Source organism: Paenibacillus sp. Y5S-9 (assembly GCF_036894235.1).
In the GTDB taxonomy this organism is placed as follows: Bacteria; Bacillota; Bacilli; order Paenibacillales; family Paenibacillaceae; genus Paenibacillus.
Window position 1 is genome coordinate 5017415 of the sequence record NZ_CP145887.1, and the last position, 115343, is coordinate 5132757.

General features: G+C 45.8%; 91 protein-coding genes and 1 pseudogene (2 of these 92 running past the window's edge). 38 read left to right on the plus strand and 54 right to left on the minus strand.

Features of this window, described 5'->3' with window-relative positions; genetic code table 11:
• Window positions 1-397 carry the end of a mannitol-1-phosphate 5-dehydrogenase gene (locus V6669_RS22105; RefSeq protein ID WP_338588076.1) on the plus strand. Its footprint begins 776 nt before the window's first position, so 397 of the gene's 1173 nt are visible here — the last part of the coding sequence; its start codon lies off the left edge, out of view; its stop codon occupies window positions 395-397.
• A 244-nt stretch (window positions 398-641) separates the two neighbouring features.
• Here V6669_RS22105 and V6669_RS22110 read toward each other — a convergent pair whose 3' ends face one another.
• The 3 genes from V6669_RS22110 to V6669_RS22120 form a co-directional block, all read right to left on the minus strand.
• Window positions 642-1532, minus strand: a complete 891-nt coding sequence (locus tag V6669_RS22110) for a hypothetical protein (RefSeq protein ID WP_338588077.1) — start codon at window positions 1530-1532, stop codon at window positions 642-644.
• Window positions 1533-1674: 142 nt separating this feature from the next.
• Window positions 1675-2328, minus strand: a complete 654-nt coding sequence (locus V6669_RS22115) for a YkyA family protein (protein WP_338588078.1) — start codon at window positions 2326-2328, stop codon at window positions 1675-1677.
• Between the two features lie 37 nt (window positions 2329-2365).
• Window positions 2366-3067, minus strand: a complete 702-nt coding sequence (locus tag V6669_RS22120) for a polysaccharide deacetylase family protein (RefSeq protein WP_338588079.1) — start codon at window positions 3065-3067, stop codon at window positions 2366-2368.
• A 429-nt stretch (window positions 3068-3496) separates the two neighbouring features.
• Between V6669_RS22120 and V6669_RS22125 the strand changes: the two genes are divergently transcribed.
• The 4 genes from V6669_RS22125 (at window position 3497) to V6669_RS22140 (ending at window position 12050) form a co-directional block, all read left to right on the plus strand.
• Complete coding sequence (locus V6669_RS22125) at window positions 3497-4441, plus strand: DMT family transporter (RefSeq protein ID WP_338588080.1); 945 nt, start codon at window positions 3497-3499, stop codon at window positions 4439-4441.
• A 63-nt stretch (window positions 4442-4504) separates the two neighbouring features.
• Window positions 4505-5344 carry a sulfurtransferase gene (locus V6669_RS22130; RefSeq protein ID WP_338588082.1) on the plus strand — a complete coding sequence of 280 codons (840 nt, stop codon included), beginning with the start codon at window positions 4505-4507 and terminating at the stop codon, window positions 5342-5344.
• 963 nt (window positions 5345-6307) lie between these two features.
• On the plus strand, window positions 6308-11281 hold the full coding sequence (locus V6669_RS22135) for a discoidin domain-containing protein (RefSeq protein ID WP_338588083.1): 4974 nt from the start codon (window positions 6308-6310) through the stop codon (window positions 11279-11281).
• Window positions 11282-11603: 322 nt separating this feature from the next.
• Complete coding sequence (locus tag V6669_RS22140; RefSeq protein WP_338588084.1) at window positions 11604-12050, plus strand: OsmC family protein; 447 nt, start codon at window positions 11604-11606, stop codon at window positions 12048-12050.
• A 129-nt stretch (window positions 12051-12179) separates the two neighbouring features.
• On the opposite strand, the gene V6669_RS22145 is transcribed toward V6669_RS22140, so the two are convergent.
• A complete protein-coding gene (locus V6669_RS22145) occupies window positions 12180-13736 on the minus strand; it encodes an acetamidase/formamidase family protein (RefSeq protein ID WP_338588085.1) in 1557 nt (518 codons plus the stop codon).
• A 325-nt stretch (window positions 13737-14061) separates the two neighbouring features.
• On the opposite strand from V6669_RS22145, the pseudogene V6669_RS22150 reads away from it, so the two are divergent.
• Window positions 14062-14169: pseudogene (locus tag V6669_RS22150) on the plus strand (sulfurtransferase); the annotation flags it as partial.
• A gap of 174 nt (window positions 14170-14343) precedes the next feature.
• Here the strand turns inward: V6669_RS22150 and V6669_RS22155 are convergent.
• Window positions 14344-15246 (minus strand): type II CAAX endopeptidase family protein, encoded by a 903-nt coding sequence (locus V6669_RS22155; RefSeq protein WP_338588086.1) that lies wholly within the window; start codon window positions 15244-15246, stop codon window positions 14344-14346.
• A 139-nt stretch (window positions 15247-15385) separates the two neighbouring features.
• Between V6669_RS22155 and V6669_RS22160 the strand changes: the two genes are divergently transcribed.
• Window positions 15386-15964: a TetR/AcrR family transcriptional regulator gene (locus V6669_RS22160; RefSeq protein ID WP_338588087.1), complete on the plus strand. Its 579-nt coding sequence runs from the start codon at window positions 15386-15388 to the stop codon at window positions 15962-15964.
• Window positions 15965-16119: 155 nt separating this feature from the next.
• Here the strand turns inward: V6669_RS22160 and V6669_RS22165 are convergent, their stop codons facing one another.
• From V6669_RS22165 to V6669_RS22175, 3 genes are all read right to left on the minus strand, one after another.
• On the minus strand, window positions 16120-16707 hold the full coding sequence (locus V6669_RS22165; RefSeq protein WP_338588088.1) for a DUF1629 domain-containing protein: 588 nt from the start codon (window positions 16705-16707) through the stop codon (window positions 16120-16122).
• A 67-nt stretch (window positions 16708-16774) separates the two neighbouring features.
• Window positions 16775-18484, minus strand: a complete 1710-nt coding sequence (locus tag V6669_RS22170; RefSeq protein ID WP_338588089.1) for an AraC family transcriptional regulator — start codon at window positions 18482-18484, stop codon at window positions 16775-16777.
• A 452-nt stretch (window positions 18485-18936) separates the two neighbouring features.
• Entirely contained in the window at window positions 18937-19770 is an 834-nt protein-coding gene (locus V6669_RS22175; RefSeq protein WP_338588090.1) for a helix-turn-helix transcriptional regulator, read from the minus strand.
• A gap of 126 nt (window positions 19771-19896) precedes the next feature.
• Here V6669_RS22175 and V6669_RS22180 point away from each other — a divergent pair, with 126 nt between their 5' ends.
• The 3 genes from V6669_RS22180 (at window position 19897) to V6669_RS22190 (ending at window position 22812) form a co-directional block, all read left to right on the plus strand.
• On the plus strand, window positions 19897-20670 hold the full coding sequence (locus V6669_RS22180; RefSeq protein ID WP_338588091.1) for an SDR family NAD(P)-dependent oxidoreductase: 774 nt from the start codon (window positions 19897-19899) through the stop codon (window positions 20668-20670).
• Window positions 20671-20995: 325 nt separating this feature from the next.
• Window positions 20996-21967: a phosphotransferase gene (locus V6669_RS22185; RefSeq protein WP_338588092.1), complete on the plus strand. Its 972-nt coding sequence runs from the start codon at window positions 20996-20998 to the stop codon at window positions 21965-21967.
• Between the two features lie 50 nt (window positions 21968-22017).
• Window positions 22018-22812, plus strand: a complete 795-nt coding sequence (locus tag V6669_RS22190) for an ankyrin repeat domain-containing protein (protein ID WP_338588093.1) — start codon at window positions 22018-22020, stop codon at window positions 22810-22812.
• 151 nt (window positions 22813-22963) lie between these two features.
• Here the strand turns inward: V6669_RS22190 and V6669_RS22195 are convergent, their stop codons facing one another.
• Together V6669_RS22195 and V6669_RS22200 are read right to left on the minus strand one after the other, a co-directional pair.
• Complete coding sequence (locus V6669_RS22195) at window positions 22964-24001, minus strand: FAD-dependent oxidoreductase (protein WP_338588094.1); 1038 nt, start codon at window positions 23999-24001, stop codon at window positions 22964-22966.
• A 2-nt stretch (window positions 24002-24003) separates the two neighbouring features.
• Window positions 24004-24408 (minus strand): helix-turn-helix domain-containing protein, encoded by a 405-nt coding sequence (locus V6669_RS22200; RefSeq protein WP_338588095.1) that lies wholly within the window; start codon window positions 24406-24408, stop codon window positions 24004-24006.
• A gap of 140 nt (window positions 24409-24548) precedes the next feature.
• Between V6669_RS22200 and V6669_RS22205 the strand changes: the two genes are divergently transcribed.
• Both V6669_RS22205 and V6669_RS22210 read left to right on the plus strand, forming a co-directional pair.
• Window positions 24549-24902 carry a DoxX family protein gene (locus V6669_RS22205; protein WP_338588096.1) on the plus strand — a complete coding sequence of 118 codons (354 nt, stop codon included), beginning with the start codon at window positions 24549-24551 and terminating at the stop codon, window positions 24900-24902.
• A 327-nt stretch (window positions 24903-25229) separates the two neighbouring features.
• Complete coding sequence (locus V6669_RS22210; protein WP_338588097.1) at window positions 25230-27191, plus strand: AraC family transcriptional regulator; 1962 nt, start codon at window positions 25230-25232, stop codon at window positions 27189-27191.
• A 181-nt stretch (window positions 27192-27372) separates the two neighbouring features.
• On the opposite strand, the gene V6669_RS22215 is transcribed toward V6669_RS22210, so the two are convergent.
• A complete protein-coding gene (locus V6669_RS22215) occupies window positions 27373-28941 on the minus strand; it encodes an exosporium glycoprotein BclB-related protein (RefSeq protein WP_338588099.1) in 1569 nt (522 codons plus the stop codon).
• Window positions 28942-28975: 34 nt separating this feature from the next.
• On the minus strand, window positions 28976-29335 hold the full coding sequence (locus tag V6669_RS22220) for a hypothetical protein (protein WP_338588100.1): 360 nt from the start codon (window positions 29333-29335) through the stop codon (window positions 28976-28978).
• A 900-nt stretch (window positions 29336-30235) separates the two neighbouring features.
• Here V6669_RS22220 and V6669_RS22225 point away from each other — a divergent pair.
• The 3 genes from V6669_RS22225 to V6669_RS22235 all read left to right on the plus strand — a co-directional run bounded on the left by V6669_RS22225 (window position 30236) and on the right by V6669_RS22235 (window position 35228).
• Window positions 30236-32164: a carbohydrate-binding protein gene (locus V6669_RS22225; protein ID WP_338588101.1), complete on the plus strand. Its 1929-nt coding sequence runs from the start codon at window positions 30236-30238 to the stop codon at window positions 32162-32164.
• A gap of 33 nt (window positions 32165-32197) precedes the next feature.
• Window positions 32198-34261, plus strand: a complete 2064-nt coding sequence (locus tag V6669_RS22230) for a family 43 glycosylhydrolase (RefSeq protein ID WP_338588102.1) — start codon at window positions 32198-32200, stop codon at window positions 34259-34261.
• 247 nt (window positions 34262-34508) lie between these two features.
• Window positions 34509-35228 (plus strand): SDR family NAD(P)-dependent oxidoreductase, encoded by a 720-nt coding sequence (locus tag V6669_RS22235; RefSeq protein WP_338588103.1) that lies wholly within the window; start codon window positions 34509-34511, stop codon window positions 35226-35228.
• A 76-nt stretch (window positions 35229-35304) separates the two neighbouring features.
• Here V6669_RS22235 and V6669_RS22240 read toward each other — a convergent pair whose 3' ends face one another.
• Entirely contained in the window at window positions 35305-36333 is a 1029-nt protein-coding gene (locus tag V6669_RS22240) for a hypothetical protein (protein ID WP_338588104.1), read from the minus strand.
• Window positions 36334-36607: 274 nt separating this feature from the next.
• Between V6669_RS22240 and V6669_RS22245 the strand changes: the two genes are divergently transcribed.
• Both V6669_RS22245 and V6669_RS22250 read left to right on the plus strand, forming a co-directional pair.
• Window positions 36608-38674, plus strand: a complete 2067-nt coding sequence (locus V6669_RS22245) for a methyl-accepting chemotaxis protein (RefSeq protein WP_338588105.1) — start codon at window positions 36608-36610, stop codon at window positions 38672-38674.
• 94 nt (window positions 38675-38768) lie between these two features.
• On the plus strand, window positions 38769-39941 hold the full coding sequence (locus V6669_RS22250; RefSeq protein WP_338588106.1) for an aminotransferase class I/II-fold pyridoxal phosphate-dependent enzyme: 1173 nt from the start codon (window positions 38769-38771) through the stop codon (window positions 39939-39941).
• Window positions 39942-40162: 221 nt separating this feature from the next.
• Here V6669_RS22250 and V6669_RS22255 read toward each other — a convergent pair whose 3' ends face one another.
• The 3 genes from V6669_RS22255 to V6669_RS22265 form a co-directional block, all read right to left on the minus strand.
• A complete protein-coding gene (locus V6669_RS22255) occupies window positions 40163-42211 on the minus strand; it encodes an iron ABC transporter permease (protein WP_338588107.1) in 2049 nt (682 codons plus the stop codon).
• Window positions 42208-43209 (minus strand): iron-siderophore ABC transporter substrate-binding protein, encoded by a 1002-nt coding sequence (locus V6669_RS22260; RefSeq protein WP_338588108.1) that lies wholly within the window; start codon window positions 43207-43209, stop codon window positions 42208-42210. The genes V6669_RS22255 and V6669_RS22260 overlap by 4 nt, the downstream gene beginning before the upstream one ends.
• A gap of 175 nt (window positions 43210-43384) precedes the next feature.
• Entirely contained in the window at window positions 43385-43927 is a 543-nt protein-coding gene (locus tag V6669_RS22265; RefSeq protein WP_338588109.1) for a CueP family metal-binding protein, read from the minus strand.
• A 164-nt stretch (window positions 43928-44091) separates the two neighbouring features.
• Between V6669_RS22265 and V6669_RS22270 the strand changes: the two genes are divergently transcribed.
• Window positions 44092-44724, plus strand: a complete 633-nt coding sequence (locus V6669_RS22270) for a TetR/AcrR family transcriptional regulator C-terminal domain-containing protein (RefSeq protein WP_338588110.1) — start codon at window positions 44092-44094, stop codon at window positions 44722-44724.
• A gap of 106 nt (window positions 44725-44830) precedes the next feature.
• Here V6669_RS22270 and V6669_RS22275 read toward each other — a convergent pair whose 3' ends face one another.
• Entirely contained in the window at window positions 44831-45601 is a 771-nt protein-coding gene (locus V6669_RS22275) for a glucose 1-dehydrogenase (RefSeq protein WP_338588111.1), read from the minus strand.
• Between the two features lie 217 nt (window positions 45602-45818).
• The gene (locus V6669_RS22280) at window positions 45819-47669 is read right to left on the minus strand and encodes an AraC family transcriptional regulator (protein WP_338588112.1); all 1851 of its coding nucleotides are present in this window, start codon (window positions 47667-47669) and stop codon (window positions 45819-45821) included.
• 203 nt (window positions 47670-47872) lie between these two features.
• Between V6669_RS22280 and V6669_RS22285 the strand changes: the two genes are divergently transcribed.
• The gene (locus V6669_RS22285) at window positions 47873-48847 is read left to right on the plus strand and encodes an ABC transporter substrate-binding protein (protein ID WP_338588114.1); all 975 of its coding nucleotides are present in this window, start codon (window positions 47873-47875) and stop codon (window positions 48845-48847) included.
• A gap of 671 nt (window positions 48848-49518) precedes the next feature.
• Here the strand turns inward: V6669_RS22285 and V6669_RS22290 are convergent.
• The 5 genes from V6669_RS22290 to hcp form a co-directional block, all read right to left on the minus strand.
• Complete coding sequence (locus V6669_RS22290; protein WP_338588115.1) at window positions 49519-50550, minus strand: NAD(P)/FAD-dependent oxidoreductase; 1032 nt, start codon at window positions 50548-50550, stop codon at window positions 49519-49521.
• Window positions 50551-51567 (minus strand): ABC transporter substrate-binding protein, encoded by a 1017-nt coding sequence (locus tag V6669_RS22295; protein WP_338588116.1) that lies wholly within the window; start codon window positions 51565-51567, stop codon window positions 50551-50553. It abuts the gene before it with no gap.
• 102 nt (window positions 51568-51669) lie between these two features.
• Window positions 51670-53295 (minus strand): helix-turn-helix domain-containing protein, encoded by a 1626-nt coding sequence (locus tag V6669_RS22300; protein ID WP_338588117.1) that lies wholly within the window; start codon window positions 53293-53295, stop codon window positions 51670-51672.
• Window positions 53296-53521: 226 nt separating this feature from the next.
• Window positions 53522-54931: a PTS transporter subunit EIIC gene (locus tag V6669_RS22305; RefSeq protein ID WP_338588118.1), complete on the minus strand. Its 1410-nt coding sequence runs from the start codon at window positions 54929-54931 to the stop codon at window positions 53522-53524.
• 300 nt (window positions 54932-55231) lie between these two features.
• A complete protein-coding gene (hcp, locus tag V6669_RS22310; RefSeq protein WP_076332902.1) occupies window positions 55232-56524 on the minus strand; it encodes a hydroxylamine reductase in 1293 nt (430 codons plus the stop codon).
• A 313-nt stretch (window positions 56525-56837) separates the two neighbouring features.
• Here hcp and V6669_RS22315 point away from each other — a divergent pair, with 313 nt between their 5' ends.
• Window positions 56838-59489, plus strand: a complete 2652-nt coding sequence (locus V6669_RS22315) for a cation-translocating P-type ATPase (RefSeq protein ID WP_338588119.1) — start codon at window positions 56838-56840, stop codon at window positions 59487-59489.
• A gap of 63 nt (window positions 59490-59552) precedes the next feature.
• Here V6669_RS22315 and V6669_RS22320 read toward each other — a convergent pair whose 3' ends face one another.
• Entirely contained in the window at window positions 59553-59936 is a 384-nt protein-coding gene (locus V6669_RS22320; RefSeq protein WP_338588120.1) for a VOC family protein, read from the minus strand.
• A gap of 248 nt (window positions 59937-60184) precedes the next feature.
• Here V6669_RS22320 and V6669_RS22325 point away from each other — a divergent pair, with 248 nt between their 5' ends.
• Complete coding sequence (locus V6669_RS22325; RefSeq protein WP_338588121.1) at window positions 60185-61525, plus strand: MFS transporter; 1341 nt, start codon at window positions 60185-60187, stop codon at window positions 61523-61525.
• Window positions 61526-61679: 154 nt separating this feature from the next.
• Here V6669_RS22325 and V6669_RS22330 read toward each other — a convergent pair whose 3' ends face one another.
• Window positions 61680-62336 (minus strand): DUF2625 domain-containing protein, encoded by a 657-nt coding sequence (locus tag V6669_RS22330; RefSeq protein WP_338588122.1) that lies wholly within the window; start codon window positions 62334-62336, stop codon window positions 61680-61682.
• A 102-nt stretch (window positions 62337-62438) separates the two neighbouring features.
• On the opposite strand from V6669_RS22330, the gene V6669_RS22335 reads away from it, so the two are divergent.
• Window positions 62439-63926, plus strand: a complete 1488-nt coding sequence (locus V6669_RS22335; RefSeq protein WP_338588123.1) for a DUF5123 domain-containing protein — start codon at window positions 62439-62441, stop codon at window positions 63924-63926.
• A 135-nt stretch (window positions 63927-64061) separates the two neighbouring features.
• On the opposite strand, the gene V6669_RS22340 is transcribed toward V6669_RS22335, so the two are convergent.
• Entirely contained in the window at window positions 64062-65045 is a 984-nt protein-coding gene (locus V6669_RS22340; protein WP_338588124.1) for a sensor domain-containing diguanylate cyclase, read from the minus strand.
• A 25-nt stretch (window positions 65046-65070) separates the two neighbouring features.
• Window positions 65071-65877 carry an alpha/beta hydrolase gene (locus V6669_RS22345; RefSeq protein WP_338588125.1) on the minus strand — a complete coding sequence of 269 codons (807 nt, stop codon included), beginning with the start codon at window positions 65875-65877 and terminating at the stop codon, window positions 65071-65073.
• 218 nt (window positions 65878-66095) lie between these two features.
• Between V6669_RS22345 and V6669_RS22350 the strand changes: the two genes are divergently transcribed.
• Together V6669_RS22350 and V6669_RS22355 are read left to right on the plus strand one after the other, a co-directional pair.
• Window positions 66096-67310: an MFS transporter gene (locus V6669_RS22350; protein WP_338588126.1), complete on the plus strand. Its 1215-nt coding sequence runs from the start codon at window positions 66096-66098 to the stop codon at window positions 67308-67310.
• The gene (locus V6669_RS22355; RefSeq protein WP_338588127.1) at window positions 67303-67866 is read left to right on the plus strand and encodes a TetR/AcrR family transcriptional regulator; all 564 of its coding nucleotides are present in this window, start codon (window positions 67303-67305) and stop codon (window positions 67864-67866) included. The genes V6669_RS22350 and V6669_RS22355 overlap by 8 nt, the downstream gene beginning before the upstream one ends.
• An 84-nt stretch (window positions 67867-67950) precedes the next feature.
• On the opposite strand, the gene V6669_RS22360 is transcribed toward V6669_RS22355, so the two are convergent.
• Window positions 67951-69585: a nucleoside hydrolase-like domain-containing protein gene (locus V6669_RS22360; RefSeq protein ID WP_338588128.1), complete on the minus strand. Its 1635-nt coding sequence runs from the start codon at window positions 69583-69585 to the stop codon at window positions 67951-67953.
• Between the two features lie 332 nt (window positions 69586-69917).
• Here V6669_RS22360 and V6669_RS22365 point away from each other — a divergent pair, with 332 nt between their 5' ends.
• A complete protein-coding gene (locus V6669_RS22365) occupies window positions 69918-70568 on the plus strand; it encodes a hypothetical protein (protein ID WP_338588129.1) in 651 nt (216 codons plus the stop codon).
• Window positions 70569-70603: 35 nt separating this feature from the next.
• A complete protein-coding gene (locus V6669_RS22370) occupies window positions 70604-71161 on the plus strand; it encodes a DUF1697 domain-containing protein (protein WP_338588130.1) in 558 nt (185 codons plus the stop codon).
• 135 nt (window positions 71162-71296) lie between these two features.
• Here the strand turns inward: V6669_RS22370 and V6669_RS22375 are convergent, their stop codons facing one another.
• From V6669_RS22375 to V6669_RS22385, 3 genes are all read right to left on the minus strand, one after another.
• On the minus strand, window positions 71297-71740 hold the full coding sequence (locus tag V6669_RS22375; RefSeq protein ID WP_338588131.1) for an Hsp20/alpha crystallin family protein: 444 nt from the start codon (window positions 71738-71740) through the stop codon (window positions 71297-71299).
• Window positions 71741-71931: 191 nt separating this feature from the next.
• A complete protein-coding gene (locus V6669_RS22380) occupies window positions 71932-73134 on the minus strand; it encodes an MFS transporter (protein WP_338588132.1) in 1203 nt (400 codons plus the stop codon).
• 317 nt (window positions 73135-73451) lie between these two features.
• Window positions 73452-74408, minus strand: a complete 957-nt coding sequence (locus V6669_RS22385) for an AraC family transcriptional regulator (protein ID WP_338588133.1) — start codon at window positions 74406-74408, stop codon at window positions 73452-73454.
• Between the two features lie 323 nt (window positions 74409-74731).
• Between V6669_RS22385 and V6669_RS22390 the strand changes: the two genes are divergently transcribed.
• A complete protein-coding gene (locus tag V6669_RS22390) occupies window positions 74732-76318 on the plus strand; it encodes a stalk domain-containing protein (protein ID WP_338588134.1) in 1587 nt (528 codons plus the stop codon).
• Between the two features lie 135 nt (window positions 76319-76453).
• Here V6669_RS22390 and V6669_RS22395 read toward each other — a convergent pair whose 3' ends face one another.
• Window positions 76454-76666, minus strand: coding sequence for a hypothetical protein (locus tag V6669_RS22395; RefSeq protein ID WP_338588135.1), 213 nt, complete (start codon window positions 76664-76666; stop codon window positions 76454-76456).
• 146 nt (window positions 76667-76812) lie between these two features.
• Window positions 76813-79056 (minus strand): carboxylesterase family protein, encoded by a 2244-nt coding sequence (locus V6669_RS22400; protein WP_338588136.1) that lies wholly within the window; start codon window positions 79054-79056, stop codon window positions 76813-76815.
• Between the two features lie 755 nt (window positions 79057-79811).
• On the opposite strand from V6669_RS22400, the gene V6669_RS22405 reads away from it, so the two are divergent.
• Window positions 79812-81521: an alkaline phosphatase gene (locus tag V6669_RS22405; protein WP_338595013.1), complete on the plus strand. Its 1710-nt coding sequence runs from the start codon at window positions 79812-79814 to the stop codon at window positions 81519-81521.
• Between the two features lie 74 nt (window positions 81522-81595).
• The gene (locus tag V6669_RS22410) at window positions 81596-81961 is read left to right on the plus strand and encodes a VOC family protein (RefSeq protein ID WP_338588137.1); all 366 of its coding nucleotides are present in this window, start codon (window positions 81596-81598) and stop codon (window positions 81959-81961) included.
• Window positions 81962-82080: 119 nt separating this feature from the next.
• On the opposite strand, the gene V6669_RS22415 is transcribed toward V6669_RS22410, so the two are convergent.
• The 4 genes from V6669_RS22415 to V6669_RS22430 form a co-directional block, all read right to left on the minus strand.
• On the minus strand, window positions 82081-83304 hold the full coding sequence (locus tag V6669_RS22415) for a GNAT family N-acetyltransferase (RefSeq protein ID WP_338588138.1): 1224 nt from the start codon (window positions 83302-83304) through the stop codon (window positions 82081-82083).
• A gap of 184 nt (window positions 83305-83488) precedes the next feature.
• A complete protein-coding gene (locus tag V6669_RS22420; RefSeq protein ID WP_338588139.1) occupies window positions 83489-84967 on the minus strand; it encodes a methyl-accepting chemotaxis protein in 1479 nt (492 codons plus the stop codon).
• A gap of 307 nt (window positions 84968-85274) precedes the next feature.
• Window positions 85275-86303 (minus strand): pectate lyase, encoded by a 1029-nt coding sequence (locus tag V6669_RS22425; RefSeq protein WP_282322132.1) that lies wholly within the window; start codon window positions 86301-86303, stop codon window positions 85275-85277.
• A gap of 302 nt (window positions 86304-86605) precedes the next feature.
• Window positions 86606-87448 (minus strand): AraC family transcriptional regulator, encoded by an 843-nt coding sequence (locus V6669_RS22430; protein ID WP_338588140.1) that lies wholly within the window; start codon window positions 87446-87448, stop codon window positions 86606-86608.
• Window positions 87449-87562: 114 nt separating this feature from the next.
• Here V6669_RS22430 and V6669_RS22435 point away from each other — a divergent pair, with 114 nt between their 5' ends.
• Window positions 87563-89548 carry a beta-galactosidase gene (locus V6669_RS22435; RefSeq protein WP_338588142.1) on the plus strand — a complete coding sequence of 662 codons (1986 nt, stop codon included), beginning with the start codon at window positions 87563-87565 and terminating at the stop codon, window positions 89546-89548.
• Window positions 89549-89671: 123 nt separating this feature from the next.
• On the opposite strand, the gene V6669_RS22440 is transcribed toward V6669_RS22435, so the two are convergent.
• From V6669_RS22440 to V6669_RS22470, 7 genes are all read right to left on the minus strand, one after another.
• Complete coding sequence (locus V6669_RS22440; protein WP_338588143.1) at window positions 89672-90811, minus strand: DUF4179 domain-containing protein; 1140 nt, start codon at window positions 90809-90811, stop codon at window positions 89672-89674.
• A complete protein-coding gene (locus V6669_RS22445; RefSeq protein WP_338588145.1) occupies window positions 90801-91349 on the minus strand; it encodes a sigma-70 family RNA polymerase sigma factor in 549 nt (182 codons plus the stop codon). Before V6669_RS22445 ends, V6669_RS22440 begins: the two co-directional genes overlap by 11 nt.
• 180 nt (window positions 91350-91529) lie before the next feature.
• Window positions 91530-91931, minus strand: coding sequence for a hypothetical protein (locus V6669_RS22450; protein WP_338588146.1), 402 nt, complete (start codon window positions 91929-91931; stop codon window positions 91530-91532).
• A 36-nt stretch (window positions 91932-91967) separates the two neighbouring features.
• Window positions 91968-92294, minus strand: a complete 327-nt coding sequence (locus V6669_RS22455) for a hypothetical protein (RefSeq protein ID WP_338588147.1) — start codon at window positions 92292-92294, stop codon at window positions 91968-91970.
• Between the two features lie 14 nt (window positions 92295-92308).
• Window positions 92309-92956, minus strand: a complete 648-nt coding sequence (locus tag V6669_RS22460) for an SMI1/KNR4 family protein (RefSeq protein WP_338588148.1) — start codon at window positions 92954-92956, stop codon at window positions 92309-92311.
• Window positions 92957-92985: 29 nt separating this feature from the next.
• The gene (locus tag V6669_RS22465; protein ID WP_338588149.1) at window positions 92986-93666 is read right to left on the minus strand and encodes a hypothetical protein; all 681 of its coding nucleotides are present in this window, start codon (window positions 93664-93666) and stop codon (window positions 92986-92988) included.
• A gap of 28 nt (window positions 93667-93694) precedes the next feature.
• Window positions 93695-94156 (minus strand): DUF6386 family protein, encoded by a 462-nt coding sequence (locus V6669_RS22470; RefSeq protein ID WP_338588150.1) that lies wholly within the window; start codon window positions 94154-94156, stop codon window positions 93695-93697.
• 187 nt (window positions 94157-94343) lie between these two features.
• Between V6669_RS22470 and V6669_RS22475 the strand changes: the two genes are divergently transcribed.
• A complete protein-coding gene (locus V6669_RS22475) occupies window positions 94344-94721 on the plus strand; it encodes a PilZ domain-containing protein (RefSeq protein ID WP_036617371.1) in 378 nt (125 codons plus the stop codon).
• A gap of 69 nt (window positions 94722-94790) precedes the next feature.
• On the opposite strand, the gene V6669_RS22480 is transcribed toward V6669_RS22475, so the two are convergent.
• Window positions 94791-96134, minus strand: coding sequence for a uracil/xanthine transporter (locus tag V6669_RS22480; protein WP_338588151.1), 1344 nt, complete (start codon window positions 96132-96134; stop codon window positions 94791-94793).
• Between the two features lie 50 nt (window positions 96135-96184).
• The gene (locus V6669_RS22485) at window positions 96185-96772 is read right to left on the minus strand and encodes an ankyrin repeat domain-containing protein (RefSeq protein WP_338588152.1); all 588 of its coding nucleotides are present in this window, start codon (window positions 96770-96772) and stop codon (window positions 96185-96187) included.
• A gap of 184 nt (window positions 96773-96956) precedes the next feature.
• Here V6669_RS22485 and V6669_RS22490 point away from each other — a divergent pair, with 184 nt between their 5' ends.
• On the plus strand, window positions 96957-97862 hold the full coding sequence (locus V6669_RS22490) for a LysR family transcriptional regulator (protein ID WP_338588153.1): 906 nt from the start codon (window positions 96957-96959) through the stop codon (window positions 97860-97862).
• 70 nt (window positions 97863-97932) lie between these two features.
• Here V6669_RS22490 and V6669_RS22495 read toward each other — a convergent pair whose 3' ends face one another.
• From V6669_RS22495 to V6669_RS22515, 5 genes are all read right to left on the minus strand, one after another.
• Window positions 97933-99843 (minus strand): beta-glucoside-specific PTS transporter subunit IIABC, encoded by a 1911-nt coding sequence (locus V6669_RS22495; protein WP_338588154.1) that lies wholly within the window; start codon window positions 99841-99843, stop codon window positions 97933-97935.
• Between the two features lie 128 nt (window positions 99844-99971).
• Window positions 99972-100823, minus strand: coding sequence for a PRD domain-containing protein (locus V6669_RS22500; RefSeq protein ID WP_036668684.1), 852 nt, complete (start codon window positions 100821-100823; stop codon window positions 99972-99974).
• A gap of 233 nt (window positions 100824-101056) precedes the next feature.
• A complete protein-coding gene (locus V6669_RS22505) occupies window positions 101057-102487 on the minus strand; it encodes a glycoside hydrolase family 1 protein (RefSeq protein WP_206105795.1) in 1431 nt (476 codons plus the stop codon).
• A gap of 187 nt (window positions 102488-102674) precedes the next feature.
• The gene (locus tag V6669_RS22510) at window positions 102675-104132 is read right to left on the minus strand and encodes a glycoside hydrolase family 1 protein (RefSeq protein ID WP_074096040.1); all 1458 of its coding nucleotides are present in this window, start codon (window positions 104130-104132) and stop codon (window positions 102675-102677) included.
• A gap of 290 nt (window positions 104133-104422) precedes the next feature.
• Entirely contained in the window at window positions 104423-104716 is a 294-nt protein-coding gene (locus V6669_RS22515; RefSeq protein WP_338588156.1) for an antitoxin Xre/MbcA/ParS toxin-binding domain-containing protein, read from the minus strand.
• A 147-nt stretch (window positions 104717-104863) separates the two neighbouring features.
• On the opposite strand from V6669_RS22515, the gene V6669_RS22520 reads away from it, so the two are divergent.
• The 3 genes from V6669_RS22520 (at window position 104864) to V6669_RS22530 (ending at window position 107649) form a co-directional block, all read left to right on the plus strand.
• Window positions 104864-105928: a suppressor of fused domain protein gene (locus V6669_RS22520; RefSeq protein WP_338588157.1), complete on the plus strand. Its 1065-nt coding sequence runs from the start codon at window positions 104864-104866 to the stop codon at window positions 105926-105928.
• 67 nt (window positions 105929-105995) lie between these two features.
• Complete coding sequence (locus V6669_RS22525) at window positions 105996-106757, plus strand: LuxR C-terminal-related transcriptional regulator (RefSeq protein WP_338588158.1); 762 nt, start codon at window positions 105996-105998, stop codon at window positions 106755-106757.
• A gap of 112 nt (window positions 106758-106869) precedes the next feature.
• Window positions 106870-107649 (plus strand): hypothetical protein, encoded by a 780-nt coding sequence (locus tag V6669_RS22530; RefSeq protein ID WP_338588160.1) that lies wholly within the window; start codon window positions 106870-106872, stop codon window positions 107647-107649.
• A 111-nt stretch (window positions 107650-107760) separates the two neighbouring features.
• On the opposite strand, the gene V6669_RS22535 is transcribed toward V6669_RS22530, so the two are convergent.
• Window positions 107761-109512, minus strand: a complete 1752-nt coding sequence (locus V6669_RS22535; protein WP_338595014.1) for an ABC transporter ATP-binding protein — start codon at window positions 109510-109512, stop codon at window positions 107761-107763.
• Window positions 109513-109642: 130 nt separating this feature from the next.
• Between V6669_RS22535 and V6669_RS22540 the strand changes: the two genes are divergently transcribed.
• From V6669_RS22540 to V6669_RS22550, 3 genes are all read left to right on the plus strand, one after another.
• Window positions 109643-111106: an ABC transporter permease subunit gene (locus V6669_RS22540; RefSeq protein ID WP_338588162.1), complete on the plus strand. Its 1464-nt coding sequence runs from the start codon at window positions 109643-109645 to the stop codon at window positions 111104-111106.
• A 34-nt stretch (window positions 111107-111140) separates the two neighbouring features.
• Window positions 111141-112652 carry an ABC transporter permease gene (locus tag V6669_RS22545; protein WP_338588163.1) on the plus strand — a complete coding sequence of 504 codons (1512 nt, stop codon included), beginning with the start codon at window positions 111141-111143 and terminating at the stop codon, window positions 112650-112652.
• A 73-nt stretch (window positions 112653-112725) separates the two neighbouring features.
• Window positions 112726-114546 (plus strand): ABC transporter substrate-binding protein, encoded by a 1821-nt coding sequence (locus V6669_RS22550; protein WP_338588164.1) that lies wholly within the window; start codon window positions 112726-112728, stop codon window positions 114544-114546.
• A gap of 57 nt (window positions 114547-114603) precedes the next feature.
• Here the strand turns inward: V6669_RS22550 and V6669_RS22555 are convergent, their stop codons facing one another.
• Together V6669_RS22555 and V6669_RS22560 are read right to left on the minus strand one after the other, a co-directional pair.
• Window positions 114604-115248, minus strand: a complete 645-nt coding sequence (locus tag V6669_RS22555; RefSeq protein ID WP_338588165.1) for a sugar O-acetyltransferase — start codon at window positions 115246-115248, stop codon at window positions 114604-114606.
• A gap of 59 nt (window positions 115249-115307) precedes the next feature.
• On the minus strand, window positions 115308-115343 hold the final stretch of the coding sequence (locus V6669_RS22560; protein ID WP_338588166.1) for an ROK family protein. The gene runs 972 nt beyond the window's last position; only the last 36 of its 1008 coding nucleotides appear in the window; its start codon lies beyond the right edge, outside the window; its stop codon occupies window positions 115308-115310.

Below are 115343 nucleotides of genomic sequence, written 5' to 3' on the forward strand. Positions count from 1 at the left end.
CCAGAAGCATGGATTCAACGCACATAAGCATAACAAATATATCGACACCATACTGGAACGCTTCGCCAATCCCAACCTGACGGATCAGGTCACCCGGGTTGGACGTTCCCCCCTTCGCAAGCTTTCGCCTCATGATCGGCTTGTTCGCCCAGCGCTGCAGGCCAGTGAATTCGGAATTGAAATTCCTCATTTAACTTCTGCTATGGCGGCCGCAATGCTGTTTAATGACAAACGCGACGAAGAAGCCATGAAGCTACAACACATGATTCGCGAAGATGGCGTCTCCGCCTTTATCCGTGAACGCATGGGAATTCCCGACGAACATCCCGTTCATCAGAATGTAATCGCCCGCTATCAGGAACTCAGAGGGCGTAAGGAATCGACTATACTAACCTGAGTAACGGATCAGGGCATGGGTTCGATCCTGCAAACTGAATAGAAGCACGGCCAAGAAGCCGGGAGGAACCTATGCAGCGCATCGCTCCTTCCGGCTCTTTGTCTATGCACGGCACGGTACATCCTATCTATATTGCAGTAACGTTAATAAAACAGCGCATCTCCTCTCTCAAGGAAACACGCTGTTTAGGGAATCTTTTTAATTTACTACATCGTTTGGCTCAGCCTTGAGGCTCATCCCTTTTCTACTCATTCATAATGGAATTGAGAGATGCGTATGCCATGGGCAGGAAACCTTCCGATGGTTCACCAATAGGTGCTTGGATGTGGAAAATGTAACCATTGCCGTCCAGTTCTTTCACGATAAAGTACTCTGTTTTCTTATCATTCTGGGACATCATGTACAGTTGCGCATCCTTCATCGGGCCGTTGCTGAGTTGTTCAGCCGTTAACTGCTTCACTTCTCCGGTCTCGGACAACTCTTCCTTGGCATCCATCTTCAGTGCATCCAGATTGTAATTCGCCGGCAGCTTCTCAATCTCTACCTCATAATCCGGATCAATCTTCATTGTTAATTCATGGTCTTCGGCGTCAAAAGCCATCGGTTCAAACACATACAGTGAATAACCTTTCGCTTGTGCCAATGTCACTGGGCGTTTCTCGGTCATGCCTTCTACCGTCACTTCCAACTCTGATGTCTTCGGACGATCGGATGTTACTGTACCGCCTGCATTGGAACCGTTATTGTCATCACTCGATTCCATCTTTGCAATCTCTGTAAGTACCAACTGTTTCGTTGTTGCATCAATCGTTTTCTCTACATATTTGAAACGAACGGAATCTTCGTCATCGATATCATCCAGAGACTTCTGCAGATCTTCGCTCACCTGGAATGACATCGGCTTCTCATTCACTCGAATCTCAACGGTATGCGGATCAGCCCATCCAGTCAGAATACCTTCTGCTTCTATTGCAGCACTTTCATTCGGTTGTTGCTCCGGTGCTGGTGACTGTTCTTCCGTATTATTCACTGGTGGCTGTGCAGCAGGATTACTGTTCCCACAGGCCACAAGCGAGAATCCCATAAGTAAAACCAGGAGTGATGCACTGACTTTCATTGTATTTCCTTTTCGCATATGAACACCTCCGTTAGCTTATACGCAATGATGCTTGTCCATGTTGCTTCTCATCCATTGGCTTGGCTGTATACTAGTACTTACACGGGAGACAGGCAGCTCAATCATGCAAAATGTCTGAACAGGTGCTGAGTTTCTCGACTTAGCTAGCCTGATCCATCTGTACCAGTTTCGCATTAGCTCCGTTAAATGCTTTGGTCTGAAGGTTAAATTGCTTTCGGAATTCAGCAAGCTTCGCATATTCGCTATTCCGTACCCGAATGGCTCGTTTAAGCTTAACCAGATTAGGTTCTGCACTTTCTCTCATCAGATCATACAACTGCTCATCGGCACTCAGACTCAACTGATACGAAGCAACAAAATTTTCCAATGCACGTGCTCTTGCTTCATATTGATCCAGCACCTTTTCAGCCTGTGCCAACGTTTCTTCTTTTTCGAATGATAGTTCTTTCAATGAACTGCGCAGGGCCACCGTCTTCTCGTTCGTCAGTTTCATGGCCTCTTCCGCCTGCTTCAACAACGTTCTTCGTTCATGAATATGACCTGCTGCCTGATCCAATAGTGCTTCGAGATCACTATTTTTGTTCTTGCCTTTGTCCAAAATAGACTTGTATAACTTCATATCTTCCTGCTCATGACTGGCCAGCGTCTTCAAACTCTGATCGATCTCCTGACCGCTGAGCACCAATTGGTTTACCTGATTTGCCGCAGGCTCCTGCGGATCTCCACAACCACTCGCCAGCAGAATTAGCAATACACTAACTGCCGCAAGCGCCACTTTTTTACTCGTTAGCACCCAAGTCCTTCCTCTCTTGCATCATCTTGTTGTTATATTACAAGCGGCTATCTCCGCTAAAATTGGCTACCCAGTGTGCATCTGGATCGTATACTTCGAACTCGTAACCTCGATCTTCGAGCAGCTTCAGAATGCGTGGTAAAGCCTGCACCGTCTGCTCTCGCTCATGCATCAGAATCACTTCCTTATCCCGATGTACACTTTTGCTCACGCGGGCCACAATTTTGTCCGGCTGACCGGGAAGATTCCAATCCAGTGAATCTGTCGTCCAGTCCCACATTTTGAACCCGGCCGCTGCAATGTCACCTCTGAACTTTTCACCAATCTGTGGACTGCTGCCATAAGGTGCACGAATAAGATGAGGTGTAAAACCAATCAAGTCTTGCACCATCTTCTGCTCTTTCTTGAACTCTTTCACAAAGTTCGCAGAGCTGCCGCTCTTATACAGCTTTTTATAGTTATGCGTTATGCTGTGAAGTCCAGGGTAACTGCCTTCTTTCAACAGCCGTTTCACTGCCTCTGGATGCTGGTTCAACTGACGTCCGATCATGAAAAAGGTAGCCTTCGCCTCATGCTGCTTCAAAATATCCAGCAGTTGTTCCGTATATTCAGTTGGGCCATCATCAAACGTTATGTATGCCAATTTGCGAACCTGACCCTGGAACCGTACCGGCTCCTCCTTCGCATCCGGAGTAACTTGTATCATGCCGAGCTTGGCGGGCTGTTCGATTACAGTCATTGGAGGCGGCGCCACAACGCTTTTGATCCAATGCGTCATGCCAAGGAATATATATGTTATACCGGTAACGAACAGTACCAGGAGCATTAGAGCTATGCTAATCCTTCCATACCGGATTTTTCTTCGTTTATGTGTTTTCGTGCGACTTGTGCTAGGCGGAATACTTCCACGTTCTCCCGCTCTCTCTTGTTGGACTCTCACTTTCATGCCACTTCCTTACTTTCATTTTTTCCCGATTATTGGTAGATTATCTCGTTTCATGTCTCTATATAGAAGATTAATAGAAAAATGGATCGGGAGAATGACAGAATAGTTACAAGGCCGGTTACAATCTACTTATCTATTCGTTCTCTTTATCTTTCCTGCGGTTACCTTCTCCTGTATAATGAAGTGATTTACGCTATCAGACTTCAAGAAGGAGCTACACCCATGACAAGCTTGAACCGTGCCGGCAGATCCATCTATCTGTTATTTTTTGTCGGCATTATCGCCATTTCTTTTTCTTCGATCTTTGTACGTTGGTCTACCGCAGATGTTGCGGTCATTGCCATGTACCGTCTATTTTTGACCAATCTGCTAATGCTCCCGTTTGTCTGGAAATACAGACACGAGATGATGCGTCTGAGCTTACGCCAATGGGGCTTGCTGCTTGCATCCGGTGTGATGCTGGCCCTTCATTTCCTGCTCTGGATGGGTTCGCTGCGGCTCACCAGTGTTGCCAGTTCCACAGTTATTCTCGCGCTGGAGCCTATACTGATTCTTGCCGGTTCGGTATGGCTGTTCAAAGCCAAAATTAACCGCATGATGATCATCGGCATGGGCATCGCCCTGTTTGGATCAATCGTCATTGGCGCAGGAGATTTCCAGTTGGCAGGTACTGCCCTGCAAGGTGATATACTGTCTTTGCTTGGCACAATTGCAGTCGCTGTCCATATGCTGCTGGGTCAATTTTTGCGAGCGGGACTTAGTGCATTCTCGTATAACTTCTGGGTGTTCTTCGTAGCTGCTTGCACGCTGGCGGTATATAATCTGATCATGGGCCATCCGTTCGGAGGTTACGCTGCGTCAGAGTGGGGAATCTTCCTGCTGCTCGCCATTGTGCCAACGATCTTTGGACATTATCTCTTCAACTGGCTGCTTCAATATATGAATGCCACAACGGTATCCATGGGCGTACTTGGGGAACCCGTATTCTCTTCCTTACTGGCCTGGATGCTGCTCGGCGAATCCCTCACTGCATTACAGATGTCTGCCGGGGTTGTCATTATATTCGGGGTATGGATCTTCATTCGATATGGTAAAACCAAACCTCAACCCATTCCTGCTGACGCTCCTATCGCTGGCAAAGGGCCTGTTGAACCTACCACGGTATAACGTATTTTTTCGTAATGCATAGTTATAAACGACTCTACCACTCTCATAAGGCGGTGTATTTTAATGAAAAATATTGTATCCATGCGCTGGCTGCTCGCCAGAATGTATGAACCGGATGTGGTCATTGCAGATTGCCGATTCTTGCTCGGTCAGCCGGAGGCTGGAAGACAAGCCTATGAAGCTGGACATATTCCAGGAGCTGTCTATCTCGATTTGGAAAAAGATCTATCCTCTCCTGTCTCTGCACACGGAGGACGTCACCCGCTTCCTGATCCGGCTGTGCTCGCAAGTCGTCTCTCCAAAGCTGGCATCGGCTCCAATAGTCGTATTGTTGCTTATGACGATCAAGGCGGGATGAATGCATCTCGTCTTTGGTGGCTGCTGCGCTACATCGGTCATGAACAGGTGTATATCATGGACGAAGGTTTCTCCGCTTGGAAAAACGCCAAATTCCCGGTGACCACGGATGTACCGGTTCAGATCCCATCTTCCTTTGAGGTGAATATCCAGCCAGCCATGCTGGCAAGTGTTGAAGATGTGCAACAAGCCTCGGCAAGTGGCAGCTCCGTGTTAATCGACTCTCGCGATGCTCGCCGCTATGCGGGTCTGGAGGAGCCGATTGATGCCAAGGCCGGACATATTCCGGGTGCGGTGAATTACTTTTGGAAAGATGTGTTGGATTGGGATGGACGTTGGACAGGTACTGAGGTGTTAGAAGAGCGTTTCAGTAAGCTGGACAAGGATGGTGCAATTATAGTGTATTGCGGTTCTGGCGTCTCGGCCTGCCCAAACGTGATTGCACTGGAAGAAGCGGGATATACAAATGTGAAATTGTATTCCGGGAGCTGGAGCGACTGGATTAGTTATGAGGAGAACCCGGTGGCGACGGGGGAAGAAGACTAATTTTTATTCAGAAAACGGAGCTACTTGAATCGTCGAGCCTTGTTTGGCTTGCTGAGGAATATCGCTTTATACATCAATATCGCCACAATTGCTCTGGCTGCACTCGTACTGCAATTTAATCTTCAGCAAAAGGTACCAAGATATTAATATCTTTTGTAGTTATGTTAGTTGCAATTTGAGGAAGAAGTGAAGCACCTGTCTGATTTCCGCGAGCTGGCTGAATTGACTTCGGCTTTTCCAGCCCATTTTCATAACGGGCTGGAGAAGCCAGATATACGAAATTAAAGCTGTATATCATTAGCTAGATGACTTTTGACTCCCAACATTATTAAGTATGAAGCTCCTTCAGATCGGCTGTTTACATGTCCACTTGTCATTAAATCATCGATAATATTCATAACATCATCTGAAATAGGAACTGAAACGACATTTTTTTTGTATCAGACCTTCAAGCATAGTTTCATCAATAGGAACTCCCATTTGCATTTTACGTTCAAGCTTTTCTTCCGTAGCTTTTGAATATCCATTTTTTCACACTCCCTCATATCGACATTACATTATTACACGTAATTTATAATGTCATTAGGTCGCGTTTCTCCCCCAAAAATCGAGTGAAGTTCTTCGCAAGTTGATTCCTGTGTTGTTTGTTCCTATAACACGAAAAGAAAATATTTTATTGCTATCGGACCGTAATCCCAATTCATCATTTCATAGTTGCACACCACGCTTACCTCATGTAGGACATATGTCTCCTTTTCTACGAAAACGATTAAAAAATCTTTATAATCCACACAAAATGTTCGATATACAACAAATGAACATCCGCATATCCCATGTATGCATCCTGAAATCTACCTCAGAAATGCGGCACGGGAGAACAGAACAATACATATAACAGGTTGTTAGGAAACAGAGAAAGTTCTGTCTGGTTGAAAGGCAGGAACTAACAAAGGAGAAGAAGATATGAAGGGACGAACGAGTCACAAACGAAACACACGCAGCATCTGCGTGAACTTGCTGTTATCCATGCTATTGTTGGTCAGCAGCTTGCCGCTATGGCCTAGCAAGGCAGCAAACGCTGCTGCAGAAGGGTCATATCTCTTATCCCTGAACAGACCGGTGTATAGCTCCTCATCCCTTGGTGGGAATACAGCCGATCATGCCGTGGATGGCAACAAAAATACCCGATGGGAAAGTGTGTGGCAACAGGACCCTCAGTGGATCTATGTTGATCTGGGTGCAGTTGCTTCCATCTCCAACATCTCGATTGAGTGGGAAAATGCCTATGCTTCCGCCTTCGACCTTGAAGTGTCGGATGACGAAGTCAACTGGAAGCAAGTGTACTCCACAACGAAGGGGCAAGGCGGTCTGACAGAAGTGGAGGTTTCCGTCAATGCACGATATGTGCGTTTGTTCAGTCATGAACGGGCGCAGCAAGCCTATGGTATTTCTCTGTACGCGTTCGATGTGTATGGAACGGGTGGAGCAAACCCACCTCCAAAACCAACTGCCGCAAACCTTGCCCTTGGTAAATCGGTTATAGCGTCGTCGGAAGAGATTGACGAACCTAGCCGCTCCGCCGAAGACAAGGCCAAAATGGAGAAGCGCGATTATGAAGCGCGCAATGTGACAGATGGTGATCCAGGTACACGCTGGTCTTCCATATACAAGGATCAGGAATGGATTGTTGTTGACCTTGGTCAACGTCAGGAAATCGGAGAAATTTCTCTGCAATGGGAAAATGCGTTTGGACGTGCTTACGACATTCAGGTATCCGACGACGCAAAGCAATGGACTACGCTGTATCGGGAGTTACACAGCAATGGAGGACGGGATGACATTCCTGTATATTCAGAAGCCAGATATGTCAAACTCGCAGGTCATGGCCGAGGTACAACCAACGGTTATTCACTCTATGCCTTTGATGTATATGAGTATATTCAAGGAGATGAAAAACCGGTCTACACCATTCCGTCTATCCCAGAGATGAGCTCGGTACAAGTCGGAGCTGGCAGTTATGCCATTAATGACATCACGATGTTGCAACCGAAAAACCCAAAAAATCGCACAGCTGACATCACCGCCCCGATTCCATCCAATGACTGGTGGCAATCGATTCTCGTTTCGGATTTAGGAGATGGAAACAGCCTGGTCACACTCCCATTCAAAAATCGATACACCAAACAGGGGCTTCATATTTTGAATCCTGGTGCTGGATACGTTTCTGCTGATGGCAACTCGATGGATGCAGACGGTGAAGCAGACCTCATCCTGACAACAAGCGATATGAACCCAGCCAAGGTCAATACCAAGATCGCAGGATACGGGGATTACTCCGCTAACATCATCATGAGTGATGATGACACGGCAAAGGTCAATACAACCTTTGTAAAAGGCTCCCCTTTCCTGTACAACACGTTTGAGGACCCGGACACCATCCTGATTCGTTCACCGAACATTACACGTCTCTTTGATGATCAAAACCGTGAGATTGTGTTGCAGGATGGGGAATCATGGACAGGAGATCATATCGGTGTAGAAGTCACCAATCAGGACAGAGCGCCTTCGCCGCAAACTTTTACAAGAAATTATGGTCTTTATGCACCTGAAGGAACCACATTTATAAAGCTGGGCAATACACTCAAGATTAAGCTGGGATCAAGCGAAAATTATTTGTCGCTCGCTACCCTGCCATCTGCATCAGAATTAGCATACTATTACCAGCATGCCTATGCTTTTGTAACGGATACGAAGGTCGATTACGACTATAACGAGAGCACTTCACAAGTTACAACAACCTTTAACTCCGTTACACAAACGAAGCGTGCCAACTTTTCCGCCGACACATTAATGGCTTTGTTCCCGCACCAGTGGAAACTTGCAACAACTCCACTCACGGAGCTCGCTTATCCTTCTATTCGTGGAATAATGAAAGTGAGCGAAGGCAACAGCTTTACGACACAGGATCGTTTCTACGGCATTATTCCGCAATTTGTGGAGCCGGATAATCCGACATACTCACGCGCGCAATTAATCAGTTATCTGGATCAGCTTGATGCAGATACGTCAGGCAATTTAATGAGCGAAGATCCCTACTGGCAGGGGAAAAAGCTTCATCCGCTTGCACTAGGTGTGCTCATTAGCGATCAGCTTGGAGATCAGGAACGTCGGGACCACTACCTGTCCCTGTTAAGAAGCATTTTGACCGACTGGTACACCTTTTCACCGGATGAACGTCTGCACTCCTATTATTTTTATTACTCGGAGCAATGGGGAACGATCTTCCCTTATGGAAGCGGGTTCGGGGTCAATACCGGGCTGACGGATCATCATTTTACGTATGGCTATTACGTCTTTGCATCTGCAGTGCTGGCAACGTATGATCCAACTTTTGTACAGGATTATGGCGATATGGTTGAACTGCTGATCCGGGATTATGCCAATCCTTCACACACAGACGATCAATTCCCATGGATGCGTAATTTTGATCCTTATTCTGGTCATTCCTGGGCGGGCGGTTATGCCGACAATCGCAGCGGAAACAATCAGGAAGCTGCAGGCGAAGCTCTGTTCAGTTGGGTCGGACAATATATGTGGGGCGAAGTAACGGGGAACAAAGCCTATCGCGATGCGGGCATCTGGGGCTTCGTCACCGAGGAAAAAGCGGCCGAGCAATATTGGTTCAACTACGATGGGGACAACTGGTTGGAAGGATACAAACACGCTACCGTAGGGCATGTATACGGCAGTGCTTACCTGTATGGCACGTACTTCTCCAACGAGGCCGAGCATATTTATGGCATTCACTGGTTGCCGCCCGCAGAGTGGATGACCTATTATGGTCGTGATCCGAAGAATACCGCGGCACTATACAACGGTCTGATCAAGGATCTTGGTGGTCAGCAGGAGCACACATGGCAGCACATCATCTGGCCATTCCAATCCATCGGGGACCCGGAGACTGCTCTTGCGAAGTGGGATACAAAAGAGATGCAGCAAAACGAAGTCTTTAACGCCTACTGGTTCATGCATAGCATGGCATCCACAGGAACACGTACCATGGATATTTGGGCAGATTCTCCCGCAGCAACCGTATACGAAAAGGACGGTGTCTACACGGCGCAAATCTGGAATCCGTCAGATACCGCCAAAACGGTTCGTTTTTATAATGCAAGCGGAGCTTTGGGTTCGGCTACCGTCTATGCGAAAGCTCAAGTGAAAGTCAATCCATTGGAGGATACAGTAGTCAAGCAGCCAGATGCTTCACAAGGCGTCACCTATCTGGATCGCAGCGAATGGACGATTACCGCCTCTTCCAGTTCGGAAGCAGTCGAACGCATGATTGACGGAGATTTGACTACCCGCTGGTCATCTGGACAAACGCAACAGCCTGGAGACTGGCTCCATATTGATCTGGGCAACGAGCAAATGATGGACACACTTTTCATGAATTCCGGCAACAGCGGAGGTGATTATGCCCACGGGTATGAAGTTTACGTTTCGAAGGACGATGAAAACTGGAGCAAGCCAATTGCACAGGGAACAGGCTCATCTCCAAGCCTGTCCGTCGATTTGGGTATGCAGACGGCGCGTTATATCAAAATTGTATTGACTGCTCCCGCAGACAGTTGGTGGTCCATCTCGGAACTCAAGCTCGCCCGATTTGGAAAATTGCCTCAGACCCCTGAGTATCCAAATCCAGCTCCGTTGTCCGATCGCTCAAACTGGATCGTGACCGCTTCCTCCACGCAAGGAACGGATGTCACGGCTCACATGCTTGATGGAAATAAAGACACATTATGGACGAACGGGCGAAAGCAAACGAGCGGACAGTGGATTACGATTGATCTTGGGGAAACGAGTGCTTTTGACGCAGTAGAGCTGGACCCGGGGAACGCGAAGGATGACTATCCGCGGCAATATCGCATTTTCGTTTCCGATGACGGGCAAAACTGGGGAACCTCTATTGCTGGAGGCGAAGGCGTGTCAGGACGTCTCTCCATCACCTTCCCTGAGCAGCAGGCTCGTTATGTGAAGATCATGCAGATGGGTGAATCCGATCAATGGTGGTCGGTCTCCGAGCTATTTGTTAATCACTATGGAACAGGAAAACAAAAACGTCTGCTTTCAGATGCATGGTCCGTCACAGCGTCTTCCGATGAGGAAGCTGCAACGGCGATACTGGATGGCTCGAACCAAACACGCTGGACTTCCGGTCAGGCACAAACAGGCGGTGAGTGGCTTCAGCTGGATCTGGGCAATTCAGAGACAGTGAACCGGATTGTATTGGATAGTGCACACAACAGTGAGGATTATGCTCGCGGTTATGAAGTATACACCTCTCTGGATGGCATGGATTGGGGTAAAGCTGTGGCTACGGGTGAAGGAAAACATGCCTTGCTCTTCATTGCATTCCCTGCTCATGAGGCCCGCTATATCAAAATCGTCCAGACCGGAACGGATTCTCACTGGTGGTCTGTAGCTGAAATCGCAGTTTATACTGCCGATCAGACACCATGGGCACCCGGGGAACAGGATGATCTGCTGCCTACCGAACTGGATCGGACATCTTGGACAGCTACAGCCTCCACGTCTGAAGACGTTGGTGCACTGCTGGATGATGATCTGAACTCACGCTGGACCTCTGCATCCGGACAACAAGCAGACCAGTGGATTCAGATCGATCTGGGAAGCATTCAGAATTTCAGCCGATTAACTATGGACTCAGGCAGCAGTACCAATGACTATGCCCGCAGTTTTACAATCGTCACTTCAACGGATGGCGAGCATTGGAATCCGGTTTCAGAAGCTTTGGGAACAGATTCTTTAATCTCAGCGACATTCACCAACCAGAAGGCACGATATGTCAAAATTGCTTTGACTACGGACAATGCTGAGTGGTGGTGGTCTATTGCTGAATTGAAGCTGTACCATTGATACGCTGAATTAAAAAACCATCAATTTTACGCAGCATTAAAAAATCATTAATCTAAGGAATTAAATATCGTTCATCCAGCCACCTCTCTCCCTCAATTTTGCAGGACAGGGGTGGTTTTTTGGTAATCACCCGCTTCTAAATGTAATAAGCAGTCCGCCTAAGCAACTTTATAGACCAGCATATGCTTCTTTGCGCTGTTCCCGAGATCAAAAATATTGGGAAATTGAGGATTGACAGCGCAAGTTATCCAATCTAATATAATCTTAGCGGAAAACTATGAATAAATTCAGTATCAATAAACCCACTAAAGGAGACTACAAAATGGCTGCCCTCCAAACGTTTAAAGCATCTGCTCATCTGCAAAACGGAGTTCAAGTGAAAGTAACATCTCGAAACTTCGAGTTTATTATCGACGAGCCCAAAAACTTGGGTGGAACCGATACCGGCATGAATCCGGTGGAAGCTTTACTCGCCTCACTGGGAGCATGTCAGTCGATCGTAGCTAGGGTATATGCACCTAAATTTGGGGTGAATCTCAAGGATTTTTTTGTGGATGTAGAAGGCGATATTGACCTGGATGGCTTTTTCGACAAATCAGAGGTGCGTCCGGGCTATTCCGATATTCGGTATACATTCCGTATCAAAACAGATTCTCCCCAAGAGCAGGTTGAAGCATTTGTACAATTCCTGGAGAGCAAGTGCCCGGTTGGAGATACGTTGGCACATCCGGTTAATCTCAAGTTGGACAGAATTATCATCGAACACTAAGCAGCCTATAAATACCGTGAAACCGGACTGATATTGAATTGCTAACCGTCAGCTTTTTGGGATTCATGATAACAAAAAAACCGTGATGGACATCTGTCCACCACGGTTGAATAATGAAATCTATTATTATTACTTTTTACTTAACGACACACTTGCTGTTAACGTCTTGTCGATCGTCGTCCAGTTGACATAAGCACCTAGTATTTCATTAATAACAGAGACCGGAACTACGGTTTCGCCATTTAAAAGCTTTGGTACGTTACTATTGAACACTAGTTTATCGTTAATTGAATACACATCTGAACCAATTTGAGCACTTATATTTTTCATGCCTAATTTGATTTGAGTTGTACGCGTCTTATGATCCCATACTACTGTACCGCCCAATAGCTCCGAAATTGTTCGAATCGGTACGTAGAACTCATCGTTACGAACAACCGGTTTGATTGTCGTACCCCCTACATTCATGGCAACGTCAACATATTCAAGGAAATCGGTCTTTCGAATGAGTCCATGAACGCCTTTCGTTCGGTCCACGACCTGAGATACTTCGTAATCCGTTGCGGCCGATAGGTACGCATAAGCTACACTTCTATCCATATCAAGCTTATCGGATAAGAATTGAATCGATTCACGTACGGATTCTTTCATTGCTTCATCCAAATCAGGGTCCAGTCCAATTGGAATCCAATAATCCTCTGTTTCAGCAAAGGGTTGCGTAAATTCTCCACGATGGGGCAGTGATGGATCACCTTTCTTTAACACCGTTAACCGAACTGTCCCCCTTAAGGAAGCTTCCAATGCAGTCAACGCTACTTCTCCATCTCCTTGAGCAAAGTGCGGATCTCCAGTATAGAATAGCCCGCCTTTAACTTGAATCGGATAATAAATAGTTGCACCAACACCCAACTCATTAATATCCATATTCCCTCCTGTTTCAATAGGTGGGATCGAACTCACAACTTCGCTGGTATTTGGTGCAACCCCCATAACACCTAGAAACGGGTTAATTGGGAAACGTACATTCTTGCCAGCTTTTGTTGGTAATACCCCATACCAATTGCCGTTGATTTCTTCAATAGGCGTAAATATAGATACATTATTATATAATTCCGGTTTTGTTGCGCTAGCTCCCTCTTGTGGGCCTGTATTTTCTGGAAATTCGTTAGGAAGGGCCCCTTTCCCATGGCGGTTAGAAATGACACCATATGGAACTCGAGTTTGCAACGAAAGGACTTCTACTTTAAGAACATCTCCTGGCTCTGCTCCCTCAACCGCTACTGGCCCAGTGATAATATGAGGTCCGTCTTTTACATAATCATGCTTAATCTCAGAAGCCGCAATTGCCTTCGCGTCATCCAACACTCCATCGGGGGATATCCCGAATTTGCCGAAGTACTCCACTGGATTTCTCCCTTGATCCTCTATCAGTCCCTCATGCGATACCGTATCAAATGTTACAGCACTTCCTGATGGTACAGTAAGAATCGGAGAGCTATCTCGATTAGGCAGTGATCCCCAGCGAATGTTCTCAATCGCAGACGTTACATAATAATCACCTTCTACCTTATCGATGGTTGTTGGCTGCAGTGGCATACTAAAGCCCACTGAAGGTAGAGCATATGTAAACATACTTATAATCCCTACTGAAACCCCAAATTTCCTAATCGTTCGGTTAATAAACATTACGCTCCCCCTCTATACTATGTAATATTTTCTAACACAAACACACAATAACATATAAATAATTTTACAACAATATTTTTTTGTCAATAAAAGTAACATTAAATAGCTGAAAATAAAGAAAAAACTTATAAAAACAAAAAAAATATGTCATTATACTTATCATACGAAAGGCGTGTAAAACTAAAATAGTTCTAGTAACTTGAGGACCCTACTTGAGAGATTGGAACAAACAAAATTAATTCTTAGGAAAATTATGTATATATTTCGTGTATCCGATACCTCCACAGGAATACTACTACACTCCGCTTCTTCCAGTGCAATCACTTGTTCGCACGTGATTGCACTGGAAGAAGCGGAATTCTCGAATGTGAAGTTGTATCCCGGAGACTGGAGCGACTGGATTAGCTATGAGGGGAAGTCAGTAGCTACCGGCTACCGGGGAAGAGTAGTACGGAGCAGAAGTCTACAGTGTCTCAAGACAAATACACCGCCATGCAGGCTGATGCCTGGGGCGGTGCATTTTCAGTGACTAAGCATCACCCGGAAATACGGGAGAGATAGAGGCATCGTTGCATGGGAAGACTGATCCAACCCAATCCTTTCTCGCTCAATGAAACAGGATCTGCAAAAGAAAATGAGGAGAAGCATTCATGAGTCCATGTATCAAGATAATCACCCATATTTTACGATAGCGGGCCCATAAATAACCAAGAAACAGACCTGTAACCCCATGATTTGCAATTACTGTTGCCACATCAATATCCCAATGACCATTTCCTTGAATGGCGACATGCCAAATGGACCATAGTATTGAAACTAGTAGTATGGCGGGCCATCTTCCAAGCAACGTCTCCAATCGGGTTTGCAGCCATACCCGATAAAAAACTTCCTCCAATACGCTATTGATCATAAAACCAATCAACACCAAGAGAAGTAATTCTGTCATATCGGTTGCTACGATTTCTCCTTCTGGTTGTGCAATTGGAGAATAGAACTTTAGATAACCCCAGACCAAAATAACGATTAGTGGTACGATGACGTGTCTGCGAGTGCGAGGTTTTACCGAGATAATGTCTTGATGCCCGCCAGCCATTTTGCGATAAATCAGAAATAAAATCAACGGAGTGAACATTAATGTCGTTAACTTGAACGCCAAATAATATAGCTGGAAATGTAATCCTTGCTGGTCTATCGTTATCAGAGAAACCGTAAATAAAACGCCTGACAGCAATAATACAATCGATTGAACGACCAAGTGATGTTTCTCCATTTGTTGGAAAATTGAGGAATCATGACTTTGATAAGGAATCATATGGATTAGAAAAATACCAAGGAATGCCGGTAACATACTATGCCATATTGGAATCACTTCCTCATGATCAGCCGTGTACCTTATATTCAAATTTCCGGTCCACACTAACCACAATACAGCAGCAAATATAATGATCATACATAATAAGCCGATTGCCTTTCCCCATGCTGGAAGCATTACTTTGAATTGCTGATTCATTCCAATTGCACTCCTTTGAGTGGCATGTTGCGTTTGCCCCATTCTTTTTTAATTCAGTTGAGTTAAATAAATTCTAGCACATCCCTTCTTCATCGTCTATTTATTTCAGTTGAGTTAAATAATATGATATTCTGTGTGTATGCCAAAAATCGTGGACCATGAGAAGATGAAGAATATTATCGCTGAAGCTACTTGGAAAATCATTAGTGAGAAAGGCATTCATCATGCAACGTCAAGAACGATTGCGAAGGAGGCCGGATTATCACAAGGCGCTTTAAGACATTACTTTTCAAAACAAGAGAGTCTATTAGCGTTTGCAATGGAGTTAGTTAAGGAAAAGGTACTTACTCGAATAAAAAATCTGAATGCAAGAGAACTGGCGCCTCAAGAAAGAATTGTTGAATACTTGCTCGAACTAGTCCCGACGGATGAACAAACATTATTGGAAATGGAGGTTTGGTTTGCATTTGTAAGCTATGGAAAAACGCAAAAAGGGTTCGACGCCAATTATGAGGACCTGCATAACGCAATCAAGAACTGCATCATGTACTTGAAAAATGAAGGTCTTCTGCGTACAACCGATGAAGAGAAGGAACAAGAAAAACTGTATGCCTTTATGAATGGGATGGCTCTCAATTTGTATCTAGAGCCGGATAAGATAAATAGAACACGAAGCAAAGAAATGATACAAGACTATATCAATTGGATTATACGTTAAAGGAAAACTTGATGCATAGATCAGGGAGCTAAGTCAGCTGACCCGCGCCAAGCAAAATACACAAGAAAGTCCGGTGGCTACTGGGGAAAAATAAAGACTAAGAGCCCACGTTTTGCGTGGGCTTCTTTGTGCTTCCATTATATCCATGTAGCATTTTAGATGCTTACATTTCCGACCTCTGTAACGTTCAGATTCAGCCTATGTTTTCGGCATACTTCGTAAAAATCTTTTGAAACAATGGGTTTGAAGATATTTATATAATCCAGCATAAAAAATTCATGCTCGCCAATTCGCTCTTCATGAAGGCAGATTGAAGATACAACTTTGACGATCTTACGTGGAGGCTGTTGTACAGATGCAGCAATGACCGCTTTGCGCCCATATTCCGAACGTTCATAATCGAAAACATCCAAACGATCAAGCTGATGTGCAGTCCAATAGTTTTTTTCAACCGCACGACCGTCGTGGTAACACACGGTTGTCGGAATAAACTGTGTATTTGTTTTCGTTTCCTCCAACAGCGTTTTAAAACGATCTGATACATGTCTCGTTCCTGTGATCGTCTCAAAGTAATCTACGTTCAGGTTACGAACTGTAGACAGTAACTCAACCTCTGCCGTTGTTCCCTCGGGCAACGGATTCTCTATCGCCAAATAATTCATATCTAATTGGGGAGTGAAGGTTGTTCCGCCACTAATAAACCCTCTACGAGGATATTGAGATTCCAGAAAATAATAGTTCAAAAAATGATGTCTCCTTTCCGAATGAAGTGCCTTTCAATCAATTATACGGGTCAAATGGCCCCTCCAATTACTCCGCGGTTTTAAGCAGGTTATCCACAATAAAATCAAGCTGTTTGTCTAATGAATAAATATCATTGTAGAAAAATAAACCAAAGCTCATATCAACCAGTCGTCCTTCTTTGACTGCGGGGATGTTATTCCAAATTGAATTGTCTGACAGATCAACCATTCCTTCAAAGGAAGAACGGAATATATAATCACCCACATATTCAGGTAATACTTCATAAGAAACGTCCTTGCTTGTCGCATCGTTTCTTGCATTTTCAATTTCAAGTTGCAAGACTTCAGGTGCTTTCATCCCTAAATATTGATAAATAATCTGCGAACCCCGGCCATAACCCAAGCCTGTCATTACAGCCATGGAACCTTTGTTGCTTTCCATAATTGTGACGGTTTTATCCAAAATACCTGCTTGTTCAAGTTTTTCCTTGCTTTGCTCAACCTTTTTGTGAAGGTTATCTAACATTTCCTGAGCTTGTCCCTCTTTACCCAGAATTTCTCCAAGCAAATTCATACGTTCTTCTACTGGCAGGTCATAAGGAATATATACTGTAGGGGCAATCATTTTAAGTCCTTCATATATTTCTTCATTGGTAACAATAATGAGATCTGGATTAAGCGCAGTTACTGCTTCCGGGTCCGGATTAAATGCTCCTAATGAGGTCGCACCTTCCAGTTCGCTCGCAAAAGCCGCGCCTTCTTCTACAGAAGAGATTCCCACAGGATTTACGCCTAAAGCAAGCAAATCACCCATTAAATACAGGACAACTACTCGTTGTGGATTAACCGGTACTTCAATATCCCCTTTTAAGGTGGTTACGGTCTTCATTTGAGATTGTGTATCTGTATTGTTAGCGTTGTTGGCCGCTATCTGATTCGTTGGCTTCCCAGAACCTTCATTAGCTGAAGGACTTCCTGTCCCACCAGTTGAACAAGCGCTGAGCAATAGGGTTAAACAAAGTAATAATGTGATAGCCAAGGGTGTCTTTCTACTTCTGTACATCAATAATTCCTCCTCAAATATATGCTGATTATGATAATCATTATCAATATATAAGGAAGTTAGGTCCTGTACAATGCCTAATCGTGCCACATTCGATGGTACATTAGGACTTTCATGCTGCTTTCGATAACGAATAGGTGCAATACCCATATATTTTTTAAATATTTTAGCAAGATAATAACCATCTGGATAACCAACAGTCTTAGCAATTTCCTGTAAAGTAGCATCTGTAGCAAGCAGTAGTTCCTTCGCTTTGTTCATACGGATTTGAATGACAAAATCAATCGGACTATGACCAGTCTGGCGTTTGAATAGCCTTGATAAATGTCGTGGACTACTGTCCATAAGCTCTGCTAACAAGTCCATTGTAATGGGTTCAGCGTAATGTTCCTGCATATAATATTTCATTTGTGCAACCAGGTCTGGCTTTATTGTTGGCACGCGCCCATTGTGGATTTGCCATAACAAATCGTATACAAATTGATAAAATAATGACTTTACATGGAACTGTTCCAGTGCCTCTTGCTCTTCCCAAGCTGTCATCATGTACTGTACTTTACCCAACAAGGAAACAGGATGATCAGGTGCAAAGCCGTATTGAAGCTTGAAGGGATTACGGTGCTCCATCAAAGCCAGGATATCCTGACGTTCAGGCAGCGGGATGATGGCTTTGTAATAAATCATATAATATTCAAGGGCCTCTTCAACAGACAAAATGTTCAGGCAACACCCCTTCCCACCATGCAAAACATGGAATCGCGAGACCTGATGATCTTTTCCATCCAACCGTATAACAGCATTGCCACGCACCGTGTATAAGAAACAGCTCGCAGGGAATCGGTAGGTGTGAAGTCTCTCCTGCCTTTGCATAGTTATATGGCGAATATCCATTATTTTAATAGATGCCTTGTTCCATAATAAAAGATGTTCATTGAAATGTAAGATGGCTTCCCAGCTCCTTAAAATCATTGGTCATATATAATCTAGTGAAATTAGTATGCAATATGTGCAATAGGATCAGCTCGGATTCGTACGTCTTTCATACCAGCCCGTTTTCTTCTAGTTGCGCTTATCCCAATTATTATTATACCTCTCAACTTTCACAGCAGAAGCGATTGACAGAAATACCGCTTGAGATAACTTCAGGCGGCATTTGCTTTCAATTTTTACGGTTGACTACTCGTGAAGTAATGCTCTAAACGGGATTTTGTTGCTGGATGAGGCATATAAATCATGATTCGCTGATCTGGTTCATTTGGAAATTGAAGGGTGACATGCTCAAATTCAATAACTCCAAAAGTGGGGTGCAACAGCCTCTTGTAGCCGTCAAGGGAGCTTGGCACTTCATGATACTGCCACATCCTTGTAAAGTCAGCACTTGTCCTCTTCAGATCTTCGATTAACTTGTCGAATGAATCATCGTTCAGATAGCGTGCTCTTGACGTTCTAAACTCGGCAATCATTCTCCGTGAGACACTTTCCCAATCCTCCGATCCCTCTTTCCACACAGGATCCGTAAATTGGCGCCACATCAAATTATAATCATGCGGAGGTGATACCTTATTAATCGTAAATACAGCATCTGCCGCTTTATTCCAAGCGAGAAAATCCCACTTTTTCCCGATTACATAGGCCGGATTAGGATTCAATTCATTCAGCATGTCCTGAATGGATGGGCTGATTTTCTCTTCAACACTAGACGATTGAGGAGGCAATGATTCTCCAGCAAGCAGAAAGAGATGTCTTCGCTCATTGGGTGTCAGCTTGAGCGCAGAAGCCAAGCTTTCCAGTACACCTACCGATGGACGGATATCACGACCTTGTTCAAGGCGTGTATACCATGAGAGCCCTATGTTGGCGATCCCAGCGACTTCTTCTCGCCGCAAACCTCGTGTGCGACGACGATTGCCAGGCAAAAGGCCGACATCAAGGGGAGAAAGTGAGGAGCGTAAATCTCTTAAGAAATTACCTAGCGCTAAACGGCGCTCACTGTCGTTCAAGTAAAACCTCCCCCTTATCCTATCACTCGTAAACCCACCATCAAGCAGGTTCTCGTGACCATTTAATAGTCAAAGTATACTTAAGCCAGTTGATGAGATCAACAATTCCAGGCAAGGAGAATGAATATGACAACCATTGCAGGACAAATGTTGGCGAGCAAGGTAGTAATGATTACAGGTGCAGGGCGAGGTATTGGAGCTGAGGCAGCAAGGCTGTTTGTACAACAGGGAGCTTCTGTGATGCTTGTTGCAAGAACAGAGTCTGAGTTGCGTAAAGTCAGGGATGAAATTGTGACGTCGGGCGGAGATGCAGCGTATTTTACAGCCGATCTGTCAGATGCAAGCAACGTTGAAGAAGCTGTTAAGGCTACAGTGGAACGATATGGTCGTCTTGATGCTGCTTTTAATAACGCAGGCGTCGGAGTTACTGTATCATCGCTGGTGGATGAAAGAGAAGAAGACTTCGATCTGATTCAGTCAGTAAATTATAAAGGCGTCTGGCTGTGCATGAAAGCCCAGATTAAAGCTATGATGGAGACTTCGGGGTCAGGCTCTATTGTTAATACCAGCAGCGTGGGTAGTCTGAAGGGGAATCCGGGATTGGGTGCTTACGGGGCATCTAAACGAGCGGTAAACAGTCTGACTCAAACGGCTGCGGTCGAATATGGGCCAGCGGGTATCCGTGTCAATGCCATTGCTCCGGGAACCACAATGACGGATATGATTCAGCAGTGGGTTTCTATTAACCCCGACATTATTGAACAAATTAGTGCTAAGACACCTCTTCGACGTCCGGCTGAACCTATAGAGATTGCTAACGCAGCCGCTTGGTTGCTTAGTGATTATTCCTCTTTTGTTACCGGGGTCGTTCTGCCTGTAGACGGTGGACTTAGTGTATAGAATTCGTGGCTACGGTCGAAGTGTAAAAGGCTTATACGGTATAATCCATAACTCAGATCTGACTAGGTGTACACGAAAAAAGATACCTTGCAACATAATATCCGTGTCTTAATTGATGTCAATAGAGAGTCAACTTGCATGCAAAATAGGGGCCAGTCACTCACTAACGTGAGTAACTAGCCCCTTGCTTTGATGTAAATATGAATATACAGACCTTAATCAACACTTTAACAGATCGAAAAGAAACAGTCTATATTTTTGGAAAAATATTCTATATATTTAGGTAGCTGGCCGGCAAAATACAGATGAAACGGAGCATACATCAATGATGTCCAACAACCATCTTACTCGTGAAGAATTACAGGATTATGTGTACAATGTATTTGGTGCCGGTTACCACATAACGCAGAGCGCAAGAATTCATGGAGGCGCACAAAAAGTCATTTACAAAATTGATTGCACGAATGGTTTCACTTGTATGTTGTACGTTTGGGATATTTCCAGCAACTATTTTCAGGAAGAGATCTTGAATGAACCCACTTTCCACAGTTCCTATGGCAGCGAACTTTTCACTTTGAATACTCGCTTTCTCGCTCAACATGGAATTCGAACACCAAACTTATATGATCTGAATAACGATAGAGATCGGCACGCTTATGATTTTGCTCTTGTTGAGTATGTGGATGGACAGAAAGCCGAAGCCTATTTCCAGCATAAAAATCACAAAGATCGGAATGAGTTGTTTCAACGGATCAGGGATATGTTGTCTACTATGCATAACATCCAAAGAAACGTTTATGGAAACGCCAACGATAACAGCAAAAAGGCTGGACCTTGTTACAAAATTCAGCGGTTGGATGCCGAAACAGCCTTATCCTATGCATCCAAACATATGACAGATATCAGGAAAAATAACGAAAGGCTGCTTGAGAAACTTTACGAATTGGAAGCAGCCATTCAACCCAGAGATCTCTATAGTTTCATTCATGGAGAGTTAGGTCCGGATCATATATGGATAGATCATGCTATGCAACCATGCCTTATTGATATTGAGGGCGCAGGATTCTTCGATCTCGAATATGAGCATAGCTTTCTGGAATTTCGATTTGGAGACTTTTATCACTACTTAAAAAATAACGATCTCGACCCGGAGCGGATGACATTTTATCGATTTTGCCATCATTTGTCCTTGATATCAGGAGGATTGAAACTGCTTCACAGACAATTCCCCGATCAACAATTCGCTAGGGGTCTCGCGGAGTATCATGCCAGATGTGCAATTCAGATGCTTATGTGATAAGAACCATATACATGAATATGGATATAAGCCTGAAAGGAGGTTTGAGCATGGAATTTATTTACGAAGATGAAAAACTTGCAGTGAGCGTTATTCAAGCCATTCACACTGGAGATATCCCAACGTTAGAGCAACTGCTGGCAGAGAATCCAGGATTGGCAAAGATAAGAATATCGGAAAAAAAGCCTGACAATGTAGATGCAGACTCCAGTATCTCTCGAACGCTGCTGCACGTGGTGACGGATTGGCCGGGGCACTTCCCTAATGGAGCGGATACCGTGCGAGTATTGATCAAGTTCGGTGCGGAAGTGAACGCTCCTTTGGTCGGTCCAAACATCGAGAAACCTTTGCATTGGGCTGCAAGCTCCAATGATGTTCAAGTGCTCGATGCCCTTCTTGATGCTGGTGCAGACATGGAAGCGCCTGGCGCGGTGATCGCCGGTGGCACACCGCTGGACGATGCTATTGCTTTCGCACAATGGGATGCAGCACGACGCTTGGTTGAGCGCGGTGCGATCTTTGCCCTTTGGCATGCGGCCGCCCTAGGAGATATTCACGCCATACTAGAACATTTTAAAGGAGTCAAACTCCCGGAACGTTATCCTTGGGGAACAAGCACCTCCCCTTCTCCTCCCGATGCAGTAACCGTTGCCTTCTGGTGTGCTTGCCATGGAGGTCAAAGAGAAACAGCCGAGTACCTGCTTGACCAAGGCGCCGAACTGAACTGGATAGCCAGCTGGGATGGAATGACTCCACTGGACACGGCAAAACGTAATTTTTCAGCTGAACTGATCCCGTGGCTTGAAAGTCAAGGTGCCACGTCTGCTAGCGAGATTCACAGGTAGATGAATGGCTAGCATGGAATGGCCAATCGCCAGCGACTTAGTTATGAGGAGAATCCGGTGGCTACTGGGGAAGTGTAGAAGACTCCAACAATCATACACAACGAAAAGGACATCGCCACTTGAGCGATGTCCTTTTCGTTGTGTAGTGACCCTAGAACCGTGAGAGGCGACAAGGGTCTAATTCATTTCTTGATTTACCATCAATAATTTCACTTGCAGCCAGATTCGCAATCAGCGGCGCCAGCGTAATTGCAGAATGCATTAGCGTCAGATAAAGTCCATTCATGTGATCATGGAAGCCCACAATCGGATAACCGTCTTCAGGCATGGGTCTCCATCCAACCTTTATGCTCTCCAGTTCCAGTTGATTTCCGTGCTTGAGACTGTGACGCAATGTGTCGTAAGCTCGCTTACCGACCGCCTGTGGTCCGTTTTCCTCCGACTCGTCGATATAATCTTCCGCAGCCAGCAGCGTATAATCTGTCAGTTGACGCGCTTCAAATTGCGCATTGGATATTAATGTGTGTATCAGTTTATTAGCAGTTTTCATCCGAATCAGAATCGAAGGTGACGAAGTTACCGGCACGTGACAACCTAACGGGTTACAAAGTTCGGGTGTACCTGTTCCTGCCGCCAAGACCACAACATCCGACTCCACAAAACCCTTGGATGTATGAACACCAACCAGACGGGAACCCTCTTGCTTCAGCTGTGTAACGTTGGTGTCGAACTGAATCTTTGCTCCGTACTCTTGCGCTTTGCTCAACAACAGCTCCGTTACCGCTATAGGGTCCACCGCACCTTCTTCGCTGACAAACATGGCTTCATCCGGATATTCCTTCAGATTGGGCTCCAATGCCTCAAGCTGCCCCCGGTTTAATTTTTGAAAGTGTTGCTCCCTTAGAGGCGGAGTGTCCCAAGTTAGCGCGCCATGCCAATGAATTTTCAGTTCGGACAACTCTTGCTGAAGTGTGTGATATTCTTCCACAGCTGCATCGTACAAATGCCAGTATTCAGGAGCCACTCTATGCGTCGTATGTATCCAGGCAAATGATTTTTCCGTGACTTCACGCGCCGCGGCTGAGTGCCGTTCAATAACAGTTACATCTTGATTTCGTTTGGCTAGATGATAGGCCATACACGCCCCAACAATCCCTGCACCAATGATCACAATTTTTTGTTTATTCAAAACTAACTCTCCCTTGTCACCCTATCCCCCAAGGAATCGATTTTCCGAGGTTCGGATGGATGTGCTCCTTTTTCGTCTTCTTCGCCGTACAGCTTCTCCATATGCTTCATATGGCCGGCTCCCCAGTTGCTCATTGTCTGGAGCACAGGTTTCATGAGCTGTCCGTACTCCGTAATCGAGTATTCGACCTTTGGCGGAATTTGGGCATATACTTCCCGATGCACAATATCGTGATACTCCAGTTCTTTTAACTGCTGGGTCAGCATCTTTTTCGAAATATCTGGAATGGCTTTTTGTAATTCGCTGAACCGCATTGTACCGTTGCTCAGCAGGCGTAGAAGAATCAATGATTTCCATTTACCCGTGAGGATATCCAAGGCCGTTCCGAATCTGCAATATACCGTCATTCTTATTCCTCACTTTCTGACCATACCCAGGTTTACTTTTGGTTACCTGGTTAGGTTTAAGTGCCTACTTCCTGATTCGGCTTTCTCACTTTAGTATAGAGGCAGATATTAAAATCGAGCAAGTGAGGGGATAAGAAAAGATGAATGTAACGTTATGGATCGTACAAATCATATTGGCGCTAGGTTTTGTATATTCTGGATGGATGAAAACCATTCGTATCGAGTCGTCAAAAAAGACCTGGGCCTGGGTCAATGATGTGCCGAAGAATCTAGTTGTTCTGATCGGTATCGCGGAGCTACTAGGAGCACTTGGCCTAGTTTTGCCTTGGGCGCTGAACATCACTCCGGTGCTTACGCCGATCGTCGCAATCGCTTTGGCTACGGTCACCCTGTTCGGGATGCTGTTTCATGTTTGGCGTAAAGAGTACCGGGAGCTTGGCGTTAATATCTTTTTTATAATTCTGGCATTGGTCATAGCCTTTGGAAGACTATAAAGGAAACGGTGGACTGATCCGATGTACTGCGCAATACGAACCCCATGTTTCGGGTGCCTGGTTTCCGTTGAACGAACCGCTAGCGGCCTGTGTACCACAGCGCATAATAAAGACCATGTACATGGAGAATTCGGCGATTTTCTTTAGATCATGGAGAGGACATGACATCAAACATTTCTTGCTTTTATACTCGAAAGTTATGAGAAGAATCTGGCACTACCGGGGAACGTTTTGGAAAGTGACAAAAAGCCACTAATATTATTATATAATAACCTCACCACATAAAAGGCTGGCTTCAACAGCTCATGGAAGGAAGACAACTCTCTATTGAAAGCAACCTTGAATGTACAAGAACACATACTCATCTGGAATTGTGCATCGCTCAAAATCATGGATGTACGACATATTGTCATACAGGCCGACGAGTGCGTACGTCCTTACCTGTTCCCTGCAAGCGCCTTTTTGTACGTAACGAATGGTAATGCAACCGTGATCTTAGACGGAAATGAGCATGCTACCAAACCATTTTATATGCTTCATGGGGGCAAAAACACCCGTCTGGACATCATCCCAACGGACGAATCCTTTCATTATTACCTAATTTTCTACAAAGCCTCCTTACCGCTATCTGGCAAGCAGCATACACTTCAACAACCGGATCAACCATTGCCATTCCATCTCCAGTACGGTTTTATTCCATATCATCCTGCCATCCTCTACGAAATCACTGAGCGAATGCTGGGCGAGTGGAATAGACCGGGACGCTTGGAGCGACTCCATACCAAAACACTATTCTATCAATTTGTATATGAATTGCTCAGACAAATGGATCAACAGCAGGTCAGCATTGTTAGGCCTAACCTTGCTTCTCAGCTTATTCGCTATATGCAGGAGCACTACGCCCAGCCGCTGACGCGGGAAACCCTCGCTCGTACATTCCATTACAGCGTCCCTTATCTGTCCAAGTACTTCCGACGTGAAACTGACGCAAGTCTAATCGATTACTTAATCGGTATTAGGATGAACAAAGCAGTGACGCTGCTGCAAAAGACCGAGTTATCTCTGCAAGAAGTCGCTGTAAGCGTCGGATATGCTGATGTATCCTATTTTATAAGAATGTTCAAAAAGCATACAGGAGTCACACCAAAGCAATTCAAGGATGAGTCCGGACAAGTGACAAAAGGTTCTTATCGTCCTATCCTTAGGCTTCGATCATCCATTGCTCCGCGTAAACTCCGTCGTTATATTGATATCAGAGATGATAATCATTATCAACATAGCGAAAAAGGAGATTTACGGATGTATAGAAGCAAACTACCTCTAGGAATTACCCTACTGTTGTGCCTAACTCTATTGGTTAGCGCATGTTCCAGGCCAGCAAACACGAATGGAAGCACTGGCAGTACGCAAAGTCCAACTGTAGGTGCAGAGAGTAATATCAGTAACACCACAACCGGCAGCTCGGAGCTGGTAACCTATTCTGCGGTTAACGGTGAAGTACAAATCCCCAAAAAACCTCAAAGGGTCGTAATGGTTGCAGGAGCCTTTACCGGTCATTTGCTAGCTCTTGGCCTTAAGCCTGTTGGAACTGGTGATGAGTCCTTTAACAGTTATACAGAAGGAAAGCTCGATGACGTTGTCAACATCGGTAACGATGTACCCTACGAGAAAATCATGGAGTTGCAGCCGGATTTAATTGTCGTTTGGAATGACCCTGAAACGATCGAAAAGCTGTCCAAAATTGCGCCGACCGTCGCTGTTGAATATGGAGTACCTCTGCGGCAGCAATTGATGGATTTTGGCAAGATGACTGGTAGAGAAGAGCAAGCGATGGCCTGGATCGCAGAGTGGGACGCTAAAATCGCTGAATATAAACCACTCGTGGAGCAAGCGGTAGGTGATCGCACTGTTTCGATTTTTGATACGGGAAGTGCCAAAGAATTCTATGCCTACGGAAGCTTTGGTAGAGGTGGAGATATTATTTATGGCGAGTTCGGCCTGAAGGCACCGCCGATAATCCAGAAGGAAGCCATCGACAGCGGCAAAGGTTGGGCCAAGTTATCACTTGAATTGTTACCACAATATGCAGGAGATTATATCTTTATTAGTGGATGGACAGGTGATGAGAGTGGGGATCCCGTTTTTGAAGGTCCTATCTGGGATAACCTCCCTGCTGTCCAGAATAACCACGTTTATCGCGAGGAAAGCCGTGGCTTCGTGTTTAGTGACCCAATTTCGTTGGAAGCCCAACTTAAATTTGTCGTAGACAGCCTAACCAAAACGGAGTGAAATTGAGTAGACCACGGTATGTACGAGGCGAGGAGCAATCCTCGCCTTTTTATGTTTTTGTATAGTCCTTATCTTTCATTTGAAAAGAATTTGAAAACAAAAGCACACACATAAACAGGGACCACTCACCATGATCGCAAGGGGTCCCTGTTTATGAACTTGTTATAGAGCTAAATTTCCGTTAAGTGATGGTAAGGCCGCCACTTGCATATCCGGCTACGGTTGTAGCCACATCAATTCCGGCTGTTACTGATGCTGAGAACACCATAAGCAGGCGGTCACCTGCAGATACTGGAATACTCAGTCCTGTAGTCACTCCGCTGGATATTGTGCCCAGTGCCAAAATGCCGGTCAGTGGAGGAGCCAAGGTTACCAATGCACCTGGTACAGCTGTAAAGGAGTTATTAGGTGTAGTGGATCTGAATAATTGTGCAGTTAAGGTTACTGTAGATCCAACCAAACTAAGTCCAGCTGTCGTGCTGAAATAAGCGGCCAGTGAAGTAATCGTTCCTGCACGAGATGCCGAGAAAGCAAAGTTAAGCAATGTGCCTGCAGCGCCTGTGAGATCAATAATCCCCCCGTTAACACTTACTCCGGTAGCACTGTTGCCAAAACCAACTAAACTGGAAGTATTCAAAAGTCCACCCAAAACTGTAGTCAAGACAACTGGAAGTCCTGATGCATAAGGAATAATTGTTCCAGAACCTGTCGCACCCGTAGCCCCGGTTGCTCCGGTTGTACCTGCTGTGCCTGTCGCTCCCGTTACACCCGTTGTGCCTGTTGCTCCGGTTGTACCTGCTGTACCCGTCGCTCCCGTTACACCCGTTGTACCTGCTGTACCTGTCGCTCCCGTTACTCCGGTTGTACCCGCTGTACCTGTCGCTCCCGTTACTCCGGTTGTGCCTGCTGTACCTGTCGCTCCGGTTACTCCGGTTGTACCCGCTGTACCTGTCGCTCCCGTTACTCCGGTTGTACCTGCTGTGCCTGTGGCTCCCGTCGCTCCTGTTGTGCCCGCTGTACCTGTCGCTCCCGTTACTCCGGTTGTGCCCGCTGTACCTGTCGCTCCCGTTACTCCGGTTGTACCTGCTGTGCCTGTGGCTCCCGTCGCTCCCGTTGTGCCCGCTGTGCCTGTCGCTCCCGTTGCTCCGGTTGCACCTGCTGTGCCTGTCGCTCCCGTTGCTCCGGTTGCACCTGCTGTGCCTGTCGCTCCCGTTGCTCCGGTTGCACCTGCTGTGCCTGTGGCTCCCGTCGCTCCTGTTGTGCCCGCTGTGCCTGTCGCTCCCGTTACTCCGGTTGCACCTGTTGTGCCTGTCGCTCCCGTTGCTCCTGTTGTGCCCGCTGTGCCTGTTGCTCCCGTAGCCCCAGTTGCGCCTGTAGCTCCGTTGATGCTTGGGGTTTCACCCAGCAATTCGGAAGAAACCAAACGATGGGCTGTTACCAAAGCGCCTGTGCTGCTCTTACCCCATACGGATACTTGCACAGGATCATTAACCGTCGCTGTTGTTGTAAAAGTAAACTCGAAGGCATCAAGATTCGCAAAATAGTTGTTGGTTATTATTTGATTCGGTGCGATGTCAAAAGACTCACTGACATACAGCACCCTCATTCCACCACTCATGTAATACCCTTGTATTTGTATGGTTGAGGTACTCACATCACTGCGGTTATCAATTTTGACTGTAACTGTCTGAGTCGGCCTTACACCGCTAACAGCATTATTTTCTATTGGCCCTGTTGATAAAAAGCTCATCGCTACATCTCCTCTTTTTGGGATTTCTGATCTGCTAGATGTTATTAACTGTTTTTTCGTGCTCGACCACTCGGTGTGCATCAACCAATTGTCCAGAGGCTTGTTTGCCCCACACTGAAATCTCTACTTCCTCCACGCCTTCCTCATCTGTTCCAAAAACAAACTCAAAAGCATCTAAATCTGCAAAATAATTTCTGGTCACTGCTTCATTAGGGGCAATACTGATTACTTCACTCACATACAGCGTTCTTGTTGTGCTTAACACATAACCCTGAATGGACACTGTTACAGAATCCACCTCAGCCCGACTTACCAATCTAATCGTTACCTGTTGGGTCGGTCTAACCCCGGAAACCGGATTGTTTTCAATCGGCCCAGTTGACAAAATAGCCATTTTCCCATCCCACCTTTATGAACCTCTGACTCTAGCAGTATTTGGCATAAGCTCACTCGATAGTAATATTCAAACACTCAATCAACGGTGTGGACAAAACACAGGGGGCACCCCACCATTATCACTTAACAACCTTCTACGCTCAGGGCTTTAGCTATACAAAAATTGGAATATGTACAACATGGGGATGAAATTATGCTAATGCAAGTTGAACAACAAGTAAGCGAGTATTTTGTTTTATAACCAGGATCGATTCCAGAAAAAAACGAAAATAACCGTTCCTCTGGTAGATTCCAGGGAAACGGTCACAGCTTAAGACGTCTTTTTTCGTATCTAATTGTTGGCCGGGTAAAGCTATGCTTGAAAGTGTAGTTTTATAGAATATGAGATCGTATTTTACCATCAAGCCCAATGTTAAACACATAGAATAATGATCTTCTTCATCCTCTACTAAAAAATAGAAAAAGATTGTATTATCTTAAAATTGTGATATGATATCGTCAAGTTAATAAACATTTAAAAGAAAATATGAAAAATAATTACATTTAAATGTGACCAAACTTCTTTCTTCGCCAAATTTCAGTGTTCTAACCCATTTTATTGAAAGCGATTACAAAAAGAAACCTGACAGATTATAGCTTTTCTAATCGCACTCATAGATGCAGGCTTACTTCGGGTTATAGCCACTCCCCTTGCTGCCGTGACCACGTACCCGGTGCACAGGTCGTCTGGCTTAAACCATATATGACAACATGAAGACTTATCCTAACAGCCAACCTAACCATTATTTCAAGAAGGGGGTGACATGAGGGAAATCTCTTCCTTTTTTCGGCATTTCATCATCTCAGCTATTCTGAATTTCAGCTCACCAACTAATCCAATCTCATGGAGGCGAAACGTATGATTCGTAAACCGCTAGTTTTGTTGTTGTCGTGTCTGCTAATCTTTGTCACCCTGCCCGTTGAATCCAGCCATGCAGCCAATGCAGCCGTTGCCAAACTTCCTGGAAACTCTAATCCCCTCATCGATCATAAACTGGGAGCCGATCCTTATGTGCTCGTCCATAACAATCGGGTCTATGTCTATATGACAGGTGATGCATATCTGTACAACAGTGACGGCTCTGTCCGAGAGAACCAGTACAGCACAATCGGGAAAATTAACGTCATCTCTTCAGCTGACATGGTGAACTGGACAGACCATGGTTCCATCCCTGTAGCGGGTGCAAATAATGCCAATAATGGACAAGGGATTGCCAAGTGGGCTACCCAATCCTGGGCTCCTGCCATGGCGAAGAAAACCATTGCTGGCAAAGAAAAGTTTTTCCTGTATTTTGCCAACTCGGGCGGAGGTATTGGCGTGCTCACGGCGGATTCCCCCATTGGACCGTGGTCCGATCCACTTGGTCGTGCCCTCCTGACTCACAGTACACCAGGTATGTCAGGCGTCACCTGGCTCTTTGATCCGGCTGTACTTGTCGATGATGATGGCTCTGCTTACTTGTATGCTGGAGGCGGCATTCCAAACGACACCAACGCTGCTTCCATTGCCAATCCCAAAACAGCTCGGGTCATTCGTCTCGGTGCCGACATGACCAGTGTGGTGGGCAGTGCTGTGACTATTGATTCTCCTTATATGTTCGAAGATTCCGGCATCCACAAGTATAACGGCAAATATTATTATTCCTACTGCATCAACTTCGCGGGAACACATCCCACTGCATATCCAAAAGGTGAGATCGGATACATGGTCAGCGACAGTCCGATGGGGCCTTTCACGTATAAAGGACACTTTCTGAAAAATCCTGGCACATTCTTCGGCGTAGGCGGCAATAACCACCATGCCGTGTTCCAATTCAACAACGAATGGTATGTGGCGTACCATGCGCAAACGGTAAGCAAGGCATTCCTCGGTGATGGTAAAGGGTACCGTTCCACACATATCAACAAACTGACACATAATGCGGATGGAACAATCCAGGAAGTTCAGGGGAATATGACAGGTGTACCTCAGACTACTAACCTCAACCCGTATGTCCGCGTGGAAGCAGAAACCATTGGCTGGCAAGCAGGAATTAACACTGAACCAAGTCAAGCGAGCGGTGGCCCTGTAGCCAATCAGAATGTCACTAACATTCATAACGGGGATTGGATCGCGGTCGGTAATGTTGATTTTGGCTCAGCTGGAGCCTCCAAGTTCAAGGCCAATGTCGCTTCTACCGGAAATGGCAACATCGAGGTTCGACTGGACAGTCCGACAGGCCCACTAGTTGGAACACTTAACGTAAGCTCAACTGGTGGTTCGCAAACTTGGCGCGAGATGGAGACCAATGTTACCAATGCTACAGGGGTACATCGTTTGTATCTGGTGTTTACAGGCTCGGGCAATGGAAATCTGTTCAAACTGGACTACTGGCAATTCACATCCGGTTCGGGCGGCAACCCTAACCCAAATCCTAATCCGAACGTTACCCGTTACGAAGCCGAGAATATGACGCTTGGCGGCCAATACGCTGGCGTAATCAGTTCCCCTTTTAATGGAGTCGCTCTTTACGGGAACAATGATTATGCAGCATACAATCAATATTTTGCATTCCCAACCCATCAATTCTCTGTTCGCGGCGCTTCCAACAACAATAATACAGCTCGTGTTGATCTGGTCATCGGGGGTGTAACCGCTGGTTCTTTCTACTTCACTGGAACGGAGCCGACCGTTCAAACCCTCACCGGCATCACTCACGCTACAGGCAATCAGGAAATCAAGCTGGTCGTAACAACGGATAATGGCACCTGGGATGCTTACATTGATTATCTGGAGTACTCTCTTTAATTCATAGGACATGATCAATTGGGAGGATAGAATATGTGGAAAAAAATCAGTACTCTTCTACTCGCTCTTCCTTTGCTTATAACATCATTCCCTTTGACAAGTCCCGCTGCTTCAGCCGCAACGTTCAGCAATCCGGTTATTTACGCGGATGTTCCTGACAGTGACGTCATTCGGGTGGGCAATGCATTTTATATGACAAGCACAACGATGCATATGAATCCGGGAGTACCCATCATGAAGTCTTATGATCTGGTCAACTGGAGCATCGTAAACTATGTATACGATACGCTTGGAAACGGGGATATACAGAATCTGAACAATGGACAAAACGAGTATGGGCGTGGTTCCTGGGCGAGCAGTTTGCGGTACAACAACGGTATATATTATGTGGCCTTTGGCTCGCTTTCCACGGGCAAGACGTATATTTACCAAACCAGCAATATTGAAACAGGGCCATGGACACCTTACACATTGAACAGTTATTACCATGACCCCTCCCTTTTGTTTGACGGAAATCGAACCTTTCTTGTTCATGGCAGTGATAACATCAGTATCGTTGAGCTGACACCTGATGCCAAATCGGTTAAATCCGGCGGGCTCAATCAGGTCCTGATTCCAAACGCAAGCAGTGTTGCCGGCTCCAACATGATTGTAAAGGCAGAAGGAGCACACATTCAGAAAATCAATGGCATGTACTATGTATTCCTGATTGCCTGGCCTTCAGGTGATGGTCGCATTCAGCTTGCCTATCGTGCAAACACATTGACAGGTCCATACACAGGTAAAGTTGTACTCAGAGACTCGGGAATCGCCCAAGGAGGCATCGTGGATACCGCATCCGGCGCTTGGTACGGCTTGCTGTTTCGTGATAGCGGGGCCATTGGACGCATCCCCTATCTCGTTCCTGTGACGTGGTCGGATAACTGGCCTGTGTTTGGGGTGAACGGCAAGGTTCCCCTTACCATGAATATGCCCGTTGAAGGTCAGCCTGCTGCCAAAATCTACGGGTCCGATGAGTTCAACGCAACCACATCAGGCACACCCTCAGTAACGCAACTGTTAGTGAACGGCGGCTTTGAGGAAAGTAACATTCAGCCGTGGACCAGCAACAATACGGCAACCATCACCGTAACAAATGCCGAAGCATTCAGCGGTACAAAAAGTCTGCTCGTCAGCGGCAGACAGCAGACAGCAGGCGGAGCCAAACAGATGGTTACAGGCAAGCTGGTTCCGGGAGGAACATACTCTTTTTCGGCAAAGATCAAATACACTACTGGTCCTGCAACCAAAACGTTCAATCTTAGCATCCAGAACGGTGCAAGTTATACCGGAATTACCATTATGGGCAGTGCGACGTTAACCCGCGGACAGTGGGGTACCATTCAAGGTACGTATACCGTTCCGTCAAATGCAGACCTGTCCCAAAGCTTTATTTTTGTGGAAACACCGTATAACTCGAATCCGGAACCGACCAATGATCTGATGGCGTTTTATGTGGATGACGTCTCCTTGACGAGCAACTCATCTTCCGGTACATCCAGTCTCGCTACTTTCTGGCAGTGGAATCATAACCCTGATGCTGCCAACTGGTCCCTGCTCCAGCGGCCCGGTTTCATGCGGTTAACCACAGGCAAAATCAGCAAAAATCTGTTAGAAGCCCGCAACACGTTGACACAACGAACCTTTGGTCCAAAAAGCACGGGAATTACCGCTTTGGATACAGCAGGCATGAAGGATGGTGATTATGCCGGACTCGCTGCTTTTCAGGCCAGATATGGTTTTGTTGGCGTAAAAATGACGGGCAGCACCAAATCCATCGTTATGGCTAATGCCAGTTCCGGCACCATAACCGAAGTAGCAACTATGCCATTAAACCAGAACAGAATCTATCTCCGCGTCATCTGTGATTTTACGAACCAGACAGACAAAGCCTACTTTGCTTATAGTCTGGATGGCAGCAACTGGACCACCATTGGCAATACACTTCAAATGTCTTACACCCTGCCACACTTTATGGGATACCGGTTTGCACTATTCAATTATGCAACCAAGTCTACCGGAGGATATGCAGATTTCGATTATTTCCGCGTAGAATAAATGTGGTTTTACTCGGTTATTAATTTTTCGCTTATTGATCAGGACCTGGAACTCCACCATGTGGGGAGCCAGGTCCTTTTCAGTACATTTCTTATGAAGAGCTTCACCTTTTAACTTCAAAAATCCTGAATCTTGACAAGGATGAAGCATATCTCATTCAAACTTCATGTTCCATATATCACCTCTATAGTAAGATATAAAGTAATGAAAATACTTAAACATTTCTAATCTGTAAGGAGGGTTTCATGTGAAAAATATAATTGTCTTCGGTGCAAGTAAAGGATTGGGCGATGCATTCGTCCGAGGTGTGCCACAGTCTGGTGATAAAGTCTGGGTGGTCTCCCGCAGCAAACCAGAAAGTCTGACCGTGGCGGATGGCGTCGAGCGAATATGGATTCAGGCTGATCTTTCCGAGCTTCAAGCCGCAGAGCAAGTTGCTAGTCAGCTTCAAGGCGAAACGTTGGATGTGCTTATTTATAACGTGGGGATCTGGGAAAAGGAAGGATTTGAAGAGCACTACACGTTTGATAAGGACGAACCCGCAGATATCAGTCAGCTGATCCATGTAAATGTGACTTCAACGATTGTATGTATACAGGCTTTACTGCCTCATCTCCGCCAGTCTGAAGCAGGGAAGATTATCCTGATCGGTTCAACAGCCGGTTTGAGCAATGCAGGCAGCAGCCAGGTTTCATTTGTCGCTTCCAAATTTGCCATACGGGGTATCACGGAAGCTTTAAGAGAACATACGAGAGATGACCGCATCGCGGTGACATGTATCAATCCGGGAGAACTGGCGGCAGAAATCCCTTATGAAGACGGAATGGAACGTGCACTCGCCGAGTATGACGGGACCCGTATTCCCCTACAGGATATGGTCGCCATCGTTCGATGTATTATCAGCTTGTCCAAAGCGGCCTGCGTGAAAGAGATCAACATACCCGCATTAACGGATACAAACACCTAGATAACAAGACATCTGCCGACCCCAATTGGTCAGTTCACCTGAGTTCGTTCTGTATATATGCTGGACAAAAGCCCGTTTACATTAATACTTGCGACAAGTGTGCAATACCTATGGAATTCATGCGTTCATGTTCAGGGATATTTTCATATAACAAATGGGATTTTCCAGCCTTGGCCAGCTGATCACGCATAGCTGCAATCCGTCCTTTGTTAACATCAATAAAACGAAAATCGATTTGGCGCAACTGCTCCATCCCGGTTAGTCCAGCAAACGAATCCGCCTTGAGCGCCGTATTCATCTCTTTCAGTTCAATAGACTCCAAAGCACGGGCTGTCCATAGATGTGTGGTATCCCGTAACGATTTCATATAGTCCAGTTCGAGCTGTCTGAGAGAGGTCATATGGGAAAAGTCACATAACTGTTCCAGCTTGGGTAAGGACAGATGCAGATATTCCAGCCCACGCATCTGTTCGAGTCCCTGGATACTCGTCAGTTTGCGAACAGAGCTTAGCTTCAACATTGAGATGGTCGACTGTGTCAATACATCCAGTCCCCCTTTTAACTCACATTGATCCAGGGACAGATACTGAAGCATGGGCAGTTCCGCCAATACTTCAAGACTTTCGACCGTGCAGTTCAGAATGAGCGTGTGCAGTTGGAGGCATGCTGCAATGGAAGCCAATCCGTTGAATTTGCCACGCAGTTCAAGAAAGGTTAATTGTCTGTAGTGTTCAATAAAATCGAGCCGGGTTGCCTTTGCAGGTGAATTCAATCTTAGAAACTGCATTTGCTCCATGGCACCCAGAATCGTCAAATCCTGTGCCTGCGAAAGATCAAGCTGCAAGGCAGACACATGTTTCAACTGGGCCAGTCGCCCTAAAAATCCCGACGAATATACCCCTTTAGGGTCCATATGTGATATGTGCAGGATCAGATCCGGCCGGGCAAAGAACACTTTAGCATCTAGCTCGGCAAGGTCCTCGTATGTATCCGCGCCAACGCGAAAATGAACCGTTGCTCTGCGGCGCAACAGATGCACCGCCTGGTGCATCTTTTCGGCATTCCATGGAACCCCCTGTATTGAAGCATGCCATAACTCACTCACAGATAATCCCCCTTTTCCACCCATAGTTCCAATTCATTCCATTATAAACAACATCGCCTGGATGAACCACCACCGATCCCCCGTTTTTTTATTTTTTTTATCTTTTCATTCTTTTCATCCATCCCCTTCATTCTTCTCATTTTATCGTGCCTTTCCTTCCCATTGCTTTCAGGATTATTCGACAGAAATCTACAGAAAACTATAGAATATGCCGACATATAACTTAGGCGTTTTGAGCTTTTTATTACTCATCTGGGGAGATGGAATATCGAACATGTTGAACAAGTGGGGGAAAAAGGGAGCACGGACATCCAGTATGGCAAATACGTTGTCCATTGTGCTGCTCGTCATTATCGTAGTTGTCTTTGCCGTGCTGGGAACATTTATGTTTGCAAGTACACGAAACATTCTGGTGAAACAGCAGGAATCCATGCTCCAGACCAAGACACAAGCCATTGTTAGTGAATTTGATGCACTATTCAAGGAAAAAGGTGCGCTGGTCAAGCAAATGTCCACCAACACATTATTTCAGCAATACATAGAAACAACAGCATCTGCTGCGGATGCGGCAAGTTCTACCTACGCTGCGGAAACACAGGCAACACTCGCCGCTATCGTTAAGGCAGAGCCTTCGTTTGCCGATGCCTGGGTCGCGGGTCTGGATGGAAAAGGCTTTTGGATTCAAAATGATGGTGTCGTATCTGCACCGGACTTTGATATCCAGTCACGTCCATACTACAAGCCGGTTACCGACGCAGACGGACTTTATTTCTCCGATCCGTACATTGATATTGCAGCAGGCGATGTACTCATGGGTATCTTTTATCCGATCAAAGACGAAAACAACACCACGATCGGCTTTGCCGCAGCGGATATTGCATTCAAGGATATTCCGGCGATTATGGAGAGTTATTCCCTTGGAAGCACGGGCTATTCCATGTTGCTGTCCAAGAGCGGGGAAATTCTGTACCATCCAGATCAAGAGAAGGTATTGAAGGAGAACATCCTGGACAGCACGGGGGACATGGGGGACATCGGCAAGAAAATGCTTGCCGGTGAAAACGGCGTACAGCTTATGAACGACAATGGGGAACGTCGATATATCGGCTACGCTACCAGCAAGGATACGGGATGGTCCGTTGGTCTGACCATATCCGAAGAAGAAGTTCTCGCGGAATTAAAAACATTCACGTGGATTACGCTTGGCGGCTTTGCTGCAGCCACCCTTCTGCTTGTGATTATCTGTTACATTACCCTTCGCCGTCTGTTACGCTCCATACCACAGCTGCTGGCCAAGATTAAACAGATTGAACAAGGTGACCTGACTGTCAAACTGGATATCAAATCTAATAATGAAATTGGACAGATCGCGACAGGCTTGAATTCCATGGTGCAGAAAATTCAGAGCATGCTGCAAATGGTCGGTAGCTCGGCGCAAATCCTGAACCAGTCGTCGAATGATCTGCAGGCCATCTCCTCACGAACGGCTGTGACCATGAATGACACATCAACAGCCATCAACGAGATTGCCAATGCAACGAATTATCAGTCCATCGAAACGGAAAATATTTTACGCAAAACAGGGTCGTTATCCAGCCAAATTGATGAAATTGCAACCGATGCGCAGGCTATGGGAACGGTCGTGCAGACATCTGCTGATCAAAGCAGCCAAGGACTTGCGGTCGTGGAGCAATTATCAAAATGGTCCGAGGAGAACCATCAGTCCACCCAAGCAATGTCCTCTATTATCCAGGAGATTGACCTGAGTCGGAATGAAATATCCAGTTTTGTGGATACGGTCAAACAGATAGCCTCTCAGACGAACCTGCTTGCCCTGAATGCCTCCATTGAGGCTGCACGTGCTGGCGAACATGGACGAGGATTTGCTGTCGTTGCCGAAGAGGTCCGCAAACTTGCAGAACAGACAGCTCAGGCAACAGAGGAAATCAACAAAAAGGTAAATGTTATTGAAGAGAAAACGACCCTATCGGTTGAACATACCATGCGCGGTATGAAGATTGCGGAGGAGAATGCCAAATCCGTAGAAGATACCAAACATGTATTCTTCAGTATTAACCAAGACCTGAAAGATCTGCAGCAACGTATGATGCAGATTACCACTAATACCGCCAATGTACACAAACACAAAGATGAGATATTCCAGGCACTGGAGATTATCTCTTCCACCACAGAGGAGAACTCGGCATCGACGGAAGAAGTAAGCGCCAGCACGCAGGAGCAGCTGGATAGTATCGAACAGGTAGCGGATCTGTCAAAACAGTTGAACCAGCTATCTGGCAAACTGCAAGAGGAACTAAGTCAGTTTAAAGTAAAGTCATGATCCGCAAGCTTTCCTCTGCTCTTCTCTTTTAGTCGCTGTCCATTTATTATTAATGAATATGCGTACGAAGAGGATTGGAGGCTGAATCATCATCATGAACTTTGCCAAACGAATGGATCATTTCAACGAAGGAATTTTCACCCGGTTGCTGGAGATCAAGCGCCGCAGACTGGAGAACGGGCAGCCCGTTATTGATCTCAGTGTGGGTACGCCGAATATCCCACCTGCGCAGCATATTATAACTGCACTATGTGAGGCCGCAGCTGATCCGGCTAATTATATATATGCTGTGAATGATCAGAGTGAGTTGCTGCAAGCTACAAGCGATTGGTACAAGCAGCGCTATCAGGTCGAGTTAGACCCGGCAACACAAATCTGTTCCTTGCTCGGTTCACAGGAAGGGCTGGCACATATATCCCTCTCCATTGTCGATGAAGGTGACCTGGTGCTGGTCCCTGACCCCTGCTATCCCGTCTTCGCGGATGGACCGCTACTGGCAGGTGCAGAACTGTATTATATGCCGCAAAAAGAAGAAAACGGGTATGTTATTCAGCTTCAGGATATACCGGAAGATATCGCTCATCGAGCAAAATTCATGCTGGTCTCCTATCCCAACAATCCAACAACCGCGATGGCACCGGATCAATTCTATCTTGACCTGATTGCCTTTGCCAAGAAGTATGATATTATCGTGCTTCACGATAATGCGTACAGCGAGCTCGTGTTTGACGGAAAATCATGTGGAAGCTTTCTTGCGTTTCCTGGCGCCATGGACGTCGGTGTGGAGTTCAATTCCCTGTCAAAAACGTACGGACTGGCCGGAGCTCGAATCGGCTTCTGTGTGGGCAATACAACCATGGTCTCCATGCTGAAAAAGCTAAAATCCAATATGGATTACGGGATGTTCCTTCCGATCCAAAAAGCAGCAATTGCCGCCATTACCGGTGATCAATCCGAGGTTGAACGGGTCAGAGCTATTTATGAACAACGCAGAGACATCCTCTGTGAGGGCTTCAGCAATCTCGGTTGGCCGATTGCCAAACCTGAAGCAACGATGTTCGTCTGGAGCCGCATTCCCGCTCACTACGACAGCTCAGAGCAATTTGCCATGGATCTGGTTACACATGCAGGAGTCATTGCAACGCCAGGAAGTGCCTTTGGTCCTTCAGGGGAAGGGTATGTGCGCTTCGCCCTCGTTCAGGATAATGAAATATTGCAACAAGCGGTACAATCCGTCGATGACAGCGGGATTCTGAAATCCAGCTAACGGGAGTACGATTCGAATGTGCTCAAGCAAAAATCCCCTCAAGGTCCACAGGGAGTAAGAGTTTCACGTTTGATAACGTGATCTCTACTTCTTGTAGACGTGAGGGGATTTTGTCATTTGGTGCGGGAGTAGACATTCATTGGGTGATTTAAGATCACGGCTGAATGGTACCACGTGACAGCAAAAGCCTGCTCGGGGAGCAGGCTTTTTGTTTCAACGATTTATACAGACTTGCGCCAGTTAGAACGATACATCAGATACAAGAAGTACGGTGTTCCGATGATTGCAATGAGTATGCCTGATGGAATCTCTGTCGGTGCCATGACGGTTCTGCCGATGGTATCCGCGAGCACCAGCATGACTGCACCCGCTAATGCGGATAGGAACATGGATCGTCTTAACTTATTCCCCGTCAGTAGCCGAACCATATGTGGTGCAATCAGGCCGATAAAACCAACGGTTCCTACACAAGCAACCGCACCTGCTGCAAGTAATACACCAACTGTCATGGCTAATAATCGTGTACGACGTACTCCGAGACCAAGCCCGGATGCACTATTGTCGTCAAATACCAGCAGTTCGAATCTGCGTGCAAGCCACCAAGCCACCGGTACCAGAATAACTAAAAATAATCCGATAACCCTCACCTGTTCCCAGGTACGAGCATAGGTACTTCCTGTCAGCCAGATATATCCGCTGCTACCGTATACCGCACCACGGACAATCAGAATCTGAATACCTGCTCCAGCAATGGCAGACATCGCGATCCCCAGCAACACAACCGCCGAAGGGTTCAGTCCTTTCTTCCAGGCGAGGGAGAACACAACCACTGCAGCAATGGCTGCACCGATGATTGCCGCAATTGGCAGCAAGTATATCGGAAGACCTGGCCATAAGATGATGACCATCATCGCTCCAAGCCCTGCACCTGAGGACACACCCACAATTGAAGCATCTGCCAGCGGGTTACGTACCGCCATCTGAATGAGCACACCACTGATTGCCAGTGCAGCTCCTGCACCTGCGGCAACAAGTGTACGCGGAATCCGAAGCTGAATCAGCGCGGAGAACAGTCCATCCGATTGGAACAGACTCGGTAACCAATCAGCCAGCGGAATTCGCATACCGCCAAACATCGTACTGAGCAAGATAAGCACGACCGTTATGACTGAGAATAATACAGCCATCGGGCCAAATGCAAAGCGACGCGCAGCTCCTCCTGTGCTCATTGAAGTAGACATGCCTGATCCGTTCGCAGCCTTCATGCGTGTAAGAACAAGCCAGATGAGCCACGGTGCACCAATGATCGCCATAACGGCACCCGTTGGCAGTTCCATGCTGGAGTTATGCACCATCTTGGCGAGGACATCTGCTCCAACCAGGAGCGCTGCGCCCCATATGAACACACCGGGTAAAAGTAATCGGTTAGAACGTACACCACTCAATCGAACCAGATGAGGTGCGACCAGTCCCACGAAGCCAATCGGCCCAATTACACTTACAATCACAGCAGCCAGCAATACAGCTAGGATTAACCCTCCTGCACGAGCCAATGCAACCTTTTGTCCCAAGGAAGAAGCCGTTGATTCATCCAACTCCAGCATATCCCACTGTCTGGACAGGATTAACGCGAGAAGGGTAATACCAACCACCCAAGGCAAAGCATAAAACACACCACTCCAGTCATTCTGGACAAGTGTTCCGGAGCCCCAAAGGAACAGCCCTTGTGTCTCCATGGAGAAAAAAATATGTAATGCGCTTGTAAATGAACCAAGCACCATCGATACAATCATACCGGACAACGCAAGTCGAACCGGGCTTGATGTTCGTCCACCGCCCATGAAATAAGCCGCAAATGCTGCCAGCAAACCACCTAGGGCTGCGAAAAGAAAAGGTGACTGACTTAATAGACCTGGAAAAGCGATAGCTCCCAGCACCACCACAAAGTATGCTCCCGCATTAATGCCCAGCGTATCTGAAGCAGCCAGTGGATTACGAGTAATCGTTTGCAGCAAAGCGCCCGCAACAGCCAGTGCGCCACCTGCAAGAATACCAATCACTGTACGCGGCATGCGCAAGTCCCAGACCATATTATGCTCTAATGAATCCTGTCTGCCTGTAAGAGCGTCCCAAACGACATGCAAAGGAATGGATGCTTCTCCATAACAAAGACTTACAAAAAAAAGCACGATGAGAGCGGTTAGACCGCCCCCATATATGCTTATTGTGCGCCAATTCATAGCTGGCTTAGATCCTTGAACCGAACTCATTTGGTAATCGCCTCGACTACCCCATCAACCAATACTTTGGAGGAGATCGGTCCACCAAATGTCCATGTTGTACTATCGAGTTGATATGTGCGTTTTTCCTTCACAAAGTTCAGTCCGTTCCATACCGAGTTATCTTTCATGGCTGTGCCAAAGACGTCATCGTCTGGTTGTGTAATATAAATGAAGTTACTGTCCTTTACATCGGTTAAGGATTCAATACCTACTGTAGAGAAGCCATAGTTCTCAACTTTATCCGGCTTCCATTCGTTAACCAGTCCGATTTTGTCCAAAGTACCAATCACAACCGAGTTATCGGTAAACATACGCAGGCTGACTGCATTTTGATATGTGAACGCTTGTGTCAGGGCAAAATTGAAGTTTTCTTTACCCGCAGCAGCCAGTTTTTCTTTGGCTTCTACATAGTGCTGATCGAGATCACTAAGAACTTCTTTTGCTTTGTCTTCTTTGCCCAGAGCCGTTGCAATGTTAGTAAAGATCTCTGTCATTTTGTCATAATCATAACCGTTACCATCATACGGATCATATTCAATTGTTGGCGCAATCGCGTTAAGCTGATCGTAGACCGCCGTGTTATTATCTGCATTAGCAATGATGAGATCTGGCTTCAATGCAGCAATAGCTTCCAGATTTGGTTCACTGCGTGTTCCGATATCCGTTACACTGTCATCCAGTGCTGCTTCGGATGTTACCCACACTTTATAGTTAGCGTTATCTGCGTTACCTACTGGTTGAACACCCAGGGCAACGACATCTTCCGTATATGTCCATTCAAGCGTAACGACACGTTCTGCTGGCTTGTCAAGCTTAAGCTCTCCACGTTTATGCTTCACAGTAACAGGACCTGCTGTCTCTTCAGCCGGAGCACTACCCGAGCCACTACCTTGACTTGTATCTATTGTAGTCGTGGTTTTACCACAGCCCGCCAAAACCAGCACAAAGGCCAGCATAATCAACAGTCCATTCAACCCTTTTTTCATATCTCTTTTCTCCCCTGTTAATATGTATTTATATGATAACAATTATCATTATCACTATTGGATTATGCCGTAGGAATGGATTTTTGTCAATGGAAAGTACCTTATTCCCATTCTTTTATGAAATAAAAAAGGAAAGGAATAGCTCAAAAGCCATCCTTCCCTTATACTGTTTGCATTAACTCAACTGCATCGTAGTGATGCATGTATTATCATTTTCGTATGTAGACAATTGCGTTTCTGCAACCTTTCCATCTCCAACAATACGAATCAGATAGGTTCTGTCTCTAGGCACCCAAAAATCCATAAACCCGTTCGCACCAGACTTCATCACTTCATCTTTCATAAAAGTGTTGCCTTGAGAATCGTGAATGGTAACGCTGAATTCCTTATTGCTCATTTCCCCCTGACAACCGGTCAAGCTATGAATTGCACAGGGATGGGTCTGATCCACATAGGGCGCAATCGAAAGGAAAAATTCATTTTCAGGCAAATCGTATGTAGTGGTCTTTTTATCTTGATCGGTGACGATTAACTGTTTGGCATTAATGGAGGCAGATTCCGGTGTCTCTTTTCCTGTGCTGATATCTTCCACCAATTTTCGGATGTTGGGCGCACTGGCTGTGCCTGCCTCATCCTTGCCCGTATTGCTTGCAAACAGATAGGTTCCGATTACAATTACAACCGCAATACTTGCAATGATCCATATTTGTTTCTTCATCTGGAGTCCATCTCCTCGTCCGTTTTGGTTTATTATAAGGTAGAACACAGTGATACGGACAGTTTACGACACCAAAGTCACCATATATTCACATTTTTGTATTGTAGTAAGAGTAATCTGCTGCCTGTGCACTGTATCATTGATAAGTAAGGGAGGTTGTGTATATGTTTAAGTCTCCATCTGTATCTGACACCGATCGAAGAGTACACAAATCCAAACTGGCTCTGAAGACAGCCCTTCTGGAATGGATGTCCCGTAAGCCATTGGCCAGTATAACCATCACCGATATTGTCAAATCTGCTGATTTGAACCGCAGCACATTTTATAAGCATTATGTATACAAAGAAGACCTGTTTGATGAATTGTTAAATGACGTGATTGACGATCTAAAATCAGCCTATCGAGCACCCTATCAGCATTTCCGAGATTTCGATATTAAGGACCTTAACGCCTCAGCAATTCAAATTTTCGACCATGTATTGGCTCATGCCTCCTTCTATACATTATTGGTTCATTCAAACGTGCTACTGGATTTTAGGGATACACTCTATATAACACTTAAGAACTTGTATCTGGAGGATGTGACCGATCTGTCGCCTGATCCACGGTTGGATAAAGAACTTCTCGCCTGTTATCAGGCTAATGCCGTTCTTGGTTTAGTTACGAGTTGGGTGAAAAGCAACTTCAAATACAGCGCCTCCTATATGGCTGAACAACTGTTGGAATTCACACGCATGAACCGATCCCAAGAGATCTATCGGTCTAATCTCCATTCTGCAATGAGTCCATCAAGATAACGTTACGCCATAACTCAGTAGTGGGATCTGTTGTTAAAAAGAGGTACTGTCTCCCTTGAAGCTTGAGAGACAGTACCTCTTTAATATGTCAAAACGTTTATTTTAATTAGTTGCTGATCCATCCACCATCTACAGGCAACTCAACACCTGTAATGAATTTGGATTCATCAGATGCCAAAAACAGGTAGGCGTAAGCAATATCCATAGATTCACCAGCATGTGGAGGTAGTGGAGCAAGATTTTTGTAATTCTCCCCCATTTCCACCTGGGATTTGATGCCTGCTTTCTCCACCATACCCGTAAACACAGCACCCGGGTGTACGGAGTTCACACGAATGTTATCTTTGGCGAACCATTGTGCACCGTGTTTTGTCAATGAACGTACAGATCCCTTGGAAGCACTATAAGCCGCGCCCTGAGCATCCGCGATTCCACCAATGATTGCTGCAATGGAAGAGGTATTAACGATGGAACCTTGTCCATTCTTCTGCATATAAGGAATGACTGCCTTCATGCCGAGCCATACACCTGTTCCATTAATAGACATAACCTTGTCCCAATCCTCTAGCTCAGCTTCCAAAATGCCTTTGGCCATATGAATTCCGGCGTTGTTGACCAGAATATCTATTTTGCCGTATTTCGATACGGTTTCTTCCACAACAGTGTTCCAGGACTCTGGGCTGGACACATCCAGCTTTAACGCGATAGCTTCCCCGCCATCGGCTACGATCTGTTTAACCTGTTCCTCCAAAGCTTCGACTGCCACATCGGTAGCCACTACCTTGGCTCCTTCTTTTGCAAATAATTGAATACCTGCCAATCCCATTCCACTTGCGGCACCGGTTATAATTGCAACTTTTCCAGTTAATCTGCCCATTTCATATCATCCTTTCCTATTACGATGAATGCCTCATTCTGACACCCAACCTGTTAACACCTTTAGTATACGGATGAAATGAAAGCTCTTTCAATCAGCAAATAAACAGCCGTTTGTGGGATAACCGATAGTCTGAACCTCCTAATGTCTGTTATGTCAAAGTTAATCCACAAATCTAAACCCATCTGTTGTTTTCACTCTCATACTGTATTCCATCTCAACGTGCGATAATCTGTTCTGCCATTTCCTCGGCTTGCAGCACCGCAGACAACGGGTCGGAGAGGAAATATCTATTCCAGTCAAGGCTAATTATCCGGCAGTGATCTGTCTCGATGGACTTCTGCCATGGTTTGCCTGAAGCTTGATCAAGCTCATGTCTTGGACTATTATCCAACACCAACAGGTAGTCCTCCAGATACCCACCTACCGCACTCCGCGCAATATCCAGATATTCCAGGCCCGGCTCCAATAGTTCCTGGCGAACCTTGCCTGCTGGCTTCAAGTTCAGTAACCCGTAGGCTGCCTTACCTCCACGAGTTCCCGTATTTCCCACAAGGGTAATATGTTCTCCCCAGTTCGGATCAATGACGGTAAATGTCTTCTCTGCGGAGATCTTGCCCGTGATGGTTTGCTGCAAAGTATGTACTCTCCGCCCGTACTCCTTAATCCATGTCTCGGCTTCTGTCTGGCGATTCAGAATACGTCCCATCTCTCGAATCTCCTCGGCGACAGAGCCGTAACCAGTCCCTCCATAGACCACCGTAGGTGCAATTCTGGCATAGGAAGCGTAGGCAGCAGGATTCCAGGTGATGATCAAATCCGGTTCCAGTTCAAGCACTTTTTCGAGCGAGATAAAATTATGATTGCCGATATCCTGTATTTGGTCATAGATATAAGGCTCCAGCATTTGGTTGCTTTCAATGAGTGAATGTGGCGCTCCAAGAGGCGTCACTCCCAATGCCAGCACTTCTCCCAAATTCCAGTCCACGACAACACGGCTAGGCTTGGTCGGTATCGTAATCTCGCCCATGCTTGTGGCAAGTATTCGAGTTCTGGCTCTGGGTACCGCGGGCGCTGGGGGTTTCCTCACTTGAACTCCTTGTAGATCTATAATCTTCTGTTTTGGCTGGGTCTGATCAAGTTCAAGTATGGGTACCGCTCGTTCGCTCCATTCCGGATAGTGACTTTTCAGAAGGGTGTTTGGTTGGAATGTATTCGGGGCTATATCTGGAATACTGCTCTCTAGACGTTTTCTGTAAAACTCCGGAGAAACACCATAATGTTTCTTGAAATAACGACTTAGCGTATAGCCGTTCTCATAGCCTACTCTCTCCGCGATTTCCTGTAAGGTCCCTTTTGTGCTCACCAGTAGTTTCATCGCCTGTTCCATCCGAATCTGTGACAGCACACGACTGGGACTCGTATTTAATTGAAGCTGAAACAATTGGTTCAGATACCTTGGACTACAATTCAACAGATCAGCTACCTGTTCCATCTTGAGTGGTTCCGCATAGTGACGTTTCAGATAAAGCACTGCCTGATCTACTCGATCCAGCTTCGTACGGTTCTTCCTCTGCTCCTGCATTTGTTTCAGCATCTCGGCGAGCCATTGGTAGAACAACGCCTTGGTTTGAATCCGGCCTGCTGACTGTAGTTCATTCCACTGTCTGTATATCAACTGCATGATTTCAATTAATGGCAATGGATACGTTGGTTCAAAACCAAAACTGACTTGCAAAGACTCCGCCCCAGTATATGTTTGGGATCTTTCAGCAATTGGCTTCTCTGACTCTGTTGACGAATACGACAACACATGTATTTCCATCGGCTTCTTAGCCAGGCAATCCAGGCGCGTTCCTTTGGAGGCGTGCAGAATATATGTCCCTTTGATGTGATGCATTGCCTGACCGAGCCAAATCTTTCCCTTGCCATTCGTAATTAATAAAAAAGCATTCGAGGGAAGTGTCCACGTATTAGGATCTTCACTGATTTTCACGGTAATGATTCGAATATCCAGTAATCGGATCGTTATATGCTCCCATAATGCCCCGTATTCTTCTATGTTCATCGTCATGGACCTTTCTTTGTATTTCCTCGTTACTACATCCAAAGCTTCGCCTCATCATATATGATAATCATTCTCAATTCAACCTGTACATCTGTTCTGAAATGGTTATGCTTCCGCTTCCGAATTGGTTATTGTGCAATCGTCAGATTGCCTCTAGAGTTATATTAAATGAAAATCATTATCAATTAGAAAGAGGGTTCGTCATGTTGTTTAAGAAAGCTTGGTATCGTATCGCCCTGCCTGTTTTGCTGATCATGGCCGTATTCATTAGTGGTTGTACCCAGAAAGAGACGGTGGAACCTGGGGCGACAGAAACAGGAAACACCGCACCCCAAACAAGAACACTCTCCACGATGATGGGAGACGTTACAGTCCCCCTTAACCCGGAGCGGGTTGTCGTTGACTGGAATATAGGACATGTTCTGGCTGTCGGCGTAACACCCGTTGGTGTGCCGAGCAGCCTGCTGGATTATGGAGTGTTCCTGCGTGATAAACTTGTGGATAGCGCGGATTTGGGTAACCACAGTGAGGTTTCACTTGAGAAAATGGTAGAGCTGGAACCGGACCTGATTATCACATGGGACCAGGAGAAATTTCAGACCTATTCCAAAATCGCTCCGACTGTCGTATTCGTACCCGATCAGTATGATTCCATGGAAGCCGAAGTGACAGCCATGGGCGAGATTCTGAACCGCAAAGCAGAAGCCATAACTTGGAACGAATCGTTTAAACAACGGATTGCAGCTGCTCAGGCCAAAATTAAAGGTGTAATTCCAGACGGTGCCACCTTCACCGTTGCCGATTTTAACTTTTTGAAGAACCCAGCCATTATCGGCAACAGCGCCAATCGTGGTGGAAGAGCAGCCTATGAACTGCTTGGACTAACTCCGGCACCCAAGGTAAAATCAGATCTTCTGGACCAAGGCAAAGAAAATCTGGAAGCTAGCGCGGAGGTCTTTGGAGAGTATGTAGGTGATTACCTGCTGATGATGGTTACAGAAGGCACGAAAGATCACTCCCTGTTGCCTAACGTCTGGGACAATCTGCCTGCGGTGCAGAACGACCATATCTACAAACTGGATATTCATAAATATTTCACAGCTGATCCCTACACCTCCATTCTACAAGCCGAAGAGATCGCAGATCGACTCGCAAGTGGACAGACTGAACTGAATTAGAACAAGTTTTAAATCTAGTGAAATAATGAAAGCCAGCAAACCTGAACGTGTCCGTAGAAGGCAAACACACTGAATCCTGAATGTATGAGAACGTGCCCTTCAAGTGCGAGCAAGCGATTGAGACGTCGTAAAAGCAGCTTTTCTCCCTTACTATGAAAAGCTACACTTCGGACGGGATTCAGGGCAGGATTCAGGATCGTCCTCTAGGCTCGCCGCCGGTTGGATCAAAGTATGAAGCAAGCACTAACGAATCTGAGGCGTCTTATTCAAGGGTTTGAAGCGCATACAGAAATCTAAGGAACCTGAGACACTCTATATCAGATTAAAAGGCCGTTTTCAGTGTTTTTACTAGGGAGTTTTCATTGATAACGTGTCTGGTGTTCCTTAGAATTTAAAAAGAGGACCTGAAGGCCAAATAAGATGTCCTGAGTTCCTTAGAAAATCATCTATCCATTCGCCATTATTGGTAGTCTGGGATTCAAGACTTTTTATCCAGCTCAAAAAAAGATTACACAAACAGCGCCCACCAGAATGATTCAGGTGGCGCTGTTTTATTTGGTTTGAACATATCACTTTAACAAACAAGGCTACGCCGAAGCCCGACGCAATTTCGAGGAAATCTCGACGTTGTTCGGGCTTCTTCAGATTGCCTTCCATCCGTGCAAACCTATTTACGTATTGGAGAGCGCTTTGTTTTTCTCATAGAACCGGGCATTGTGAGAGGATACACCCGCCATGTCGGAAGCAGCAGGTTCCAGATACGTCTTGGCACTGTTGACTGCGAGCACCGCATCGTTAAAAGCACCTGCAATCAGCCTGACTTTGCTTCCATAAGTGATGAAATCACCTGCTCCAAATATGCCTGGAATGTTGGTACGCATGCGCTGATCAACGGATACGCCGTAATCTTCCCGCGCCAGTCCCCATTGCACAAGGTTACCAAAATCACGATCATACCCATGGCTTACGACAACTTCATCCACTTCAACATGTTTGATCTCACCAGTTTCTACATGAGCCAACTCGACACGATCGACTTTATCACCTGTACCGTATAAGCGAGAGATAGTATATGGTGTCATGACTTTGGATTGAGCTTTCATCTGAGCAACTGGCGACTCGTGTCCGGTAAATTCATGACGTCTGTGTGCCACCGTGACTTCACTTGCGATTTTGCCCATTTCATTCGCCCAGTCGACTGCGGAATCGCCGCCACCCGAGATCAGAACACGCTTCCCGGCAAATCGGGACAGATCGGTTATCGTATAGTGCAGATTGGTCAGCTCATACCGATTGGCACCTTCGATATCCAGCTTTTGCACCTGAGTCATGCCTCTGCCCGCACATAACAGGATGGTACGTGTGTAATGACGCTCCCCTGTTTTGGAAATGAGTATAAATACACCATCCTCACGTCGTTCAAGCTCAGCAATTTCCTGCCCAAACACAATCGTTGGATCGAACGTTCTCGCCTGTCTCTCCAGCGATTCAATCAGCTTCTCACAGCGAATCGGATCAATCCCGCCCACATCCCAGATCAGCTTCTCCGGGTACGTACGCATGAATCCACCCAGTTCCTGCTTGGCTTCGATGATTTTGGTACGCATGGCTCTCATGCCACTATAAAAGGAGGCGTACATGCCAGCAGGTCCACCACCAACGATGGTAATATCGTAGATATCCAAGTGTGTCTCCGTTGTCATTTAAGGCACCAACTTTTCAACAACATAGTCCATCAATTTTACAGAGCCAATCGGACCCACACCCGATACGAATTGGCTTGTCTTCAACGGGAAGACATGATCATTTTTCACAGCCTCCAGATTCGACCACACCTGGCTTGCTTTCAGATCTTCCATGGATTTCTTCGTGTCATAACCCACGAGGGTTCTGTCTTCCAGGAAAATATAATCCGGATTCATCTCAGGTAAGAATTCCAGGGAGAACTGGCTAAACCAATCTGTAGAATCTTTGATCGCTTCAGGACTATTCAGACCCAGGATATCATAGAAGAAAACACTGCTACTTCCTCCTTTGGGACCCATGAAACGGTAACGATTGTGCTCTACCCGGAGAACCAATACGGTCTTGTCTCCCAGGGCTGCCGCAATTTTCTCTTTCGCTTGTGAGGCTTTCTCATCAAATTCAGCCAGTACTTTGGCAGATTCTTCGGTCTTGTCAAATATGGCAGCCAGCTTTGGCATAGCACGTTTCATTTCACTGTTGGCATCCAGTGCCACTGTAGGAGCGATTTTGGACAATTCATCATATACGCCCTGTTCCATACCTTCGCCAGCTGCAAGGATCATATCCGGTGACAACGCAAGCAACTGCTCATAATTATATTGATATTGCTCGACTTCAATGATCTGGACTCCATGTTCTTTCAAATAATCAGGGCGGTATTCCGCTTCAACCTCCGGAGTTAACAAAACGATTTGGGGTGTAACACCCATTTCAATCAGATACTCGGCATAGATCGAATCAAACACAACCAGGTTTTGAGGATGAGTTGGAATCGTTACTTCTCCAAACTGATCCTTCACCACCTTAGTCCCACTTTCAGTCGCTGTTTCTTTTGCAGTACTCGCTACTCCTTCAGTTGGAGCACCTGCTGTTCCAGCTGCTGCATTCTCTTCCTTGGTTCCACCGGAACATGCCGCCAGCATTACACTAATCACCAACAGGATGATGCCCAACCCTTTAAATCTTCGTGACATGATATACTTCGCCCCTTATGTATATTGATAATGATAATTATTATCAAATAGTATCAAATAAGAAGTATTGCTTCCATAGTATATCGTGCGTATTCAGTTGGATTATTGTGCTCTCTCATGAAAAGGTTCCGAAAGATGGCGAACGATCTGATTGAGAATCAGAGTGTGTCCCGTAATTCCGTGACCGTCTACCCACAGGTGAGTATCTACGTAAAATACCCGATTATTTTTCACAGCCTTCAGCTCGTTCCATTGCGGGCTCTCCCATAGTTTCCTCATATTCTCTTCAGCACTGAAGTGCTGCATGATCCGCTTCTCCACAAAAAGATAATCTGGATTGGCTTGCGTCAGCAGGTCAAGCGAACAAGGATTAAACCAGGCTGTACCTGAATCGAGTGCGTGCGGCAGTGTTAATCCAAGCTGTTCATATAACAAGTGTGATACCCCGTGTGAATGCCCACCCAGATATCGATAACCAAACGCTTCTACCCTCAGCAACATGACTGTGGATGCGGATTGGATGATGGGTTGCAACTGTCGCTTAGCTACACTGACTTCATGTTTCATCTGCTGATGCAGTCTATAAGCCTCATCTTCTTTAAGAAACCAGGCTGCTAATTGATCGAGTATTGGTTCTACATCTTGATGAAGTCCGGTAAGAATCGGTGCAATTGTGCGCAGCTCCCTCTTGACCTCTTCCGTCAATACGTTTCCAATCAACATCTCCGGTTGAACTTGTCGAACAAGTTCTATCTCCACCTCATACTGTGTCACCTCCAGCATCTTCACTCCATGAGCGGTAAATTGTTCACGGTGATGTGGAGACAACAGGATCGAAGTTACCACTACGGCATGGGGAATGACACCCAGATGAATCATAATTTCTGCACAGATTGGAGAAAGTGATACGATCTTGCGCTGCGTCATCGTCTGCCTATATATCTTTGGTGATACGCCAGTCAGCTGTTTGAATCGTCGGCTAAAATAATGAGCATCTTCAAATCCAGTCTTTTTGGCAATATCCTGAGAGGTTGCAGCGGTTAATAACAGTTCTTCCTGCGCCCGATAGATCCGGTAGTGGGCCAGATAATCCAGAGGTGGCTTACCATATCGCTCGCTAAATTTGCGTGAATAATGCCATGGACTAATACCAGCGATCTGAGCTAACTGTGTGCGTGTAATGACCTGATCATAATGCTGCTGCATATAGTCAATGGAGCGAAGTATACCGTGTTCTGGCTTCAACTCGTTATCCGGCTGTTTCCGATATAGATAACTTAACAATTCATATAACAAATGCTGATTCCCAACCCATCCTGCACTCTGATCCTGTGTATGCACTTCACTCCAATGCTGAATGATACTTGCCAAGCCTCCACCGGACAGTTGCACTTTCTGATACGCCTCTCCTGACGGTAAATGCCATTCGAACTTCTCAGCTTCCCGTCGATCATGCAGCACCGAATATGTATCGAACTGAACATGCCAGCCTGCCAGATCCAGGTTGCCACCTTCAATGACCTCCATTACGGAATTCTCTTCAAGCGCAATTAATTCTCCATAGGAGACGTGAACTCGGTGTCCATTTATATTCCAGATCGCTTTTCCATCAATGATAAATATCAAAGTGTGACTGAAAAAGTGATGCAGCTCGCCTTTTGTTATCCAAGCGTTGCTTAGTGTATTCGTTGACTTCCATTGAGCAATCCATTCCATGTTGTCAGACATAGGTTATCCTTTCAAAGGGATTAGTAATCCAGATTTATAGGTTTCACTATATCAAAATACATGACAACTCCATAACCAACAAGCTATGGCTTGAATAAAATGGTGGACTGCTACTGAGCATTTCATTCTTGTATTATTCAGATAAAACTCAAAAGAGCCCGTACCATCAGGTATAGGCTCTTTCTTACAACTTTAACACTACTTTTTCAAAAGTACGTTCTACGTATTACTCAATGCTGGCCTTCGGTGACCCCTGTCCCCGTTTCTGTCCTTTTCCTGCCATCCAATACGTCAGTCCACCTGAGACACCGAAAGCAATAACCACACCAATGCATGTGTGTAACAGATTCAGGCTACCCTCTTCGATGAAGAGAGGGAGGCTGACCAAGCTCGGATTCCCCACCATAGCAAATGCCTTGACAGATAACAGTCCTAAATACAATCCACCCGCAGCTCCACCCAGCAATGCAGCGTAGAAAGAGGATCTTTTTCTCATGTTGACCGCATACAATGCAGGCTCTACGACTCCCAGGAGTGCTGTTCCAGTAGCCCAGAAAGCAAGTCTTCTGGATGTTGGCTCTTTCGAGCGGATTCCGTTTGCGAGCGCGGCCCCCGCCTGTCCTACAATCGCCACTAACATGGCAGCAATCACCATAGAACCACCATTCATAACCATCTCATTAATGATAATGGCAATCAGCCAGTAGTGTAATCCTATAATTAACATCAACGAGAAAACTGCTCCCAGTAACATCACCGACACCACTGGAGCATTAGCTACTAGTGAATCCAATGCTTCCGGCAGATATTCATCAATCCAAGTCCCAACTGGACCAAGTATCATCAATACTAGCGGAACAAGAATCAGTAACGTCAGGAATGGGGCAACCACCCCTTTGGAGAATTTTGGACTCCATCGTTCAACAACTCTCTCCAGGTAGGCCGCTGCACAGATCGTTAGAATGACCCAGAAGGCCGTAGAGTAAAAAGCAGGCTGGGACACCAGTGGCAAACCCAGGAAATGCACCTCTTTTTCCCCCGACATCAGCATAGTCATCTCTGGATAAAACATGAGTCCGCCAATCGATGCAGCAACATAGATGTTGCTCTTCAACCGATACGCAGTGCTGATTGCTACCAATACGGGCAGTACATAAAATACACTGTCTCCAATGATTCTGAAGATCGTAAAGGTCTGGCTGTCCATCAATGCTGAAGAGTCCGCAGAACTGTACGTATCCATTAACGCAATAATGGCAACTATAATTTTAATAACAGCAGCTCCGAGAATTGCAGGCATCAAGGGCCTGAACACATCGGATACAAAATGTAAGATCGAGAATCTGTTCTTCTTCGTGTGTCCCGCTTCCTGCAACGCTGTCTCTGTTGAATCCCAAGCATCCATACCCAGTAACGTATTGTAGATAAGTGAAGATTCATCTCTTATTGCCAGATGACACTGCTCACCTGTTACCCGAATATTTGCCATAACATCTGCGGAGGCAAGTGCCGACATGTTCAATTGTGTACTGTCCTTCAGTACTAGCGTCGTTGTGCCCTTATCGTGTTCTACGAGCTTGATGTTCTCCTTGCCACCTGCGAGTTTCAACCAATCTTCAATCTGTGTGTCATGCATTATGTACGATCTCCTCATATTACGGTAAACCCGTGTTTTGTGATGTGTTATGATCTAATCTGCCTCTATCTATATACACATTTCCATGAAAAAACTTCAATAGGATAAAAAAACTATTTTCCCTTACATTGCATGTTCATTTATACAAGGTATATGGACCTATGACATTCTTTACGTAGCAAAAAAGCCTACTCTTATGTAGGCTCTTATCCATCTTTACTTATGAGTCATACTCTTCATACTCACAACCGACATTCACAGTCATCAGATGGCGTTGCACGTAAATATACACCCTTCATTCTATGACAGTGCCAACATCGCGTTCATATCTTCTTCTGCTGTTGTAATTAACTTCAGACCAAACATATCCACGAGTACATCCAAGACACCTTCCGATATGAACTCAGGCGGTTTTGGTCCAATTCGAATGTCCTGAATGCCAAGGCTGAACAGGCCGAGCAGGATCGCAACTGCTTTTTGCTCAAACCAGGACAGGACAATGCTGACAGGCAACTCGTTCACGGTACAGCCAAAAGCATCCGCCAAAGCCATGGCAATTTTCACCGTAGAACCGGAATTATTGCATTGACCCAGGTCGATATAACGCGGTATGCCCGTATCTCCAACCGTACCATAATCCACATCGTTGAAGCGGAACTTGCCACAGGAGGTTGTCAGAATTACAGTATCATTCGGCAAGGATGTTGCGAGTTCACGATAATAGTTACCGCCTTTGCCTGGTGCATCACAGCCTGCGATAACGAAGAAACGACGGATATGGCCGTCTTTCACCGCTTGAATAATCTCGGGCGCAAGCCCAATCACGGTCTCATGATGGTATCCTGTTGTTAAGACTTGCTCCGATTGTACATTAGCCGCAGGTAGTGACAATGCACGTTCAATCAGAGGTGAGAAGTCATCCTCTGTAATCTTGGCAACCCCCTCCAGACCCGCCACTTCGTACGAGAAAAAGCGGTCTGCATACGTGCCTTTGATCGGCATGACACAGTTAGTCGTTGCAAGAATAGCACCCGGGAATTGTTCGAAGAGTCTTCTTTGATCATACCAGGCTTTGCCAATATTGCCCTTGAGATGGGCATATTTCTTCAGCGCCGGATAACCGTGCGCAGGCAACATTTCCGAGTGGGTATAGATGTTTATTCCTTTCCCTTCAGTTTGACGAAGCAACTCCTCCAATGCATACAGATTATGTCCCGTCACCACGATGCACTGTCCTTCGATCTGATTCTGGCTAACCGTAATTGGTTGTGGTACACCAAAGCGGTCCGTGTGCGCACGATCCAGCACATCCATAATGCGGATTGCTGCATTACCTACCTTCATCGCCATCTCCAGATGTTCCTGTACATTAAAATTCGAGTTCGTTAATGTCATATATAATGCCTCATGTGTAATCCGATCCACCTCAGGATCATGATATCCCAACTGGCGTGCATGTGTCGCATAAGCAGCGATGCCTTTTAACGCAAAAATCATCGTATCCTGCAAACTTGCGATTGTTTCGTTTTTACCGCATACCCCTACCACGGTGCACCCGCCACTCGGCGTCTGTTCGCACTGATAACAAAACATATGGGTTCCCCTCCAAACTTAGATTAAACGCGGTTCGTTATGTAATAGCGTAACAGACCCTGATATGAGCTAGTGTGATGGTGCACACAGTTTCTAATCCAATATCTATATATGGTTCTCCAGACTATCATCCAAACTGACTGGAAATAATAACATTCGAAAAAAGGCATATCTCGGATCATTATGAAAAATACTGTGTACAGCTAAAAACGTATAAATCCATAATCTTAAAAAAATACGGAAATGAAACGATTCTAGAATTTGCCCGTAAGGGTAATACACAGAGAAATCTAATATTCAAGGAGCTGGTCAATTGCAACATTACAGACACAGTGCGGAGGAAACCCTTCAGGATGTGCAGAGTTCCTCCAAGGGACTCACGACATCCGAAGCTGCCAAGAGACTTGAAACGGAAGGATATAACGAGTTAAAAGGGAAAGATGCAACACCAGTCTGGAAACTGTTCCTCGAAAATTTTAAAGATCCGATGGTCATTGTGCTGCTAATTGCAGCCGCGGTACAGGTTGTCCTTGGACACCTGATTGAATCGTTGATCATATTCCTGGTTATTTTACTCAACGCGGTAATCAGCGTAGTTCAGACCAAAAAAGCCGAGAGCTCGCTCGACGCGCTGAAACAAATGTCTGCTCCTGAAGCCAAGGTCATTCGTGACGGGCAGAAAAAGACCATTCCAGCGAGGGAACTTGTTCCCGGTGATATTGTTATGCTGGATGCAGGTGATTATGTCCCGGCAGACGGGCGTATCCTGGAATCAGGAAGTTTGAAAATCAACGAAGGCATGCTGACCGGAGAATCCGAAGCTGCGGAGAAACACGCTGATACCATCCCGGATGAAGCTCCAATCGGAGATCGTCGCAATATGGCCTTCAGTGGCTCACTCGTCGTATATGGACGGGGCATGCTTGTCATTACAGGTACGGCTCTCAAAACCGAAATTGGCAAAATTGCCGAACTGATTGAAAATGCCGAAGCCAAGAACACCCCATTACAGCGCAAGTTGGAATCATTCAGCAAAAAACTGGGCTTTTTCATCCTGGGCTTGTCGATTCTCATCTTTGGCATTGAAGCCGGTCGTGTATGGTTGACCGAAGGTACGGAGAATATCGGACCATCCATCGTAAATGCACTGATGTTTGCCGTAGCAGTTGCGGTTGCTGCCATTCCTGAGGCGCTCTCCTCGATTGTGACTATCGTATTGTCACTCGGAACAAATAAGATGGCCAAACAACATGCGATCATTCGCAGACTGCCTGCCGTGGAGGCGCTCGGTTCTGCCAGTATCATCTGTACAGATAAAACAGGAACACTAACCCAGAATAAGATGACTGTCGTCGATTATTATATTCCTCATGGCACCAAGGACGAATTTCCCGATGATCCCGATCAGTGGTCGGAAGAGGAACGACGTTTGTTACATATTGCAGTGCTCTGCAATGACTCAAATATTAACCAGGAAGGCAAGGAACTGGGTGATCCAACCGAAGTGGCCCTGATTGCCTTCAGCAACCGGGTGAACAAGGATTATAATGAAATCCGTGACCAGTTCCCGCGTGAAGCCGAGCTTCCTTTTGACTCGGATCGAAAGCTCATGAGTACGGTGCATACCTTCGAGGGACAGACGGCTTTGCTGACCAAAGGTGGACCGGATGTGCTGTTCAGTCGCTGTAGTCATGTATTTATCAACGGTGAGGTTCAGCCCCTCACACCCGAGATTCGCACACAGTTTGAAGAAAAAAATGAGGCCTTCTCCAAACGAGCCTTCCGTGTGCTGGCCTATGCGTACAAAAAATTTGATGATAAAAACCAGGTCACCATTGATGACGAGCATGATCTGACACTTGTGGGTCTCACAGCGATGATTGACCCACCGCGTGAAGCGGTATACGGCTCTATTGAAGAGTCCAAAAAAGCGGGCATTCGCACCATCATGATCACTGGTGACCACAAAACGACGGCTCAGGCCATCGGTGTGGATATCGGCCTTGCCGAACCGGATGATCTTGCCATTACCGGCGCTGAACTGGACAAAATGTCCGATGAAGAGCTGGATCAACAACTTGAACACATCTCAGTATACGCCAGAGTATCACCTGAGAATAAAATCCGGATTGTGCGTGCATGGCAACGTAAAGGCAAGGTTGCAGCGATGACCGGAGATGGGGTCAATGACGCACCAGCGCTGAAACAAGCTGACATCGGCGTAGCAATGGGCAGCGGAACAGATGTTGCCAAAGATGCGGCTGCCATGATTCTGACGGATGATAACTTTGTCTCCATCGTGAATGCGGTCAGTGTTGGGCGGATGGTATTTGATAATATCAAAAAAGCCATCGCATACCTGTTCGCCGGTAACCTCGGTGCCATTATCGCCATTTTGTTTGCCTTGATCGTCGGCTGGGTTAATCCATTTACGGCCCTACAGCTGCTGTTCATCAATCTGGTGAACGACTCCCTGCCTGCCATTGCTTTGGGTACAGAGAAACCCGAGCCGGATGTCATGCGACGCAAACCGCGTGATATTAACGAGGGGATCTTCGCAGGCGGAACCCTGCAAGCTGTAATTACACGTGGTGTCCTGATTGGTGCGGCTGTTATTGTGTCCCAATATATCGGACTTGGCATCTCGGAGGAAATCAGTGTGGCTATGGCCTTCACAACCTTGATTCTGGCACGCAGCCTGCAAACTTTTGCAGCACGTTCCAATACACAAACCATCTTCCAGGTGGGCTTCATGACCAATAAATTCGTGCTTGGCTCCATTCTGGTATGTCTCTGTCTCTATGCAATCACACTGATTCCAGGTGTTCGCAGTGTCTTCGCCATCCCGGATACATTCGGTTGGAATGAGTTCCTGATTGCAGGCGGACTTGCTCTTGCTGCCGTCATTCTGATGGATGTCATCAAGTGGATTCGCAATCGCGGCAAACAAGTTACTGCGGCTTAAGATCTGCAGTTATAACATGCACAAACAGGCGCCCGTTATCGGAGCGCCTGTTTCTGTATCTAATTATCCCTGTTTGATGCCAAAAGCGATCCATCGTCCATCAATATCCTCGATCACAAACTCCTTGTTATTATAGTCTGTATGATTGAGGGTACTTACGATGTTCACATCGGCGTTGATCAATTCCTGTTGAAGCTCTTCCTGGTTCTTGGTAATAAAATATGCATCATATCCATACCCATATAATTTTCTGTTGGGAATGACTTTCTGACCATTGCTTTGGGTTAAAATAATCTCGGTAAGATCACGATACAGGCAGATATGAGGTTCCGCGGCATCAAGATATTCGACCACCCGAAAGCCCATCTTTTCTTCATAAAACTGCGCGGTTCGCTTCATATCCAGAGTCGGAAATACGCTGTGGGACATTAATAATAAGTGAGTCATACTGTAGTCTCCTTCAAAATCTCTTCAAAACATGATTATGTAGTCCAACCATCATCTTACCCAATTTCAGGGAACTAGTCTATAAATTCCGACTCTACATCACTTAATTTTACTTATACTGCGCAATATACAGTATGACATTATTGCCATATAATAAAATAGAGCGTAAAATGATATATTGCTTTTCATCACATTTTCATCAAAGCTCCATCCGAATTCACATTCATAGATAAGACAGGAATGGTACCGTGAAAGATAAAATTGTCATGCCACTCTGGACATGTTGCCTGTTCATCGTTGTGATGAATACCACCATGTTCAATGTTTCTTTGCCAGTCATTATTCATGATCTACAGATTACCTCGGACCTGGGGTCTTGGGTCATCTCAAGTTATTCCATTGGTTACGCCCTGTCGACGGTGATTTACAGTCGATTGTCAGACCGTATCCCGGTACGCAAACTGTTAACGGTTGGGCTTCTGATCCTGGGGTTATCTTCATTGCTGGGGTTGTTCGCGCATAACTTTGCGATCCTGTTACTGACACGTATTCTGCAATCTGCGGGTGCAGGAGTTATGGCCGGGCTGGGTCTCGTCATTGCAAGTCGTTACATCCCGGTGGAACGACGCGGAGCTGCCATCGCGCTGATCTCATCAGGTAGCGCTATGGCTTTTGGACTTGGCCCCATTGTCGGTGGACTCATTAGCGAGTACTGGGGCTGGAACGGACTTTTTGCCATAACCGTGCTTGTCCTGCTCGCTCTGCCTGTATTGCTCTATTTTCTCCCCCGTGAATCCGTCAAAACAGATCAGCCGTTCGATGTTATTGGTGCCATATTAACCGTCATTAATGCCATTACACTTCTGGTCGCGATCACCCAGCAATCCTGGTTATGGTTTGCCGTGGGCGTTATCTCGCTTATTGCACACCTCCTGTATATTCGGAAAGCGAATCTGCCGTTTGTGAATCCACAAGTGTTCCAAACGCCAGGATACACCCGGTTAATCCTTATCGGATTCTGCGTGCTGGTGGTGAATCTGGGCAATCTGTTTTTGATGCCGCTTGTGCTCGCTGATTTATATGGACGCTCTTCGCTCGCCATTGGTTTGCTGATTGCTCCCGGAGCTATTGTTGCAGCATTTTGCACCCGCTTCGTCGGACGGTGGATCGACCGTTATGGCAATATGCGATTTATGATCATCGGACACATTCTGCTCGCAGCTGTACTTGCCCTATTCATGCTCGGACTTGATCAGTCTGCGTTGATCATTACCAGTGGTTATCTCTTTTTCTCACCGGCACTGTCAGCCTCCATGGCTTCACTGAATAATGAAGCGTCACGAGTGCTTCCCAAAGCCCAGATTGGTTCAGGTATGGGGATGTTACAATTGATCCAATTCTTCGGTGGTTCGGTGTCTGTAGCCGTGTGTGGGCTGCTGCTACACAGCATTCCGGGAGTCTCGGTCGAGGAAGCTTATCATGTAGTGTATGCTTGTCTGTTGATCATCTGTGTTGTTTCACTCGGGCTGACCATCTGGCATAGCAGAGCTTCACGCTCAGGCATTAAACCTGTTACATTGGACAATTGATAATTGAGGTTTAAAGTTCAGAACAAAAAGGCCCGCGCCAAGCGCGAGCCTTTTTGAGTTCGGAACAGAAATGCCGTTTTTTTAAAAGTAGATCACTCAATGAACTTGAACTTACAGGTTACTTTCCTGAATTCATCCTACAGCAGCATGCCAACTATTTACCGTCCAGTGCGAACTTCCAGGCCTCCATTATGCTAATTGGGGCTTTACTGCTGCTCTCGCCGTCACCTTCCTGCGTCCAAAGTGGTGGGTAATACGCGAATACTTGACCTGTCTGTAGCTGAGACATATCCTCTTGCCAGCCTTTCCAGCGAAAGGTCTGATAGAACTGCTCCAGATCGCCATTCGCCAGCCAGTTGATGAAACCTGAATATGCCAGTTCTGTCGATTCCCATTCGAGTGTATCCGGTGCAAAATAATAAATGTGTCCCGTGCGGCCATACTTGCCTGTATCCAGTCCGAAGAAACCACCTGCCGCATCATATGCAACGACCATCATACCTTCCAGTACATCTGCCCAAGGTTGCTCACTCACACCATTCCAACTGGTGAGACTCCCAGATGTACTGTCACCACCCGCACCAAGCAGCGTGATCCAGCCATGGTCCAGTACAATACCTTCTGTCTCATAAGCAACAGCCCCCAAATAGGATTTGGTGCTTATTTGCAGACGATAGAGAGTATCCTCTCCAGCTTCCTGCTTTGCTGGAACATACACATATGTATTTTGCCCGCTGTCCAGGAGTTCCTTGAGTTCTTCCCATGCGTGATTCTCCCGATCTACTAATTCAGCTATCGTTAATGTATTCATGAGCAGTCTCCTCGCTGATTTTATTAGAGCATATCATGGCTTATTAACCCGTTCAAATCTGCTATAATCTATCTTCAAAGCTAATTTCAAGGGGGAAACGATTTGATTCGCGTAGTTATACTTATGATTCCAATTCTGATGGTGCTCGTATCCGGTTGTCAGAATCATACATCTGCCATGAAGGAACCCGTTTCTGTTCAAAAGTCTGATCCCCAGGTCATCCATTACATATCACCCCAAGGAAATGACTCGAATAAAGGAACCATTCAATCTCCTTGGAAAACGTTGCAGCACGCAGCCGACCATGCTTCGCCAGGAAGCACGATCTATTTGCGTGAAGGTGTCTATCATCAGAAAGTCAAAATCACCAAGAGCGGTAAATCTTCCGCTAATCCAACCCTATTTTCAAGTTATCCTCAGGAGCAGGTTATCATTGATGGTAAAGATCTATCCGTTCGGGGGATTGAAGGGTTGATTGAAATTGAAAATGCCAGTTATATCACGATTCAGAATCTCGAAATTCGTAACTTCACGACCACACTAGGGGGCCAAGTTCCAACCGGGATCTATGTCCACGGAGCAGGTGAGGATATTCAGCTGTTAGGCAATACCATACACTCGATTGCTAGTTATGCACCTCCTGAAGGTCCCGATTTGCGGGGCAGGGATGCCCACGGTATTGCCATATATGGCACAGAGCACCCCCAAGCATTACGCGATATCATTATCAAGGATAATGAATTGTATGATCTTACACTTGGTTCAAGCGAATCACTCGCAGTCAACGGTAATGTTGATACCTTTGCCATACAGGACAATATCATCCATGATTCCGACAATATTGGTATTGATCTGATCGGGTACGAGGGTACGTCTGAGGATGATACATACGATCAGGCTCGGAACGGCATTGTACGAGGCAACGAAGTATACGATATTACGTCCAATAACAACCCCTCCTACGGTAAAGACCTGCCCAATGATACCAACTCGGCCGGCGGCATCTATGTAGATGGCGGGAAAGATCATATCATCGACCAGAACCGGGTATATCGGAGCGATATCGGAATTGAGATTGCCTCGGAACATGCCGGACGTTCGACCAGCAACATTACTGTGCGTGATAACCTGATTTATTCCAACAGATTGACGGGTATTGCCATGGGAGGTTATGACGAGGAACGAGGAGCTACCGAGGATAGCAAGATTATGTACAATACACTTGTGGGAAATGATACCCTGAATGCAGGCAATGGACAGTTATTCATGCAGTCACGGACGAAGAACAATACGTTCATGCGTAACATTCTCGTATCGGGCAGCTCGGAAGTACTGATATACAACGAATACACTAGCAATACCGGCAATGTGTTTGACCATAATGTCTATTACTCACCAGGTGAGCAGCAAGATGCCCTGTGGGTTTGGAAAAATAAAGCCTACTCCGGCATCGCCGCCTACATCAAGGGATCTGGGAATGATGCACACTCCATATATGTGAACCCGGCATTTATGGATGAACTGAGCGAAGATTTTCGTCCTCAGGCCAACTCTCCGGCTAAGGCGTATGGTTACCTTGCTCCGCGATAAAGTTAATCTGATGTTACTCAAGTGGAATTAGCCCTGCCTATTTTCACGCAAATCAAAGGAGCCTGTGCTATGTGGGATCATTTCCCTCATACTGCACAGGCTCCTTTTTGCTTTTTTTTTGATGTAATCCAACCTTTAACTTCTTACCATCTGGGCTGCATGTGTCACCCGGTTTCGTCCTCCGGTTTTGGAGGCATACAGGGCGTTGTCCGCTCTTTGGAACAAGGACTGTTCTGTATCTTCCTCTACCACAGTGGCCGCACCGATACTCACAGTAATGTTATATTCACCCCAGTCGGCTGAAGCAACCTGTGACCGATATCGTTCTGCGATACCAATCGCCTGCTCCTCTTCACAATCTGGAAGAATGATCACAAATTCCTCCCCGCCGTAACGTGCAACCACATCCGTACTTCGCGATACCGATTGCAGCAGCCCTGCCAGATTGCCGAGCACCAGATCTCCGATCGGATGTCCGTACGTATCATTAATGCTTTTGAAATGATCAATGTCCACAACCAGAAGGGAGAAATAACGTTGTTTTTCACGGAACATCATTAAGCTTTCAAGCATTTTTTCCTGGAAAAACCTGCGGTTCTTCAATCCTGTCAACAAGTCGGTGGAGGCCAGTGTCTCCAACTGATCATTCACTTTAATTAACGCCTGCTCTTTAATTTTATATTCCTCATGCAGTCGTTCAAGCTCCTTGTTCGCTTCTTGCGTCGCTTGATACAGCTCCTGTAGCTTCGTTTTGGTATGCAAAATATCCTTCTCATGTTCGATTCGCTTACGCATGACAACAACGACACAATCCACAACGCTTTCCCCGTTACGGGTCTGACGAACACCGTTAAGCAGCACGGGAACAGCCTGCTGATCACGGGTACGGAACGTGAAGTACATCTCGTCCACATGTCCATATAACTGGATGTAGGGATAGAAATACGTATGGAAAAACACCTTGTTGCTCACCGACATGGTCGATTCAATATGTTGCCCTATCAGCTCATCACGTTCATAGCCAAGCATCGTAAGAAAAGTTTGATTAATCGACTGTACGACGCCCGAATCAGAGATAGAGAAGTATCCACAGGGAGCCAGATCTAATTGTATATCCATGGAATAACTGCCTTTCTTCCGCGTTTTATGCGCTCGTTAAATAATCCTTAATCATTCGGATGGTTTCTTCCGGTTGACTTAGATGCGGATAGTGTCCCTTGGCCGTCATCTGTTGCAACCTGCTATTCTTCAGATGAGCGTGTAGATAATCCCCTACTTCTACCGGGGCAATGCTGTCATCGGAGCACTGAAGAATCAATGTGGGCACAGTTGCCTGCTCCAGATCAATTCGACAGTCTGACAAAAACGTCACCTCGGCAAATTGTCTCGCAATATGCGGATCTCTGGAGCAGAAGCTTTTCTCCAACTCTTCCGTCAGCTCTTTCCGTTCCGGATTATTCATCACAATGGGTGCCAGATAACTCGCCCATCCAATAAAATTCATCTGCATCATCTCAAGCAATTCATCGATATCATTTCGATCAAAACCTCCATAATAATTCGGCAGATCATTCACGTAACGTGGGGAGGGTCCCAACATAACGATTTGTTTGAAATATATAGGGTTCTGAATCGATGCCAGCATACCAATCATACTGCTAACTGAATGCCCGACAAATATGGTGTCCTTTAGCTCAAGCGCTTCCATAATTTCCAGCACATCCTGAGCGTATCCTTGAAGATTGTTATATTTGACAGCATCATAATAGTTAATTTGAGATTCACCAGATCCAACATAATCAAACAACACCACACGGTAATTCTCCATAAAACCTGGAACAATGTAACGCCACATATCCTGATCACATCCAAAACCATGAGCAAATACAATCGTTTGGCTACCCGAGCCAAGTACCTTAACATTATTTCTTACAAGTACATCAACCGTCATTGCATATCACCTCTCCGAGGTAGTATTCACTTGAATCATTTTATCTGATTATTATATCGGAAAATGTTGGGATATGGATTAAAAATGTTTAATTACTTCTCTCATCCACAAAAAATCGTGCCTCCATGCTCTAAATGCGCGCTTTACAATCTGACTATCGTCAGGTAAAATCAGTTCAACATGTCGCGCGACAGAGATTAACATTACGGAGGAAAACCATGAGTACTTCAACACATAGCTCTACACCTCAGCAACTCTGGGGAAGATCATTCCTATTTATCATGTTAGCCAACGCATTATTGTTTATGGCATTTGAAATGTTGCTTCCCACCTTGCCCTTGTTTGTCTCAAGCCTGGGTGGCGAAGCCTCCCAAATTGGGCTTGTTACCGGCGTATTTATGTTTTCTGCCATCTTGATTCGACCCTTCACTTCTGTTTTGGCAGCTCGAATAGATAAAAAATATCTATTGATTATTGGCATCACTATCTGTGCATTAATGACAGGCGCATACTACCTGTCGTCAGGTATTTGGATGATTCTTGTATTTCGAGTAATCCACGGATTCGGATTTGGTTTGGCAACAACATATTTTGCAACGATTGCCACTGAAAACATACCAAGAGATCGCCGGGGAGAAGGCATGGGGTATTTCGGCGTAGGGGAGACGGTCGCCATATCCATCGGTCCATTGATTGGAACAAGCCTGTTGTTTAGGTACGACTACCAGAGCCTGTTTATGGGAGGTATGTGTATTTTGCTGTTAGCTCTCCTGATGACAGTGTTTGTATCCAGAAAGCCGAAAACAGAAGTTCGTAGCGAGCCCATGCAAACCCATGTCCCTTCGGTGAAACTGATTGAAAAGAAGGTACTCTTCCCTTCCCTTCTCATTATGCTCGTTGGTATTGCAGCGGGTTCAATCATGTCCTTTGTGGCTTTATTCGCCGCCGAAAGAGGGTTCGAGAATATAGCCTGGTTTTTCTTCATCGTCGCCATCGCCAGCTTCGCCGTCCGACTGTTCTCGGGGAAAATGTTTGATCGATGGGGACCAGGTTCCGTGTTGTTACCTTCTGCCGTGTTTGCAATCGCGGGGCTACTGGTTCTGATTATCGCCCAAAGTGATGTGCAATTCCTGATCGCCGGCGCATTATACGGCTTTGGTTTTGGTGCCATATTCCCGGCGATTCAGACCTGGTGTGTGAATCTTGTAGAAGAACATGAGCATGAAAATGCGATGGCTTCCTTCTTTAATTTTTTTGACCTCGGGATTGGTGGTGGCTCGTTGATTCTAGGCGTGGTGGCTTCTGCATTTTCCTATACGGTGGTGTATGCTATCTCTATAGGCATTTTTGTGGTATATATCTTGTTATATTTGGTATACTCCCAAAAACAGCAGAGGTATACAGCTCGCCAACTGGAGGTAGACATTGAGTAAAAAAAGAATCAAGGAAATTGCCATTCAACATTTTAATCGTCTGGGTTACGAGGGGACCAAGATGGCGCAGATTGCCGAAGAGGCAGGCATTCGCAAACAATCCCTGGCTTATCACTATTCATCCAAAAAAGCGTTATTGCTGGAGTTATATGAGGAAGTTGTGCAGGAGGAACAGCAGTTTGTACGCCAATTTTTCAGCGCGTCTGTTAGCCAAACTCTGGATCAGCAACTATATGCCTTTTTACATGAACACAAAAATCGTTTCCTGACAAATCCAAACGTCGCTTTTATGTATATCCTGTCCTTTATCACACCGCTGGAAGTGCATGATTTTGTGCTGGCCCAATATCGAACGTACCTCGGGACACTGAAGGAAGAGCTGGCAGCCGTATTTACCAGACATTCCGATATATGCCTGAGTCCGGAAGAAGCCACCGTAGCCTTTGTCACCGTGATGGATGGATTGGATGTACAGCTCGTGTATGAGACACGGCAATCCTATGAACAAGCTTTAGCGATTACCTGGAATGTCTTCTGGTCAGGCATCCAGCGTTAACGGATCAATTAAGATGAGACTACACAAATAAGAGGGGCGTCCCACCAGCCATGTTGATGACTTTTGGGCCCCCCCTCTATTTCTCTATTTTACGGTTAGGATCACACGTTGATAATGCTTCAACTGATGCTCTCCATCATCCTGTACTTCGGCAACGATATGAATGGTATCGCCCGATTTGGCATCGTCAGGAACGGTGAATGTCACCGCTTCGGTGTCACTGCCCTGCAATTTTATCGTATCCACCTGCTCATCCTTGGCAAGTTCGCGATGCAATCCAAGCTGCAGATCACCCGCCATTTCAGGCTGAACTTTGTTCGGTGTTACTTTGGAATCCTCATAAGTGTCCGCTTCGAAATATCTCCACCACGTATACGTCAGTTGATCTCCATCCGGGTCTGTGCCTTCCGCGTGAAGAGTAACTTCCTCCCCGGGACTAACACTTAGATCCAACCCTTCCTTAATCAATAAAGACGGATTATGGTTGGCACCTTCGTAAGTGTCTGCAACTGCCCAGTCCGCACGTGCTGCAAAATCATTCTGCACATCGTCAAACCATCTCATCAGAGAGTATTCGGCTTCATATCGTTTGGTGTACGGATCGTAATCAAGTACATTGTTTCTATACAGCTTGTCGTTTACAACGCCAAAGCGTCCACCCCAACCGCCGTAGGAAGGGTCTTCCATACTGCGAAGTCCATTATCAATCAGATAAAAGAAGGATGGAGAATCACCCTCAGATATAAAATCGTATTTGTCATATTGCGGATTGTTCTTGAGATATTCAGCACTTCCCCGCTGTTCTTCACCCAGTTCCCCTTCGATCATTTTGCCGTCACCCATCGATGCATACATGTCCATCAGCTTGCCATGTCCGTTCAGAATATTTTTGACCATCCAGTCGCCATGAAGCTTGCTGTTCACTTCTTCGGCATGCATCTTCCATGCATAGGCAAAATGCCAGAAGTTTGATTGGTCGTTAAGAATGCGGATATCCGGCCAATTCTTCGCAATGTATTCGTTGTAACTGTCATCCTGATCCAGAATGATATACAGGACCAGTTTGTCGCTGACTTTTTTGCGGATCGTCTCCCACTCAGCTGTGTCCTTGTACTGTTCCTCAATCGATTTTAGCGCTCTGGCTGTGGTATTGGTGCCACCCCATGTCTGAACAATCAGGTCTCGGGAGTCATCGTCGAGGAAAAGAGTTTCGAGGAACTCGGAACCTTCGGTTTCCTTCTCCATCTCCCCCTTATCGGAAATATTACCGATCTTCGTCATCGCTCGAAGCTGTTCCGGCTCCGGGTACCCATCCGCATGTTTGGACAAGTTCGGGTAGATCTCGCCATAGGCATTGATCATGTCGTATACCCACTGTGTGCCTGTCCAGCGGAATGGTTGGATCCCTGCTTCCTCGTCTCCAGCATAATGATACACCGAACTGGTCAGTACAATTCCGGCGAGGTCCATCTCATTCGAATACAAGAGGAAACGAATGACGGAGTTCATATCATCCACTTCACCGTCGGTTGTAATAACCGTTCTGCCTTTGGCAGCTTGGTTGTTTGCAGATTCCTGGGTTTCATTCTCTGTCTGCTCTGTCGCCTGATTCGGTGTATCACTCACGGTTTGTGGCGCTTTGGATGCGCATCCACTAATCACCAGAATAATACTAAGACAACCTGCGGCAAAAACGTTTAACCATTTTCTCTTGTTCATAATGCTCCCCTTTCTTCTGTACAGCGTGATGTTAGTTGGGTTGGGATAAGTACGTCCTCTGTTTTTCTATCCTTAATATGGACCGTAGAATGCAAAAAAACCCGAACAACATTATGAATGGAACAAAGTCCACGCATAGTGATGTTCAGGTTTTGCCTGCCCGAAGCAGTAACAATCCTTATTTGAGTGAAAGTATACCATGTCCACTCATGAATGTAAACGTATTCAAATTATTTTTTGAATTTATCTTTGATATAGTATAATGCTTATAGCCAAGAATCAAACGAATCGGCCTGTTATTATATCAATGTTATTAGGAGGAATCAGACACCATGCAACAACTGGATGCGGCCTTGACCCGTTTTGTGGAACAGCAGGATTTATATAATGAAGCTTATGGACTTTTCAAACATCATGATCTGCGTCCTCGCGAACAACATCACCAGCCGGAAGTGGATACACGAATACCTCTTTCTCCAGAACTTCAGTATCTGTACACTCACTATGAAATGATAGATGCCAGTGCTGAAGGTACACTCAAAATGAAAAATGCCGCCGTCGAGATCGGTGATGCAGCGTTGATCTCCTTTGTTGCGCCTGAACATCTGCACCGTCAGCAACTAGGTTACCGCTGGATTGGCATGAATGAACCTTATGAGGAGTCCTCCAATTGGCCAAAAAATCACGTCGTCATCGCAAACTTTAACGATGACCCGTTAATTGTAGATGTGGAAGCACCAAACTCTCCTGTATACGCCGCTTTTACAGGTGGAGAACCAAACTGTGTTGCTGATTCGCTGTCTGATTTTTTCAGTGCACTAGCCATCCTGATTGAGGCGGCTCGCACCTATGCCGGGGAAGTGAAAGATGAAGAAACCTATGAAACCAAACCTCAGTATCTGGAGCAAGTGGAACCTTTATTGCAAGATCTGTTGGGAGAAGAGTATACTGCTCATCTTTTCGAGTATCTGTCCTTTTGTTAACACGGTGAATTAAAGGGAATTGGAGGGTCATCCAGATGATATATGTAGCCTTATTACGAGGCATTAATGTAGGCGGGAACAATAAAATCAATATGAAGCAGCTGAAAGAAACATTTGAACAAGCAGGCATGCTGGATGTTGTTACCTATATCAACTCTGGCAATATTATTTTTGCCGATCATCAGGAACGTGCCAATGCAAATGTGGAGATATCCCATGTGTTAGAACAGGCCATCTCCGCCGATTTTGGCTTACAAATCAGGGTAATGGTGCGGAATATGGATGAAATTCAATCCGTTATTCAGGCGCTGCCAGAAGAATGGGTTAATGATGACACAGCCAAAAGTGATGTGATGTTCCTATGGGATGAGATCAATGATCCCTCCGTGCTGGACCGACTGCCCATCAAACCGGAAATCGGTACACTGATCTATGTTCCCGGAGCGATTTTATACTCAGTCAGCAGAGAAGATGCATCCAAAAGTGGCATGAACAAGCTTGTGGGATCCAAAGTATATGCCTATATGACGGTTAGAAATGTGAATACCACACGTAAGATCTATGCCCTGATGCAAGCAGCAGCTGAGAAATAACTCGGAACCAGCACAATGGATAGTCCGTTATGTATCGTCCAATTCATATGAAAAATAAAGCATGCAGAAAACATCCTTATGGATGTCTCCTGCATGCTTTTTACCGTGTTAAGAAACTATTTTTTCCACTGTGTATTAGTCAATCTGAATACGTCTGCGAGATTGATCATCACCAGGACGTTTCGGAATCTCGAGCTTCAGCACACCATCTTCCAATCTGGCCTTAATGTGCTCCTCATCAATATGATCAACATAGAATCGCCGGATAAACTCGCCGGAACGGCGTTCCTGCCGTATGATTCGATTGGAGTCATCCTTCTGCTCCACTACATCATTACGTTTGGCCCGAATAATCAATTCATTGCCTTGAACCTGAATGTCTATGTCCTCTTTGGCAATGCCCGGAAGCTCGGCTTCTACCCAGTATTTGTCTTCTTCCTCACGAATGTCGGTCCGGAATGGCTGGGAGCCAGTTCCAAAAGGGGAGAGGAATGAGTTCTCAACCATGTCATTGAAGGATTTCAACATGTGTCCGAACGGGTCTTCATTTCGTTTACGAAACGGAATCAGATCAAACATGAAAATCAGCTCCTTTTGTGTGGTTGGTTTATTGGTGTTGCTTACATTGATTATTATAATACCCGTGCAAATAAGGCTCAAAGTCCGTAAAAGACGAAAAAAAACGATTTTCTTTCATCATAGTTCACTATTTTAAAATAGATCCTGTTTTCTTTTATTTTGACCTTATTTGACTTTCTGACTTTGTCTGACTATAACGAATGAATGGGGTCCGTTACAGTATTGGATTCATTCTTCCGCATTCCCATCATCATGATTGCCAGCAAGACAACCAGAACAGCTACGAGCATAAATGGAACATGTTTGTCCACCTGATAAAGTGTCGTTGTAAGTAAAGGCGTAATGACGGCGGATATCCCCTGAATCGCTGCTACCAATCCCGCTGCACCTCCCTGCTGTTCTTTGCTAACTGCCAGCGAAGCACCTGCCATGAACCCCGGCATCATCAGACCCGAACCCATGCCAAACAGGAAAAACGAGAAATAATACATGGATAACACATTGAAGACCAAAAACAGGATCATGCTTGCGATCAGGAAAAGGGACCCGAGCAAAATCATTGGACGTGGCTGCCATTTCAACCATTTCATCTGAATGACCTGCATGATCAACATCGCTGCTCCAGAGAACATGAGTCCAAACGAAACCATTCGGGCCGTCGCCGCTGGGGATAGAGCCAGTTGATCCTGAAAATAAAATCCTCCGACAACCTGCAATGTCATGATGCCCATCATCGTAACCAAGCCTGCAGCAAGGTACATTCGTAAACCACGTTGGAACGGGTTGACTTTAGGCGGTTTTGCCTGAATGACCGGTTTCGCTGCCGGGATTAACAACAAGGCAATAATAAACGCAGCTATCGCTATAAAAATGCCAAAATAAAGCGGCCACAGCAGACCGATAATAGTAAATGCTCCTGCAATCGCAGGTCCAAATACAAGACCAAGTCCATTCGCAGCGCTGATAATCGCCATTCCGCTTCCCCGCTCTTCCCCTTCTGTCACATCACCCATATAGGCTTGGGCAGAAGACAGCACCGCCGGAATGAACATGCCAATCAGACTGCGCGTCACAATCAGAAGGGTTAACAACACGCCCCCTCCGATCCATGCATTTAATCCCCCATACAAGGCCAGGGCAAATAATGCACAGCTAACAGACATGCCTATGAATCCAATCAATATGATGGGTTTTCTGCCCTTCAGATCACTGAATCTGCCCCATACCGGAGCCATAACAGCCATCATAATGGACCCTAGTGAGATAATAAGACCGGAATGACTTTCTTTCATGCCCAACTCGCGAATAAGTGGTGGCATGATGGGTGCAATCAGCATCAGACCCAGCATGGCTGCAAATACGCTAAAAAATATACTTCCTCTAATTCGGTTCATGCTTATACACTCCTCTATATTTCAGTACAGTATCCACTGTACCTGGAGTATACAAGGCGAAATGAATCCCCACTGCCTCTATACGGAACAATTCACGGCAAGCCGGATTATTAATTTTATTCTAAATAAGATAAACCCATTAAACGTTACACCAGACAACTACGATTGCAGCACCATCTTTCGATCGCTGTTATCAACGGATTTCCGTGATTCCCTTCTATATAAAGGGAGAAATCCGTTGATAAAGGCGAACGCTCCACCTTCTCCAGACTGGTTCTGCACTCTTCGTTCTTGTGTAATGTTTCTGTTCATCTTATTTAATAAATCTTTTTCATCTCGGAAGGCTTCACGCCGAATTTGCGATAAAATTGCTGCGAAAAGGCACTGACATTGCTGTAACCGACCGCAATGGCGGCCTCGGTGACGTTGTTATGATTGCGCAGCAACTTCATGGCGTTATCGAGACGAACCTGACGCAAATATTCAAAGACCGTGCTTCCAAATAGCGCCTTGAATCCTTTTTTTAATTTAAAATCGTTAAGACCCACTTGTCTGGACAATGCTAGCAAGGACGGAGGATCTGCCATGCAAGCCTCCATAATCTCCCTTGCCGTATGTAACTTCCGGATATCCTCTCTGGAAAATCCCGCAGGAATCGGCGCCAGATCAAACAATTGGATCATAAATCGATTCAAAATCTCCAAGGCTGTCGCTTCCATCATTAAGGATGATCGATAACTGTTGTTTAATTCCACAATCAAACTGTCGATCATCGTTCGTATCCGGTTATCCAGTTGAAAGACGATCGGCTTAAACACCTTTTGCCCTAACACCTGATTAAACGCAATTGGCTTAAAACCGCCCAGTTGCGCCGCGGCATAATTAAATAGAGAAACTGGAATCCCCAGCGAAAAGGACGTATACAGCTCTCTTGCCGGAGGATGAAACCACGCTTCGAAATCATGCATGAAAATGAGGGCACCCTGCCCAATGGATAACGAATAATCCTGACCCGATATATCCACCTGTCGTTCTCCTGACAAGGCAAATTGCAATTCCACAATGGGTGTCTCGGACGCAAAATACGTTGGATAAGGCTGATGATATTCAACCTGGGAATATAAAATCTCAATGCCACTGTATGTTGTCACTCTTTTAACCTTACCGCTACCCGCCTTGGGAGAGAGCAGATACGTGTGTTCATCTTGCTGACTGTAAGGTTCTTGGGTCAGGTAATGCTGATATACTACGCCTAATGCATCATCCGTGCGCATGGGTATTCACCTCGCCTATATCTTGATCAGACTTGCCAGTAAAGAAAGTCCGAATTGATTGATAATGATTCTCAATTATGATTCTAGCGTATTTTCTCCCGTTCGACCAGTCCTATATATATATGAAGGTTCACGTCTGCTTTTTTCTTCATGTGGCAACATCATTTTATACGCTAACTTACATATCCAATTTGGAGAAATATCTCTTATCTAACCTTTTACACAAATCGCAGACTTCTCTTACCTCTCCTTAACATAAGCTCCCTATACTAAAACAATTGTATAACTCATTACACACGAAACGATAAAGGGGATCTGGAACATTGAAAAAGAGAAATCAATGGCTTGCCGTTCTGTCGATGACTGCCATTCTTACCGCAGGAGCAACCAGCTACACATCCATGATTCATGCCGCTGACGCAACTAAATCTGCCAACGATCATGTCGTACTGCGTACAGCCATCCAAAATATGCAAGGTACAGTTACATGGAACGGGAGCAGTCGCAGTGTTGATATCCAGATCGCAGATACTAAAGTACAACTTCCTATAGGAACGTCATCAGCCACCATCAACGGTGTGAAAACTCCTTTGGACAGTAAAAGCTATATCACCAAAGGTACAACGTATGTATCTCCCCAAACACTTAAATTAATAGCGGATCAACTGATCCTGAAACAAAATAAAACCGGTTTTGAACGAACCGCATCGTTTCAGATGCCCGGTGGCAAAGCAGAAATATCAGCCTCTACGCCAGATGGACAGCGCCTGCTCGTAACCGAAGCAGACAATGGCAGCATCTCCGTATTGGATATCGCTGACCTGAAAAACATCAACGTATTAAAGACAGTCAGCTTCCAGGACCTCTCCGCCAAAGCTGAAGTCACAAGCGTAACCGTGTCCAAAGATGGTAAATACGGTCTTGCTGTTATTCGTACAGGGGATACGGACAGTGAAGCAAACAAAGGGTTGCTTGCCATTGTGGATCTGACAACCTACAAAACCGTCAAAACGTATGAACTCGGTATTGGTCCTGACTCGATTGCACTGTCACCTGACGGTCTGCATGCGGTGATCGCGATAGAAGATGAAGAGCTGAATAAAGCTGCCGATGAAATTGACTATGCCAACACCAAACGTCCGGGTAGCATTATGGTAGTATCTTTTGCTGGCGGGAACGTATTGGAGGGCGAGATCACCAACTTACCGGTATCTCTCGAAGATGTAGAAGGCGCCATCTATCCGCATGATCCACAACCAGAGTATGTTGCCATTAGTCCAGATAGTAAAACAGCAGCCATCACGCTACAGGAAAACAATGTTGTTGCTATTGTAGATCTGGAGACAAAAAAGATTAGCTCCATCTTCGCGCTTGGTACTACTTCACATCAAGCGGATCTGAAAGATGATGGTATTGTTCAGTTTAAAGAGACTTTGACCGCTCGTTATGAACCGGATGGGATTGCTTTCTCGGCAGATGGCAAATACCTGCTGACAGCTAATGAAGGGGACTTGGGCAAGAATGAATTTGAGGATGATGTAAAAGCAGGCGGACGTAATATTGCTGTCTGGGATCTGCAAGGCCAGCGGATGTACGATAGCCAGAACCTCATTGACGAGGCAACTGCCATGGTCGGCTTGTACCCGGACGATCGCAGTCCCAACAAGGGAAGTGAAGTGGAGAATCTGACCGTTGCTACTGTAGACGGCACGACGTATGCCGCTGTAGCTTCCGAACGGGCAGATGCCATTTTGTTCTTTGATCTTGCTGATCCGGTCAATCCGGACTACCTGGGTCTGATTCCTACAGCTGGAGAATCACCAGAGGGAATTCATCGTGTTAACGGACGCAGCCTGTTTGTGAGTGCAGATGAAAGTACTGGAACCCTTAGTTTTTTTGCCAAGAAATAGGTCGAATGCCCTCGGTATTCAAAGACTGAAATGAGCGGTTTCATGCTGTATTGAGTAGGAAGGGGCGAAGAAGCCCCTATCCTCTCATACTATTGTACGCACTATTCCACGTGCCTACATATAATGCTGCAAAGGTTATCGTCGCTTCATATTTTCCACTTCCCGCCTGTTCCGCTCTACTTCCTCTTGTAACACTCGTACTTCCATCCTTAATGCGGATACTTCCTCTTTGACGCCAGACCTCTTCATCACAAGATAGAAAACCAGATATAATACAAGACCAATCATAATAAAGAAAATTAATAGCGTTATAATACCTGCAATACCAAAATTACTAACTCCATCCATAATGTACGTTTTCCCCTTTCCCATATCTTATTAATTTATATTTACAACAATACCATATTTATGTATAACGAACAGTATAAAAAGCCAAGAGAGCATGCTCCCTTGGCTTTCAATTTATCTATATATGCCTTCCTATCCGGTGATCCTTATTCCCAGAAGAAACGACCTGCGAACACTTTTTCCGTCAACAGTTTATACGTTTCTTCAGGCAATTCTTTTTTCATCTTTGCCATAACGGCGTCTTTGCCTTGATTATATTGTGTGGACATGCCAATCTCTGCCGTTGTATTGCTAGCATCCAGACGCATGATTGGGGCTTGAGCATCTTTCGTCCAAGGTGTCCATGCCGCCAGATCAGGTGATCCACCCGTACCTGGATTGCCTGTGTACAGGAACTGCTTCAGATATGCTGCCATCGCGGCGGACAACTGATCACGTCCTGGTTTGTTTGTATCGCTAAAGTACCCATCAGGGAAATAAGCAGCAATTCCGTCTGCGTGTCCTGTATAGAAGTCCATATCCGCACCATGTGGTGCACCCAGTAACGTGAGCAAACGCTCAGAGATAACCCCAGGTTGTGTGCCCCATGCAAAACGATACGCATATACCGGTGGCTGACCTGCTTCACTTGTCAATTGTTCTGCTACACGCTCTGCATTAAAGCCTGCATAAGCTTCGCTACCGTATTTCAACGCAGCGGCATATTGCTCCGCCTTGGTTTTATCGGTAAACAGGGTTCCATCGGTAATCGATGGAGAGAAGTTTGGATCACCGAAGGCAAATCCGGAGAACTCCGTTTCCAGGCTGCCGAGCAATACAGGAACTTTTGTGTAATTACCGCTCTGGATGGCGTCAAATCCTTCTTTTGGAATCACTGTACCATCCCGGAACAGATGCGGGAATGGTTCCATACGGATTGCGGTTGCACCAAATGCTGTGACCAACTTGTCCGCAGGCAGTGCACGCAGGTAACTCTCCAGCTGTGCCTGAGATTGCTTGCCAATCCATGTTTTGGCTTCTTCTGCATTAGCCGCTTTCCCCTCTTGCACGAGTAGCTTCACAAGTAAATCCTCGGATTTTTGCTCGCCTTCTTCCGGTGATGCTGTCGTCAATCCTCCGCTGAAAGCAACTGCTTTTTGATACAACCCTTTGCTAAGTGGAGAGATCAGGGTTGCCAGCACATCACGTGCACCAGCAGATTGTCCGGCTAATGTAACATTGCCTGTATCTCCGCCAAAACCTTCGATATTATCCTGTACCCACTCCAGTGCACGGAATGCGTCGAGCAGACCGTAGTTACCTGAGTCATCCAGGGCATTGCCTGTTTTCAGCGCTGCATTCTCGAAGAATCCGAGAGCTCCCAAACGGTAGTTCACCGAGATGATAATGCTGTTGGTGCTCCGTGCAAGCTGTTCACCCTGAAAATCTTTGCCTGATCCGGTCATATTCCCGCCGCCGTGCAGGAACACCATAACCGGAAGCTTTGAGCTGGTTGTGTCGGGACGCCAGATATTGAGATACAAAGAATCCTCGCTACCTACTGTATTTTTACCGGAGATCTGCAAGCTGTTCGCTGCAAATTCCTTAGCCGATCTCGTTCCTGTCCATGATTCCGGTTCTTGCGGGGCTTTCCAGCGCAGTTCCCCTACTGGAGGTGCCGCGTAAGGAATACCGAGCCAACCGAGCGTGCCATATTGCTCATAGGTTTTGCCATCAATTGTGCCATACTTGGTCTGTTGCACCGTTTGAGGTTTGAACGCCCCAGCTTCTTTATGTTTCAACCAGTTCTGCTCCAAAGTTCCACTGCCATTCTTGAGCTGTATCTGCAAAGCCTGTGCGGTTGCCTCTGCCATCAGGCGATTGGTAAGTTGACTCGCTCCCTTCCCTTGAAGCGCCTTGATTCCTTTACCAGCCGCATAGGTGGAAGCCGCTCCCTGCTCATAATCCGAACCCGCTTCATATCCAAGCACCTTCAGCAGCATTTCGGCATAACCTTCCGCTGTAAGTGGTGCATTAGGTTCAAACTTATCCGTTCCTGTTACGATCTCAGACACATACGGATGCTGCTTCAAGTAACCAACGACCGGTTGCAATACTTTGCCTGCCTGAGCCGCATCGTCATACGTTTCCGATCCCTGATAAGCGAGTGCTTCTTTCTCCAATCCGGACAAACGTAAGTAAAGTACTGCGGCCTGAATACGTGTAGCTTTTTTGTTCAGATAAGCCGCATTAACGCCTTGACCGCTGCCACGAATAAGCTCAGATTGGATCAGCTTGTCCATCGCTGCTGAAGAAGAAGGTCCTGTATTGCCTGCTGCATAAGCTGGTAGAGCGGATACACATAACCCCAGAATTGTTGCTACGGCAATCGAACGTTTAATGGTTTTCATGTCATAAATCTCCTCGCTGTCGAATAGTGTGTGATGGGATAAGTTCATTGGAATGTCCATTTGAGATGCATATCTAAGAATCAGTATTCCAATGTCTGGATGAGTCTATATCTCTATTTATGAAAAATTAAATCTGCTGCGCTCCTTTCTGTTCGAAATATCTGCTACGGCGCTTGCGGTCATGCCATCAGGCATTTTTTTATATAAAAAAAACTGAACCAAAGGCAAACAGACATCGCTTTAGCGTGGTCTACTGCCCTCAATTCAGGTTTTGCCTGCAATCAGTAACAACCCTGAGGAATGAGGTTCATTCCATATGAAAATGTAAACGCAATCAATCGTTTGATGAACAAAGAACCAACGAATGAACTGACACAGGTATTGCCCTAAACATGGTTACAATCCTGTTGTTATGGTGATGTTAGCACATAATGTAAGCGTTCGCAATATCTTTTTCTAATCGTCTTCATAGGACTTCTGACAGGGCAACATAAAAAACTGCATTCTCATGCGGGTTTAAACTCAACTTACATCATGATGATCTAAAATACTGTCTCTTAATTCGTCAACTCCTCATTTTGTCCAGTTCACCGGAATTCCAGCACCCTTCACTAATCGTAAATTTTACATATAGTTAATCCATTTCATACGTTATTTTAGCAATTGTTGTATACACTTGGTTTGGGATACCAACTATACATATATTCTAGGAGGATGCATTCATGTTAAACCGGTTTAATGTCCGTGCAGCCAAAATGATGCTCGCGGTGACAACAATTGTTACGGCTACACTCGGAGGAAGCAGTGCAGCGTGGGCTGTGGAGAACACTACCTCAACGACATCTGCATCACCGATTAAAAATGTGATTATTCTGATTCCTGACGGTATGGCTAACGATGCTACCGCTCTGGCTCGTTGGTATAAGGGCTCGTCCCTGACACTGGACTCCATGGCAAGCGGCATGGTTCGGACTCACTCCGCCGATGCGCCGATTGCCGACTCAGCTCCTGCCGGAACCGCTTTTGCAACAGGTTATAAATCTCATACCGGATTTGTTGGTGTACTGCCGGACAAGGCTACGATGCCAGGGCAAAAGGCGATTGCTCCTGGAGACGAAAGAAAACCTGTTGCTTCCGTGCTGGAAGCATCCAAACTGGCGGGTAAAGCAACTGGCATTGTCGCTACATCCGAGATTATGCACGCCACACCAGCGGATTTCTCCTCTCACTATCCGGACCGTAAAAACTATGATGCACTCAGCAAACAGCAAGTCTATAATGGCATGGATGTTGTGTTGGGTGGAGGTAGCAAATATCTTGAGCCAGCCGGACGTAAAGACCGCGAGAATCTGATTTCGTCCATCAAGGCACTGGGTTACGATTACGTCACTACACCAGCTGCAATGAAAGCATCCGATTCGAACAAACTGTGGGGTATGTTTGCACCCGCAGGCATGGCTTATAATATGGACCGTGATCCTGCCAAGCAGCCAAGCCTTGCCGAGATGACATCCAAAGCCATTGAAGTTCTGTCCAAAGATAAAGACGGCTTCTTCCTGATGGTCGAAGGCAGCAAAGTGGACTGGGCAGCTCACGCCAATGATCCGATTGGTATTATCAGTGATGTGCTGGCATTTGACGATGCCGTAAAAGTAGCCATGGATTTTGCCAAAGCCGATGGAGAGACTGCCGTTGTGGCTGTTACGGACCATGGTAATGGTGGACTCACCATTGGTAACAACGCAACTAGCGGCACGTACGATAAAGAGCCGCTGTCCACATTTATCGGACCTTTGAAAAAGGCCAAGCTGACAGGCGAGGGCGTTGAAGCGAAGCTGAATGCAAAGCGTACAAACATCAAAGCAGTGATGAAACAGTACTATGGTATTACCGATCTGACTTCTGAAGAGATTGCCACCATTAAAACGGCCGAGCCAGGCAGTCTTAACTATGCAATCGGTCCAATGATCAGCAAACGTGCAGGGATTGGCTGGACAACCGGTGGTCATACAGGTGGAGATGTCGTGCTGTACACGTATGCTCCGAACAATGACCGTCCATTCGGGGTAATCGACAACACGGATGTCGCCAAGTATATGGCACGTGTACTGGATCTGGATCTCGACAGCGTGAGCAAACAATTGTTTGTACCTGCCAAACAGGCATTTACAGCCAAAGGCGCGACGTACAAACTGGACCTGACGGACGCCAAAAATCCGAAGATCCTCGTAACAAAAGGCAACACCAAACTGGAACTGCAAATCTACAAAAATATTGCACTGGTGAACGGCAAAAAGACAACTTTGGAGGGTGTCATTGTGTATAACGGTGTAGATGCATTTGTACCCCAAACCGCCGTTGATCTGATTCAACAATTCGTTAGAACTACTGGGACTACAGGAGATTACACCATTTGGCTGCCGAATACTTCGGCAGCTATTTTACTGTTTATTATTAAGGAGTAGGTTCCTGCTAGCGCATATCGTATAATGAACGTAACAAAAATACATATGATGCAAGAGAAAGGAGAGATTCACCCATGTTGATCAAATTAAACTGGATCACGCTGAGGGTCAGTAATTTGGAAGCTTCACTCGGGTTCTACCACGACATGCTCGGACTTCCAATTCAGCGCAGATTCGAAAGCCGTGGACGGCAGATTGCCATGCTGGGCATGGAGAATGAAGCCAAGCTGGAACTGATTGAGGGTAGTGAATCCACTCTTAAACCAGAGGCCGGCGTGTCGATCGGTTATGAGGTGAACTCGCTGGATGAAGCCATGGAACGATTGGCAGAGCTGAATATTCCGATTGTACGCGGCCCTATCCAGCCCAATCCGCATCTGCGGTTTATTTACATTACCGATCCAGATGGCTTCGAGGTGCAACTCTCAGAGCATGTCTAATTAGGCAACTGCGCACAAATGTGCTTATCACGATGACCGGTTGGGTGTGCAAGTGTGCAGTCAAACCAGATGCAAGCTCATATCTGCATCGGGCAGCGTAAGCACATTTTTGTATCTATTTACAGCTTCATGCGGCGCATCAGCGGCACACCTACGCGATTCAACAACCGATCAAGCAGCAGCCAGCACCAACGTCTGCCCCATGGAAGGTGGCGCTCATACACGGCCGAATACTCAAAATCCGCCACCGCACCGCGATTGCGCTTGAACTGCGCAGCCCCGGCACTCTCATGTAACAGATGGCCGTTCTCGCGGGCCTGGCCGATCAGACAAGCTGATAACATGCGGTATAGTCCGACGGATTGGGGCACCGCTGTGTCGTAACCAAACAGCGGCGTTGTCATGATTCCATTTCGGCAGAAATAACCCATCACCGCGTCCAGGCGCCCCTCCTTTCGCAGTCCATAGAGTCTGAGTGTTCCTGATGCCATCGCAGCAGCAATGAACCGCTCGGTAAATTGCGGATTGTGATAGGAGTATTTTTCAAGGTACAACAGCTTGTACAGCTCAACGATTCGGGGAATATCTGCATCCGTCATATCTGACTCGGAAACGAATTCGTAGTCGTGCTTTGCCAATAATTCGTAATCCCGCTTCAACAGCCAGCGCGATTTCGAGTTCCCAAAATTCGGATCATGCGCATGATACAAATAGATTTGTCGGCTCGGAATTAGTCTACACCCCGCTTCCGCTAGCCTCGCTGTCAGATCGGGATGAAGTCCCGGACACAAGGAGCGAAACACAATGACATGCTCAGGGTATCGCTCTTGTACCGTTTCAAGCAAGCGTTCTGCCTGTTCACCGGACATGGCTGGATACAGATTCGTAGACAACAACCAGTTGTTCACATGCACAACTTTGTTGATCTGTGATTGCTTCATTCCCCAACCTATTAGACTGAGCAGCACAGAAAGACCCTTTTCCAACACAGGCTTCTGCAACATGGTCAATTCTTGCTTGGCGTAACTCACATAATGCGTATATGGCGAACAAACGTAAGCATTATCATACTCTGTATCATTCACCGTCAGTGGAACAACAAGATCATCGATCCGGGCGAGCAACAATGTCGTTTCCACGTTGGACATAAAGCTTTGAGTCCCGTCCAGCATCATAGGTTCCAGATAAGCTCTGGCATATCTGCCATCCTCCGTATTGGGCCAGTCCATGTCTTTAAACGAATTCTGATCATACAGATGCACGCGTGCAACGCTATTATCATTCCTATGCTCATATGTAAGGTCATCGTAGGCCGAGCTGTCTTTCATTCTTTTATTCTTCAACCTTTTACTCCCCCATGAGGTAACCTCTTCTTTTTACTACCATTTACATTTTTAGTTCTACTCTCTTCATACTCTACACAACACACTGTATAGGAAAAAAATGTCGGCATCAAGCTGTTTTACAGATGAAAAAAAGCCCGTCCAGTACGCTAAATTCGCACCGACAGGCCCTCAACAATTAATATTAAAGTTTATTCTCAACGGAAGAAGCCTGATGATCCGAGACTAACTCATTCAGGTTCACAATCAGTTGCTCCAGTTCTCCAAAACTCTCCACCATCTTCTGTGTCAGGTTGCGTTGTTCTTCCATGCTCGCCAGAATCTCTTCTGTCGCTGCACTGGATTGCTCCGTTACACTTGAAATCTCGGAAACCTCATTCACTACTCTGGTGGAAGATTCCTTCATTGTAGCCGAACTAATCTCAATATCTGTCGCTTGATTCAACACATGCTGAGAGTTGCTGTTGATCGTACGGAACACTTCATCTGCCGTTTGCACACTGTCTCTTCCGTGCTGTAACGATAGACGAATACGTTCGAATCGATCTGTCAGTGCCTGCGTTTGTCCTTTTAATCGAGACAGAATGGTTGAAATATCATTCGCAGACTTACCTGAGCTCTCGGCCAGCTTGCGTACTTCCTCTGATACAACGGCAAACCCGCGTCCATGCTCGCCTGCACGAGCCGCTTCAATGGCTGCATTAAGCGCGAGCAGGTTGGTCTGAGTTGCAATATCCGCTATGCTGTTCAGCATAAGCGTCATGGATTCACTTTCCTCATTGAACTTTCGCATATCATTTGCAGTTGTATTGATCGTTTCATATAGATCTTGCATCTGAATATTCAGTTGGTCCATATGTTCGCTTCCTGTTTGCGTGCTCGTTGCCATACTTGCAGACAACTCTTTCATCTGTTGGGAATACAACGCAACGTCCTTAATATGCTGATCCGATACAGCTAAGGATTCCGAAATGTCGGCGACACTGGTTGCCTGGAACTCCACGCCTTTGGCAACTTCACTGAATCCCAGGGTCACTTCATGGGTAATGGAACCTGTTGAATCCACCTTTTGCTTCAATTGATCCGTATAACGAGATAGTCCGCCAACAGACTCCTTGACCCGTTCCAGCATCGTTTCCACGCGGGTCCGCGACGCTTCGACCTCGCTCCATCTTTTTTCACTTTCATGAAAGAGCTTTTGGTTCAGATAGGACACCATGAACAAGATTCCGCCCGTAACGGCGAACATTCCTACATTGATTGCATTAGTCACAAACTGATCCTGAGTCGTTGTAGGAATAATCACAAGTTGAAGAATGTTGTTCGCAAGCATAACCGAAAATCCGATGATAAATAATTTTTTATTTGGATAAATAAGCAGGATCGAAGCGATGAGAATGGCCAGCAGCGGTTCAACACTTCCCCATCCGGCGAATACCCCACACAACGAGATCAGCACGGTGTTCACCCAAGGAATTAGATGGATGTGCTTCTTTTTGGCGTTTGCATAAGCGAGCCAGATTCCATACAAGACCACAACACCATTGGAAATAAATAACTTAGGCTGAACTAAAGCCACAGAAAATCCTACAATTAATACAAACCATATAATGATGCTGATGATCTTGTTCCGCTTCCATATAATTTCGTCAATACGATTCATGCATACCCCGTCCTTTAGATAAAATAACTTACGATTGTAGGGCATACTCGCACTCACACCGGCCTTTTTATGGTTTTCTACCGTGCATATTTCAACGCAACGCTCAGGCCACCGCCATAGTACAATGTTACTTCACAAACATGAAAGCAGCGCTACATTATGTATATCGGTATTCCGGATATAAATTTAAATAATAACTTTTCAATTAATGTGTTCCCATATCAAAAAAACATAAAAAGCCCCTCTTATACGCTGTTACGTACAAGAAAGGCTTCTTGGTTACGCTAATAAACATGAATACAAGGTCTTATTTTCCGAATACAAGTGTCGTATTGGAGGAACCTGCATACTTGGTGACGAACTCACGCGCGTAGCTGGCACTCTCTACCTGATAACTATAATTGGAGCTTGGTCTCCAGTTCGTTTTAGGAGAAGTCGGACTATTAAGCGCTGGTGTACTGCCGCTATCCGTGAACTCACCTTTTCCTTTGTCATCCAGGATGCCACCCTTTTCAGCGCCAGCACCGAAATAGTTGTTTTCGGAATAAATCCGTGCTTTTTCACCAATTGTGATGGCCTGGTTAAAGTTGTTTGCATAGTTGTTTTTGAGATGGAAGTAACCATATCTTAAAAGTCCAGGACCACGTACATATAAATTTTCGAAGTAATTATTGGACATCGTCACATGAGGCACTCCATTGTAACTGCTGTTACCATCATTCGGATGACCGAGGATGACGCCATACTTATGGTTCGCAAATTTGGAATTGCTAATCGTAATATAGTCGGCGCGATCACCAATATACAGAAGTTTGTCCAGATCACTACCGCCAGAGCTGTAGCTGTGACCAGCAAACGTCACATGATCAATCCAGTAATTGGAGCCTGAAGTGATATACATCTGGATATCATCATTGGCATTAATATTGGAAGCGTGTTCAAAAGTCAGATTCTGAAAAATCACATTGCTTGAACTGCTTGTGGATCTGAAATGAATATTCGTTAATGTATGTTTGCCAAAGGAACCTACAAGTGTCTTGTTCGCTCCGAATTCAACCTTTTGCAGCGTGGAGGAAGAAATATTCTGTTCAACGACGACAATTTTGGCTGTAGAGCCCGCCATATGTGTTCTCAGGTCATTGAGATTACTAACGTAAACTACCTGACCGTTCTTGCCACCTGTCGTGGCTGCCTTGGATACACCACTTTCATTCTTGGCACTGCCTGCAAAACCAGTCAACCCATTCGTACCTGTGTTCGGATAACTAGCCGCACCATATGTAGACGGGGCTGTCGAGACAGTTAACAACAATAGAGTTACAGCGAGTAAAAGCATCGAAAATTTCTTCAAAATTTCACCATCCTTTATAAAATTATCCTCAAATACAACTCGATTATATCGTGTAACTTTGGTTGTGACAATACAATAATTGCAAAAAGACAACAATATTATCTTTTTCGCAACAGCAGATCAGATACAGTGAAAAAACGTAAACCCAGCCATTCGTTCACACAAAATAGAGACGCTAATTAGCGTCTCTATTAAGGAGTACTATGTGATCCAACTTGGAACTGATCTGCCCTCGGATCAGTTCTTAAAACCTCTAACGAAAACCAGTGCTTGCGGATAATAATATGTTACGACTTCTGATAGCTGCGGCGGAAGGCACCGGGTGTAAGTCGTTCCAGCTTCTTGAAGATGGATCCGTAGTAGCTGGTCGATTCGAAGCCGACTTGACGAGCAATATCCTCCATCCCGCGCTGCACATTGTCGAGCAGCAGTTCCTTGCTCTTGTTGACCCTTACCTGATTAACATAGCTGATGGGACGAATACCTGTCGTCTTCTTGAACAAATGACAGAAATATTCTGGTGTGACACAGATCAATCCAGCCAACGTTGGCAAAGTAATCTCTTCAGCATAATGCTGTTCAATATAGTCCAGAACCGGCTTTAATCGCTCATACTGCTGCCCGACGGTATCGCTGCCCTGCACAGATACGCGTTGAATAATCTCTGTCAATAAGGTATAGAGAATGGCGGAGCAGGCGTAATTGCTTAATGTCTGCTCTTGTGGTGTTAAGGCAGCTTGCAGCAACTCCCGCATCCGGGATAGAAGGTATTCAGGCTGTGCAAGCGTGTATACGCATGTGTCGACAATGCCAACGGTTTCAAACAAGTTTGCTGACCCGTTGCCATCGAAAATGATCCAGTCGACTTCCCAACTGTCGGATAGCGCATAGTATTCATGCTTCTGTCCAGGGAACAACAGCATGCCCATACCTGGCTTGACGATATGTTCCGTTTCACTTAGCTTGAGCTTGCCCACACCGCTGCGACATTGTATCCACTGATAATCCTGAATGCCTTGGTCCCGGCGGATATGCTCCTGTTCATGATGCAGGCCAATGCCAAGCAAATAAAAAGGGAGCAGCTTGTCTCGGGCAGATAATACCGGAAAATTACGATTGGGATGCGGCATAAGACTAACTCTCCTGATCTTAATATTGTTATATCATATTAATTATTTAAGATATTCACTCGAATTAATATAACATATAATCGCAATATATTGATAAATAAAGGAGATCACAGGATGACAATTAAGATCGGAATTGATTATTATCCAGAGCAATGGACCCCGGAGTTATGGGAGAAAGATGCCATACTTATGCAACAGACGGGGGTTGCTGTTGTGCGAATGGCGGAGTTCGCCTGGAGCCGAATGGAACCGACCGAGGGTAATTATCAGTTTGAATGGCTGGATGCGGCTATAGAAGTATTCGCTTCGCGCGGCATGGAAATTGTGTTATGCACCCCAACCAATACCCCGCCAAACTGGATGACAACCCGTTATCCAGATGTGCTGCCCATGGATGAACAACGCCACATCATTCGGCCAGGTGTGCGTGGACATCGTTGCAACAACAGCCCTTCCTTGAGAATGCTGGGCTCCAAATTTGTGGAAGCGATATCACAGCGCTATGGTAAGCATCCCGCCGTCATAGGCTGGCAAATCGATAACGAGATGCACTACCAAGAATGCCATTGTGATACATGTAATCGTGCATTTGTCGCTTGGCTGCAAAAGCGTTATTCCAATCTGGAGGAGTTGAACCGGGAGTGGGGTACGGTCGTCTGGAGTGGGGAGTACAGCAGCTGGGCTGAGGTAACAACACCACTCGGACCCAGCAAACCGATGAATCCTTCCTATCTTCTGGAGTACAAGCGATTTTGTTCTGACAGCGTAGGCTATCTGCTGGGATGGCAGCTTGAGATTTTACGCCGTAACTGTCCAGGCCAATTTGTGACGCATAACATGTGGCAGTATCCGAATAGTCTGGACTATTATGATATGCACAACGAATTGGACTTCGTCTCTGTTGATTATTATCCGAATGAGCTGTATCGCGATTATGGCGATCGGTTTCCGAGGAACGGAGCGCTTACGCTGGACTTGGTTCGCGGCATCAAACGCCGTAATTTCTGGGTAATGGAACAGCTCAGCGGAGCACAGGGTGCCTGGATGCCGATTCAGCGCACCCCGTATCCTGGACTGATCCGAGCTCGCTCCTGGCAGACAATCGCCCGCGGTGCGGATATGGTCGTCCATTTCCGCTGGCGGAGTGCTACCGTGGGAGCAGAGCAGTTTTGGCATGGACTGATCGACCACAGCAATGTTCCTGGACGCAGGTTCAGGGAGTTTGCCGAGCTTACTCGCGAGGTGAACCAGTTAGGGGAACTGCTGGCCGACTCGACCATTGTTACCCAGGTTGCCATTCTGCATTCGCATGATCAGCACACAGCGCTTTCCCTTCAGCCGCAGGCGGAAGGGGGAATGCACTATATAGACAACCTGTCCTCTATGCATAATGCATTTCTGAAAATGGGCGTCGGTACAGACGTTATCAACTGGACCGAGGAACTTGACGGGTACAAGCTGGTCATTGTCCCTTCTCTCTTCCTGTTAAGTGAAGAAGTAGCACAGCGGCTGGAGCGATTCGCAGCTAAAGGAGGGACGGTTGTCCTCACCAATCGGACTGGTGTGAAGAACATGAGGAATGTATGTGAGATGCTGCCTCTGCCGGGGCTACTGGCCGAAGCGGCGGGTGTTGTCGTAAGTGAATATGATGCCATCGGCAACAGTGAGCATCGGATACGGAACGCGGAGGGCAAGACATTCGCTGCGAAGCAATGGTGTGATCTACTGGAACTGCGAGGGGCAGAGCCGATCGCCTGGTATGACAACGACTTTTATGAGGGTGTACCGGCGGTTACTGTCAATAAGTTTGGTGAAGGTGAAGTGTATTATGTCGGCACTTGGCCGGAGCCATCGTATTTCTATCAGCTGTTTGAAGACATATTGAAGGAAAAGGAATTGGCGCCCAAAATCCAGTTGCCGGAAGGTGTCGAGCTGTCGATTCGAACGAAGGGGGAGCAAAAGTTCCTCTTCCTGATCAATTTGACGAATGAGCAAACAGAGATTACGCTGGACGTTCCTTATCGCAGCTTGTTGACTAACGAGAGATTGGATCAGAAGTTGACTCTTCCAGCTCTGGGAGTAGATATTATAACTGTATAAGATCAGCAGCTTTTCGTATTTAAGAAGGGATGTCTCTCAAGGCTTACGACCTTGAGGGACATCCCTTCTCTTATTTCACTAACGTCCACAAATCTGAATAAGAGTTTTTCCAGTTAGTTTGTCTTATTTGATTTTGATTTTCAGTTCATCCTTCTTGGCTTCTTGTAAATCATCGTAGACCTTATCTGGTTTGCCACGAAGTATTAATATCATTGACTCCGGATTGTCCAGCAGATTGCTGCTGAAAGAATACATCATTCCGTCTCCTGTTGCGCCCCCGCTTACCATGGGTAGCTTGGTCTGCTTCCCGCCTTTAGTAGCAGTGATAATCTCAATAGGCTGAACTACATCAGTGATTGACAACTTCGTTTTGTAATCGATCTCTTGCTCCGGCTCATAAACAAACCTAACTCGGGTCACAAGCGGTGATAATTCCACTTCTGATAACATAACTTCATGACCCCCAACGGTAAAAGTACGATTAACGTTGATGATTTCCGTTTTGGGGATAGAAAATTTGGGATCCAGCGCAAAAGAAAGATTCATTTTTTTGGAAAATTGATATTTCCGTTCCTTTTCCCCATTTTCTGAATTTTCCACCACATCTGGAACAACGGAAGAAAGCTGGAACTGAATATTTACTTGCTCAGGCAGGGGTTTATTTCGACTTCGCTCAATTGTATTCCGGCCATATACGGTATGCTTATCCTTCGAAAAATGCATAACTCCTGCGCTGCCATTGTCAAGCAAGTACCCTGTCGAAGCGTCTGTCATCTTCATATCAACATTCGAATAAATCTCTTGCGAAGCATCCGTTCTGGCGGTATACAATACCGTTATCCTGTTCTCATCCGCCATAACCGCGTTCACGGTAAACTGATATATCCCCGATGTAACCGTCTGGTCTATAAGTTGCACATAACCATTATTAAGGGCTGATGTAATCGTAACCTTCTCCATATCGGTTGATATGTCACGGAAGGGCTCAAGTACTCCCCAATGGATTACAGGCTCAGTATATGTTGCCGTTTGTTGCCCATAGTTTCCAAGCGGGCCTATAAGAAACCAACCTGCAGCCAAGACCGTAACCAGCACTGCTGTGATCCATTTGATACGAACGGTTCTGCCTGATTGTCTTGTTCTAGCCATCGCAAGACCACGTTGAATTGCCGCAGTCGTGTCCGCCGGATTCCTTTGCTGGTTCTCTCTTTTCACCTGATATGCGTCTGCAAGAAGTGCTTTCTCTTCCGGGCTAGTGGTCATGCCAATCCCTCCTGTTCTTCATCAACTTGCGCAACTGCTGGAGCCCCTTGTGCTGCCAGGTCTTGATCGTCCCTTCCGGTTTGCCGAGGATCGAGGCAATATCCGTCAGTGTCATGTCGTTATAATATTTCAGCACTATTACATGGCGATATTTTGGTTTCACCTTTTGCAAAAGAGATTCCATAGCTATTCGATTATCATCAACGCTAATCATCCAAGACGCCGGAATGCTGTCCTCTATATCCTCCTTCGCCAGAGGTGTCGCCCGCTTGCGGCGCCTCTGTTCATCGATGCAGATATAGATCAGAATCCGAATGATCCAAGACTTGAACGCCTTCTCATTATTCAGCGTACGACGTTTGATCCAAGCTCGGCATGTCATCTCCTGCACAGCTTCCAGCGCATCTTGCCGGTTACGCAGGTAGCTATAGGCAATGGACATGAGCGTATCTTGATGTTCCATAATGGATTGCACAAATTCCGTCTCATCTTCGGTCTGTACATATATCCTCTGGTTCATCTCTGCTTTTGTTTCCACCCCTCATCCCTCCTTCTCTCTCTTTCTGTAGTATAAGACGGGTGAGTGAAGCAAACGGTTTTTAATATTTGTTCATCAAAAAAAGCTCCGCCATCATCATGAGGGAGCTTGATTACATAGCACTTCGGCCGTCGGTATACAGAATTACGCACACGCATGAACACTCCAAGATCAACTGACTTACAGGTTGCCGGTGACTTCGATTCCGTCGGCCAATTGCAGATGGTTTCTCACCCAAGCTGTGAACTGATTCAAAAAATTCCGTAATTCAGGCTCTGCAACCACCTGTTGATCCAACTCTGATAAAATCTCTACCCATCCATCCTTCGTAATGGGATTGTCCCAGCAGGGATCAAGTGCCTTCATCTCTTCTCCAGTTCGCGGGTCAGTTAATGGAAATGCGCGATCCAATGCAGGACGAATATAGTCAAAGTCTTCATTATATATGAATAGCATGTCTTCCATCTCTACTTCAACCGATTCTTCTATGTATAAAGGGGATAAAACAAAACCCACATTCCGCTGTGGACCTTGATACTGATACATGAGCGCAGGAATTGTTCTCTTTGATTTTTTAGCCATATATGCTCCTCCTGTTTCAGGCAAATCTCTTACCGATCAGAGTTCAAACCAGATTAAACCACCATCAACCTGCCTAGTTTCTCGCTCCATCTGATGCATCCAACTCCGACCTTCTTCACCCCAGATATGGAACAAACAGTAGATATACGATTCCCCATCCACAATTTCTTCTAACCCAGAGGCCTCTTCTATGCACACTTCAAGAGCTATAGGCCAGGAAGGATCTTCACGTTCCAATACAAAGCCGTTGGCTTGGTGTTCCAGACTATACACTTCGGTAAACGTTAATGCATCTGCCAGACGCTTCACAACTTCAGGTAAAATCACAGGCTCTGTTGCTCTGATTCCATATTCCCAGCCCATATGTACAACCTCCTTCAGACTTCGTTCGCTTCAGAATTTTGCTTTTGTTCGTGCATTTGATGAATCGAACGATCCAACCACAACTCATACCAGTCCAGAAAATGCAGTCGATTCGTATTGCCCCAATACTGATCAGGATAAATTCCATTGCGGTTAGCCCGGTCATCAACCCAGATCTCTCCGTAGGAGGCTCCCTTAACAATCAGATTCATGGAGATGCCACAACCAAAATCACTGATGCGCAGCATGCCTGCCGACCACTTTGGATCAAGATATTCATGTTCCAACGCTTCCCATTCCTCTTCTTCCTTGCTGTCTTCGAACCAGTCATAGTTCCAGTTCCATGCTTCCGTGAATTGAAAAGGGTCCGAGATTGCATTCAGCTCATCATCATAACCAAGTACAGCGTATACGCCGTCATCCGGGTTTTCCAGACCATAATAAGGTCCTGCACCACCCGTTCCCATATGAAGAAGCCATGCCTTATACTCCTCCGGCAACTCAATTCGCCATTTCTGTTCAAATTGCGTGATATCCTCCTGCGTCCACACAGGCTCCATTTCATATTCATGGTTTTCTGCGCCAAACAGGTCCAAATCCGGGTCCAGGCTTCGAAGAGTGATCAACTTTTCACGCATCCGCTCCAGTTGTACAGTGTACATAATCTACCTTTCCTCCCTTCGCTACTCTATTACGTTTGTTCCACGGCATACCCGCGTTGCTGTAACTCATCCAGTGCTGCTGCCACATCTCGCTCAGAACACAACTGCTTAATCAGGCTGGCAGTAACCGGTTTTTCTGCATATACTTCAACTACAGCTTCCAATGGCAGATCCGGCAAATCATAGTACCCTTTGGCCCAATCAACGTAATCTTCCGAGTTCTTCTCTATATATCCAAGTAAAAATTCCGCACCACCTCTGGCGTCCGCTTCGTCTTCCTCGATCATCGCCAGCTGAATCCAGTTACCAACCTTCCATGACAAGTCGTTCCCTTCCTGCCATAGGCAAAAGGTCACATCCTCCATATCCAATGTTTCCTCATGATCTCGCAGAACAGTCATCAAGGCCTCTGGTACTTCATCGTACATGCCCGGGTAGATCTCACCATCCTCACGAGCATGCGGACTTAAAGGTGACTCATGATCAAATCCTTTGATCAACGTGCCTGAATTCGTAAACAAGACATGCAGATGATCCCCTGCGCCGTTATTGATGTTTCCCCATGCCAGACCTGGCTGAAGTTTATCTTCATAATGATGAACGCGTAGCCATTCTTCCTCCGAAAAGATGATATCCAAAGCAGCGAGTATTCTCATCCGTTTACGCAGGGCATCTGCATTCATCATCGCTATCTCGTTCCAATCCTGCATATGAATCCCTCCTGTTTGTATCTGTACACTATATCCGGATCAATTCATCCAGCGTGTTATTTCCCTGAATACTTGGTGTCATGACAATGGTGATCCGACTGGCTTCTCTGGAGACGATACACGCATAATTTCCCGGCTTTAACTTAAACAGAACCCCTTCACACGTCTCATCCGGCTCCAATTCACCGCCAGTGACATCATCCGCCGCTCCCAGATAGACGTGCCCAGACGGAACTTGCAGATGATACACCTTTTCCCGTTCTGCTACACGGTCTGGATCTACATCTACATCCTCCAGGCTCCATTCCACATCATACACTCCATCCGCACCCAGATTCAGGAACAGACAATGACCTGCATTCACCTCAGCCAGCTCATCCACTGGAATGGACCACCAGTCCGAAGTATCCTCGGCACGATGTTTTAACGCTGCCAGATCATACAGGCACAATGTTGCCGTATCTGTAACCATTTGAAATGTTCCTCTCATATTCACCGTCCCTTCTGTCTGATCCAGGTCTGACCTCAGAAATATATTCCATCATTATATCAAGCCTGATACACGTGTAAAAGGAACCCATGGACCATCTCTGCTTTCGCAACTCTTCATTTCTCGCTCCAAATGGTCGATATAAGCATAACTGACTTTTTTTGAACCTGATGGAGGAAGCCAAGCCATGTCAATTAACAATAGAAAAGAACCCTTCCGCTACACATTGAAGGAACCGATTCACTTTGAGATCTATATTCTCAGCATCAACGGTGTTAACGCACCAGCCAAACCCATTCAGGCCGAACTCTGCGATATCAGTCGATCCGGCTGTCAGCTGTCATTTCCGCTATCCCTTCCTGTAGAGAATAACGATATTCGGATTGGAATGAATATGCTGCTCTTTGAAGACCCTCTATATATGGAAGGCACTCTCCGTTGGGGTCAAGAAAAAAATACCTCATGGCACTATGGTGTTCAACTCGAAATGCAGGATGGGAACCAGGACCGTCTCTCCCGAGAGATGCGTATGCTTGCAGGCCAAGGCAAAATTATCGTGAAATAGCCATATAGCCTGATAACAAAGAACAAAAAAACAGCCCAATCAAATTGGACTGTCGCAAGATGAAACTCTTTAAGCTGCTTTACTAACTGTCGCTGGTGGTTCCAATTTGGACCAGTTCACGGTTTTTTCAAGAACGAGTGAGACCAATACCCCAATGACGAGACCATTGCTTATGATCGGAATAAGATACATGGGCAAGGTTTGAAAGGCTTCAGCAGGAATATTCATTACAGCAACTCCCGTGAGGACCGGCAACGCTACACGATAGATCGTTTTAGAATTAAACGTCGTACCTTCAAGCGTTCTTAGTGCCGTGCCGAACATCTGAAGGTAAGCCACAAACAAAACAGCACTGCCAACGCTTGGTGGTATTTGTGCAAAGAATGCTGTCACAGAAGGTGTAAGACCCATCATACATAACAACCCCGCTCCAATAATAAAGGCAGCACGACGCAGAATACGAGTACTCTCCAGGAACCCGATCGATGATGCAAATAAACCAAAGGGCAGCACACCTACACAGGCTGACAACATCGTGAACAGACCCGTTAGCGCATAGGAATGCCTATACTGACGGCTTGTTGTTTCTGTCCGATATAGTTTCTCAACTGTACTTAATGTGGTGATCGAATTCGTCATATTTACTAGTCCCACGAAAAATGCAGTAATGACAATACCGGGTTCCCATCTGGGTGCTCCCCACGGAAACAGTTCGAGACCAGCCGGGGCCTGATTAGGCTGTCCTCCATGTTGTCCAGGAAACAATAGACTATAAGCGATCCAGCCTGCCACAATCCCAATCAGGATCGCGTAGTTCCCCAGTTTCCCCCTACCCTTTAATTGAATCCATGCCACCAAAAATGCAATGACAACGGACAATGCGGCAACAGGCAGATTGAAGCGGCCAAACTCCGTATATCCTATCATACCTTTGAAAAAATTCATGGTTAATTGAATCGTCATTAGAAACAACATGGCACTCTTCACCATAGGTGTGAACAGCTTTTGCAGCACTTGCGCTGCTCCCAGCCAACCCAGAATCACCATCGTTAGTCCCGCTAACAGAAAACCTGCAGCCAGCCCACCGCCAATACGCTCCAGACTCATACCGGCCGATGAAGCAGATACCGTCAAACTTAGCGTCAATCCCCACCATAATCCTGACGGACCATCCATAATCGCATATCGATGACCGAATACAGCTTGAAGAATACATACTGCTCCGGTAAGTATGAATGCGTGCTGCATCGAGGCAGCTATCGCATCCGGGGACAGATGAAAGTTATGTCCAATGGATAGCGGCACAACAACAGTATTGGTAAACAGGAAGAAAAACCACTGTATACCTGCCAAAATCAGTGAAGATACGTCCTTCATATTCTTTTGTGTAAAATGCTCTTGATGTCTGTTCATTCGTTCGGAATATCCTTTCACTGTTCTATATCATAAATGTGTAACTCTCTTCAGACTTGGGTTAATAGTCGTTCCATCTCGGCATACCGATGCCGGCTCGCATGTGCAAGTGGTGTAATCCCGTCCCGATCCGCGATCTTTGGATCTGCACCATATTGCAAAAGCAAGGCAACAATCTGCTGATGACGCGGCCCACCATCTCCCAAAATGACCGCTTCCAGCAAGGCTGTCCAACCCAGGTTGTTGATATGATTCACATCCACATCGCTGCGTGTCAGCAGAAGCTCCACAATGTCCACATGGCCCCGATCCGCTGCTGGAATAAGGGCTGTACCGCCAAAACGATTCGTTAACCTTGTATCTGCACCTGCTTCAACGGCCAGTTCGACCATGTCATACATACCCTCAGCACTCGCGTATAACAGCAGGTTGTCCAATCGTGCATCCCGAAGATTAATGTCGGCTCCGGCGTCCACTAGCATCCTTGCCGTGTCTATCTTGTTACCGTGCACCGCTGCCATCAGAGGTGTTCGCCCCGATGCATCCCGTTCATTCAACCGGCTGCCCTGTTGTGTGATAAATCGAATGACCTCATCAGTATGGCCCGCTAGAGCGGCATCATGTATTGTTCTAACCACGTTGTTTCATCCTCCAATTCAAGGTCTTTCTCGTGCAGCAATATTTATATGGAAACCAAGTCCCGTTAGTCAGGTATGCAAATCTAATGTATGGTAACATAAGATCGTAGTATATTAAAAATACATGTTTTGTTGGCTTTCCATACGAATTACATATACATCGCAGGCGAAGGAGAACAACCACTTGGATATCAAACAATGTCGCTATTTCATTGCCATTGCTGAGGAGAAACAGATTACAGCAGCAGCCCGGAGACTTCACATGGCTCAGCCACCCTTAAGCCAGCAGCTTAAGTTAATGGAAGAAGAGCTTGGTGTGATTCTATTTGAACGCAAAGGGCGCATGATGGAGCTAACGCAGGCGGGTCGCAGCTTCTATGATTATGCGGTCACCTTGACCAAATATATGGAGGAAGCTCTAATGGAGATGCAAAGTTTCCGTCACGGCATACGGGGCAAACTCTCCATTGGTATTAATACCATATCTGATCGTCTGATCCCCCAAGCACTTCAGCAGTTCCGCACCACACATCCACAGGTTACTTATAAAATTCAGCAAAATGAGTCCGCACAATTATGCCGCCTTCTGGATGATGGAAAAATCGAGCTCGCTTGTGTACGCATGCCTGTCCAGACCGAACGTTATGAAGTGCTGCACCTGCCACAGGAGCCGCTCTTCTACATTTCTTCAACACCGCTGGATAGCCCAACGGAGATGACCCCTGGAACGGAGATGCGGACCTATTTCAAGCAGCTTACAGGTATCCCTCTACTGCTTCCAAGTACAGAAGGACTTGGTATGTTCGAGTTGATTCTGGACAAATTCCGGGAGCATCAGGTTACCCCCTCTATCATGGGTGAGTGCTCAGACATTAATATGTTGCTGGAGCTGGTCCGACTCGGCTTCGCCAGTTCCATCGTGCCTCACACGGTACTACAGCTATATCAAGAGCACCCGTTCCACGTATACCGCATTCAGGATCAGCATTCCACGGTTGGCTCGGCACTGGTCTGGCTACAGAACCGCTATCTGTCCAAGCCTGCACAACACTTTGTGCAATTGGTACAGAATATGCTTCCCGTGGTGTAAAAGGCTACAAGCAAAAAACAGCAGCTTTACCGGATTACATTCCGGTGAAGCTGCTGTTTCATTTTTATGGTTAAGCTTTAGCTGTAAACAACAAGTCTTTTTCTTTGATCGTCGTGCGACCAGCAGACTCAATAGACTCATACTGGTGCATGTTTGTAATAATGACTGGTGTAATCGTTGTATAACCTGCTTTTTCGATCTGTTCCCGGTCAAACTCCATCAGTACATCACCTACGGCAACCTTCGCACCTGCTTGAACTTTAGGAGAGAAGAATTGACCTTTCAGTTTCACGGTATCAATCCCGATATGAATCAACATCTCTGCGCCTGTATCACTTACCAGACCAATGGCATGTCCACTCTTCGATAACGAGAACACGGTTCCGTTGATCGGAGATACGACGCGACCTTCAGAAGGTTGAATCGCGAATCCTTTACCCATAATCTCTTCAGAGAACGCAGGGTCTGGCACTTCGCTCAGCGGTTTAACTTCACCTGTGATCGGGCTGAATACTTGCTCATCTTGTGCTTTTGCTTCTTCAGTTACAGCAGCAGAAGTTGTTGCTGCTGGTGTTGCCGGCTCTGCTGCTGGTGCAGCTACTGGCTCCGATGCATTTTCTTCTTGGAAGCCCAAGATATACGTAATGATTGCTGCCGCTACGATGGCAATCAAACCACCAACCAAAGCATAAATCAATGTGCTAATTGCTGGACTGACAAATGCCGCAATACTCGGCAGACCCGCAAGTCCTGTAATAACATACGATTTAACATTGAAGATCCCCATAAATGCACCTGCGATAGCTCCACCGATAAGTGCTGCAATAAATGGTTTTTTGAACTTCATGTTGATACCATACATCGCTGGTTCCGTAATCCCCATAATAGCCGTAAGACCTGTGGAATAGGCCAGGGATTTGGTTTTGCTATTTCTCGATCTGAGACCTACACCAAATGCTGCACCACCTTGTGCCAAGTTAGCTGCAAACATCAGTGGAATAATAAAGTCGTAACCCAGTGTTGTCATTGAACCTACAACGATTGGCAGCAACGCATAGTGCATACCTGTAATGATCAGCAGTGACATCGTACCACCAATCAGAATACTTGCGAAGATGGACATATTGTCGAACAACCATGAAATACCACCAGACAATCCATTACCAAGAACCGTACCCAGTGGTCCAACAGTCATCAACGTCAGTGGAACCATAATTAACAGGGTAACTGTTGGAACAATGAGTAACTTAAGTGAAGCATGTACTACACGATCAACGGCTTTTTCTACATATGAAGCAATCCAAACTGCCAGAACAATCGGAATAACTGTAGAAGAATACGTTGCCGCTATGACTGTAATCCCCATAAAGGATGAGTTGTGACCATCGGCCAGCAATGCTGTAATGGTCGGGTGCATAATACCCGCAGCAAGCGCCGCAGCAATATACATATTACTACCCAGCTTACGTGCAGCACTAATCGCCAGAATGATTGGCAGGAAGTAGAATGCACCGTCACCGATTGCAGACAAAATGATGTAGGTCGAACTGGTATCGGACAACCATCCAACTGCGACAAGGATGGCCACGATCCCTTTGATCATACCTGCACCCGTAATCGCAGGCAGAATTGGTGTAAACATACCTGAGATGAAGTCGAACAGCGCACTTATTGGATTTCTCTTTTTCTTTTCTCCAGTTGAAGCACCGGATGAGGCATTATCTGCGGTTGGTGATTTGGACATGTTGCCAACGAGTGCGTTATACACGATAGGCACATCGTTACCAATGATAACCTGGAACTGTCCACCGTTCTCCATCACGCCCATGACGCCTGGTGTATTTTTTAGCGTCGCTTTGTCCGCTTTTTGGTTGTCATTCAGGTTAAATCTGAGTCTTGTCATACAGTGTGTGACTTGATCGATATTCTCTTCGCCACCAACAAGCTTCAAAATATCCTTGGACAATTGTTGTTTATCCATTGTGTTTTGCTCCTTTTATGTGTAATGAAGGTTAAAAAAAAACCTAAACACTGAATAATGACAAAGCAGAAAAGCTTATCATTATTCAACGTTTAGGTTTTGCCTTTTTAGCAGTAACAATCCCAACTTTATTCAATTGTTTGTTCATTTCTGACAACTCGTTCAATATGAATGGTCAGATACAGTATTTCTTCCTTGGACAACACCCGATTATAAATCTTACGCGTATAGTCACTGATCCTTACTGCACATGCATGTGCTTCCGGATACTGCTTGCTCACCAAGTCATGAAGCGGATTATCTTCTTCTTTATCTTCAATCGCCGTTCCTTGCAACACACGTTGGGCAAAGAACTTCAGATGAGTTAAAAATCGATAATAACTCAATGAATCTTCATCAAGTTCAATCACAAAGCTACGTCTTACGATGTTAAGTATGTCCTTAACAATGTTTGTAATACTGATCGTTTCCCTCATCTCACCGTTCATCTGGGCATTAACCAGATGCATTGCAATGAATGCGCATTCGTCTTCGGGTAGCAGGACCCCTAACGTTTCCTCAATAATCTGTAGCGCCTTGAGTCCAATGGCATATTCCTTCCGGTACATGCGCTTGATCTCCCAGAACAATGCGTTACGGATCTGCAATCCTTGACGATGTCGATCAATGGCAAAATGAATATGATCCGTCAGTGAAATGTAGATGCTTTCATGCAGCTTCTCACCTAACACCGTCTCGGCATAACGGATAATCTCATCCGAGCACTCGACATATTCAACCGGGATATCAGACAGAAGTGTTTTAAGTTTCTGTGATACTTCCTTACTTTCAAGCGAGAATATTTTTTCGACGAGACTCTCGTCAATCGATTCACCAGTATGCTTTTTGAAGGCAATTCCACGTCCCATAACGACCAGTTCGTTTCCTCCCGGATCAATTACGGTAACTACGTTGTTGTTCAGCACCTTCTCAATTTTCATTTCTTCACATCACCTTGCACCGTCAAAGTAGTAAAAGGCAAAACCAAAGCAGGTCACGAAATATGCCCCGCTTCTGGTTTTGCCTGATTGAACAGTAACAATCCAGTATTCATTAGCCTTAGGCCCATCTTACCATATAATTATCCATATGACAATGTTTTTGTGAAAGCGGTTAATGTGCGTTAATGTGACATAAGAAGGTACTTGTACAACTATGCTTGCAGAACTAGTATTTACTCGTTGTTGTTCTTAAGACTTGCGCCATTTGTACTAATAACTTCCTTGTACCAATGGAATGATTTTTTCTTATAACGATCCAATGTTCCTGAACCGTCATTGTTGCGGTCTACATAGATGAAACCATAACGTTTCTTCATCTCTGCTGTTGAAGCACTTACCAGGTCAATACAGCCCCATGACGTATAACCCATCACTTCTACGCCATCCTCAAGAGCTTCGCCCACCTGTACCAGATGGTCATTCAAGTATTGAATACGGTAATCATCGTTCACCGTTTTATTGCCATTTTCGTCGGTAATCAGCTCATCGACTGCACCCAGACCATTTTCGACAATAAACAATGGTTTTTGATAACGGTCCCAGTATTTGTTCAGGGTTACGCGCAGTCCTTGCGGATCGATCTGCCAGCCCCACTCACTCGCTTTGAGGTAAGGGTTTTGTACACCCGCGAACAAGTTTCCTTTTCCTTCGATACGTTTCTCGGGATCACCTGTCTCACAGATACTTACATAATAACTGAACGAGATAAAGTCTACGGTATGCTTCAGAATTTCAGCATCGCCGTCTTCAAACTTGATATTGATATTATTCGCTTTGAAATAACGATTAATGTATTTCGGATAATAACCACGTGCATGGATATCAGCAAAGATATCATTGCGCTGTTCCGCATGCATCGCTGCAACCACATCATCCGGGTTCGGAGTCAACGGATACGTAGGCATGCTCAGTACCATACAACCGATTTTGGCTTCAGGCATAATTTCATGACCCAGTTTCACAGCTAACGCACTGGCTACCAATTCATGATGGATCGCTTGGTACAGATCCTGTTTGGACAGTTCTGCTTTTGGCGTATAGATGCCGCCGCTCATGAATGGCTCCTCCAGGATGGAGTTGATCTCATTGAACGTCAGCCAGTATTTCACTTTGCCTTTGAAACGGTTGAAAAGCACTGTTACATAACGCTCGTAGAACTCGATCATTTTACGGTTAACCCAGCCATCATACGTTTTGGACAGATGCAGCGGTGTCTCATAGTGAGAGATCGTTACGAGTGGTTCAATGCCATATTTGTGGCACTCATCGAACAGGTCATCGTAGAATTGCAGACCTTTCTCGTTTGGTTCCAATTCATCACCTTTAGGGAAGATACGGGACCAAGCGATGGATGTACGGAACACTTTGAAGCCCATTTCAGCAAACAGTTTAACATCCTCTTTGTAACGGTTGTAGAAATCGATACCGATCAGTTTCAGGTTATCTTCTGTAGGTGCTTCCGTTCTAGGCGTTGTAATCCCGTGTGGCATTACATCTTGAACAGACAGACCTTTGCCATCTGTATTATAAGCTCCTTCAAGTTGGTTGGCTGCTACAGCGCCGCCCCATAGGAAGTCTTTCGGAAATGGTGTAGTCATATCAATCATTCCTCTCTAAATTAACGATATTTTCATTCTTTGTCTAAATGCAATACTCTATCCTTTGCCGACAGGAAAAAGCGGACAATCTCCAACTGAAAGGGCCATCAGGAAAATTAGATTCCTTCCATGCCAACTTTCGCGTTAGGTTTTGCCCGCTTTTTATGCGGTAACAATCCCGGAAACGAGAATTCTACAGCTGCTCACCATTGCTGGAGATTACGTTTTTGTACCAGTCAAATGAATCCTTTTTGGAACGTTTGAGTGTTCCGTTACCTTCGTCATCCAGATCCACGTAGATGAAACCATAACGTTTGGACATTTCGGAAGTGGACATACTCACAAGGTCAATCGGGCCCCATGCTGTAAATCCAATCAGATCCACGCCATCTTTGATGGCTTCTTTCATTTGTTCGATGTGTTTTTTAAGGTAATCCACTCGATAGGAGTCATGGATAGAACCGTCTTCTTCAACACGGTCATATGCACCCAGACCATTTTCTACGATGAACAATGGTTTCTGGTAACGATCCCAGAAGTTGTTCAGGGTTACGCGCAGACCGATCGGATCGATCTCCCAGCCCCAATCGGACGCTTCCAGATAAGGGTTTTTCACGCCGCCAGTCAGGTTACCCGATGTTTCTTCCTTGTCTGCGGATGCAGATTTGGTTACGGACATGTAGTAACTGAAGGAGATGAAATCAACGGTATTGTTCAGCAAGATCTCATCATCGCCTGCTTCTTTTTGGATCACGATGTCGTTTTCTTCAAAATAACGAGCCATGTAGTTCGGGTATTTACCACGAGCATGCATGTCCGTGAAGAAGAGGTTGATCTGATTCTCGTGTTGAGCCAGACGAACATCTACCGGATTACATGTTGCTGCATAGGTTTCCATACGAGCAAGCATACAACCCACTTGGGAACCAGGGATAATCTCGTGAGCAAGCTTCGTAACCAATGCACTTGCTACAAATTGATGATGCAGCGCTTGATAAGTTGTTTGCAGTTTGTTGTCCACTTTATCGATCAGAATGCCGCCGCCAGTGTACGGGCTGAACAGCATGACGTTAATTTCATTAAACGTCAGCCAGTATTTCACTTTATTTTTATAACGGTTGAACACCGTTTCTGCATATCGAACATAGTGCTGGATTACTTCACGGCCAGCCCAGCCGTTATATTTTTGCGTCAAGCCAAGCGGTGTCTCGTAGTGAGACAATGTAACAAGCGGCTCGATGCCATATTTCAACAATTCGTCGAATACTTCATCATAGAATTTCAAGCCAGCTTCATTTGGCTCTTGATCATAACCGTTCGGGAAAATACGTGCCCAGTGAATGGACAAACGGAATACTTTGAAGCCCATTTCAGCGAACAATGCAATATCTTCTCTAAAGTGATGATAGAAATCGATACCAAAACGTTTCGGGAACCGTTCTTCGATTTTGCCGGAGAGGATCTCTTCGATTCGGGAAGAGGAAATTTCCATGGCATGTCCGCCTGTACGCTTCTCCTTGGGAACATGAGCGATCATGTCCGCTGTGGAGAGGCCTTTGCCGTCCTTATCGAATGCACCCTCCAATTGATTGGCAGCCGTAGCGCCGCCCCATAGGAAGTTTTCGGGGAATCCTTTTTTTGCCGTGGTCATGAACAACAACCTCTTTTCGAAATTTATTTTGGTTTTTCCAGGTGAAACATTGTGTAATTTAGAGCAGAAAACAAGAAAAACCTAAACTCAAGGTAAAATAGCACCAAAAAAGGAGCTTTCATTTCACCATCAGTTTAGGTTTTGCCTGTCTTCACAGTTACAATCCATCAAAAGATGTTATTGCATATTCTGTTGTGTTTGCTCTTGTAATGTAAGCGTAACATATCTATTTTGCAAAATCAACTTCACTGGATCATATGATCGTTCGCACACTCTCAACATCGAAAAAATCAACGCGGCATACGCATAATCGCTGCCCTTAATGCCTGCGCTCCTTCCTCCGTTTCCAGGTAAACAGCGGGACTTTGGTCCCCTAAAGCCGGGATATCTTTCGCCATCCATTCAAAAGCGTACTCCCCCATTTCACACAAAAGCACCCGACTTATATCCGCCGGAATTCCTTGTAATCGCGCACGTTCTACCCACGCGGGGTCCAACTTTTGTCCAAGTTCTTCAAACAGTTCGGAAAATGAGTCCCAGCTTGCCTGATCAAACTCTCTTGAATAAATACCTTTCATACTCATGTAATTTCACTCCCCATATCGCCATTTGTAACCCTGTGGTCCTATTTAACACAATTCATCCTTAAGCCGCTTGAAACCACTTCTGTAACAGGTAGACTTAATTTTAAATGTTTTTCGGGGGAAAGAACAGTCTAGGAGGATTCAATAATGACTCATGAAGATAACACAGCTGGTTGGGATGCGATTGATCAATCCATGCGTGAATTGTATGGGGAACAAGAGCCAAAACACTACGGCACTGCCCTTCCGTATATGCTCGGTGGTCCTGATCCACTCGATGGCATTAGCGTTTATGAAGTGAACACACCTATGCCTCACTGGCATTTTGTCACCTATGGTTTCTCTGAATTATATGAAAAAGAGATGCAGGATGCATCCAAAAGCGGGTATGGATTCGAACTCACATTTCGTCTTACACGCACTGAAGAAGAAACTGAACCGCCAGCCTGGGCGCTGAATCTGTTACAGAATGAAGGACGATACGTCTTCAACAGTGGAAATATCTTTCAGCCAGGAGATTACATGGACGCTAATGGCCCCATCTGCCTGGAGTCCGATACTTTGCTGACTGCGCTCTCCTTTATAGAAGACCCGGATCTACCCGCAATCTCTACGCCTAATGGTTCAGTGCAATTTATTCAGATGGTAGGCATTACAGGTCGGGAACTGGAAATGATTCAAAGCTGGAATGCTCGTGGATTCCTGTCTGCCTCCTCCATGTTCATGCCCAAATATGTGACGGATCTGATGAGAAATTCGTACGTAGATATTCCTTCGGTTATACAAGCGGTTGAGGATGGAATTGAACAGGACGGGTCCAGCACAGCGTTTTTATTCATACAACAACTGGGCTGGGAGTCTCCTCGCAAAAAATTGCTGCAAAAATCGGTTCCGGCCAAACTCCAGCTCGGAGCCAAACAAGCTGTATTAGTTGGCACCATCCTTCGTAGCCGAATTTCGAAAGGTGCCTCTCTATCCTTGATCGGACCTGATATTAATATTCTGTTCGAAGCAGGAGAACAACCAGCCGTATTGGAATCGGACAGACAAGTTACCCTGACGGTGAACAAACAAATTGTTGAGGAGCTGGCAAAGAACCTTCGCCCGATAGAAGGAAGATTCGAGATAACTTCATTGGATCATATTATCATTCAGATTGTTAGAACAGAAATCAAGGACCAGGAAGGACACGTCATTCAAACAATTGGATGAGAACATTCTCAAGTTCGATATAAGAACTACCTTTCTATCTAACGACTGTGCAGCAAGGAGGAACAACATGCCTGCCATTAGATTTTCTACAAGACACGAAGAGTCCCCGACTTGTTCGCATGCAGCAGGAACGGCTCCGTTCGACTATTTACCAAAATCCAGTCTGGACAGGCTTCGTAAAAACAATCATTTCCTGATTCATGCATTCCAGAACAGTATCTCGGTTATCCAAGAGAATTTAACGGGCACTTATCTTTTTCTACTCACAGATACGGACGGTGTGTTACTCACCATGGATTACAGTTCAGATCTTAAAGCTTTAGTAGAACATTCCCCCATTCGTCCGGGCATGTTCTTCACTGCAAAGAGCTGTGGAGTTAACGCCATATCAGAAACGATGGATAACAATAAACCTGTACTGCTGCTGCCTGAGCAGCATGAAAGTCCTTATTTTCAAAGCTGGCATTGTTACGCCGCACCTCTGTCCATGGGATCGCAACATTTTGGTTATCTGGATGTGTCCACCATTAACGCGGATATGCAGGGTGAACTGATTGCTATTGCCAAGTTGATTCCTGCATATATGCAGAACTGTTATCAGAGTCAACAGACTGCTCAACTGTGCGACAAACCGGCAGTGGAGTTCACCGAGCGTCAGTTAACCATCCTGGAGATGATCGCCGGAGGCCTCACGGTAAAAGCCATTGCTTTGAAATTAAAGATCAAGGAATGCACCGTGAATCATCACAAAAAAGTGATTTTCAACAAATTAGGTGTGCAATCCAGCACAGAAGCTGTTTCAATTGCCAGCCGAATGTCTTATGTATAGAAGACCCCTATAGATTCCTATAGGTAGTATATGAGAACGTTTGTGCTACAATTTAGGAAACAGGCAACATGTAGAGAGAGAAAAACAAACACACACATTTCAGGAGGGTAATATGACAATTCCAAAAAAAGCTTCTTTATTCGCCATGCTCATTATGATTATGCTGGTTGCCGCCGCTTGTGGTGACAAGGCAGATAACACAACTGCAACAGAAGAACCTGCCGCGACAGAAACAACGACTGGCACTGATTCCGAAACAGCAAATACGGAAGAGACAGATAACACAGAACCAGCAAGCGAAGAGTCCAAGGAAACGGATAATTCCCAAGACGTTGAGCTGGGGACTACAGAAAAAGGTTCTTATACCAATGACTACTTTGGCGTATCTCTGAAATTCCCGGAAGCATGGGAGTTCCAGGATGCTGCAGGCATGAATGAGCTGACAAGTGCTTCATCCGAAGCGATTGCTGGTGATGATGAAACGAAGAAAAAACAAATTGAACTGTCTCAGACCAAAACATTGAATCTGCTTATGGCTTCAAAGTACCCATTGGACGGAGGTCAAGTTGGCCCATCCGCTATGGCCATTGCTGAGAAAGTAAGCTTGTTGCAAGGCATTCGTACAGGTAAAGACTACCTGGAAGCAACCAAAAAATTCATGGTGGATAGCCAGTTCCCTTACGATTATAAAGAAATGACAACGGAAACCATCGGTGGTAAAGAGATGGATCTGATGCAAATCACGATGGATCCAGGTGACGGTTCAACCGTTACTCAAGATTACTATAGTACAATTATTGAAGGATATGCTTTCAACTTCATCTTCACTTACATTGATGATAAGACCAAAGCCGAGATTGATACCATCAAAAAATCGGTTCAATTCAAATAATCGCTTTTGATTACTGCCATTATACGAAGATATAACTCAACCCCGATAACGATCTGTGGAGATCATCGTCGGGGTTCTTTTGTATTTGAAAAAGACTATATCTTGCACTAACTAACTAGATATTGCGACCCAATGTCCATCCGTGACTTCTACCCACTTGGAATGTTCGAGATTATAACGGTCCTCTACTTCAACATTTTCTCTTGTTGTTTCTTTGACAACATGTCTCTTTTTCTTCGCTTCTACCGCTGGGTCAGGCACAGGAATAGCAGACAGCAATGCCTTGGTGTAGGCATGTTGCGGGTTGGAATAGAGTTCTTCACTCTCGGCCAGCTCCACAATTTTCCCGTTATACATGACAGCCACTCGATCACTGATATGTTTAACCATGGACAAGTCATGCGCGATGAAGAGATACGTCAATCCGAGTCGCTGCTGCAACTCTTCAAGCAATTGTACGATCTGAGCCTGTATCGACACATCCAGTGCAGACAACGGTTCGTCACATACGATGAATTCCGGCTCCACAGCCAGAGCCCGCGCTATACCGATTCGCTGTCTCTGTCCACCCGAGAATTCATGAGGATAACGCTGCGCATGGGTAGGATCAAGACCCACCATCTCCAGTAGTTCCTCCACCCGCTTCTCCCGCTGAGATGTTGTACCTGCAAGTTGATGAATATCAAGCGCTTCTCCAATGATATCCATAATCCTCATTTTGGGATTCAAAGATGCATAGGGGTCTTGGAAAATAATCTGCATATGTCTGCGCATCGTTTTCATCTCTGAAGCTGACAGACGATTGAGCGGGACTCCTTTAAACAGTACATCTCCACCTGTTGGCTCATGCAACCGCAGAATCGCACGCCCCGTGGTTGATTTTCCGCTGCCGGATTCCCCTACAACGCCGAGTGTCTCTCCTTGACGAATATGGAAACTGATATCATTCACAGCCTTTAAGGTGTTGCCTTTCCCCAGATTAAAATGTTGTCTGAGCGATTTCACCTCAAGCAACGGCTGATCATCCTCCAGATCTCTCGGGACCAATGATACCGGTTTGGGCTTTTTCTTCTGATCCAGACGTGGTAATGCATTCAGAAGTCTAATCGTATACGGGTGTTTGGGATTAGCAAAAATCTCTGTTGTAGTCCCAGTTTCCACAATCTGTCCTTCTTTCATAACAACAACCCGATCACACATGCCTGCCACTACGCCCAGATCATGCGTGATCAGAATAATCGATGTACCCAGTTGATCTTGCATATCTTTCATCAAATTCAGAATCTGTGCCTGAATCGTAACGTCCAGTGCGGTTGTCGGCTCATCGGCAATGAGTAATTCAGGACGACAAGCAAGTGCAATACCAATCATGACCCGCTGACGCATGCCTCCGGAGAATTCGTGTGGATACTGGTTGTAGCGTATTTCACTGCGAGTTATCCCCACCCGCTCCATCATCGCAATCGCCTGCTTCTTCGCTTCCCTTTTGGACACCTTCTGGTGTTTGATCAGACTCTCGGAAATCTGTTTACCCACTTTAATAGTCGGATTAAGAGAACTCATCGGGTCCTGAAAGATCATGCCAATATCACGCCCACGGATGCTCTCCATCTCTTTCTGCGTTTTATTGGCCAAGTCGACCCCTTTAAATAGAATCTCTCCATTTTTCATCTGCGAAGGCGGCGATGCAAGCAACCTCATAATGGAACGTGCGGTTACACTTTTTCCACTTCCCGATTCTCCTACAATGCCCAGCGTCTCGCCTTTTCGCACTTCAAAACTCACTTCACGCACTGCCTGAAACTCACTCTCTCCAGAATGAAAAGAGACAGATAGATCATTAACTTTCAGTAAAGGTTCCATATCATCACCAGCTCTCATCCGTTTTTTCACATTCACTCATCTCATATGTATACCATTTAATTCCTTGACAATTGTTTAGACCATAAATAATATATACTATATCAATCGGAATAATGCAATTTAAACCTGAATGAAAGGAGGCACGCTTGGTTTGAATCTTGCAGAAGGCAGCAGACTCTCGCGGTTGGTGCACAATTTAAGTTTTATTTATGGCAAAATGCTGCTTCATCCTTCCTACCGATATGTTCTGTTCATTCTTGGATTACCGATCAATCTGGTCGTGTTTCTAATATGGCGTTCGAATCGAAAAAATGACGGCTGGGTAGCTGCCAGGCAGACGGCTGAGCAAGAACTGCTTGCTTCTTCCTACCGGAACAAGCTGAAGTTGGAAGTGGAAGATCAGCTGCGGCGCAAACATCGTTTCTTCCAGCAACAGGTCAGTGAGGAAGAATTCAGACGTCAGACCGAGGAATGGTTGGAAGAAACGGTTCAGAAAGAGTTGAAGGAGCGGACTTCTCGTATACTTCAGGAACAGGGAAGTCAACGTCTTACGATGGCCGATACATTCCACACCCTTATCGACAAACCATGGTTTTTCGCGATATCGATTATTCCCGGCTGTCTGATGTATGGCATCCTGTTTTTGTATGGAAATCCTTATCTAAAGTACATATTTGAAAGAATACTGATGACGGTATTTGTCATTCTGGGCGTAGCAACACTCGTATTTACGATTTTGTATCTGTCTCCGTTCAACCCGGCAGCTAACATTCTCGGAGAGACAGCAACGCAGGAACAGATTGCAGCATTCAATCAGGTGTATGGCTTGGATCAGCCTTATCTTACACAGCTCTGGAACAATATTAAGGGAGTTGCTCTCTTCGACCTTGGCAAGTCTTTTGCAGGAAATGAAGACGTAACAGCAACGATTGCAAGGAAGTTTCCGATTACATTGACCCTCGCGGTCATCTCCCTGCTGTTAGCACTTGTCATTGCATTACCCATCGGTATCATCTCAGCGATTAAGCCTAATTCATGGTTCGATTATACGTTTATGTTCATCGCTCTGATTGGATTATCAATCCCGAATTTCTGGCAAGGACTTATTTTCATTCTGAACTTTTCGATCAAAATGCAGTGGCTTCCCGCCACCTTCAACCCGCAGAACTGGCTGTCGATCATTATGCCAACCATTGTGCTGGGTACTGGACTCACAGCTGCAGTGGCCCGGATGACCCGGTCTTCAACACTGGAAGTCATTCATGAGGATTATGTGATGACTGCCCGCGCCAAGGGGTTAAGCGAACGTCAGGTCATGCTGAAACATGCTGTACGTAATGCATTGATTCCAATTGTAACGGTGGTTGGACTTCAATTCGGAGCCATGTTAGGCGGGGCAGCGGTAACGGAGAAAGTGTTTAATATCAGCGGTCTCGGCAGCTACATTGTGGATAAGCAATTTATCCCCGATATTCCGAGTATCATGGGCGGAGTAATCTACACAGCCATTACGATCTCCATTATCAATGTAGCGGTTGATCTGCTCTACGCTTTTATTGATCCAAGAGTGCGCTCCAAGATGAAACAATATTAAAGTGTGTTGAACTACCTCTTAAAGCAGGTGTATTATGACAAACTCGTCCTTAACACAAGAAATGCGTTTCCGGCTTAAGTCTTCTCGAGAATACAGTCAGGCCAGCTTCGCCTGGATCACGTCCCTTCTCTTGACTGCATTGTTGCTGTTCAACAGTTATGACTGGAGCGGGCAGACGTTCAAACCATTTCTGCTAACGATACTTGGGATCTATGTATTCTTCACACTGGTCCAAAGTGTCATCACCCTTCGGATTCGAAAAGACTTGATCCGTACCGGTACGGTCACTGCTCTGACTCGCAGGATCGCCTGGGTTCAGCTGTTTTCTATCATTTCTGGCAATATATTTATCGTAACGGCAGCCTTTCATCTGATTCGAAAAGCGAGGAATGTGGAGTATACCTTTGCGGTGTATATGCTGTTAACTCAGTTGTTCGTCATCGGTGTATCCGCATTAAATGTTTTCAAACCCTATGTGGCTGACAACTTTCTTCCGGCTATGGCAGTACTGATATTTATTCTGGTCATCGACCTGGTCGTACTGTTTATCGTATCCCGATATAACGCGACCTCTATCCTCCCTCGCTGGATGATCGGTGTCAGTGTAATACTGATTCTGACCTCGATCACTGGTAATGTATTTGCACTATTGCTCGGCATTTCCATCATTGGACGCATTCGCAGACAGGGGAAACAAAAATCAAACTTCTGGAACGATCTGTGGGAGCGCCTTGCTCCGAATATGACTGCCATGTCCGGTTTGTTTTTTATCATTTTTCTGTTCTCGATATCGATCTGCAGCTTTTTTACCTTTGACTACAGCATGGCTGTGGAAAATAACTACTCGGCTCTGCTTCAACCCCCTTCCCTCGCGTATCCCTTGGGAACGGATGACTTCGGACGATGTCTATTTTCCCGGATTGTATTTGGTGCCCGGATCTCCTTAATCGTAGGTTGCATGTCGACCATCATTCCTGTATTGATCGGTGGAGTCCTCGGAGCATTCTCCGGCTTCTACGGAAGGCATACGGATAACATCATCATGCGGCTGCTCGATATTCTCTATGCCATTCCGGGAATTCTGCTCGCTATTGCCATTATTGCGGCGTTTGGAGCCAATACGGTCAATCTCATTCTGGCGCTGAGTCTGGGTTCGATTCCAACTTACGCCCGTACGATGAGAGCCAGTGTACTCTATGTATCTACTTTTGAATTTGTGGAAGCTGCACGTGCACTGGGGTACAACAATCGTACAATTATTTTCAAACACATTATTCCCAACTCCCTTGCGCCCATGATTATCAAGTCCACACTCACGATTGGTGGAGCTGTTATCGCTACCAGCAGTTTGAGTTACCTGGGACTCGGCGTGGAGCCGCATATTCCGGAATGGGGTAACATTCTGAAGCTCGGCAGTACATACCTGGAAACCCACTCTTATCTGGCGATTTATCCAGGCTTGGCTATTATTCTGCTGGTCCTTTCGTTTAACTTCCTCGGTGACGGTCTGCGTGATGCGCTTGATCCCAAGCTGGAGAAGGCCTAAACGATTTGTTGAAATGAATGATATAGAAAAAAGAAATCACACATCACACATTCAAGATATGGAGGGTAATCCCATGAAAAAACGTACACTGATCTCATTACTATTAATTCTCGTCATTGTGATTTCCGGCTGCAGCGTAAAAACAAAAACCGAATCCCAAGCTGAGACCGCACCAGCGGACGCAACAGAAACTGCACAAAAACCGGCAGACATTGAACTGCTCGCCATGAGTTCTTCCGAAAATGATGTAAACATTGTCCGCGACCAACTGACCAAAAACGGCTTCGATGTGAAGCTGAACCTGCAGCCGGATTACGGCAGCTTCAAATCCCAGCAAGATGCAGGGAATTATGACATTGCCTTGTCCAGCTGGACAACGGTAACGGGAAATCCCGATTATGCGGTACGTTCCCTTTTCAAAACAGGTGGAGATTACAGTATCCTTGCAGATGCGGAACTTGATAAACTCATCGATCAGGCAGCTACTCAAACTCCAGATGAATACAAAGACACGTACAAACAATTGGAAGATCGCTTGGTAACGGATCAGGCGTATATCGCGCCTTTGTACATTTCCCTGAAAAGTCAGGCTGTGAACAAAGACATTCTGAATGTCGACACGGTTCGTCTCTCCAAATCCCGCGCCATGGCTTGGGAACCGATTGAGTTCAAGGACAGCTCCAAAAATGCCACAGACCCGTTGATTCTGACGCAAAGTGCATCCGTACTGACTTCCCTTGATCCAATCAAAGGAAACGACGGCTCCATCAACCAGTTGAACACCAATATGTATGTACGTCTCGTTAACTTGACGGATGACGATCAGCTGACAGCAGATGGATCACTGTCCCATAACTTTAGTATTGCTGAAGGTAATTCGGACTACTACTTCATTCTCAGAGACGATATCAACTTTGCAAAGATTGATAACAAAAAAGCTGTAGATACAGTAGAACGTGTCGGTGCAGATGATGTGATCTTCTCCTTAGATCGTGCTAAAAATAAAGATTCCGTTCCGGATCACCGGACATACAGTCTGCATGAACACATCAAAGAAGCTGAGGTTGTAACGGATCTGAGTGCATTGCAATCCATCAAACAATCCAGCGGTAACGGCACAATTCTCGAAGCATTGGAACAAGGATTGGGCAACAAAATCACAGAACTTGTGACGGACAAAACCAAAGCAGATAATAGCGCAGGTAAATATCAGGTCGTTAAACTGACAACAACTGAACCTTTCCCGCAAGTACTGAACTACCTGGCTCACCAATCTGCGGGTATCGTGTCCAAAAAACAGGTGGAGAGCATCAACACATATGATGTAGCTTCCTTTGACGTCAACAAAGATATTCCTTACGGTGACCAGAACACGGTGACTGAAGGCGCAGCATACAATAACACCCTTTATACTAGCGGACCTTATATTTTGTCTTATAAAAATGACTATGAAGCTGTATTCTTGCAAAATCCGGGATACCGCAAAGGCACTGAATATGCACCAAAAATTGCTCAGGTCAATGTCCGGTTCATCGCGGATGCAGACAGCGCCCTCTCTGCTCTTCGCAGCAGTGAAATCCACTTATACTACGGTGTACCTGAAACCAAGTATGACATCATCGAAAATGACAGCAAGCTGAAACTGCAAAGCATTCCAAGTAACGCCGTTTCTTATCTCTTGTTTAACACAGCCAATCGTGATGTTGCCAAGAGCAGCGACTTGAGAAAAGCAGTGCTTTACTCCATTAATCAAGATGAAATTTTGAGTTTCTACAAGAACAACAAACTCAAAGCATACTCTACAGTAAGCCCGCTCGTTCAGACCGGGAATGAATTGAAAGCTGATCCTGCAAAAGTAAAAGAATTCTTGAGTAACTACAACGCCTCCAAGTAAACGAATACCAAAAAGGCTGTCACTGGATCATCTACCGATCCTGGTGACAGCCTTTTGTTATTCTTCCAGCACACGGCAATCTGCCAGAACATCGGGATAATTTCGCATGCTGTCCGCATCAGTAATTTTGCGAATAACTTTGCACGGTACGCCTGCTGCAAATGAATGTGGTGGAATATCACGAGTCACGACACTCCCTGCTCCGATCACACAGCCGTCTCCAATCGTTACGCCCCCGCACACTGTGACGTTTGCCGAGATCCATACATCGTTACCAATCGTGACCGGTTTGGCATAACATAGCGACTTCACATCACCGTTCTGGTCCACCATCTGTCTCCGCTCGCTGGCAATCATGGGGTGAACGGGGGTAACAATCGTAACGTTGGGTCCAAAACTGGTATAGTCCCCAATCGTCACTTGCGCGTCGTCTTGTATCGTCAGATTGTAATTACCGAAGAAGTGGTCGCCTATCCGGGTATGCACACCATAATGAAAGAAGATGGGGCCTTGCATGAATCCACCTTCACCGATCTGCCCCAGTAGCTGTTGCAATATCTGATTCCTTTCCTCAGTCTGTTCTTCAAAGGTCTGACTGTAACGCTGACTGAGATTATGGGCCCGCCTTTTGATGGTCTTTAATTCGGGATCACTTGGACTAAACAACATGCCCTGCATGATTCTCTCTTCTTCACGCATCATGAATCCTCCCCTACAAGAGTTAGCTAATAAAATAAAAGCCACAGACATCGCCTGTGGAGTTACAGGGCTTCTGATAGAATGCCTGACTTCAACGC

What these genes read in the sequence shown, in the direction of transcription:
- V6669_RS22160 (WP_338588087.1), top strand. Translation starts at nt 15,386, where the DNA reads ATGCCAAAAATCGTGGACCATGAGAAGATGAAGAATATTATCGCTGAA.
- V6669_RS22365 (WP_338588129.1), top strand. Translation starts at nt 69,918, where the DNA reads ATGCAACAACTGGATGCGGCCTTGACCCGTTTTGTGGAACAGCAGGAT.
- V6669_RS22525 (WP_338588158.1), top strand. Translation starts at nt 105,996, where the DNA reads ATGCCTGCCATTAGATTTTCTACAAGACACGAAGAGTCCCCGACTTGT.
- V6669_RS22455 (WP_338588147.1), bottom strand. Translation starts at nt 92,294, where the DNA reads ATGGGCTGGGAATATGGAATCAGAGCAACAGAGCCTGTGATTTTACCT.
- V6669_RS22440 (WP_338588143.1), bottom strand. Translation starts at nt 90,811, where the DNA reads ATGACCACTAGCCCGGAAGAGAAAGCACTTCTTGCAGACGCATATCAG.
- V6669_RS22450 (WP_338588146.1), bottom strand. Translation starts at nt 91,931, where the DNA reads ATGGCTAAAAAATCAAAGAGAACAATTCCTGCGCTCATGTATCAGTAT.
- V6669_RS22305 (WP_338588118.1), bottom strand. Translation starts at nt 54,931, where the DNA reads ATGCATGACACACAGATTGAAGATTGGTTGAAACTCGCAGGTGGCAAG.
- V6669_RS22345 (WP_338588125.1), bottom strand. Translation starts at nt 65,877, where the DNA reads ATGACGGTTGATGTACTTGTAAGAAATAATGTTAAGGTACTTGGCTCG.
- V6669_RS22385 (WP_338588133.1), bottom strand. Translation starts at nt 74,408, where the DNA reads ATGCGCACGGATGATGCATTAGGCGTAGTATATCAGCATTACCTGACC.
- V6669_RS22420 (WP_338588139.1), bottom strand. Translation starts at nt 84,967, where the DNA reads ATGAATCGTATTGACGAAATTATATGGAAGCGGAACAAGATCATCAGC.
- V6669_RS22350 (WP_338588126.1), top strand. Translation starts at nt 66,096, where the DNA reads ATGAGTACTTCAACACATAGCTCTACACCTCAGCAACTCTGGGGAAGA.
- V6669_RS22200 (WP_338588095.1), bottom strand. Translation starts at nt 24,408, where the DNA reads ATGACGGTATATTGCAGATTCGGAACGGCCTTGGATATCCTCACGGGT.
- V6669_RS22520 (WP_338588157.1), top strand. Translation starts at nt 104,864, where the DNA reads ATGACTCATGAAGATAACACAGCTGGTTGGGATGCGATTGATCAATCC.
- V6669_RS22130 (WP_338588082.1), top strand. Translation starts at nt 4,505, where the DNA reads ATGAAAAATATTGTATCCATGCGCTGGCTGCTCGCCAGAATGTATGAA.
- V6669_RS22265 (WP_338588109.1), bottom strand. Translation starts at nt 43,927, where the DNA reads ATGAAGAAACAAATATGGATCATTGCAAGTATTGCGGTTGTAATTGTA.
- V6669_RS22360 (WP_338588128.1), bottom strand. Translation starts at nt 69,585, where the DNA reads ATGAACAAGAGAAAATGGTTAAACGTTTTTGCCGCAGGTTGTCTTAGT.
- V6669_RS22285 (WP_338588114.1), top strand. Translation starts at nt 47,873, where the DNA reads ATGTTGTTTAAGAAAGCTTGGTATCGTATCGCCCTGCCTGTTTTGCTG.
- hcp (WP_076332902.1), bottom strand. Translation starts at nt 56,524, where the DNA reads ATGTTTTGTTATCAGTGCGAACAGACGCCGAGTGGCGGGTGCACCGTG.
- V6669_RS22185 (WP_338588092.1), top strand. Translation starts at nt 20,996, where the DNA reads ATGATGTCCAACAACCATCTTACTCGTGAAGAATTACAGGATTATGTG.
- V6669_RS22220 (WP_338588100.1), bottom strand. Translation starts at nt 29,335, where the DNA reads ATGGCTATTTTGTCAACTGGGCCGATTGAAAACAATCCGGTTTCCGGG.
- V6669_RS22480 (WP_338588151.1), bottom strand. Translation starts at nt 96,134, where the DNA reads ATGAACAGACATCAAGAGCATTTTACACAAAAGAATATGAAGGACGTA.
- V6669_RS22395 (WP_338588135.1), bottom strand. Translation starts at nt 76,666, where the DNA reads ATGGATGGAGTTAGTAATTTTGGTATTGCAGGTATTATAACGCTATTA.
- V6669_RS22495 (WP_338588154.1), bottom strand. Translation starts at nt 99,843, where the DNA reads ATGGATAAACAACAATTGTCCAAGGATATTTTGAAGCTTGTTGGTGGC.
- V6669_RS22270 (WP_338588110.1), top strand. Translation starts at nt 44,092, where the DNA reads ATGTTTAAGTCTCCATCTGTATCTGACACCGATCGAAGAGTACACAAA.
- V6669_RS22340 (WP_338588124.1), bottom strand. Translation starts at nt 65,045, where the DNA reads ATGGATATACAATTAGATCTGGCTCCCTGTGGATACTTCTCTATCTCT.
- V6669_RS22515 (WP_338588156.1), bottom strand. Translation starts at nt 104,716, where the DNA reads ATGAGTATGAAAGGTATTTATTCAAGAGAGTTTGATCAGGCAAGCTGG.
- V6669_RS22535 (WP_338595014.1), bottom strand. Translation starts at nt 109,512, where the DNA reads ATGGAACCTTTACTGAAAGTTAATGATCTATCTGTCTCTTTTCATTCT.
- V6669_RS22375 (WP_338588131.1), bottom strand. Translation starts at nt 71,740, where the DNA reads ATGTTTGATCTGATTCCGTTTCGTAAACGAAATGAAGACCCGTTCGGA.
- V6669_RS22145 (WP_338588085.1), bottom strand. Translation starts at nt 13,736, where the DNA reads ATGTTTATTAACCGAACGATTAGGAAATTTGGGGTTTCAGTAGGGATT.
- V6669_RS22435 (WP_338588142.1), top strand. Translation starts at nt 87,563, where the DNA reads ATGACAATTAAGATCGGAATTGATTATTATCCAGAGCAATGGACCCCG.
- V6669_RS22425 (WP_282322132.1), bottom strand. Translation starts at nt 86,303, where the DNA reads ATGCTTTTACTCGCTGTAACTCTATTGTTGTTAACTGTCTCGACAGCC.
- V6669_RS22370 (WP_338588130.1), top strand. Translation starts at nt 70,604, where the DNA reads ATGATATATGTAGCCTTATTACGAGGCATTAATGTAGGCGGGAACAAT.
- V6669_RS22275 (WP_338588111.1), bottom strand. Translation starts at nt 45,601, where the DNA reads ATGGGCAGATTAACTGGAAAAGTTGCAATTATAACCGGTGCCGCAAGT.
- V6669_RS22550 (WP_338588164.1), top strand. Translation starts at nt 112,726, where the DNA reads ATGAAAAAACGTACACTGATCTCATTACTATTAATTCTCGTCATTGTG.
- V6669_RS22250 (WP_338588106.1), top strand. Translation starts at nt 38,769, where the DNA reads ATGAACTTTGCCAAACGAATGGATCATTTCAACGAAGGAATTTTCACC.
- V6669_RS22205 (WP_338588096.1), top strand. Translation starts at nt 24,549, where the DNA reads ATGAATGTAACGTTATGGATCGTACAAATCATATTGGCGCTAGGTTTT.
- V6669_RS22155 (WP_338588086.1), bottom strand. Translation starts at nt 15,246, where the DNA reads ATGAATCAGCAATTCAAAGTAATGCTTCCAGCATGGGGAAAGGCAATC.
- V6669_RS22500 (WP_036668684.1), bottom strand. Translation starts at nt 100,823, where the DNA reads ATGAAAATTGAGAAGGTGCTGAACAACAACGTAGTTACCGTAATTGAT.
- V6669_RS22255 (WP_338588107.1), bottom strand. Translation starts at nt 42,211, where the DNA reads ATGAGTTCGGTTCAAGGATCTAAGCCAGCTATGAATTGGCGCACAATA.
- V6669_RS22290 (WP_338588115.1), bottom strand. Translation starts at nt 50,550, where the DNA reads ATGACAACGGAGACACACTTGGATATCTACGATATTACCATCGTTGGT.
- V6669_RS22280 (WP_338588112.1), bottom strand. Translation starts at nt 47,669, where the DNA reads ATGAACATAGAAGAATACGGGGCATTATGGGAGCATATAACGATCCGA.
- V6669_RS22400 (WP_338588136.1), bottom strand. Translation starts at nt 79,056, where the DNA reads ATGAAAACCATTAAACGTTCGATTGCCGTAGCAACAATTCTGGGGTTA.
- V6669_RS22190 (WP_338588093.1), top strand. Translation starts at nt 22,018, where the DNA reads ATGGAATTTATTTACGAAGATGAAAAACTTGCAGTGAGCGTTATTCAA.
- V6669_RS22545 (WP_338588163.1), top strand. Translation starts at nt 111,141, where the DNA reads ATGACAAACTCGTCCTTAACACAAGAAATGCGTTTCCGGCTTAAGTCT.
- V6669_RS22475 (WP_036617371.1), top strand. Translation starts at nt 94,344, where the DNA reads ATGTCAATTAACAATAGAAAAGAACCCTTCCGCTACACATTGAAGGAA.
- V6669_RS22215 (WP_338588099.1), bottom strand. Translation starts at nt 28,941, where the DNA reads ATGAGCTTTTTATCAACAGGGCCAATAGAAAATAATGCTGTTAGCGGT.
- V6669_RS22380 (WP_338588132.1), bottom strand. Translation starts at nt 73,134, where the DNA reads ATGAACCGAATTAGAGGAAGTATATTTTTTAGCGTATTTGCAGCCATG.
- V6669_RS22320 (WP_338588120.1), bottom strand. Translation starts at nt 59,936, where the DNA reads ATGACTCACTTATTATTAATGTCCCACAGCGTATTTCCGACTCTGGAT.
- V6669_RS22295 (WP_338588116.1), bottom strand. Translation starts at nt 51,567, where the DNA reads ATGTCACGAAGATTTAAAGGGTTGGGCATCATCCTGTTGGTGATTAGT.
- V6669_RS22300 (WP_338588117.1), bottom strand. Translation starts at nt 53,295, where the DNA reads ATGTCTGACAACATGGAATGGATTGCTCAATGGAAGTCAACGAATACA.
- V6669_RS22245 (WP_338588105.1), top strand. Translation starts at nt 36,608, where the DNA reads ATGTTGAACAAGTGGGGGAAAAAGGGAGCACGGACATCCAGTATGGCA.
- V6669_RS22470 (WP_338588150.1), bottom strand. Translation starts at nt 94,156, where the DNA reads ATGAGAGGAACATTTCAAATGGTTACAGATACGGCAACATTGTGCCTG.
- V6669_RS22230 (WP_338588102.1), top strand. Translation starts at nt 32,198, where the DNA reads ATGTGGAAAAAAATCAGTACTCTTCTACTCGCTCTTCCTTTGCTTATA.
- V6669_RS22120 (WP_338588079.1), bottom strand. Translation starts at nt 3,067, where the DNA reads ATGACTGTAATCGAACAGCCCGCCAAGCTCGGCATGATACAAGTTACT.
- V6669_RS22125 (WP_338588080.1), top strand. Translation starts at nt 3,497, where the DNA reads ATGACAAGCTTGAACCGTGCCGGCAGATCCATCTATCTGTTATTTTTT.
- V6669_RS22140 (WP_338588084.1), top strand. Translation starts at nt 11,604, where the DNA reads ATGGCTGCCCTCCAAACGTTTAAAGCATCTGCTCATCTGCAAAACGGA.
- V6669_RS22430 (WP_338588140.1), bottom strand. Translation starts at nt 87,448, where the DNA reads ATGCCGCATCCCAATCGTAATTTTCCGGTATTATCTGCCCGAGACAAG.
- V6669_RS22410 (WP_338588137.1), top strand. Translation starts at nt 81,596, where the DNA reads ATGTTGATCAAATTAAACTGGATCACGCTGAGGGTCAGTAATTTGGAA.
- V6669_RS22135 (WP_338588083.1), top strand. Translation starts at nt 6,308, where the DNA reads ATGAAGGGACGAACGAGTCACAAACGAAACACACGCAGCATCTGCGTG.
- V6669_RS22465 (WP_338588149.1), bottom strand. Translation starts at nt 93,666, where the DNA reads ATGCAGGATTGGAACGAGATAGCGATGATGAATGCAGATGCCCTGCGT.
- V6669_RS22540 (WP_338588162.1), top strand. Translation starts at nt 109,643, where the DNA reads ATGAAAGGAGGCACGCTTGGTTTGAATCTTGCAGAAGGCAGCAGACTC.
- V6669_RS22510 (WP_074096040.1), bottom strand. Translation starts at nt 104,132, where the DNA reads ATGACCACGGCAAAAAAAGGATTCCCCGAAAACTTCCTATGGGGCGGC.
- V6669_RS22405 (WP_338595013.1), top strand. Translation starts at nt 79,812, where the DNA reads ATGATGCTCGCGGTGACAACAATTGTTACGGCTACACTCGGAGGAAGC.
- V6669_RS22460 (WP_338588148.1), bottom strand. Translation starts at nt 92,956, where the DNA reads ATGTACACTGTACAACTGGAGCGGATGCGTGAAAAGTTGATCACTCTT.
- V6669_RS22330 (WP_338588122.1), bottom strand. Translation starts at nt 62,336, where the DNA reads ATGAATACATTAACGATAGCTGAATTAGTAGATCGGGAGAATCACGCA.
- V6669_RS22225 (WP_338588101.1), top strand. Translation starts at nt 30,236, where the DNA reads ATGATTCGTAAACCGCTAGTTTTGTTGTTGTCGTGTCTGCTAATCTTT.
- V6669_RS22110 (WP_338588077.1), bottom strand. Translation starts at nt 1,532, where the DNA reads ATGCGAAAAGGAAATACAATGAAAGTCAGTGCATCACTCCTGGTTTTA.
- V6669_RS22555 (WP_338588165.1), bottom strand. Translation starts at nt 115,248, where the DNA reads ATGATGCGTGAAGAAGAGAGAATCATGCAGGGCATGTTGTTTAGTCCA.
- V6669_RS22530 (WP_338588160.1), top strand. Translation starts at nt 106,870, where the DNA reads ATGACAATTCCAAAAAAAGCTTCTTTATTCGCCATGCTCATTATGATT.
- V6669_RS22260 (WP_338588108.1), bottom strand. Translation starts at nt 43,209, where the DNA reads ATGAAAAAAGGGTTGAATGGACTGTTGATTATGCTGGCCTTTGTGCTG.
- V6669_RS22180 (WP_338588091.1), top strand. Translation starts at nt 19,897, where the DNA reads ATGACAACCATTGCAGGACAAATGTTGGCGAGCAAGGTAGTAATGATT.